Raw genomic sequence first — 113,888 nt, 5'->3', positions numbered from 1 at the left:
TCCGATGCGCGAACGGCTGGTTCACTACGCCCGTTCGCTGGTCGAAGACGTGCTGCCTTCGGATCCGACGATGCTGTTTCACCTGGAGTTGTTCGTTACCGAGAACGGTGAAATCGTCCTCTGCGAAATCGCTTCGCGGTTGGGCGGGGTGTTCTTCAATCAGGAACTGACCCATGCCTGGGGCATTGATCCGCGCATGAGCTTCCTGCGTGCGTTGCAGGATCCGACCTATCGCCCCGAGCCGATGGTCGAGCCGTTGCAGATGGTCGGGCATATCAGCATCCCGCCGCGTGTCGGCCTGCTGCGTGACGTGCCGCACACCTGCACGCTGCCAAGCGTCCTCGAATACCGCATTTCGGCGAAGAAAATGACGTCTTATTCGAGCATGGAATTCACCAACTCGGAGATCCTCAACGCCATTGTGGCGGGGCGCAACGAGGCTGAGCTGCGCGACAACCTGCGGCAGGTCGAACGCTGGTTCCACGAGAGTTGCGACTGGTCCACCAGCGCCGTTGCCGCCCTGGTCTAGACCGCGGCGCCGATTCCTCCGACATCAATTGAGCTGACCTTTCCGTGCTGGACGGTACGGTCACGCCCTCAGAAAAGTGGATATCCCATGAACAAAGTGATCGAAAGCCTTATCCCGATTCCTGTGGCGGCGCTCGGCGCATGGCTCGGCTACCTCACCGGATTTCCCCTCGGCGACTTGATCGGTGCGATTTGCGCGGTCACCGCGCTGAGCAAGTTCGGCGTGCCGATGCGCATGCCGTATCCGTTCGTGGCCACGGTGCAACTGCTGCTGGGTATCAGCGTCGGCTCCATCGTCACCGGCTCGATGATCAAGGAGTTGAGTGACTTCAGCATTCTGGTCGGCCTGGTCATCTGCATGACCACGCAGATTTTCGTCGGCTACAACTGGCTGCGACGCATGGAGAAATGGGGCCACATCGAAAGCCTGCTGGGCTCGATTCCCGGAGCGATGGCGGCGGTGATGACCGTGTCGGGCGAGCAGGGGCCGGCGTCCGGGCGCATCGCGTTCGTGCACATCGTGCGACTGCTCGCGCTGCTCGCCGTGGTGACGATTATCGCCGGCGGCCACGCCGACAGCGTCACGCCGGTGCTGGGCACTCTGGACAACTACCTGGGCGTGATCCCGCCAGCGATTGCCGCCGTGGCGCTGGGTTATCTGCTGGAGCGTTTCGACGTGCCGGCGCCATACATGCTGACCGGGTTGATTTGCACGGCCGGGGTCAATGTCGCGTTTCCGCAGGCCAATCTGCACGTGCCGGATCCTTTCGCCATCGTCGCGCTGATCCTGCTCGGTGGCTTGATCGGCATTCGTCTCAAGGACATCTCCTTCAAGGATGTCGTGCGTTACATCCGCGCTGGCCTGGTGGTCACCGCCCTGACGTTCTGCACGACGCTGCTGGTGGCGTTCGTCTTCAGCAAGCTGACCGGCAAACCGTTCCTCACGCTGTTCATGTCGTGGGTGCCCGGTGGCGTCGAAGTGATGACCGCCGCCGCGCTGCTGCTCAAGCTCGACCCGGCCTTCGTGATGCTCAACCACGTGGTGCGGATGTCGATCATCCACATTTCCCCGGTGTTTTTGCCCAAGCGCCTGTTGCAGGAACAACCTCAGCCCGAGCAATAACGGCTGCCTACCTTCGAATGACAAGGATTTGATCTCGATGACTGCTATTGCAATTCATGACCCTACGCTGCGCGACGGAAATCACGCGGTGTCCCATTCGCTGAGCCTTGAAGACATCGCCACGTATTGCCGCGCCGTCGATGGCTGCGGGCTGAATGTGGTGGAAGTCGGCCACGGTAACGGTTTGGGTGCGTCATCGCTGCAACTGGGGCTGGCACGCTACAAAGACACGGAAATGCTCGAAACCGCGCGGGCCAACCTGACACATTCGAAACTGGGCATTCACATGATCCCCGGCTTTGCGCGCTTGAGCGACATCGACACGGCCCTGAGCATCGGCGTTGAGGTGCTGCGCATCGCCTCGCATTGCACCGAGGCCAGCGTGACCGAAAGCTACATCGAACATGCGCGAGCCAAAGGCGCGTTCGTCCACGGTGTGCTGATGATGACCCACATGGCCAGTGCCGAGCGCCTGCTCGAAGAAGCCTTGAAGCAACAAGGCTACGGCGCCAACGCGTTGGTGCTGATGGATTCGGCCGGTCATTTCGACCCGGACAGCACCCGCGAAAAGATCGGCCTGCTGGCGCGCGAACTGTCGATTCCGGTGGGCTTTCATGGCCACAACAACCTCGGCCTGGCGGTGGCCAATTCGCTGGCGGCGGCCCAGGCCGGGGCGACCATCATTGACGGTTGCATGCGCGGCTTCGGTGCCGGTGCCGGCAACACTCAGCTGGAAGTGCTGTGCGCCGTCCTCGAGCGCTATCAGTTCGACACCGGCGTGGACGTCTTCGGGCTGTGCCGAGCCGTCGATAGCCTGGAAGAATTCACCCCGGTCAGGACGCCGACAGTGGTCAAGACCGCCAACCTGATCAGCGGCCTCTACGGTGTGTGCAGCGGCTTTGAAAAGCACGTCGCCCGGGCCGCCGCCGAGTTTCGCGTCGAACCGCGGAAAATCTATGAAGAGTTGGCCCGCTGCAACGCCGTGGCCGGTCAGGAAGACCTGATTATTTCGGTCGCCAGCCGCCTCTCTCAACCTGCCGTCGCCTGACTCTGGAGCCCCACATGACGTTGAAAACCGCGATTATCGGCAGCGGCAATATTGGCTGCGACATCCTCTGTAAAGTACTTGCCCACCCGGATCTCGATTGCACACTGGTGGCCGGGCGCTCGCCGCAATCGGCCGGTCTCGCGTTCGCCCGTGAGCGCGGCGTCGGCACGACCGCCGACGGTATCGAAGGGCTGTTTGCGCGCATCAACGATTTCGACGTGGTGTTCGATGCCACGTCGGCGACGGACCATGAAACCCATGCACCGCGCCTGATCGACGCCGGCAAGGCGATCATCAACCTGACCCCGGCCTCACTGGGTAGCCTGTGTGTGCCATCGCTCAACGGTCTGGCGCTGACCGAGGCGACCAACGTCAACATGATTACTTGCGGCGGCCAAGCGTCGATCCCGCTCGCCGCCGCCATCGCGCGGGCCAATCCGGGTTTGCACTACATCGAAGTGGTGTCGTCGATCAGTGCTGAAAGCGCAGGTCCTGCGACGCGCCGCAACCTCAGCAACTACATCACCACCACCGAGAATGCGCTGAAGCATTTCACTGGTTGTGGCGACGTCAAGGCGATCCTCAACATCAATCCGGCCAAGCCGAACGTGTACATGCAGACCGCAGTGTCGGCGCTGATCGAAGACATCGATCTGACCGCGACACGCCGCGAAGTCGAACGCGCCGTGAGCCAAGTGCAGTCTGCGGTGCCGGGTTATGAAGTGATCGTCGACCTGCATTACAGCGAAGGTCGGCTGTTCACCATGGTTCGGGTGGAAGGGGCGGGAGATTTCCTCGATCCGAGCGCCGGCAACCTCGACATCATCACCGCCACGGCCACGCACATGGCCGCCCTCATGGCGCGCAGTCGCGTCGCCGAACGCGCTGCCTGACCTCGGCTCACGGAGAGACTTGTATGCCTGCTCTTTCGCCCGATCTTGAATTTGCGCGGTTCTGTCCCATCCTCGGTGTTGTGCAGAAAGTCAGGGAAGCCGAGCACCCTGTGATCGATCTCGGTGTTGGCGTGCCGGGCTTTCTGCCGGCGCCGCACATCATCGAAGCGGCGGTCAATGCCGCCTGCGAGCACTCCGGCGGCTACGGCTCAAGCCAAGGTGATGAAGCGCTGCTTTCGGCGTATCTGGGTTACTTGCACGGGCAGGGTTTTACCCATTATGCCAAGCAGAATCTGGTGGCCGGTCTTGGCGCCAAGCACCTGTTGTTCAGCGTCTTGCGGGCGATCATTTGCCCGGGTGACGAGATCCTCGTTTCAACACCGTGCTGGCCGACCTATTTCGACATCGCTGACCTGGTCGGGGCGGGCGTGGTCAATGTCGTCTGCACCGCCGATACCGGCTACAAGATGACTGCGCAGGCGCTGGAACAGGCGCTGACGAACAGCGTGCGCGTGGTCATGCTCAACTCGCCGGGCAACCCTACCGGTGCGGTGTATTCGGCGCAGGAGCTGGCGGAACTGGCCGAGGTCTTGCGCAAGAAAGACGTGTGGATCATCTCCGATGATGTCTATCAGCGCTTTGTCTACGAAATGGACAGTTGTCCGAACCTGCTGTCTGTCGCGCCGGACCTCGGCGCGCGCATCATCAAGATCGACAGCGTTTCCAAGCTCTATGGCATGCCGGGCTGGCGGGTCGGCCTGCTGGCGGCGGACGAGCGCATTGCCACGGCGGTGACCACGCTCAATTCCAATTCGATCTCGAACATCCCGCCGATTCCCGCTGCCGCCGCCGCTGCGGCGTTCAACGGCGATCAGGGATTTTCCTTCGCGGCCCGAGACCGTTTGGCCGCGCAACGCCTGGCATTGATCAACGCGCTGGAAGACGCGCCCCATCTGCGTTTTTGCTCGCCTGCGGGGGCGTTCTATCTGTTCATGGACATCCGCCAGGCGCTCGGCAAATCGTTGCGCGGTCAATTGATCGCCGACGACGAGGCGTTCTGCTCGATGCTGCTTGAGGCGTACGGCGTGGCGCTGATTCCGGGGAGTTTTTTCGGCGCGCCGGGTCATGCGCGATTGTCCTATTCGGGCGACCCCGAGCAAGTCCAGGCCGGCGCCGTGCGCTTGAAAGCGTTCCTCAGCGCCCTGGAGTGACAACGTGCGGGCAGGGCGCTGAAGCCAACGTAGGAAGCGGTTCACTATAAGGAAATACCTTGATGAAAAGTGCCTTTGCAATCGTCGGCTGCGGCGCGACGGCTGTCGCATTCCTGCAACGTCATCTCGATCGCGTCGCTGCCGGCAGCGCACCGGCCGGGGTGATTTACCTGTTCGAAAAACGCCAGGACTTTGGTCCTGGCGCCGCTTATGAAGCCGATCTGCAGAGCAATATTCTCAACACCAAAACCGCTTTCATCACGCCTTTCCCCGACCAGCCGGGGCATTTTCAACGCTGGCTGGAAGAACACCCGAGCGCCTGGCGCAGCGCTTTCCCCACGTTTCAACCGGCGGCGGAAAGCTTTGCGCCGCGAGCGTTGTTTGGCGTTTACCTGCAACATCAGATCAGGAAAATCGTCCTGCGTGGCGCGTCACTCGGTTGCCAGATCGTGCTGATGCACGCGGAAGTCAGCGCCATTGACCCGATCGACGGCACCGAGACCGTGCGCACGCGTTGCGGGCTAAGTATTGCCACGCAAAAGGTCTTGCTGTTCTGTGGCCCGTTGGGCAAGAAGATCGACCCGGCCCGGCACGATGCACGCGTCCTGTCGACGCCTTATCCAGTGTCGCGCCTGCTTAGCGTCATCGACCCGGACGAGCGCGTAGCGGTGATTGGTGCGCGTTTGAGCGCCATCGACACGGTGATTGCCTTGATCGAGGGCGGGCACCGTGGGCCGATTCGCATGCACTCGCGCAGCGGCTATTTTCCAGTGGTGCGCGGGACCCAGGAGCGCGTCGAACTCAAGCACCTGACACGCGAGGGCGTGCGTGCGCTCGTTGCGCAAAACGGGCCGCTGCAGATCAGTGATCTGGTCGCGTTGTTTCGCAAGGAACTGGCCGCACATGACCCGGCGTCGACCACGGCGGTGATCCCGATGCCGGCGCCGCCGCCGGACGTTATCCGCTTTATCGAGGACGAACTCAACGTCTCCCGGGCGCCGCGCATCTGGCAGGCCATTCTCTACGCCACCAACGGCTTTATCGAGCACGTGTGGCAGGCGCTGGACGCCAGCGCGCAGGCGCGGTTCATGAGTGAGTATTTCAGCTTCTTCATGGCCTATCGCGTATCAATCCCCAGCGAAAATGCGCGCAAGATCCTCAGTTATCTGCGCAACGGCCAGCTCGAATTCGTCGCCGGCGCGTTTGCTTCACCGCAGGCAGATTCGCAGGGCCTGACGTTGCAGGGCGCAGGTTGGGCGCACGTTTACGATCGACTGATCCACGCCACAGGTTTCCCGCGCGATGCGCAACTGCTCGACTCGGCATTGCTCGCTGCGCTGATCAAGAACGGCACGGCCACGGCGCATGCAATGGGCGGCATTTGCGTCGACCCCGACAGCTATCGCCTTCAAGGCCGGGCTGCAGGCACACGGCAGATCTATGCGGTGGGCGAACTCACGGTCGGGCAGTTCTTCTTCACCTCGGCGCTGGAAATCAACGGCCGCCACGCCTTTCGCTGTGCCGACTCGATGCAGTGGCAAGGGCAGTCCCAGCGACTGGAGCGCATGGAAGAGCACGTATGAAAATACCCATGACGGCAAGGCACCGCGGCGCCATCCGTCGATTGCGCTGAACGCCGCGAACGTACCTCTCTCTACCGAATAAGCCTTCGCGAGAGAGTCCCTATGTTTGATCAGCAAAAAAACAATCACTGGCGGCATGGCGCAAACTGGCAACCCAACCGCAGATGCGCCTGGATCCGGAAGAGCAATATGACGAGTTGCTCAAAGCCGCTGACGAAATGGAAGAGCAGGGGCTAATCACCAGCGCTGAGTGGCGCCAGCTGGTGCGCGATGCGGGCAGTATCTTCACCGGTACGCAATAGCGCTGGTGGCTGATCAGGTTACGCGACCTTTGCGGCTGGTGGCGGAGCCTGCCGAACGCGGGTCTCTGGAACTATTCAGCAGATCGGTAAAGGCGGCCTTGTCGATCGGGCGGCTCATAAAGAAGCCTTGCACCTCGTGACATTGATCTGCGCCCAGAATGTTGAGTTGCTCTTCGGTTTCGACCCCTTCGGCGGTCACGGTCAGACCCATGGCCTTGCCCAGTCCGATGATCGCCTGAACCACCGCGCGGTCGTTGCCGCCGCTGCTCATCGAGGCGATGAAGCGTTTGTCGATCTTGATCCCGTCGAACGGGTAGGCACGCAGGTAGCCGAGTGAGGAATAACCGGTCCCGAAGTCGTCCATGTTCAGGCGCACGCCCAGTTCCTTGAGCGCGTTCATGGTGGTGAGGGCGCCGTCGATGTCGTTGAGCATCACGTTTTCGGTAATCTCCAGTTCCAGGCGACTGGCCGGGAAGCGCGTTTCGACCAGCACCTCGCGGACATCCTCGACCACGTCACTGCGGGCGAATTGTGCCGGGGAAAGGTTGACCGATAACAGTAAGTGGGCCGGCCAGGTCAGGGCGGTTTCGCAGGCTTCGCGTAAAACCCAGCGGCCCAGCGGCACGATCAGGTCGGTTTGCTCGGCCAAGGGAATGAACACGTCCGGCCCGAGCAGGCCTTGGGTCGGATGCTGCCAGCGAACCAGCGCTTCAACCGAGACAATTTCCTTGCCGTCGACTTTGTAGCGCGGCTGGTAATGCAGTACAAACTGCTGGTTCTGCACCGCCAGGCGCAGATCGTCTTCCAGTTGGCGACGCTGTTGAATCTGGTCGTTCATGTGCGCTTCGAAATAGCACCAGGTGTTTTTACCGTCGGACTTGGCCTTGTACAGCGCGATGTCGGCGCAGCGGATCAATTCGCCGGGCAGGTAACCCTGGCGGCGGCTGAGGGCTATGCCGATGCTGGCGCCGATATGCAGCGCATGGTTTTCATAAGGGATGGGCCGGTGCAGGCTGGCGATAAGTCGGGTACAGAATTTGTCGATTTCGCTGTGGCTGTCCATGCCGTGCAGCACCACGACAAATTCATCACCGCCCAGCCTGGCCACGATGTCATGGTCGCGGGTGCATTCACGCAAACGGGCGCCGACCTCCTGCAACACCGCATCGCCGGCAGGGTGGCCGAGGGAGTCATTGATGGGCTTGAAGTTGTCCAGATCCAGCATCAATAACGTCAGCGGCGCCGAGTACTCTTTGAGCAGCAACGCCTCGTCAAGGTAGCGCGCAAGCTTGTTGCGGTTGGGCAAACCGGTCAGCGCATCGTGCATCGACAGATGCTGGATTTGCGCGTGGGCGGCGACTTCATCGGTGATGTCGCTGGCGGTGCCCCGATAGCCAATGACGGCGTGGTGGTCGAAAATCGGCCGGGCAGATACGCGGCAGTAGCGTTGTTGTCCGGTGTGATCGCGGTAGGTACAACGCAGGTCGCTGACATCGGCTTGCTCGGTCAGTTTGTTCAACCAGAGTGCCAGGGGCGTGGTGTCGCAATACAGCAGTTGCTCGATGTTTTGGCCCACCCATTGCTGATTGGAGAACCCAGTCACTTCACTGAATCGCCCGGACAGGTAGGTGATGGACTGGCGTTGATCAATTTCCCAGATCCAGTCCGACGCCGCTTCCGCCACTGCACGAAAGCGCTCTTCGCTCGCCTCGATGTCACGGTTGGCGTGTTCCAATGCTTGATTGGCGGTTTGCATGACGGCAAAACTCTGGTCGACGTACTGCGATGAACGCAAAGCGTGGCGGAAGAAGTACGCGGTCAGCAGCATCAGTACCACTATCGTTGCGCCCAGTGGCGGCAGCAATGACCACAATAAATGTTGCCCGGGCCGCTCCAGATCAGCGATCAGGCTGTAACCGGTGTTGTCCAGCGGCACACGAGGTCGTTGCGGGTCGAGCGTCTCGTCCAGTGCCAGGCTCAGGTTGTTCAAGCCGTAACCGCTGCCGATCAGGCGCAGCTTGGTCGGCGTGAGTTTGTCGACAAATACCAGCACCGAGGTTTTTGCGGATCGCCGAGGGGCCGCTCATCGTTGGGAATGATCGCCGCCGCCGACACCCGCGCCGGCCAACCCTCGAACAGTGAATAACGGCTGACCGGTTTGGTCAGGTCAGCTTGCCCCAGCACTTGATCGAGCAACGCGCTGGCGCTCACCTGAACAAACGCGGACAGCTCGGCATCGACCATTTGCCCGCGCACCACACCATAGCGGGTGCCTTCGCGGTTCAGCACGAAGACGCCGTCATAACCGTCGGTGGTGAACAGGGTCTTGCCGACGTTCTGCTCGGTGTAGGCCCAGTCAGTATCGACCTGACCGCTCAAATGCTCGTAGGCGGTGGTCCAGTAGGCGTAGCTGGTGATGTAGTTTTTCGAGGCAGTGATGCGGTTTTCCAGCGCGCGAGCGGAGTAAAAGCGGGTTTTGTTGATTTCGTCGTTGTCGAGGCGTTCGGCAATACCGAGCAAGGCCACCGTTGCGGCAATCACACCGCTGACAAATAGCGCACCGACCGCGAAGGCGAGGCGGCGGGTGACGGCGTTCTGGCGCGGTGGAAGCGGGGCTGCATAGCTGGAAAGATCCATGTGCTCGTCCTTGATCCGCTGTCTTCTGAATCTAGAACCACGGCGCGGGCGCAATGTTCAGATTCTTCTGGGCAACTGCACTGAAAGCGTAGTGAAACCCGCGTGATTTGCCTCCCCGGGTGCCGCGCGCCGATCAGCGGCCAATCCCGAAAGGGCAAGACTTCCCGCGCAAAAGCCGGATAATGGCAGCCAATTCGTCTAGCCCGTTATTCTGGTAATCCCCCATGGAAATCAAGGTCAACTTTCTCGACAACCTTCGGCTTGAAGCAAAGTTCGATGACTTCACAGTCGTGGCCGATCAGCCTATCCGCTACAAGGGCGATGGCTCGGCACCTGGTCCGTTCGATTACTTTCTCGCTTCATCGGCTTTGTGTGCGGCTTATTTCGTGAAGTTGTACTGCGACACTCGCAGTATTCCTACCGAAAACATCCGCCTGTCGCAGAACAACATTGTTGATCCGGAAAACCGCTACAACCAGATTTTCAAGATTCAGGTCGAGCTGCCTGCGGACATCTCCGACAAGGACCGCCAGGGCATCCTGCGTTCCATCGACCGCTGCACCGTGAAAAAAGTGGTGCAAGCCGGGCCTGAGTTTGTGATCGAAGAAGTGGAAAACCTCGACGCCGACGCCCAGGCATTGTTGATGCCTGCTTCCAATTCAGCGGCGGGCACCTATATCGCGGGCAAAGACCTGCCGCTGGAGCAGACCATTGCCAATATGTCAGCCATTCTGGCTGACCTGGGCATGAAGATTGAAATCGCTTCGTGGCGCAATATCGTTCCCAATGTATGGTCGCTGCACATCCGCGACGCGCACTCGCCGATGTGTTTCACCAATGGCAAGGGCGCGACCAAAGAAGGCGCGTTGGCGTCGGCGCTGGGCGAGTTTATCGAGCGTCTGAACTGCAACTTCTTCTACAACGACCAGTTCTGGGGCGAAGACATCGCCAATGCGGCGTTTGTGCACTATCCGGACGAACGTTGGTTCAAGCCTGGCCGTAAAGATGCACTGCCCGCCGAAATTCTCGACGAGTACTGCCTGAAGATTTACAACCGCGACGGCGAGCTGCGTGGCTCCCACCTGATCGATACCAACTCAGGCAATGAGGAACGCGGCATCTGCTCGCTGCCGTACGTGCGCCAGTCGGACGGCGCGGTGGTGTATTTCCCGTCCAACCTGATCGAGAACCTGTTCCTGAGCAACGGCATGAGTGCCGGTAACACGCTGGCCGAAGCCCAAGTGCAGTGCCTGTCGGAGATCTTCGAGCGCGCGGTAAAACGCGAAATCATCGAAGGCGAATTTGCACTGCCGGATGTGCCGGCCGATGTGCTGGCGAAGTATCCCGGGATACTGGCCGGTATTCAGGCGCTGGAAGAGCAAGGGTTCCCGGTGTTGGTGAAAGATGCGTCCTTGGGCGGTGAATTCCCGGTGATGTGCGTCACGCTGATGAACCCGCGTACCGGCGGTGTGTTCGCCTCGTTCGGCGCGCACCCGAGCCTGGAAGTGGCGCTGGAACGCAGCCTGACCGAATTGTTGCAGGGCCGCAGTTTCGAAGGCCTCAACGACCTGCCTCAGCCGACTTTTGAAGGTCATGCGGTGACCGAGCCAAATAACTTCGTCGAGCACTTTATCGACTCCAGCGGCGTGGTGTCGTGGCGCTTCTTCAGTGCCAAATCGGATTACGAATTCGTGGAGTGGGACTTCTCCGGCCAGGGTGAAAACTCGAATGCCGAGGAAGCCGCAACCTTGTTCGGCATTCTCAAAGGTATGGGCAAGGAAGTGTACATGGCCGTCTACGAGCATATCGGCGCCAAGGCGTGCCGCATCCTCGTGCCGGACTATTCGGAAATCTATCCCGCTGATGACCTGATCTGGGATAACACCAACAAAGCGCTGTTCTTCCGCGCCGATATCCTGAACCTGCATCGCCTGGAGGAAAGCGAACTGCAAGCGCTGGTTGAACGTCTGGTGGAAAGTGAGCTGGACGACTACACCGACATCACCAGCTTGATCGGCATCGAATTTGACGACAATACGGCTTGGGGTCAGCTGACAATCCTGGAGTTGAAGCTGCTGATTTATCTCGCGTTGCAGCAAGTTGAAGAGGCGAAAGAGGCGGTAGAAATGTTCCTGCAGTACAACGACAACACGGTTGAGCGTGGTTTGTTCTACCAGGCGGTCAATGTGGTGCTGGAGATGAAGCTGGACGAAGACCTGGAACTGGAAGACTACGAGGCCAATTTCCGCCGGATGTTTGGCACCGAGCGCACGGATGCAGCGATCGGATCGGTGGACGGCAGCGTACGCTTCTATGGCTTGACGCCGACCAGCATGAAACTGGAGGGGCTCGACCGGCACCTGCGGTTGATCGATAGCTACAAGAAACTGCACTCGGCACGGGCCAATTTCAAGTAGCGCGCAGCAAAGCCCTCACCCCAGCTCTCTCCTGGAGGAAGAGGGGCCGACGCCAGTGTCTGCGTCATCCACCGACCGGAAAGATCGAGTCGATAATGGATTCACTAGAGCAGGTTCAGGTCGGTGTTTATCCTGAATATCCCGCAATCAGTCCCCTCTACCTCTGGGAGAGGGTTAGGGTGAGGGGGGATGATTAATCGAGAGTCGATATGGCAGGCGAAGGACTTGAGGACATTCTGGCTGATGATCTTTCGGTGATTTTCTGTGGCATCAATCCGGGGCTCAAGGCCGCTGCGCAAGGGCATCACTTTGCCGGCCGCAGCAATCGTTTCTGGCGCACGTTGCATCTGGCCGGGTTTACTCCGCAGGAGATCCGCGCGGAGGACGACCGCTCGATTCTGCACCATCGCTGTGGTTTGACGGCGGTGGTCGGGCGGCCGACGGCACGGACGGATCAATTGGCGCTACATGAATTCAATGCAGTCGCCGCCAGTTTCGAGGCGAAGATCGAACGCTGTGCGCCGCGTTTTGTGGCGTTTCTGGGCAAAGCCGCGTACGCCGCATTGTCGGGACAAAAACAAGTGCCGTGGGGGCGTCAGGTCGAATTATTCGGTGGTTGCCCGGTGTGGGTTTTGCCTAATCCAAGTGGACGCAACTTAGCGTTCACCCAAGGGGACCTGGTGGAGGCGTACCAGGCGCTCTTTTTAGCGATTGAAGCGTAAGGCGGCCAGATCAAAAACTCCGGCGTTATCGTTGCGCAATACCGCTTGTTTTTTGCTTGAGCGATTGGATATTCGCTCGCACGAATTCATCAATGAAACCGTGGCTGCACATTTAAAGGAATAAATATGAATTACACCGCTTTGATCCTCGCAATGACCGCCGCTTTCGGCGCGTCCAGTCTCGCCCATGCCGAAGAAATCGATGCTGCCACGCTGAAAAGCGTTTATGACTCGGGTCGTAACACCACCGGGCTGATCAAACATTGCGTCGACAAGGGTTTCCTCAAAGCCGACAGCACTGCGAATGCCGACAAGATGGCTGCCTTCGTTGAGGGTATGCCGGGTCCAGTGAACAAGAAGGACGGCGACAAGAACGAAGCGCAAGGCCGTAAGGGCGAAGTGTTGGTCGAGGGTGAATACCAGAAGCTCGAAACCGGCCTGCCGGCGTCGCTGAGTCTCAAGCAATGGTGCGAACAGGCGGACGAAGGCATGCGTCAGGGCTTGAAGCGCGTCGGTCTGTAAGAAAGGCTCACCTGATTATCCGTATTCAAAGACGCTCGCTGATCGCGAGCGTTTTTGTTTGGCTACCGAGTGCCAGATACCAGCGCGCCGGTTTCAGCGCCCGTGCGCAACCGCTGCCAGTTGCCCGGTGTCCACGCGCACAAAAATTGAATCGCCCACCGCCGTCAGCACATCCCCTGCATATACCTCGCAGATCACCCGAGTCTTGCGCCCGACGTCGCCATCAACTCTGGCCCGCAAGGTCAACGGTACGCCCATCGGTGTCGGTTTGATGAATTTGATGCCCAGGTTACCGGTCACGCAGTCGATGCGCGGCAGGCTGCCGGGGGCACGCTGTTCGGCGCGATAGTGGTAGGCCATCGCCGTCCAGTTGGAGTGGCAATCGACCAGCATCGCGATCAGTCCACCGTAAACCAGGTCGGGCCAGCCGCAGTATTTGGCGTCTGGCACGTGCTCGGCGAGGACGTGCACGCCATCTTCATGCCAGTGGCTTTTAATGTGCAATCCATGGGGGTTGCTGCTGCCGCAGCCATAGCAAACGCCTTCTGGCGCGGCGCTGTCTTGCAGAGAACTGTCGAGGCTGGACATGATTGTGGTCATCCTTGTGTGGGGAGCCCGGTCAGGCGCAGGCGGTTGCGACCGCCGCGTTTGGACTCGTAGAGAGCGACATCGCCTTGTTCGATCAACGCCGTGAGGCTGGCGGGCGGTTGCTCGAACAGACTGGCGCCGATGCTCAACGTGACGGCCTCGGGCGTGGGGAATGTCTGTGAGGTGGTGCTCAGAAACTGTTCGCGCAGGCTGTTGCCCAGCTCGACGATGCGCTCGCTTGAGGCGCCGCCCAGCAGTATGACGAACTCGTCGCCGCCCAAGCGTGCGGTCAATGCATTGCGCGGCAGCAGCGAGCGGATCATTTCGCTCAATGCAATCAACAGACGATCGCCCGCGGTGTGGCCGTATTGGTCGTTGACCAGTTTGAAGTTGTCGATGTCGATCAGCAGCAGGGCGCCGGGGCGTTCTGCGCAGACGTCGGCGAGCAGACGCGTAGCGCGTTTTTCCAGGGCGCGGCGATTGTAGAGGGCGGTCAGCGGGTCACGTTCGGCGAGGCGCGCGATCTCTTTTTCCCGGCGGTAACGCTCGGTGCCGGTCATCGACAGCGCGATCAACATGATTGCCATGGCGCCTTCGACCAGCGAAATCTGGATGATCTCGCCGCGAAATGCGGCCAGATCGATCAGCGTGCCGGGGATGACCACCGTCAGGGCCTTGGCGATATAGAAGCTTCCGTGAATCAGCAGAACGTAGCGCAGTTGCACCGCGCCCACACTCAGCGATTTGCCATGCGGGCGCAGCAGCGTGCTCGCCTTGAGCGTCACCAGCGCCACCAGCAGCGAGTTGGCCGCGAGCATGACTTTTGACCACAGTGGCCCGTCGGGCAATAACAACATCACCAGCCAGGTGAGGAAGATAAGGTACCAGCCGCGGGACAGGCGTATCTGCGTGAAGCGCGCAACGCCCAGCAGGAAGAGGAAGTGTGCGGTCACCAGCAGGCCGTTGGCGAACCAGATGCCGATCAGCAAAAAGCCGCTACTGCGCAGCAATGCGAGGGTGGAGCCCACGGTGATGGTGGCGAAACCGGCGCTCCAGAACAGCAGCGAAGGTTCACGGATGCTCCGCCACTCGATCGCCAGATACAGCGCGGCAGCGGCTGCGAGGGCGATGGAGAGGGTCAGCATCGTCGGAGGGTCGAGCGGCATTTCTGGGCGGGCCTGTCTGGTGGGCGGTTAGACGGGCGATTGTAAGCGTTCGCCAAGGATTTTCGCAGGGGCCTTGTTGCCGCGCAGACCATTGGCGTTGGGGGAGGGCGCGAGCGGCATCAACCGCCGCGCCGATTGCTCACTGACTGGCGTCCAGCACCACGCGATAACGCGCCTTGCCGCTGCGCAAATGCTCGACGGCCTCGTTGACCTTACTCATGGGAAACATCTCGACCTGCGGCAGAATCTGATGCCGCGCACAGAACTCGAGCATGGTCGCCATGGTGGCCGGCGAACCAACGGGTGAGGCGGACAGGGATTTTGCTGAGGGATCAGATCGAACACGTGAACCGGAATCGCACTGGGCACGATGCCGACGAAATGCAGCCGCCCATTGGCCCGCAGAGTGGCGAGCATGGCCTTCCAGTCGAGGTCGGCGTTGGCACTGATCAGCAGAAAATCCAGCGTACCGGCAATGGCTTTCAACGCATTGCTGTCGGTTGAGGCGACGACATTGTGCGCGCCGAGGCGTTTAGCTTCATCCTGCTTGTTCAGCGATGAGGTAAACGCGGTGACTTCACAGCCCCAGGCATTCAGAAAGCGCAGCGCCAAGTGGCCAAGGCCGCCGATGCCGACCACGCCGACGCGGTCGGTGGGTTTCACGCCGAATTGCAGCAACGGGTTGAATACCGTTGAACCTGCGCAGAACAATGGCCCAACCATCGCTGGATCAAGGTTGTCAGGTACCGGAATCGCCCAGGCCCAGTGCGAGCGCAAGCGATCGGCGAAGCCACCGTTACTGCCGATGATGGTCGGCTGCGCGGTGCCGCACAGTTGCTGCGAGCCCGAGATGCAGGATGAGCAGTGCATGCAACTGCCCTTGTACCAACCGATGCCGACACGCTGGCCCATTTTCAAGCCACGTACCTGCGAGCCCATACGAACGATCTTGCCGACCGCTTCGTGGCCCGGCACGAACGGATAGCGGCTGATGCCCCAGTCGTTGTCGATCAGCGATTGATCCGAGTGGCAGACACCGCAGTATTCCACGGCGACTTCGACGTCTTCTTCGCCCAATGCGCCGGGATCGTAGCTGTAACGCTCTAGCGGTGCGCCGGCAGCGGTGGCCGCCCAGCCGTTGAAAGTAGTGGGTTCGGTGTTGCTCATGGGGCACCTCCGGTTCGACAGTCGGAAACAGCCCGGCAAGTCTAGTCGGTCATTGCTGCGGCGCTAGCCAGGTGTTTACCACCCGCCGATCGAGCTCTTCCCAGTCCGCCATGCCCAGCACTCGCGTGGTGTTCAGGCCGCGCAGGTAACCGCGCAGCTGATGGGCTGTGTCCCGAATCAGCTGGGTGTCGCCGGGGGCGTCGGCTAGCAATACAGTCTCGTACTGGACCAGGTATTCCGCCACTCGCTCGCGAAAGTCGGGCAAAACGGCGTCACGGATCAGGTCGAATGTTCTCAAAGAGAGATCCTCTTTCATCTTTTTCTAGTTGTATTGAAGTGTGTATCAGTCTGCACGTCGCGCAACTATTGCTAGAAGTAATAGTGACCATCACGAAACGCAAGTTTTGCTTTGTCGCCAATGGGCGGAAAATCGCTTCCATCGAACACGCAGCTCAAGGAATTTGCGCGATGAACACTTTGACCCGACTGGCTCTGGTCGCCCTGTTGATGGGCGGAGCGGTTGCCGCTGCACCGACCTACGCAGACGACGCCCGGTCGTGTCATCTCCAGCCCATCGCCGGCAGCAGCGCGACGTTGCGACACTCGCAAAGCGTCGGCGTGCTGTACAGCGAGAACACACTGGAAAACCTGCAATACCTTGAGCGTTACCACGACATGGCCGCCAACGGTGCCAAAGATGCGCTGGACTCAAGGATTCGCGAGGCCTTCGTCGGCAGCTCCGATCCTGAACTGGCCATCGATTGGTTGATCAGTTCGCTGCAGCAACAGTTTTTGTCCGTCACCGTTTACGACAGCCTCGATGCGTTGGTCCAGGCACATCCAGACATCGTGGTGAAACTCGACACGTTCAACCGCTTGCTGACGCAACGCAACAGTCTGGTCGAAGCGCGCTTCACCGCACGTTTCTACGACGCCGACCTGCAATACATCGGCAAAGCTGAAGGGGCGGTGGAAAAACAGCTGCCTTCCGTGTGGGTCCACAACCAGGCGGCAGCGGCAATTGCTGCGCAGATCGACAAGCAACGCGACTTGCAGCTTAACGCTTTGAAGCAATTCGATGTGTCGCTCAAGGCGCTGGTGGCGTCGAGCTGAACACTTAAAACATAAATGGCGACGGCAGCTCCGTGAGGCTGAACCGTTGCCGGTTGAACAGAACCTTTATTTTCAGGATTACCCCTATGCGTCCTTTATTTGTGCCTGCCATGGCTGTCGCTGCCTTGCTGCTCGCCGGTTGTGCCTCGACACCGAACAATCCGACCCTGGTTTTGCAGACCAGCAAAACCCCTGCGCAGTACGCCGATTGTGTGGTGCCGAAGCTGCAGGGCAGCGCGCTGACCCCAACGGTCTCGCAGACCCAACGCAGTTACCGGATCGTGGTACCGAGCAAGATTTCCGCGGACAACATACTCGAAGCCTACAAGGCGGGTACCGGCGGCAAGGTGTTCCTCTACGAGCGCCACCTGCTGGCCTCGAACTACCTGCCATCGAGTTTTGAACGAGCTGCGCAAGACTGCATCTGATCCTGCCCGGTACACGTATGTAACAGAGCTCCTTTGGTTGGCCGCAACCAACCAATTTTTTTGCCCCGCGACTCATTGGGTCGCGGGGCTTTTTTGCTTCTCAATCTGCTGTGGGATCAAGCGATGTCGATCACCACTTTGCCGATGCCAGTGCCTTGTTCAACCGCATCATGGGCCTGGCGTGCTTCGCCGAGGCTGAAGCGCTGCGGATGCATCAACGGCTTGACCTTGCCTTCTTCGATCAGTCGCGTTGCGTAACCGAGGATCTCGGCGTGGTGCTTGCGACCAACGCCAGTGAGCATAGGCAATAACACGAAAATCCCCGACAGCGTCGCACTGCGCAGCGAGCCGGTGGCAAGGTTGTGGGTGCCGAACGCCGCGCAACTGGTGACGTGGCCATAGAGACGAATGGCGGCGAACGAATCGTCGAGGCTCTGGCCGCCGACGGTGTCGTAAATCACGTCGAAACCTTTGCCGCCGGTATGCTGGTTCACGTATTGCGCAACCGGCTCGTCGCGGTAGTCGATCGCCGTGGCGCCGTAGCCTTCGACAATCGAGCGTTTGCCCGGCGAAACCGTGGCGAACACTTCGGCGCCCAGCGCCCTGGCAATTTGCACGGCCATGTGGCCCACGCCGCCGGCGCCGCCATGCACCAGGACTTTTTGCCCGGCCTGGACGTGAGCACGATCGACCAGACCTTCCCAAGCGGTGAGGAACACCAGCGGAATTGCCGCCGCCTCGCGAAACCCGAGATTTTTCGGTTTACGCGCCACCAGATCGGCATCCACCGCGAGGTATTCCGCCAGCGATCCCGGCAAACCACGGACGCCGCCGACCATTCCGTACACTTCATCGCCGACAGCCAAGTGCTTGATGTCGGCACCGACAGCTTCGATCACCCCGGCCATGTCGGTGCCGAGAATCGCTGGCAGCTCCGGCATCGCGTAGGGCGCGTTGCCGGAGCGGATCTTGTAGTCGATCGGGTTGACGCCGCTGGCCACCACCCGCACCAGCACTTCGTGAGCTTGAGGCTGGGGGCGCTCGATGTGCGCTTCACGGAAGGCGTTGTGGGCGTAGTCATCCAGGATCAACGCACGGATAGTCGGGTGGCTCATTACAACGCCTCGCTGTCATGTTCAGAGAAAGCGCTATGTTGGGAGCGCAAGGCAGGTTTGTCGACCCCCGAAACGGGACACAGGTTGTAGGCAAAGTCCGATGGTTCGAAGCGGTCGCCGATGTCCATTCGCACGCCTCGCAGATGCGCCGTTTGCAGCTGTGAGTCGTACAGCGCCACAGCGCAATAGCTGATCAGCAGCGTGCGGCGGCGCGCACCGGTGTGATTCAAACTGCCCGCGTGCACCAGATCGACATCGAATAGCAGTACGTCGCCCGCGCGGCCTGCTAGCTGCACACAGCCGGGCAGCTCATTGATATCCAGGGGTGGCGCTCCCGGCTCAGGCCGATGGCTGCCGGGGACGATGCGTGTTGCGCCATTGTCGGGGCCATAGTCGTCGAGAAAGACCAGAGCATTGACCATGTCCCCTGGCCGTTGCGCCGACATGTCGCGATGCAACGGTTGATGACCACCACCGCCAAGGGGTTCGCGGCCTTCTACCTGCGCAAGAAAGAAACGCTCGCCAATCAGTTCGCCCACGATCGCCAACACTTGCGGTAGACGACAGGTCGCCTGAATCTGCGGATCCAGATCCAATTGCGCATGACGCCAGTCCATCCCGCGCGGTGTTGGCCATTGCGACGAAGGCTTCACACCCGCATCGAACGCGGCGCGGAGCTCGCCCAGCCATTGCGCGGGAATGGCCCCACGGAGCAGGGCGTAGCCTTGGCGGTGCAGGCGTTGGCAATCTGTCATGGCGTCCTTCCCGGTTTCAGTGCCAGCGAAGAAGGTATAGCTGAGCAGGCGACAGATCGCCTGGCTGCGGTAACATGCAGCACCACATTGACCACGAGCAGCGGAAATGGATTCTCACTCGATACTGACGTTCACCCTGGTTGGCGCGATTGCCATTGCCAGCCCGGGACCGGCGACGTTGATGGCGATCAACAACAGCCTGACGTACGGGCAACGCAGCACTGTATGGTCGTCGCTTGGCAATGCCAGTGGTTTGTTCTGTCTGTCGGCGGCGGCGATGCTTGGGTTGGGAGCGTTGTTGGCCAGCTCGGAAATCCTCTTCAACGCAGTGAAGATTCTCGGTGCCGGTTATCTGTTTTACCTGGGCGTGAAACAGCTGTTCAAAAAGGGCCCGATGCTGCCAGAGGGGCTTGAAGGTGAGGCGAGCAAGGTCCGCCCAACGCGCGGCAAACTGTACAAGTCGGCCTTCCTGACGGCGGTGACCAACCCCAAGGCAACGATGTTCTTCACTGCATTGTTTCCACAGTTCATCGATCAGGGCGCAGCGCTGCTGCCGCAATTCCTGATTCTGACCTCGATCTTCATGGCGTTGTCGGTGTCTTCGCTGACTATCTATGCCGCATTGGCGTCTCGCGCCAAGGGCGTGCTGACCCGTCCGGCGCTGTCGCGTTGGGTAAGCCGGATCGTCGGGTCGACATTCATCGGTTTTGGCGCAGCGATTCTGACGATGCGCCGGCAGACTGTGTAAGCGCGGAACCTCTGCTTAAAGCCATTTGAACTGAGCCGGGAAGCGCGCCACAAAGCAGGTTCCCGACTCGATGTTCGACGTGACGCTCAAGGTGCCATTGTGCGCAGTCGCGATCTGCGACGCGATGTAAAGACCCAGACCCAGTCCTTCGCAACGCTGACCGGCTTCGGATCGGGTAAAAGGCTCAAACAACAGCGGCAGCAACTGCGCTGAAATAGGTGTGCCCTGATTAGTCAGCGAGATGACAATCTCATCATTCTCCGAATAGGCTTTGAGGGTGATCGGCGCACTGGTCGAGCCATGAGTGGCTGCGTTGCCCAACAGGTTCGACAGCAACTGGCTGATGCGCAACGCGTCGCAATAGACGCCGCCCGGAACGTCCAGCGCGTGCACGAACGTTACATTCGGGTGGGACGCCTTGACCTCGTCAAGGGTCAGTTGCAGGGTTTGTTGCAGGTCATCCACGAGTTTTCGCTGAAGCGGAATCCCGCCCCCCAAACGACCGCGAGCAAAGTCGAGGATGTTTTCGATCAGTACGCCCATACGCACCGAGCTGTTGCGGATCGCCGAAATCAGTGAGAGCGAGCGTTTGTCCTCGGTTTTGCTTTCCAGCAGGTCGGTGCTCATGCGCACGGCGCTTAATGGCGTGCGCAGGTCATGGCCGAGTACAGCAATGAACTGTTCGCGCAGGCGGCCTAGCTCATTGGCGTTGCTCAGTTCGACTTCCGTTGCCTGCAGACGACTTTGCGTGTCTAGGCTCATGGCTATCAGTTGGGCGAAGAGAGTCAGCGTTTTCGCGATGGCCGGCTCGTCGAGATTCGCCGGGACCGAATCAATGGCGCACAGCGTGCCGAAAAAATCGCCGTTGGCTTTGACGATCGGAATGGAGATGTAGCTTTCCAGCCCATAGGTTTTCGGCGTGTGATGCGCAGAAAAGATCGCGTGCGTGCTGGCATGACCGAAGATGACCGGCTGTTTGTGTTGGCGGATCTCGTGGCAGATGGTCGATTCGAGTACAAGCTCGCCGCCGGGCTTGAGCCCGAATTCGATCGAGTCGTCGACGGCGCACGCCACCCAGTTGCTGTCCGTGACGCGCGCGACCGCCGCGAAGCGCATGCCGGTAAGGTGTTTGACCATGCTCAGGATGACCGGCACCGCGTCGATGCTGCGGATGGCTTCAATGTCGGATAAGAATGCTGGGTTGGTCATGGGCTGGCGCTTCGAGAGGGTATCGAGGCAAAGACTATCCCTTATTGCCAGCCATGACTAATGCGTCGGACTCAGAACCTGTATTTGGCCGTCAGCATGTAGCTGCGCGGATTGCCGTAGTTGTCGGTAGCACCCCAGGTGGTGTTGTAGCCGATGGAGGAGTAGTAGACGCGGTCAAAGATGTTGTTCGCGTTGACTTGCAGGTCCAGGTGTTTGTTCACTTCGTAACCGGCCATCAGGTCAGTGACGGCGTAACTGCCCTGTTCGACGCGATAGGTACTGTTGGCGACCGGAACATCGTTGTACAAGCGGCTCTGCCAGTAGACGTTGCCGCCGATGCGAAACTTCTCCAGCGGACCTTGCAGGCGATACATCGTCGAGAGTTTGAACAGGTGCTCGGGGATGTCGGTTTTGAAGCGCTGATTATCGTTGTCCGGGTTCTCGTCCTTGATGTAATGGGCGCGGGTGTAAGTGTAACCGCCGCCGACCTGCCAGTTTTCGGTCAGCGCACCTTGCAGCTCCATGTCGACGCCCTGGCTGCGAACCTTGCCGGAAGCCTGATAGCAGGTCATGACCGGGCACCCCAACTGCGTTGCTGCAAGGGCAGCGCGATTGGTCTGATCCATCTGGAACACGGCCAGACTGGCATTGAGAGCGCTGTTGAAGTATTCGCCTTTGATCCCGACTTCGTAATTTTCGCCGACGATCGGGTCCAGCACCTTGCCCGAAAGGTCTTTGGAGGTCTGTGGGGTGAAGATGTCGGTGTAACTGGCGTACAGCGAATGGTGATCGTCGAGCTTGTAGATCAGACCCGAGTAGCGCGTCAGGTTGCGGGTGACTTTGTAATCACCGTCGCCGGTGCGGTCGTCGTAGTCGTACCAGTCGAGGCGGCCGCCGAGGATCAGGGTCAGTGGGTCGGCGAGGCTCAGTCGGGAGGTCAGGTAGACGGCATCCTGCGTGGTCACCGTGCGGGTTTTGCTGTCACGCACAAAGTCAGGTTTTGGCGCACCGATCGGCCACGCGGTGGTGTACGGGTCGTATTCCTTGGAGGTCGCATCGTAGACACGGTTGCTCGCACCGACGACCAGTTCATGAGTGCGGCCGAAGGCTTCGAACGGGCCGCTGGCAAAGGCGTCCAGTGCGGTCTGCTTGTCGGTGTTATGCGATTGATAGGCGGTGGTTTCCAGCGGGCCGTTGTAGCGCGACAGGTAAGTGCCGGAAAACTCGCCATTCAGCGTCGAGGAAGTCCCGGCAACGTGCAGTTTCCAGTCGTTGTCGAAGCGATGCTCCACTTCACCGAACACGGTGTCGATCTGCAGCTTCTTGTTTTCCCAGTTGGTGCCGGGGTAGGTGGAGCGCGGCAGATCGAGGTGGTGGCCATCGGTGCCGAGTGGCAAACCGCCCCAGAAATAGTTGGTCTGTTCATTTTGGCGAGAGAAGCCAAGCGTGGCCGTGGTGCTGTCGCTGAGGTCGGCTTCACCGATGGCGTAGAACAGGCCGTGGTCGTTTTGTTCTTTGTCGCGAAAACTGTCGGCGCCTTGATAGGAACTGACCACCCGGCCACGCAACGTGCCGCTTTCATTGAGCGGGCTGGAGGCGTCGATCTCGCCACGGTAATCGTCCCAACTGCCGGCCGCGCCAGTGAGGGTCACTTGCTGGTCTGCCGTCGGGCGCTTGCGCACCATGTTGATCGCCGCCGAAGGGTTGCCGGCACCGGTGACGAGGCCGGTTGCCCCGCGGACGATTTCGACTCGGTCGAACATGGCCAGGTTCGGCTGCACCGCCATCGAGTAGGCCTGATACGAGCTGGGCAAGCCGTCGTACATGATGGTGTCGATGTCGAAACCGCGCGAACTGTAAGTCTGCCGCCCCGGGCCGCCTGACTGGTTGAGAAACAAGCCCGGCGTGGCCTTCACCACGTCGTTGATGCTGGTCATGGCCTGATCGTCCATGCGCTGGCGGGTGACAACGGTCACCGCTTGCGGTGTTTCGCGCATGGTCAGCGACAGTTTGGTAGCGGTCTGCATGGGACCGGTGGTGTAGGAGTCCGTACCTTCGGTGGTACTGCCCATCTGCGTGGCGCCGATTTCGGTGGCGCCCAACTCCAGCGTGGTCGGCGGAGCGACGTTGTCAGGCTGGTCTTGCGTAGATTCGTCTGCCGCAACCGGTGCGACAGCGGCGATGCAGATCGCCAGTGCCAACAGGTTGGGTGAAAGGTTCGAACGGCGGTGAATGGTGTGAAACGACATCAATCTGCTTCCCCAGGTAATACCAAAACGAATCTGATGCAAGCGCATACAAGAAGTATTCGCATTAGAATGTCAGATTGAATTGCCTGAAGAAAGCTTCACGAGTCAGTTAGTTAACGAAATTTTCACATTTGCGAAATCACCGCACGCTCCGCCTGCAGACAGAAAATAGCTTTCCACCCCCCAAGTCACCTGTAGGAGCTGCCGAAGGCTGCGATCTTTTGATCTTTTCAGAGCCGCCGAAGAACAGGATCAAAAGATCGCAGCCTTCGGCAGCTCCAACAGTGATTTACCGCAGGGGAGGTCAGGCCAGATCTTGCGCCTGGTGCCTTTCAGGCACTTGCGTTGCTTCGTCGCCCCAGGTGCGGTTGACGCGCATTCCGCGTATCACTGCGGGCCGATTGGCGATGTCTTCCGCCCAGCGTTGCACATGCGTGTATTCCTGCGCCGATAAAAACTCGGCGGCCGAGTACACGGTGTTGCGCACCAGTTGCCCGTACCACGACCACACGGCGATGTCGGCGATGGTGTAGCTGTCGCCTGCCAGGTAAGGGCTTTCAGCCAAACGGCGATCGAGCACATCGAGCTGACGCTTGGTTTCCATGGTGAAGCGGTTGATCGGGTACTCGAGCTTCTCCGGCGCATAAGCATAAAAATGCCCGAAGCCCCCGCCCAGATAAGGCGCCGCGCCCATTTGCCAGAACAGCCAGTTCAGCGTTTCGGTGCGTCCCGCCAGGTCCTTGGGCAGCAAGGCGCCGAATTTCTCTGCCAGATACAGCAGAATCGAACCCGACTCGAATACCCGAACAGGCGGCTCGACACTGCGATCCAGCAGCGCCGGAATCTTCGAATTCGGATTGATTTCGACAAACCCGCTGGAGAACTGATCGCCTTCACCAATGCGGATCAGCCACGCGTCGTACTCGGCGCCGGTGTGTCCCAGCGCCAGCAGTTCTTCGAGCAGAATCGTGACTTTCACGCCGTTGGGCGTGGCCAGTGAATACAGCTGCAGCGGGTGTTTGCCCACTGGCAGCGTTTTCTCATGCGTCGGCCCGGCAATCGGGCGATTGATGCTGGCGAACTGGCCGCCGGACGGCGCATCGTTTTTCCAGACCTTGGGCGGTACGTAGGGCGCTTTGCTCATGTAGTGGGCCTCGTCGAATGCTGACGGATAAGAGACCGACACCGTATGAAAAATTCTCCTCGCGTGCCAGCGCGATCGACGTTATTTCACGTTGGCCTGGCGAATGTCCCCACAGAAAATGTCTACGCTGCCATCGGTCGCGGCCGTCCGCACGACCACGGAATGCTCGGCGGCGAGCAATGTCGACAAGGCCACCGGCGCACTTCGCGAAAATGCCCAGCCGCGTACAGGCTGACGTTCGGTGGTGACTTTATCGTTCATCGCATAGGCCACCGGCCCGGGTTGCGCGCAACTCCCTCGATTGACGAAGGCATACAGGCGCAAGGGCAGGGAGGCGCCACTGGGCGCACCGCTGATGAAGAAGCTGAAGCTGGTGTCCTTGCCCCAGTCAGCGAGGCTGACGTTGCCAATCTGTCCGACATTCTGCCGGGTGGCGGTGAGCGTGACGTTCACGCCAGGGTTGGACGATGTGGCGCAGCCGAACAGGCCTGCTGCGATCAATAACGCCGTGAGTGGATATCTGGATTTCATTGCAGGCCTCCGGGTTGAAGAACAGCAATGAGTCAGTTAAGCAGATTGCCCGGAGGCTTCGCGCTGATTCACTGCCGTTGGCTCAGGTGCAATCGCCCTGGCCGCAGAGAGCACCACGCTGCGCAACCACTTCGAGGCCTGCGAGCGATGTTTGCGCGCATGCCACAACTGGTAATAGCGCAGCGGTTGCGCAGGCACGGGGAAGGGCTCGATGCGCAGCGGCAACAAATCGTTGTAGTGCTTGGCAAAAGAACGTGTGGTGGTGAAGAGCAGATTCGATTTCACCAGCACATACGGCGCGATGCAGAAGTACGGCAGCGTGGTGGTCACTCGCCGGACCAGGCCGTTCCTGGCCAGTTCGGCGCCGATGGTGCCTTGGCCGGATGAGTTGTGGGTCATGACGGCCAAGTGGTCGGCGTCCATGTAAGCCTCGCGCGTCAAGCCACCGGGCGGGATCGGGTGTTCCTCGCGCAACAGACACACCAGATCATCGTCGCAGAGCATTTGCAGGTGCAGGTGCTCTGCCGGTGCTCGCCAATTGCCGATCACCAGATCGAGAAATCCGTCCTCAAGTCCGCGCGAATAGCCGCCCTCGGCTTGTAAGTGCTTGAGCTCCAACGTGGCCAGCGGCGCCTGCGCGTTGAAACGTTCGATGATCGCCGGAACGAAAAACACACTCAGATAATCCGGCGTGCTGATGCGAAAAGTTTGCCGGGTAGTGGCTGGGTCGAACCGGTCGACCGGGTGCAGAATCTGTTCGATGCCATTCAGCGCCTGTGCAACGGGATCGATCAGGGTCAGCCCGTGGGTGGTCAGCACCATGCGGCTGCCACTGCGCACCAACAGTTGATCACCGGTCAGCTCTCGCAGCCGGCGCAGGGCAACGCTGATCGCCGGTTGCGATTGGCCGAGCAACTCTGCCGTACGCGAAACGCTGCATTCAGTCAGCAAGGTGTATAGCGTGCGAATCAGTTGTGCATCGCAGTTGGGGACGGCGTTAGACACGGCAGGCTCTCTTCTTGGGCGGCCAACTGCAGATCGGTCCATGTCCCTGAGTGGCTGAGGGTGAAAAGCGTATCGCTATATAAATAACTATATAGCGATACGCCTGGAAGCGTCTATGCAAAGGCTCGGCCGTGAATAGAATGAGTCAGCGCCAGTCGGGCAGCGATTTCAGCAATTCGGCTTTTTCTTGCGTCGCCGCGCCCATCAGCACGAAGCCGAGCATGCGGCTCTGCGGATCGTGGTAGAGCGATTTGACGTTGGCGATGCCTTTGTCGCAGCGCTCAGCCCACTCGGTCGACCACAGCCCGGCGCCGTCCAGCGGCGACGCTACGATTGTCGGCAGGACGCTGGTCTTGATCGTCACCGGCATTGCCGGATAGGCGACCGCTGTTGCCCGCCCCGCGAGGGTCTGGGCCAGAGCGCGGGCCTGCAACATGATCGGCATCACGTACGGCAAGACCAGATCGTGAACACGCGCGCAGTCGCCCAAGGCATACACATTCGGCGTGCTGGTGCGCAGGCAGGCATCGGTAATGACGCCGTTGGCCACGGCAATGCCGGCAGCTCGCGCCAGATCGACGCGCGGCTCCAGACCGATTGCGCTGAGCACATGATCCACCGCAAGCACACGACCATCGGCTAGCTGTAACTCGAACCCGCTGTCGGCGCGGCGCACAGCCATCGGCGCATTGCCCAGTTCCAGGTGGACACCGATCGATTGCAGCGCGCTGGCCATGGCATCACCAGCCTCCACCGGCAATAGCCGGCTCAGCGGCCAGGTCGCGCGGTCGATAACCGAAACCTCATGCCCCGCATGACGCAGATCATTGGCGAACTCGCAGCCGATCAAACCACCGCCCAAAATGGCGATGCGGCTTTCGACGCCGATCTGCTGACGGAAACGCCGGTAGTCTTCCAGATCGTTGACCGTAATGATCGCTGCCACGCCATCGCCTTGCAGCTCCGGGCGGCGAGCGTCAGCGCCCAGCGCCAGTACCAGCGAGCCATAGCGCAGCGGCTGGCCGTCGAGATAAATCAACTGCGCGTGGGTGTCGATACGCTCAATCGAGGTGCGCGTTTTGATCTGCGCCTGCAACTGCGCGGCCATCTGCTCAGCACTGGCGGTGACCAGTTGATCGGGCAAGCGCCCGGTCTGGTAGGCGTTGGAGAGCGCCGGTTTTGAATAGAACTCGCCGCCATCGCGGGTGACGATCAGGATCGGTGTCTCGGCGTTCAGCTTGCGCAGCTCGCGTGCCACGGTGTAGCCCGCCAGCCCTGAGCCGACAATGACGACCGGATCCGGTTGCGCGGCCGGGCGATTGGGCTCGGCCGAGGCCTGTATCCGGATCATGTCGAAGTCGGACTTGCCGACGCCGCATTCCGGACAGTACCAATCCTCAGGCACGTCCTCCCAACGTGTGCCCGCCACAATCCCGTCTTCCGGCAGGCCCGCCGCTTCATCGTAAATAAAACCGCACACCAGACATTCCCACTTGAACATTTTGCTCACTCCTATCGATGGGGGAAACAACGCGAGCCTCAGCTGGTGAACGCGCGTCCCAGGCCAAGGGCGCTCAAGGCGCGGCGATAGGCAGTGGAAGAGCGGTCGGCGGGAATATGGATTTCCAGCGACAGATCCAACGGCAGATCTTCCGGGCGACACAGTTCGACAATGTCGCGATCCTCTTCAAACACCTGCTGGTTGAACGCGTAGACATCCTCCAACGGCATCTCCTGGTCGAAATTGCGCGTGATCGCGCAGAACATCCGCGTCTTGCGTGCCGAGATCGGGCTGGCGGCGTTGAGGATCACCAAACGGTGCTGCGGATCGGGAAAGTTCACGGTCAAGCGCGCGGTAAACGGTGCAAACACATCGAACGTGCGCTTCCACAAAAATCTTCCGGGGCGCGGTGCTGCATGCTCTTGGGGAAGTTGCTGACATTGCTCACGTACTCGGCGTGGACGCCGTACGGCGTGACCTCGGCCTTGTACGTTGGCACCACCGGATTGTCGCGCTCGGCAAACGCTTCGTGGTGAATCCAGGCGAAGTGCGCCACATCGATAAAGCCCTCCACCTGACGCCCGGCCGAGGCAGCGATGTCGAGCGACGGCGGCAGAATACGTTGGGATTCTTCGTCATGCCACGACGGCATTTCAGCGAAGGGAGCACTGCTGCCCGCCATCAAGACCCAGATCAAGCCGTAGTCTTCGCGGGTCGAATACATCTGGATGCGATGGCGCTCGGTGAGGTTGGCGTTCGGCTCCGAGGGAATGCGCGTGCAGCGGCCATCGGTGCCGAAATGCAGGCCGTGGTAAGGGCAAATGATGTTTTCGCCCTGTACCCACCCCTTGCTCAGCGGCGCCCCGCGATGGCTGCAAATATCACGGGCAGCATTGAGTTTTTCGCCGGTGCGATAAAGCACGATGGGCTCGTCGAGCAGCGTGACGGCAAACGGTTTATCGGCAACGTCTGCCGAGAAAGCGACGGGATGCCAATGGTGTTTGAGGATTTCACGATCGTGTTCAGTGAAGGTGCTGGACTTGGTGATCGGGTTCCAGGTGATGTCCTTGCAGGCGATGGCGGCCAGGGTCATGTTCAGTTCTCCTTAGGGTGGGATCGGCACTGAAGTGCAGTGCGTCCGCGAGCGATCCGATGGCTGCTTGGTCAGCCGGACGGACAACGAGTGCGTGACCCATGCTAGGGACGCGAGCCCGTCGCGCCCATGTCGCGGAGAACATGTTGCTTATGTGCAATTTGATATGTCTGGGCCGAGTGCGTGGATTTTACGGATGAAGCGTGTGTCCTGACTGGCATCAATCGACGCTGAGCGAATGTGGATCGAAGGTGGGATTGGTGATCTGGCTGATGTCAGATTCCGGCAGCCATTCGTGTGCATTCTTTGCGATCTCGCGCACCACCCACTGTTGCGGCCCCGACCAGGACAGTTCGAGATGCGGGCCAGTCAGTGCTCCATTGTCGATCAGCACACCGACCTCGTCTGCCGGCCCCGGACACATGCCGCCGACCGCGAAGGGCACCCGCTCAGCGATCAAGCGCTGGAGCATGCCGACCCGTTCAGTGTGGCAAGCGAAGGCAATGCGCAGCACGGCGGCATTCGCCAAAGTGAACACCAGATCGCCGGCAACAGCGCCAGACGAGTCAATCGAGGCCAGATGCAGCGGGGGCGGCCTGAGCCCTTTACATAGCGTAATTCAGTCACGGCTTGTCTCTTCATGTGAGGTTCGCGGTTTCAGGCGTCTGTCATTGGCCAGCGCGTGGCCAGGTGCTGCGTCAGATAATCCAGAAAGGCTTTGACCTTCGGCGTCAGTGCCGCGCGTTCCTGCACGCAAGCGTAGATCTCCATCGGTTCGACGACCGCTTGCGCCGTGCCTGCGTGCTGTTCAAACAGCGGCAGCAATTGGCCGCTGGCGAGAAAAGGCGCGGCGACGAACTCTGCCAGACGGGTGATGCCAGCGCCGTTGATTGCCATTTGCGCCAGCGCGTCAATGTCATCGCTGATGGCCGTTGCATTGACCGGTGCGTCGTAGCGCTGCCCGTCGCGGATAAAACTCCAGCGCAGAAAGCGTCCATCCAGAGGGTATCGAAACGCCAGGCAGGCATGGTTTTGCAGGTCGTCAGGCGACTGCGGCCGGCCCGCGCGTTGCAGATAGGCGGGCGAGGCGCAAAGGACGAAGGGCAGCGAAACGATCCGGCGCGCAACGATGCCGTCTTCCAGTTGCGGTTTGATTCGCAGGCTCAGGTCGATGCCGTCCTGGATGTGACTGATCTTGCCGTCGGTGGTGGAGAGTTCAAGCAACAGGCGCGGGTGCTGCGCCGAAAATCCGGCGATCAGCGGCGCCAATACATGTCGGCCGAAAGCGGAGGTAGAGGCGATGCACAGGCGACCTTGCAATTCGCTGTCGTCGTCGCTGATCAAGCTTTGAGCCGACTCCAGATCTGCTGCAATGCGTTTGACCTTCTCGTAATACACCCTGCCATTTTCGGTGAGCGCCATGCTGCGCGTGGTGCGTTGCAACAGACGCACGCCAAGATGCGTTTCCAGGCGACTGAGGGTCTGGCTGACAGCGGCGGCGCTGACGCCCAGCGTCTTGGCCGCACCGACAATCGAGCCGGATTCGACCACTTTTATAAAACTGGCAATCGCCGCTAACAGATTCATCCGTGGCCTGCGAGAAGGACTGATTCGTAAGTTGTGCTTTATAAAGCACCTGCGTTTGGCCGTCTAGTTGGCCCTATTAGGCTTTGTTAAGGTGCCGGCTCCCTGTCAATGGATGGAAAAGCCATGAATCAAAGAACAAATCCCGCCGCCACTTATGTCAGCCGTCGCAAACTGTCGCCGCGCGCCACACCGTATGTATTTGCCCTGTACATGGCGACGATCATGGCATTTTTGATGTCGCTGGTGATCACGGCGGCCAACTCAGGGATTGATAACGAATACCTGCGCAATGTGCTGAACGCTTACAAACTGGCCATGCCGATTGCCTTTCTGTGCATTCTCGTCGTGCGGCCCATCGTGATCAAACTGGTCGCATGGACCGTACATCCGCATCGCTGAAAGCCTATTTGAGCCAATACTGTTTCACTGCACCGTGTGCGCCTTGCACCGGATCCCGCTCGGGAAACGGCAGCTTATCGATACTCTCCAATTGCTCCTTGCTCGGCGCTTCGCGGCAAATATCGCCGTGCTGCCCCGGCGGGTAGGCGCCAACCACCAGAAAGTCAGCGCTGGAGCCGAGATTGCAGTGGCCGGTGCCGGCGGGCAGCAGCAACACATCGCCGGCGCTGACGTCCAGCACATGCCCCTGCGGGCCACCGAGCATCAGCCGCGCATGGCCCACGGCGACCCCCAGTACTTCGTGGCCTTCGGTGTGATAGTGATGGAAATCGTAAATTCCATAGCGCCATTGGCTGGGCCAGCCGTTGGCGTCGAAGGTGTGCTCGAACAGAGCCGCCGGTTCGTCCCCTTCGATGGCAATCGACTTGGGATAAATCAATACCGGCAAACGCTGGTTATTGGGCACCCAGTCGTTGCACTCAAGCCGCAATGCTTGCACCAACACCGCACGTGCTTCTGTCATCGTCACCCCTCCAATCTGCATTGATCGGTGGACAGCGAAGGAGGGCGTGCGCCTCAGAAAACTCGTCGAGCAACTGATAAAAGGCGATCCGGCGCTTGTTTGCTCCTCGGTAGCGGTTGTTGGCGGCGAGTGTGGCGAGGGAGCTTGCTCCCGCTGGGGCGCAAAGCGGCCGCATCTTATGCCAGCACCGCGCAAATCAATCGAAACTTCGCCGTCAGCGCGGCTGTCCAGACCCTTACACCTCCCGGCCAATGTTCTGCCGGGAACGCTCCATGCATTGGTGAAGGATGAGGATCGAAATGACGATGACAGTGGGAGATTTTCTGGTTGAGCGGCTCAGCGAATGGGGCGTTACGCGGATTTTTGGCTATCCGGGCGATGGCATCAACGGCGTGTTCGGCGCGCTCAGTCGGGCCAAGGGCAAGATCGAATTCGTCCAGGCGCGCCATGAGGAAATGGCCGCATTCATGGCCTCGGCCCATGCCAAGTTCACGGGGGAGTTGGGCGTCTGCATCGCTACCTCAGGCCCTGGTGCGTCGCACTTGATCACCGGGCTCTACGACGCGCGAATGGATCACATGCCGGTGCTGGCCATTGTCGGTCAGCAGGCGCGCACTGCGTTGGGCAGTCATTACCAGCAAGAGCTTGATCTGGTCTCGATGTTCAAGGACGTCGCTGGCGCCTTTGTGCAGCAGGCCTCGGTGCCGTCGCAAGTGCGCCATCTTCTCGACCGTGCGGTTCGTACGGCCGTTGGCGAGCGCCGCGTGACGGCGATCATTCTGCCCAACGATTTGCAGGATCTGCCTTACGAAGCGCCGGCCCGCGCCCATGGCACGGCGCACTCCGGGGTCGGTTACACGAAACCGAAAGTGCTGCCCTACGAAGCGGATCTGCAACGTGCCGCCGACGTTTTGAACGCCGGTGAAAAGGTCGCCATTCTGGTCGGTGCCGGCGCCTTGCAGGCGACCGATCAAGTGATTGCGGTGGCGGAGAAGCTCGGTGCCGGGGTCGCCAAAGCACTGCTGGGGAAAGCTGCGTTACCCGACGATCTACCGTGGGTCACTGGCAGCATCGGCCTGCTCGGCACCGAGCCCAGCTACAAATTGATGAACGAATGCGACACCTTGCTGATGATCGGTTCGGGGTTCCCGTACGCCGAATTTCTACCCAAGGAAGGCCACGCCCGTGGTGTGCAGATCGATTTGCAGCCCGACATGCTCAGCTTGCGCTATCCGATGGAGGTCAATCTGGTCGGGGATTCGGCGGAAACCCTGGCGGCGTTGTTGCCGCTGCTGGAGCAGAAGACCTCAGGCAAATGGCGCAAGAAGGTCGAAGGCTGGCGCGGCACCTGGGAGAAAACCCTGGAAAAACGCGCCATGGCCAAAGCCGACCCGATCAATCCGCAAAGGGTGGTGTACGAGCTGTCGCCACGCCTGCCGGAGCAGGCGATCATCACCAGCGACTCGGGTTCCTGTGCCAACTGGTACGCCCGCGACCTGAAGATCCGCCGAGGCATGCAGTGCTCACTGTCCGGTGGACTGGCCTCGATGGGCGCGGCGGTGCCTTATGCGATTGCTGCAAAATTCGCCTATCCCGAGCGCTCGGTCATCGCTTTGGTGGGCGACGGCGCGATGCAGATGAACAACATGGCCGAGCTGATCACCGTGGCCAAATATTGGCGGCAGTGGGCGAGCCCGAAATGGATCTGTGCGGTGTTCAACAACGAAGACCTCAATCAGGTCACGTGGGAGCAACGTGTGATGGAGGGCGATCCGAAATTCGAGGCTTCGCAGAGCATTCCGGACGTGCCTTACCACCTGTTTGCGATTTCCATCGGCCTGAAAGGTATTTTCGTCGATCGCGAAGAAGACGTTGCCGGCGCCTGGGAGCAGGCTCTGGCGTCGGATGTGCCGGTGGTGATCGAGTTCAAAACCGACCCGAACGTGCCGCCGCTGCCGCCGCACATCAAGCTTGAGCAGGCGAAGAAATTCGCCACGACGCTGCTCAAGGGCGATCCGGACGAAGCGGGCATCATCGTGCAAGCCGCCAAGCAGGTGCTGAGCTCAGTCCTGCCAGGCAAAAAATAACCCGATTCCGCACTAAACGGACACCCCTCCAGGAGTTGCCGCAGGCTGCGATCTTTTGACTTGTTTTTTAAAACCGGAATCAAAAGATCCGCCGATCGCGGCCCTGGCCTTGGGCAACGCTTGCAGGTGGCTTTTGGAGGTGGATTTTGATTTTTATTGGCTGTGCCGGATGGAGTCTCGGGCGAGAATATTGGCCAGTGTTTCCGCTTGAAGGCACGCACTTGCAACGCTACGCAGCACGCTTAGACGGCGTGGAAATCAACAGTTCGTTCTATCGCCCGCACCGTCGACAGACCTACGAGCGTTGGGCCGATTCGGTTCCGGAGACGTTTCGGTTTTCGGTAAAGGTGCCCAGGCACATCACCCATGAACGGCGGTTGGTAGATTGTGAAGCCGCGCTGGAGGCGTTTTTCGCGCAATGCGGCGGATTGGGTCAGCGCCTGGGGTGCCTGCTGGTGCAACTGCCACCTTCACTGGCGTTCGACGCGTCAATTGCCCAAGGCTTTTTCAAGGCGTTGCGTCAACGTTTCAACGGCGCCGTTGTGCTGGAGCCCCGGCATGAATCGTGGGTGAATGCCGGGCCATTACTCGTCACTTTCCAGATCGCCCAGGCAGTCGTCGATCCGTCACGCATCAGCAATGATGCAACTGCGGGTGGCTGGGCTGGTTTGCGCTATTGGCGACTGCACGGCTCATCGCGCATTTACCACAGCGCCTACGATTTGCCCTTTCTGCAAACACTGGCGCAAGCCTTGCAAACCGCGGTGGCGGCGGGCGCAACCACCTGGTGCATTTTTGACAACACCGCCAGCGGCGCAGCGCTCGGAAACGCCTTGACGCTGGTTCACGAGAGCATCATTGCGGCGCCAGATCACCGTACCAATAGGCCGCGGTAACGCCGCCATCCATCAAGAAGTCGCTGCCGGTAATGAACGTACCATCAGGTCCCATGAGCAGCGCGCCAACGGCACCGACTTCATCAGGTGTACCACCGCGTCCGGCCGGGCTCAGTTCGATCATGCGGCGGTAACCCGCACCGCGGGGGCCATTCAATTCGTCGCGCGCCAGTGGCGTGAAGATGATCCCCGGACTGATCGTGTTGACCCGTGCACCGCGTTTGCCCCAGCGCACCGCTTCGGCCATCACGCGCAATGAATTGCCGCGTTTGGAGATTTGATAGGCGTGCAGGGGATCAGTGATCTGATCGGCCTGAAGCATCGGCAGAGCCAACAGATCGTCCGCAGGAGTCGTCGCCAGCGCCTTGTTTTGCTCGGCACTCAAGGCCGGCAAACGGTGCCCGGATTGCGAGGCGATGACGATCGCGCTGCCGCCCGGGGCAATCACGTTGCCAAACGCCTCAAGGACTACGGCGGTGCCATACAGATCAACGCGCAGAATGGTTGCCACGGGCGCTTGCGAAGGTGAAACACCGGCGGCGTGAATGACCCCGGTGACTGGGCCCAGTGCAGTGGCGGTGCGCACCAGCGCCTCGATCGATTCGCGCGAAGCCACGTCGACCACAGCGGTCGTGACGGCAAACCCGGCATCGAGCAGGACGCGGGCAGCGGCGTCGGCATTTTCTTGCTTCAAGTCCGCCACTACGACGTGTTTGCCAACGCTGACTCTGCGAGCGATGGCCTGACCGATCGAACCGGCGCCGATGACGACAATAACGTCGGACGGGGTAGGCATGGCGTCTCTCCTCTAGTGAATGCAGCACCTTATAGGGCGGCTATCCGCTCAACAATAGAGTTGGCGCTGCATAGACCCATGAGGAGAGCTCATCAATAGCGTCGGATCAAACCGACAGGTGCTCATACAAAATCGTCGCACCAACAATCATCAGCACCACGCCACCGACGATTTCGGCGCGTTTGCCGACCACCGCACCCAGCACCCGACCGAGCATCACGCCAATGGTCACCATGGTCATGGTTGCCAGACCGATCGCGGCCGCTGCCACCCAGATGTTCACGTCGACAAACGCCAGGCCAACACCGACCGCCAGCGCATCGATGCTCGTGGCGAACGCGGTCACCGCGAGGATCAGGAAGGAATGTTGCCCGGGTTTTTCCTCTGCTTCGTCTTCGTGTTTGAGGCCGTTGTAAATCATGTGCAAGCCGAGAATCAGCAGCAGGGTGAAGGCGATCCAGTGGTCCCATTCGGACACCCAGCGAGTAGCAGCCTGGCCGATCAACCAGCCGATGATCGGGGTGATGGCTTCGATCACACCGAAGATCAGACCGGTGCGCAGGGCTTCGGTCAGGCGCGGTTTGTGCAGGCTGGAACCTTTGCCGATGGCGGCTGCAAACGCATCCGTGGACATGGCCAGCGCGAGGAAGATGAGGGAAACGGGATTCACGGTGGTGTACTTCCAGTCGGGCTATGAGTCAACGACACAACCACACGCCCGACTTTAGGCATGGATGTGTCGTCGGTCTCACCAACCAAAAGGTGTTCGCACCACGGCATGTTGCCGAGAATGTTGATACGAACGCTTCCGAAAGGCTCGGAAACAGGCTACTCCCCAACGAGGGTGCGGATCTTATGCGGGCAAACATGAAAATTTTGTCAAAAGCGCAGAGAAATGTCGGCGTTCTGATGCTGCTTTTTCAGTGGGGAATTGCTTTTGTGGTGCTTTGAACACGCTCCCCTCAACCAAGAGATCCAGAGGCCTTTCCACAAGCCACGTCCTTTCGGCACAAAAAACATGTCCAGTGCTGGTCAGCGTTGCGCCTGATTGATCCGCAGCTCAGCGCACAAGCCGCCCTGCGGCCGGTTGTACAGCTGCAGGGTGCTGCCGATCTTGCTGACGATCATTTGCACAATCGCCAGGCCCAATCCGGCGCCATTGGCGTGGCCCTGGCTGTAGAAACGTTCGAACAGTCGCGCGTAATCAGTCTCGTTGATGCCCGGGCCGGCATCCTCGACGCTGATGTACACCGAGCCATCACTTTGCGGCTGCACCTGAACGCGCACTTCGCTGCCGGGCGGGGCGAAGTTCAGTGCGTTGGTCACCAGGTTCTGCAGGGCGATGGCCAGTGCCACCGGGTCGGTTTCGACCGGGCAGTGGTGATCGCTGTCGAGGATCAGTTCGATGTCTTTTGCCATGGCCAGCGGCGCCAGCTCAGCGAGTTCTTCACGCACCAGTGCGGTCAGTTCCACCGGGCTTCGCTGTGGGTTGGCCAGGCGCGGTTCAATACGCGCCATGGTCAGCAACTGGCTGGCAATGCGTGTGGCGCGATCTACCGCGCTGAGCAGAAACTCCAGGGCTTCGTCGCGCTGTTGCGCGGTACTGGCCAGCTGCGCGTTTTGCGCATGGATGCGCAGAATCGCCAGCGGCGTGCGCAATTCATGGGCCGCGTCGGCGATGAAGCGCCGTTCCCGCGCGAGCAAATTGTCGATCTGCTGCAAAAGTCGATTGAGCGCCGTCTGCATCGGTTCGAGGTCGTGGGGCAGGGGGCTGAGGTTGAGTGGCTTGAGCGTTTCGGTAGTGCGTCCACGGATCGATTGCGCCATCGCGCGCAGCGGTTGCAGGCCCCATCCGATGGTCAGCCAGATCAGTACAGCGAGCGCCGGCACCCCGATCAGACTCGGCCACAACGTATGGCCAACGATGCGTTGAATCAGATCCTGACGAATGTCGTCACGCTCACCGACCCAGATCAGTAGTCCCTGTTGCGGATCCTTGAGCAGAAAGGCACACCAGTCGCGACCGTTCTCGAGAATATCGTGAGAGCCCACGGTGGTCGGCGGCGCCGCAAGCTCCGGCGCTTCGGCGGAGCGCATCAGCAGTTGGCCGTCGCTGCGCCAGACCTGAAACGTCAGACGGGTCTCATAGGGATGCGCTGCCTCGCCATCGCCCACCCGGCTCATCGCCTGGTCGAAGGCCTGATGAAGCCGCTGCCAGTCGTCGTCGCCGGGCGCACGTTGCGCCAGCACGCCCTGCAGCAGGCGCGCGCTTTGCGCCAATTGCGCGTCGTAAACCTCTTCGATTTCATGGTGGCTGTCGCGCAGCACCAGCCAACTGATCAGCACATCGCCCAGCAACACCAGCATCAGCACCGGCAGCAGAATCCGTGTCCGTATCGAGTTCATGGCTTGAGCTCCAGCACGTAGCCGACGCCGCGCACGGTGCGGATCAACTCGCCCGAGAGTTTTTTGCGCAAGTTGTGAATCAGCACTTCAAGGGTGTTGCTTTCGACCCGCTCCTGCCAGCCATACAACGCCCGGGACAAGCGTTCGCGGGTCACCACTTTGCCGGGGCGCGCCATCAACTGATGGAGCAACTGATACTCCATCGGCGTCACCACCACATCACTGCCTTGCCAGGTCACTTGCTGGCTGACCGGATCGAGGCTCACCCCCGCATGCTCCAGCACCGGTTGCGCGCGACCCTGACTGCGTCGCAGCAAGGCGCGGATGCGTGCCTTCAGCTCATCGACATCGAAGGGCTTGATCAGGTAATCGTCGGCGCCGGCATCAAGCCCCGCGATGCGCTCGGCAGTGCCGTCGCGGGCGGTGAGAATCAGCACCGGCAAGTCATGTTGCTCGCCGCGCAATTGCTGCAACAGCGCCAGACCGTCGAGGCGTGGCAGGCCAAGATCGAGCAGCAGCAGATCAAAGCTTTCCGTGCGCAACGCATGCAAGGCACTGACCCCGTCCTGCAACCAGTCGAGGGCATAACCTTCGCTGCTCAGCGCAACGCGGATGCCTTGTCCGAGGGCACGATCATCTTCGACCAGAAGCAGGCGCATGGAAGTTCTCTAGAGGAAATAAGGGGTTTGATCGGCGGCATGATGCCGCTGCGCAGGCCGCCGTGGCAGCCCGCCCGACGGGAAAGATGTAACCACTCGTTGCCAACTAAGCTTTCGCTAAGGTTGCTTTTGCACAGTGGGGCCTTCCTCAACTAGCGAGAGTGTTTCCATGCGCAAACTGCTGCTGTTGTCCCTCATCGTTGCCAGCCCGCTGGCCGTCGCCGGTCCGCAATGCACCACCGCCGAGCGCTCACAATGGCAAGACCAGAAAGCCTTTCAGGAACAACTGAAAGCCCAGGGTTACGAGATCAGCAAGTTCAAGGTCACTGACGGCAACTGCTATGAGATCTACGGTTTCGACAAGGACAAGCGCAAGGTCGAGATCTACCACGATCCGGTCAGCGGTAAAGCGGTGAAAACCGAGATCAAGGGCTGATGCCGAGCGCGTCCGTGCGCCTGTGGGACCCCGTGGTGCGACTGTTTCATCTGTCCATCGCGGGGGTTTTCGTTGCCAATTATTTTTTCAACGAAGCCGGTGACGACTGGCATGTCTGGCTCGGTTACTACGCCATGGGCTGGCTACTGGTGCGCACGATGTGGGGTTTCACAGGGCCGCGCAGCGCGCGTTGGTCGGACTTCTGGCCGACGCCGAGCCGATTGCTGGCACATGCACGGTCACTGCTCGCCGGACGGCCAGAGCACCGCCTCGGCCACTCACCGATTGGCGCGCTGGTGATGATTGTGATGTTGCTGGCGTTGCTGACTGTGGGGCTGAGCGGTTGGGCCATGGAGGAGGTCGATGCCCTGTGGGGAGCCGATTGGCCGTTACAGGTGCATGAAACCGCTGCCGATGGCCTGTTGGTGCTGGTTTGCATCCATATCGCCGCTGCGCTGTTTGAAAGTTTTCAGGTTCGCGACAACTTGCCGTTGTCGATGCTCACAGGACGCCGTCGCCGATTACCGGACGATCCGACGCGCTGACAAGGATGTCTTGCCGTACGTCTTCCATCCTGTTTCTGTCACGAGCCCACTATGCGTGCGTTGTCCTTTCGCTTGAAAATGATTCTCGGCAGCCTGGCAGTGATCCTTGTTTTTCTGGCTGCGTGGCGCAGTCATCCCACCCACGTACTGTCACCGTTTGCGCTGTCGACACCAGCGGTCGACGCTGCGCTGCAAGCCCCCGAGCCGATGTACAGCAGCCGTTTCGTGTCCTCGGAACTGAACGATTTCGTCCACTCTTCATCGGTCACCTCGCTGCCCGGCGGTGACTTGATGGCGGTGTGGTTTGCCGGCTCGCGTGAGGGCGCCGCCGACGTACAGATTCGCACCGCGCGCTACGATGCGAAAACTGCGGAGTGGGGCGCCGAGCAAGTTCTCGCGACCCGTGAATCGACGCGTGACGGCACCCGGCGGTACATCCGCAAACTCGGCAACCCGGTGATCGCCCTCGCGCCGGATCAGCGCTTGTGGATGTTCTACGTCTCGGTGTCCGTGGGTGGCTGGGCCACCAGTGCGATCAACGTGATGGTCTCCGATGACCTCGGCCGCAACTGGACGGCGCCTCGGCAACTGATCACCTCGCCGTTCTTCAACATCAGCACGCTGGTACGCGCCGCGCCGGTGTTCCATGCCGACGGCTCGATCGGTTTGCCGGTCTACCACGAGTTCATGGGCAAGTTCGCCGAATACCTGTACCTGAGCGCCGACGGCGCGGTGGTCGACAAATTCCGTATCAGCCGGGGCAAGCACTCGTTGCAACCGACCATCGTGCCCCTCGACGGGCGTCGCGCGGTAGCGATGTTGCGTTATGCCGGTGACACTCACCATCGCGTGCTGGCCAGCCGCACCGACGATGCCGGGCAAACCTGGAGCGAACCGTACCCGCTGGAGCCGGCCAACCCGAACTCATCGCTGGCGGCTGTCGGCACTCACGATAACGGTCTGCTGGTGGCGTTGAATGACCTGCAGGACGGTCGTTTCAAGCTCAGCCTGTACGGCACCGATGCCAACCTCAACGACTGGCGCAGCGTGATCGAACTCGATCAGTCGCCAGACCCGCTCGGCCAGCCGTTCGCGCCTGAGGCCTACAAGGCAATCATCGGTGAAGGCTTTCGCGCCTCCAGCGGTGCCCGGCGGTTACCGTTGGAACAGCGTTTTCTGAGCAACCTGGATTACCGCGTGTGCAAGCCGCAGGGCTGTGATTTCGAGTACGAATACCCGTACTTCAGCCGGGGCACGGACGGCCTCTATCACTTGGTGTATTCGTGGAATAACACCTTTATCAAACATGTCAGCTTCAATGAAGCCTGGCTGGAGGAGCGCCTGTGATGCTGATTCTCTGGCAAGCCCACTTGAGTTTCATCCTGCTCGGTTTCGTTTTACTGAGCGCATTTCGCTTCACCCAGCGCTGGCGCCCATGGTTGTTGCCAGTGTTGGCGCTGGTCAGTTTCATCCCGATCAGTGACCTGCCGCTGGCGGCGTATGTGCGCAGCTTTACCGATGATCTGGCGATCACCACGCTGGTCTTGCTCGGCTGGGTGAGCCTGCTGCGTTTGGGCGTGGTTCAGCCGTTGGCAACGCTGACGCGGGTTCAGGTGCTGGTGTTGTTTGTCGTCCTGGCGGCCATTCTGTACCCGGCGACGATGGGCCTGACCTATGCCGATCCTTACCGTTGGGGGTTCAATCCGCGGCCGATGATTGTCGGCGTCGGTGTGCTGGCTTTGGCACTGTTGTGGCTGGGCAATACGTTGGCCGTCACCCTCCTGGTACTTGGCACACTGGCCTTCGCGCTACGCCTCAAGGCGTCGGAAAACTACTGGGACTATCTGATCGATCCGCTGCTGGTGGGCTACTGCCTGGTGGCCGGCTGCTCGCTGTTGATCCAGGCCATCGGGCGCCGCCTACGGCGTACCCCGGTTGCCGCGACAGCTTCTATTTGAACGAATGACACAGAGGTCAACGATGGCTTGGTTGCAATCGCGACGTCTGCGCTATGGCGTGGGCGCAGCAGGTTTGGCGTTTTTGTTGTTTGCCACGCTCCGGCTGGTGTTCGTCCTCGGTTTTTCCGGCGTTGATCTCAATGAATTTGCCGACAACCCGCAATGGCTGCAGACCCTCGGCATCGGTTTGCGTTTCGACCTGCGTCTGGCGGTGTTGCTGATGTTGCCGTTGGCGGTGCTCGCATGGCTGCCGCGCTGGAACCTGACGCGGTTGCCATGGCTGCGCGGTGTCGCACGGTTGTATTGGCTGCTGACGTTGGGCGTGGTCGGTTTGATTTACATCATCGACTTTGGCCATTACGCCTACCTTGGGGTGCGGATCAACGCCACGGTGCTGCGTTATCTGCAGGACGCGCAGATCTCGCAGCAGATGGTCTGGGAAACCTATCCGGTGCTGTCGATTGCCCTCGGTTGGCTGGCAGTACTCGGCTTGTGGTTTTACGCATTTGTGCGCCTGGAGCGCTTGACCCTGGCGCGTGAAGCCAAGGTGATCGGGCGCACTTCGCTTGCGCTCGGAAGCGGTTTCGGGATGGTGGCGGTGTTGCTCGCACTGCTCGGTCGAGTGGACAACCTCAACCTGGAAAACCCGGTGCCGCTGCGCTGGAGCGACGCGTTTTTTCCGGTAACAACCAGATCGCCGCCCTGGGCCTCAACCCCGTGCTGTTCCTTTATGACACGCTGAAGACCGGGCAAGCGCAGTTCGATGAAGCCAAGGTGCGCGAACATTACCCGGCGGTGGCGCGCTATCTGGGCGTCGATCTGCCAGATGCGCAGACCCTGACCTTCGGCCGTCAACAGGCCGTGCAGCCGTACCGGGTTGCCGGCACGCCGAACGTGATGTTCGTCATGCTCGAATCGCTCGGCACCAGTGCGGTGGGTGCTTACGGCAATCCGTTGAATCCGACGCCGAACCTTGATCGACTGGCCAGCGAGAGCTGGTTCTTCAAACACTTTTACGTTCCGGTGACCGGCACGGCAAAAACCGTCTGGGCGAGCATCACTGGCGTCCCCGACGTCACGCGTCAGGAAACCGCAACCCGCCATCCGCTGATCACCCGTCAGCACACGCTGATCAACGCGTTCAGCGATTATCAGAAGCTCTACATGATCGGCGGCAACGCCGGGTGGGCAAACATCAATGCGCTGATCCAGCAAAGCATCGATGGCGTGCGCCTGTATCAGGAAAGCGATTGGCGTTCGCCGCTGGTGGACGTGTGGGGGATTTCCGATCTGGACCTGCTCAAGGAAAGCGACCATATCTTGCGGGACTTGCCCAAGGACCGGCCATTCTTTGCCTACGTGCAAACCTCGGGCAACCACCGGCCGTTCACCATCCCCAAAGACAATGATGGTTTCCAGATCAGCAGTCTCACGCTGGAACAGGTGCAGGCTGCCGGATCGCGCAGTGTCGAGCAGTACAACGCCGTGCGCCTGCTGGACTTCAACATTGGCAAGCTGATGGAGATGGCCAAGGCCGGCGGTTATTACGACAACACGATTTTCGTGTTCTTCGGCGATCACAACACGCGCATCAGCCAGATCCCGCACATGCCGCCGGCCTTCGAACTGCTGGGCCTTGAAAGCAACCATGTGCCGATGTTGATTCACGCGCCGGGGTTGCTCAAACCTCGGGTGATTGATGAAGCCGTGGGCCTGGCGGATCTGCTGCCGACTGTCGCGGGGATGGCCGGCATAGCGTTTACCAACGGGGCAATGGGCCGTGACGTTCAGCAGCCGGCGCCGGAAGGTGAGCGTGTGGTGCCGCTGGTGTTGCGCGAAGGAACGTTCCCGCTGATCGGCGGCGTGACCGAGGATTATCTGCTGCAAATGCAACACGACGGCAGCGCGCCGACCTTGCACGATTTGCGCTCCTCAACGCCGCTGGACAACGTCGCCGAACAAAATCCGCAGGAATTTCAACGTCTGGTGGAGCTGACCCGAGGCCTGCACGAAAGTGCGCGATTGATGTTGTACCGCAACGCGCGCTGAGGTCGGAAACTGGCGTGAGGAAAGTGTCGAGTCTAGAGTTCTTCCACGCGTATCCGCAGAGGACTCGTTATGAACAAGGACAAGCAGGAAGAAGGCACGGAGTCAGCGTCGGCGCTGATCGATCAGCGCATCGAGGCGCTGGCTGACTGGCGCGGCGACACGCTCGCGAAGATCCGTTTGATCATGCGCAAGGCTGATCCGGACGTGGTGGAAGAGTGGAAATGGCGTGTGCCGACGTGGTCGCACAGCGCGATTATCTGCACGGGTGAGACTTACAAGTCAGTGGTGAAAATGACCTTTGCCAAGGGCGCATCGCTGGCGGATCCGACGGGATTGTTCAATGCAAGCCTTGAGGGCAATACGCGGCGGGCGATTGATGTGCATAAAGACGAAGTGATTGATGAAAATGCCCTGGTGGCATTGATTCGTGAAGCGGTGAAGCTGAATACGTCGAAGCCCTCACCCTAACCCTCTCCCAGAGGGAGAGGGGACTGACCGTGGTGTTCTTTCGGGGTACGCCGACCTGAGATTTCGAGGGAAACCAAGGTTTAGAACTAGACCCGCTCAGCTCATGGCCCCAGAGGGAGAGGGACTGACCGTGGTGTTCTCTCGCGGTGTGCGGACACGAGATTTCGAAGCGAACTCAGGTTTTGAACTGTACTCGGTCGGCCCCCTTTCCCCTCTCCCTGAGGGAGAGGGCTGGGGTGAGGGGGTGAATCCAACAAACACCACAAATCTCAGTTGCCGTCTGCCACTTTGCGTTCGATCTCGTCGACCTTGCTCTGCAACGTTTCAGCTCACTGCCCCAGAGGGAGAGGGACTGACCGTGGTGTTCTTTCGCGGTGTGCGGATACTAGATTTCGAAGCGAACTCAGGTTTTGAACTGTACTCGATCGGCTCCCTTTCCCCCTCTCCCTGAGGGAGAGGGCTGGGGTGAGGGGGTGAATCCAACAAACACCACAAATCTCAGTTACCGTCTGCCACTTTGCGTTCGATCTCGTCGACCTTGCGCTGCAACGTTTCGGCATCCTGCTCTTTGACGCGGGTTGAAGTGGGGGTGATCACCTCGTCCACGGCCCGGGTGTCATTGTCCCTGTCCTCAAGATCGCGCTCGACGACGTTCACCGGTTTCCCGGAAGTGTCGGTGGCTGGGGCGTTCGGGGTTTTGTCATCATTGCTGTTCATATCGTTGACCTCCAGTGGTGTAAACATTGGAGGTGCCGCTGCGGCGAGCGTTCGATTTTTCTACAGAACGATGCATCACACCATGCGGCTCTCGCTTCTGTAGGAGCAAAGCTTGCTCGCGAAGACGTTGTTTCAGTCACCAAACAAGCTGACTGAACCTGCGCCATCGCGAGCAAGTTTTGCTCCTGCAAGCCTATGCCTGTAGGAGCTGTCGTTTGCGTGGCTTCAGTCTTTGAGGATGTCGCGATCCTTGGTTTCCGGCAGGAAGAATATGCCGAGTACCGCGGTCATCACTGCGATCACGATCGGATACCACAGCCCGTAGTAAATATCGCCGGTCGCCGCGACCATGGCGAACGCCACCGTCGGCAGGAATCCGCCAAACCAGCCATTGCCGATGTGATACGGCAGCGACATCGAGGTGTAGCGGATGCGGGTCGGGAACAGTTCAACCAGCCAGGCGGCAATCGGGCCATAGACCATGGTCACGTAGATCACCAGGATGGTCAGCATGAGCAGCACCATCGGGTAATTGATTTTCGCCGGATCGGCTTTTTCCGGATAACCGGCGTCCTTGAGTGCCGTGCCGAGGGTGGCGGTGAAGGCGTCGTTGCGGGTCTTGAAGTCGGCGGCGGGCAATGCGCTGCCGTCGAAACTTTCAATCACTTTGTCGCCAATCCGCACTTGCGCCACGGTGCCCGGTTCGGCGACGACATTTTCATAAGGGATCGCCCGCTTCGCCAGCAAGGTCTTGGCCAGGTCACAGGAACTGGTGAATTTGGCCTTGCCCACCGGGTCGAACTGGAACGAGCACTGATCGGGGTTGGCGATCACCTTCACCGGGTTTTTCTCCTGAGCGATGAACACGTCAGGATTGCCGTACTGGGTCAGCGCATGAAAGATCGGAAAGTAAGTCAGCGCCGCCAGAATGCAGCCCGCCATGATGATCGGCTTGCGGCCGATACGATCCGAAAGACTGCCGAAAATCACGAAGAACGGCGTACCGATCAGCAGCGATCCGGCGATCAGCAAATTGGCGGTTTGCGGGTCGATCTTCAGCGTCTGCAACAGAAAGAACAGCGCATAGAACTGCCCGGTGTACCAGACCACAGCTTGCCCGGCAGTGCCGCCGAGCAACGACATGATCACCACTTTAAGGTTGTCCCAGCGAGCGAAGGATTCGGTCAGCGGCGCCTTGGATGTCTTGCCTTCGGCCTTCATCTTCTGGAATGCCGGCGACTCGCTCAGTTGCAGGCGGATGTACACCGAGACGATCAGCAGCAGAATCGACAACAGAAACGGAATCCGCCAGCCCCAGGCTTCGAACGCTTCGGTGCCCAGCGCGGTGCGGCAGGCGAGGATCACCAGTAGCGAGAGAAACAGGCCGAGGGTCGCGGTGGTCTGAATCCATGAGGTGAAAAAGCCACGTTTGCCGGGTGGTGCGTGTTCGGCGACGTAAGTGGCCGCGCCACCGTACTCGCCGCCCAGCGCCAGGCCTTGCAGCAAGCGCAGGGTGATCAGGATGACCGGTGCTGCGACGCCGATGGTCGCGTAACCGGGCAGCAAACCCACCACGGCGGTCGATATCCCCATGATCACGATGGTGATCAGGAACGTGTGTTTGCGCCCGATCATATCGCCGAGGCGGCCGAACACGATCGCGCCGAACGGCCGCACCGCGAATCCCGCGGCGAAGGCGAGCAGGGCGAAGATAAACGCTGTGGTTTCGTTGACGCCGGCAAAGAAATGCTTGGCGATGATCGCCGCCAGTGAGCCGTAGAGGTAAAAGTCGTACCACTCGAACACCGTGCCCAGGGACGAGGCGAAGATGACCTTGCGCTCCTCCTTGGTGATGCCGCCGCTGCGGGGTGGACTGCCTGAGGATGCTGTGGAAATTGTGGCCATGGGTGTTCTCCGTCGTGCTTATTGTTGTGGGCCGGAGTCCCCCGTTACTGCTTATCGCACTCTGGCCTTGGGCAAATGCCGCCATTGCTCTCGCGTGAAACTTTCACCGTCTGACGGCCTCGCATTGCTGCAAGGTTCTCTAAAGCATAATCAGCTTCTGCGGGATATCCACTCGGCGTCCTGCGGGCACGGTCGATTAAAGATCGCTCGCCGACGGCCGATAGCTGCCGACCAGCCCAATTCAGAATCCACTTTTCAGGGAAGATGCCCATGAATGCTTCATTGCAGAGCGCTGCCGCGCAAATCCGTCAGGCCGTCCGGGTCGCCACTGAAGGTCTGGTGGGGCGTGAACAGTTGGCCGAACTGATCGTGCTGGCCGCTGTGGCGCAGGAGCATATTCTGGTCATCGGCCCGCCAGGCACGGCTAAAAGTGCTGTGGTGCGGCGCGTGGCGCAGTCGATGGGTGGGCGTTATTTCGAGTACTTGCTGGGGCGCTTCACCGAGCCTTCGGAGCTGTTTGGCGCGGTCGACCTGAAAAAGCTTCGCGAAGGCACGGTTGAAACCGACGTCAGCGGCATGCTGCCGGAAGCCGACATCGTCTTTCTCGACGAGGTTTTCCTCGGTTCGACGGCCATCCTCAATACCTTGCTCGGCGTGCTCAACGAACGCCGCTTCCGCCGTGGCCACACGCAGATCCAGTGCCCGCTGCGGGTTTGCGTCGGCGCCTCCAATGGTCTGCCGGATGATGAAGCCCTGGCGGCATTCGGCGACCGTTTCCTGCTGCACCTGTTTGTCGAATCGGTGCCGGACAATCAGCTCGAAGCGATGCTGGCCGGCGGCTGGCAATCCGAGCAGCGACCGGTTCAGCAGTTGCTCGGTTTGAGTCAGTTGGACACCCTCGGCCAAGCCTTGAAAAATGTCGACCTGACGGCCGTTCGCCCGGCACTGGCTCAGGCCATTCGCCGCCTGCGCGAGGCCGGCATTCAGTTGTCGGATCGACGCATCGTCAAATCGCAACGGCTGATCGCCGCAGCGGCATTGCTCGGCGGACGTTTGGAGGCCAGCGACGCGGACCTGTGGCCGCTGCTGTATGTGCTGCCGACCAAGGAAACCCAACAGCATGGCCGCGAAGTGCTGCGCGAGATCTTCTCGCAGTCGAGCAACCGCCATTTGTTCAGTGCAGTGGAGGAGGCGACCCTGCAACCGATGTCGCGTGTCAGCCGCCTGGTGGAAACCGCCGAGGAGTATCTGGCGCGCAGTGAGCCACCGGCCAGTGCTCTGCTGGAAGGCTTGCTGCGGGAGATTGACGCCAACTTCAATGACATGACGATTCCGGCGTCGTTGCAGGATGTGCGTGGTCAGGTCGCCCGTCTGTTGACGTCGGCCGCATGAGTGGTAACGCGATGGGCTGGGCCTGGCGACCTCGGCAGGCGCCTGCCTCGCCGCAGGCGGCTGTGGCGTGGGGCGACGTCGCGCGACGTCTGCATGCACGACTGCTGCTGATTCCCGAAGAACAGGCATCGCGCCTGCACGCCACGGCCAATCGTGATGTGTTGCTGGTGGCCGGTGCGGCGGCGGATCTGCCGTGGGTCGACGGCGTGGAGTATGCAGCGATGGACGATCGTGCGCCGGGCTTGTGGTTGCCCACCAGTTGGGAACCCGATGTGCCGAGCGACCTGTTGGGTCAGGCGTTAGCCAAAAATTCTCTCGCACGCCGCTGCTGCTGTGGCGTGATCCACCGGCCGTGGTGCCCCTCGACCGGCAATTGCCGGTGACCGCGCAGCATTTGCAGCGGATCAATGCTTACTGGACGGGGCGCTGATGCAATTACCGGACTCCCTGCAACCCTGGCGTGAATGGCTGGAATGGTTTGCCCCGGAACAACTGCCGCTGTTTGCCGATCTGCTCGGTCGGCTGAACCCGATGCTGGGCCCTTTGCGCGGTCTGCAACAGGGCGGTGTGCCTGAGCCGGATGGCCTGGGTGACTTGCAGCGGCGCGGGCCTTATGAGCGCTTGCTCTCCAGTGAATGGCTGCTGGCCGATGAAGTGCCCGACGAGTTTCTGCGTCGGGCGGTAGTGGGCGAACATATGTTCCTCGCGCCGCAGTATCGCGCCCAACAGGCCAGCCGCCTGATTGTCGTACTGTTCGATGCCGGGCCCCTGCAATTGGGCAGCGCACGCCTGGTACACATGGCGCTGCTGATCCTTTTGGCCCGTCGTGCCAAAGAGGCTGGCGCCGAACTGCGTTGGGGGATTTTGCAGCACGAACCGCTGCTGCACGAGCTCGACTCGGTGGCGCAACTCAAGCGCCTGCTCAGTGCGCGAACCTTTACCACCGTCAACGACGCGCATTGGCAGACGTGGCGGCAATCGCTGCAAAACGAGCCTATGCCCGTCGGCGAGTGTTGGCTGGTGGGGCAACGTTTGCCCGTGACTGACCGGCACACCTGTACACATCGGGTGCAGGTGTCGCGCAGCCTTGAAGGGCAAAGTTTGTCGGTGCAGATGCAGGCCGGTGAAACCCGGCGTGTGAGCCTGCCGATTCCGGACGAGCGCTTGGCGGTGCAACTGCTCAAAGGCCATTTTGAAGGCGAAGTCGTGCAGGCCGCGCCGTCCGCCAAAGGGCTCGTGCCGCGTGTCTCGCTGACGTTGCAGCCGGTGATTTCGAGTGCCGGTACGCACGTCGCCCTGAAGATGCTCGATGAGCCCGGCATGGTGGTCATCAAGTTGCCGGCGCAGAACCAGAAAAAGTCCCTGGAAGTGCGCCGCAACCTCTGGAGCGCCTGCCGCACACCGCTGACGGTGCTGTTCGTCGGGCGTGCAATCGGCGCGGTCCTGAGTGACCAGTTACAACTGTCGTTCTGGAATATCACTGGTCTGAATCCGGTCGATAAACCGAGTTTGGAAGAATTGAAGCTGCCGCCGGGTACGGCTAATTTCCTTCCCGCCGTAGGTTTGCACGGTCACTTCGCCAACCGCTTGTACCTGCTCGATACTCAAGGGCACCTGGCCTTTTGGGTGGTGGAAAAAGAGAAACACACCGCGACGCCCGCACCCCGGGGCACCCAGCGCTTGGCGGCAGGGGTGATGGCGATGGCCAAAGTGTCTGGCGACGCCATGGCCTATGTGCGCCGCGAAGGTGATCGGCTGTATGCCTACTCGATCAACTCGAACTCCGGTGACAGCAACGCTGCGCATGTGGTGGGGATTGCCGAGGGCGTCACCCAGGTGCTGTTTGCCGCCAGTTACCGGTGGCGCAACGGCTTTGGCGGCTGCGCGTTGCTCACCGTAAAAAATGAATGTGAAAGTTGGCGGGTAGTGTCGGTCAAGGGGGCGCCGTTCGAAAATCAGCGGATCGATCTGGCTCGAGGCTGGAAGGGCATCGGTTTGCTGCAAGAGGATGACGAGGACTACTCGTTGCTGTTGATCAGCCCTGGTCAGCAAGCTATCGCTCTGCACTACGGTGACGACCATGAAACCCTGTTCACCACCAGCGCGGTGATTGCCAAGGTCAGCTTCTGCCCGTTGAGCGGTCTGGTTGCGGTACTGACCAGTGCGCGTGAATTGTTGGTGTACTCGGTGCCCAAACGGCTGATGCGCTTGCAGGTGTTATGTAATGAACAACCGGAAAACAAGGACAGCAGCGATGCTTGAACTGGACGCTGCACTGATCCGCCGCCCGCTGTTGACCGGCCACCAGCACATTGAAGGGCTGTGGTTTGCCGCCGAGCGCTTCACGCCTGACGAGCGCGCAAAGCTGATTCTTGAACAATGGCAAACCGGCGCCAGCGCCTACCGTTTTGCCGACGGCGATCTGTTGCGCTTACGCCAGCCGGTGGCGGTGCAGTGCGAGGACATGCTCGGCTGGCCGTTGATTCGCCAAGGCAATGTGCTGTGTTCCGCTGTGCTCGACCCACAGGAGGTGCGCAACTTGCCCACCGCCGACCTCTGGCTGGTGCGCGGCAGCCACGTCAGTGCCCGGCATTTGCGCGATGCCGTAGCCCTGGCACCGGGTGACTGGCTTGACATCAATGGCCTGACCTTGCTCGACACCTATGACTGTCGCAACGTGCTGCCGGAGCCAGTGCTTGAGTCCGTGGCCGTGTTCACCGACGTCCGGGAAATTCTCGGCGACGCGTTGCGTCCGGTCAGCCCAGAGCAGGCACAGGTCATGAAAGCGTTGCTGGAACGTCAGCAAAATGCGTCGAAGGTGCCGCCCCCTCAGGTCAACACGACGCAGAACAGCACCTGGACGCAGACGCCAGGCACTTCCTTGCCGTGGCTGAAACTCAGCGTAACGCTGGTGATTCTGGTGGCGCTGTTCTGGATGGGGTCGCAAGGCGAGAAAACCGGCATGCAGCGCATGACCATGCCCGACACTCCATCAATGTCGGTGCAAATCGGCGGCGTGGTGGTGAGCATATTGATCGGCGGGATCGCTCTGACCCTGTTGCTGGCAGGGTTGCGCCATGTGTTGCGCCGGCCGGTGCCGGTGCAGCCTTCGGCTCCCCGTGCCGCCGAGCCCGGCATCGAGGCCCGCGCCACACCGGCCAAAACCAAGCCGTCGCGCTGGCGACGCTGGGTGACGCGCCTGACTGAAAACTCGCGTCTGTCGGCACTGTATGGCAAGCGTCAGGCCGCCTACATGCGGCGCATGCTCGAAATGTTCGAGGACGGCAACTTCGAAGAGGCGCTGCGTCACGCGATTCCATTGGGCAGCGAGCAGAGCAGCGGCGAGCAATCATTCGGTACGCCGCAGCGACGTCAGGATCTGATGATCGACCACAGCCGTGGGCCCACGCGTTCGATCAGGTTCGAACACGACATGGAAGCGCATCTGCGACTGATCTACCGGCAGACCTTTGAGCGCCTGGATCGCGAGGGGCGCATCGAGGAAGCGGTCTTCGTGCTCGCCGAGCTGCTAAAGGTGCGTCAGGAGTCGCTCGACTATCTGGAAAAGCACGGACGCCTGCAACAAGCCGCCGACCTCGCGCTGGCCTGGGATATGCCGTCCGCGATGATCGTGCGTCTGTTGTGTCTGGCCGATAACTGGCAGCGTGCCTTGCTGGTCGCCCGACGTGACGACGCGTTTGCGGCCGCCGTGACATTGCTGCAAGGCAAGTGGCCGGAGAGCGCCGACCGTTTGCGTCTGGAATGGGCCGAATCGCTGACCCGCAAAGGCCTCTGGTTGCAAGCCGTCGAAGTGATCTGGCCGCTGCGTGCGGAGCGCGAGCGCGCCGCCCAGTGGCTGCTGGATGCCGAAGCGGCGGGCGGCACGCTGGCGTTGGGCGCATTGGTCAAACGGGCGGCGTTGTTGCCCGATACCTTGCAGGCGTATGCCGAGTGGGTCGAGCAACTGCGCGATGATCCGGCGCGTCACGCCGAGCGCGCGGCATTGGCGGAGATTTTGTTGCAGCACAAGACGCACGTGAATGCCCTGGCATGGCTGGCCGCAGCCATGGTGCACGCGGTGCTGGCGGACCAAAACGACGGCCATGGTCGCTTGTCGCATCTGCAATTGCAGGCATTGGTCAGCATGAGCAAGGACAAACTGTTGCAGGCCGATCTGCCGGGAGCTTTGCCGACACTCGCCGCGAAGGTGCCGCTGTCGAAGGTGGCTGAGCCATTGGAATGGACAGCCCCGTTCATGGGCAACCGCAAGATTCTCGACGCGGTGCCGCTGGAGGATGGGCGTTATTTACTCGCGTTGGGCGAGGCGGGGGCGGTGGTCATCGATGCGCACGGCCAGACCCAGTGCCATTTCCCGGTGCCGGCACACAACATCGTCTTGGCCCATGACCGACAAGTCGTGCTGGTGTTGGCCCGGCGCGATGATGTCTGGCGCATCAGCAAGCTCGATCTGGTCACGCGCAGCGCGACGGATCTGGGTGTGCAGATGTTCGATGTATTCGCCCGGTCATTCGATGGCCTGACCTGGACCATCGGCCGCGGTCGGCAGGTGCGGGTAGTCGATGTCGATCATGGATTCGAAACGCTGTGGCATGTCAGCGATTTGCCGGGTCAGGTCTGCGGCATGAGAGATGATGCGCAAAACGAACTGGTGTGGCTGACTCACCCGGACCAAGGCTTGTATCTGTGGCATTACCGCTTGCCCGAGCGTCGATTGATCACTCGGGATTTGATGCCGGCCGTGCCAGTGGGCAGCTTCCAGGTGCTCGACACTGATGGTCGTCTACTCGGCGCACAACTGAAACTGGCCGACAATGAAGACCCTGTGTTGGTGGTGGAGTGGATCGGCGGACGCAAGGGCTATCGATTGCCGGGGCTGGATGGCGAAGAATTCGATTCGCTTGATGTGTATTTGCATGGCCAATGGATGCTGATCCGTTACTTGATCAACGATCAGGAGATGCGCTGGCATTTCATTCATCGCGGCAGCGACCAACTCTGCGCCACGTTGCAATGGCCTTTGCACGGTGCGCAGGTGCGCTGTGTAGGTGCCGATTACTTGCTCTTCGATCACCATGGGCGCTTCAGTCATATCAACGTCGACACGGCCACCCAGCACAACCTCTCGCTGAACTGAACTGAACTGAACTGAACTGAACTGAACTGACCGGGCCGCCTACGCTTTAACCCAGCGCTGGCGGCTCCACGCACTCAACCAGTCAACCACGAACACCAGCACCAGCATCGCCAGGATCACTGTGCTGGCCTGGGCTTCCTGAAACAGGCTCAGGCTCACATACAACATTTGCCCCAAGCCGCCAGCGCCGACAAAACCGAGCACGCTGGCCATGCGGATGTTGTTTTCCCAGCGATACAGAATGTAAGCGAGCAATTGCGGCGCAAGGTTCGGCAGGGTGCCGTAGCAGAAGGCGAGAACCGGATTGCCACCCTGCAAGCGAATGGCTTCGGCCGGTTGTGGCGGGGTGTTTTCCAGTGCTTCGGCGAACAAACGCCCAAGTACGCCTGTGGTGTGCAGGGCGAGGGCGAGGGTGCCGGCATTCGGGCCGAGCCCGGCGGCGAGCACCATCAGCGCCGCCCAGACCAGTTCCGGAATCGCCCGCAGACCATTGAGCAGCAGCCGCGCGAGGCTTTGCAGTGGCCAGCCGAAACGCCCGGCGGCAGGCAGGGCAATGACGATGCCGAATCCCGCCGCGAGCAGTGTGCCGAGGGCCGACATGGCCAGCGTTTCCATCGAACCATGGAAGATCGCTTTCAGGTAATCGGCGCTCAAGTCCGGGCTGAGAAAACGCTGCACATACGCGCTCATCTGTTTCAGGCTGGTGGCGCTGCCCAGCTCACCGAGGTCCAGCCCCAGATAGCTGAAGGACGCGATGACGGCCACGCCAATGGCGGCGATCAGCAGCAGGTTGATCAGGCGATTCATGTCAGCCTCCAGCGCAGCAAACGGCTGAGTTGATCGGCGCCCAAGACCAGAATCAGAAAGGCCAACAGAATACTGGCGACTTCACCGCCAGCGAACATACGGATCGACAGGTCAATCTGCTGGCCGAGCCCACCGGCACCGACAAAACCCATCACCACCGAAGCACGAATCGCGCATTCCCAGCGATAGACCGTGTACGACAGCAGTTCTGCCGCGACATTGGGCAGCGTGCCGTAAGCAAACGCCGCCAGCCGACCACTGCCGGCCTGCAGCAATGCGTGCGCCGGGCGCTGATTAGTCGACTCGAAAGTCTCCGCGTAGACCTTACCGAGCATGCCGCTGTAGGTGATCGCGATGGCCAGCACACCCGCAGCCGGGCCAAGGCCAACGGCACGCACAAACAACAGCGCCCAGACGATTTCCGGCACGCTGCGCAGAAAGATCAGCAAACCGCGCACCGGCCAGCGCAGCAGACGGCCCAATCGACTGGGCACGCCGCCCCTGGACGCCGCGGACAGCGAAAGCGCTCGACTGGCAATCAGGCTGGCCGGTATCGCCAACAACAGCGCCAACGCCATGCCGGCCGTGGCGATGGCCAGGGTCTGCAGGGTGGCTTTGAGCAGTAACTGGAGAAAGGCTTCGTCGTGCGCCGGTGGCCAGAATTGCGCGACAAAACGGCCCATTTCGTTCTGGCTGTCGGGCAGCAGCACGCCCAGGTTCAGTTCGCTGAGCTGGATGCCCGGCACCAGCAAAGCAATCGCCAACAACGTCAGCAGTAATCTTGGCCATGCGGCCGGATCCCGTGAATCAGCCTTCAGCATCGTGGAATCTGCACAGTCAAAGGGGCCACCGCAGCGGTCGGCGATTGCAGTTTTTCGTTGGCGTACAGCGCATCGAGCATCTCGGGGCTGACGTGATCGGACGGGCTGTCGAACAGAATCTGCCCATCACGCAAACCGATGATGCGCGGGAAGTGCGACAGCGCCAGATCCACCGCGTGCAGGCTCGCCACCAGCGTGACGTTGTGCTCGCGCGCATGGCGCGACAGGATCGACAGTGTGTGCGCGGCCATGACCGGGTCCATCGCCGACACCGGTTCGTCGGCCAACAGAATTTCCGGTGCCTGATACAACACGCGGGCGATGCCCACACGCTGCAACTGGCCGCCGGACAATTGCTGGCAATGGGCGAACAGTTTGTCGCCCAGATCCAGCCGCGCCAATGCCGCGCGTGCGCCCGATACGTCGAGCGGATGCAACAGATTCAGCAGGCTTTTGCCCAGACTCCACTGGCCCAGTTTCCCGGCCAGCACAGCGGTGACCACGCGCTGGCGCGGCGGCAGCGGTGGTGCCTGATGCACCAGACCGATTCGGGCACGCAGACGTTGCCGTTGACGCGCGGACAAGTGCCAGGCGCGCTCACCCAGCACTTCGATCTCACCGCTGCTGGGCCGCAGGGCCGTGGCCAGCAGGTTGAGCAGACTCGATTTGCCGGCCCCGGACGGGCCGATGATGGCGACCTGTTCGCCAGCGCCAATCTGTAAGTCGACGCCGCGCAGGGCGTCGACTCCATTGGCGTGGCGCAGGCTGCCCTGGTTGAGGCGTAGGGTCATTTCAGCAGGTCGGCGGCGCGGGCGGCTTCCTCGATGCCCTTGTAGTTCTCAGGCTTGGTGTCGATGAAGCGGCTGGCCGCTTGCAGGTCGAGGATCTTCTTCTGCTCAGGGTTGGCCGGGTCGAGATCGAGGAAGGCTTTCTTGATCTTCGCCGCCAGCGCCGGATCGAGCGTGCCGCGCACTGTCCAGTTGTAATCGAAGTAGGTCGGGGTGGTGGCGAAGACTTTGACCTTGGTAGTGTCGACTTTGCCGGCATCGACCAGTTTCTGCCAGACACTGGCGTTGAGTACACCGGCATCGACCTTGCCGGCCTGCACCCAGGCCACGGTGGCGTCATGGGCGCCGGAGTAGGCGACGCGGCTGAAATAGGCTTCAGGCTTGATGCCGTCGTTTTTCAGCATGAAATAGCGCGGCATCAGGCTGCCCGAAGTCGACGACACGGAGCCGAAGGCGAAGGTCTTGCCTTTCAGATCGGCGAGGCTATGCACATTCGGGTCGGCGGTGATGAATTTGCTGGTGAACTGCGCATCCTGTTCACGCTGCACCAGCGGGATCACCGGCGTCGTGGCATCGGTCTTCAAGCGTGCCTGCACAAACGTGAAGCCGCCGAGCCAGGCCATGTCCAGGCGATCGGTCGCCAGCGCTTCAACCACTGCCGGGTAATCGGCCACCGGCACAAACTGCACCTTCATGCCCAATTGCTGTTCCAGATAGGCACCCAGCGGTTCGAACTTGCGCAGCAGTTCGGTCGGCGCTTCATCGGGAATCGCGCTGACCCGCAATACATCGGCGGCCTGTGCCGCCAGCGCAGAAAAGGACAGGGCCAGGCCGGCGGTCAGTGCCAGGGTTCGCTTGAGCATAGAAATCTCCATTTCATCGGCGTGAAAATAGGTGAAGAGCTGAAAAAGGGCGCTACGTGAGGGTAGACGAATCGGCGAGTTTATACGTACTCATGCGTGCAAAGGCCAGCGCCATCAGGTGTGCGCGGTTAAAAGCGCTCGTCGAGTATGGCTGGGAGGGAAATCGTTCGGGCGTGTGCGAGAAACGCCCGTCAATGTGTCTCCAGCGTTGCCCAAGCCTTTGATAAAAGCTCTGCCCAAGCCTTTGCTGGCACCCACCACCAAAATCTTCATTGATCGTCTCCCTGATCAGATTGCTGATGGGCGAGCATGCAAACAAACGACCGCAGAAATGGCAAACGAGTGGGTGTATCCGAATATTTACGAACGGTCAGTCATGCTCAAGTCGATTCTTTCCTGGGTATCAAGGTCGATAAGCGCTCGCAGCGCTGCGAAGATCGGTTCGGCACTGGTGTGTTTTTTACCGTAAGTCAGATTGAAGTGGTAGTCGAAATCCACCGGGTTCAAGCCCTGAGTGTGTTGCAGCAGGGTCTCCAGCTTGTCCAGTGCCTTGACCGCTTTGGCCTCGGCAGAACGGGCGTTTTCGTAGTCGTCCCACAATGCGAGAATTTCGCTTCTCAGGGCATCATCGAGCGAGCCGGTCAGCAGCAGAAGGTCGATGCGCTCTTGTTCGCTTTTGTCGGGAAATGCGTCCTGAACGACTGCCGGGATGTCGCCATTGATAGCTTCGCCCAAGTCGTGAATCACGCACATCTTGAGAACTTTCAGCAGGTCGAGCCCGGCCAGCTCATCGGCAAAGACAATTGCCATCAGGCATAGGCGCCAGCTGTGTTCGGCAGTGCTTTCGGTGCGGCCGCCAGAGGTGTGCGCACTCCTCAGGACGTCCTTGAGCTTTTCTGCTTCACGGAGGAATTCAAGGCGTCGGCTGATTTTTTCGAGGTCCATACACTTACCCGGTGGTGGAACAGAGTCACAAGCCTAGAGCCGATTCCCTTGAGCGTCCACGCATAAAGTATGCGTTCAGAGCGTCTCGACCAGCCGCGCAAATGTACCGTCGGACAGTGGAATACGTGTCCAGCGGCACAGGCTCTGGCGGATCGGTACGAGGTCGGAGTCGTTGCTGCCGGTGACAAATTCCAGCGCCGGCGCTACCTGGAGTTCACGCCAGCCCAGTGTGTCGAGCGCCCGTTCATTGCGGGCAATTTCCGCGGTCGCGAAGCGCCACAGTGATCGCCCGAGCAATTGGCTCAACGGACTGGCGAATTGCGCGGCACGGGCCGCAGAGCAGGCCAGCAAACGGTGGGTCAGGTCGCAGACCAAATGCACCGGTCGTGTGCTTTCGCTCACCAGCCGGGCGAGGGCTTGATCGGCGGCTGTATCGAGACGGGCGGCGAGCAGTTGCTCCAGCTGTCGATACGCTACCGGGTCAATCGCCTGAACACCGGCTTCCCAACGGGAAATGGTCGATTGGGTGACGTTGAACATCTCGCCAGCGTGGCTTTGCTTCACTCGATGCAACAAGCGCCAACGACGCAGGGCTATGCCGGGTAGAGCGGGTTTGAGCAATGGATCAGCCATGAGGGATGTCGAGAGAGATTGAAGGGCCAACACTTTGAAGACTGCCGGCCCGCGCTGCAAATCGACCTGACGATCAGGCAGCTTCAGGAAGCTTGGCGATCACCTTGATCTCGACATCAAAGCCATACAGCCAGGTCACGCCCACAGCGGTCGCGGTCGGATGCGGCGCATCGCCCCAGAACTCCGTCAGCACGATATTCCAGATGGTTTCGAACTTCGATTGCGGATCGACAATGAACACGGTCACATCGACCACGTCGTCGAAGCTGCAGCCAGCTTCGTCGAGGATCGCATTCAGGTTGCTGAAGGCTCGCCGGACCTGGGTTGGCAGATCGGGCTCGGGTGAGCCGTCCTCGGTGCTGCCGACTTGCCCCGAAACGAAAAGAAAGCCATTCGAACGTACCGCGGGCGAGTAGCGATGACGCTCGTAAAGCGCTCGCCGGGCCGGTGGGAAAACAACATCGCGCTGAGTCATGGGGGTGCCTCCATCATTTGAGTTGATGAGGCCACTTTAGGTATTTGCAATCGGGCGATAAACGCGCAAGCTTGGCGTTCACTGTTTGTAAAAACCAAACAATCAAGGGGCGAGTGTGGATCGTTTCGATGCAATGCAGGCTTTTGCGCGGGTGGTCGAGGCGGGGAGTTTCACCAAAGCCGCCGAAACCTTGCACATGAGCAAGACCACCGTGACCCAGTTGGTTCAGCAGTTGGAAGCGCGGCTGCGAGTCAAATTGCTCAACCGCACCACGCGCAAGGTCAATGTCACCGCCGATGGCGCGGCCTATTACCAACGGGTGATCCGATTACTGGCCGACCTCGACGATGCCGAAACCAGCCTGCCCGGCGCGGCGGCGTTGCCCAGCGGTCGACTGCGCGTTGACGTACCGAGCCCGCTGGCGCGGTTGATCCTGATCCCCGCATTGCCCGAATTTCACGTGCGTTATCCGCACATTCAGATCGACATGGGCGTCAGCGATCGCATCGTCGATATCATCGATGAGAACGTCGATTGCGTGGTGCGTGGCGGCGAGTTGCTGGATCAGTCGTTGATGGCACGCAAGGTCGCCGACCTTCAGTTGGGTGTGTTTGCTGCACCGGCTTACCTGGCTCGCGAGGGCACGCCGGCGCATCCCCGAGAACTGGAAGACTCCCATCACCGCGTCGTCGGTTTCCTCTGGGCTCGCACCGGCAAACCCGTGCCGTACGCCTTGCACCGCGCCGGCGAAAACCTGCACATCAAAGGTCGCCATGTGTTGGCGGTCGACGATGGTAATGCTTACCTCGCGGCAGGGCTGGCCGGTATGGGCGTGCTGTGGCTGCCCAAGTACATGTCAGCCGTTCACCAGGCTCAGGGCGAACTGGTCCCGCTGTTCGAAGACTGGCAACTCGATCCGATGCCACTTTACGTGGCGTACCCGCCGAACCGCCATGTCAGCCTCAAACTGCGCGTGTTCATTGACTGGATTGTCGAGGTCATGGCGCAGCACGCTCCGGTTATTGATCGCTCAGGTTACTGAGCAACCACTCGCTGAAACGGCGTGCCATTGGATCATGCTCACTGTCGCGATGGGTCAGCAGCGCCCAGTTCGGCCCGCGGATAGTGTCCTCGACCAGCGGCTGCAACAGGCCCTCAGCCCGCGCCTGACGGCTGAGCAGTCGACTGACCAGGGCGATGCCAAGCCCGGCGCTGGCGGCGTCTAGCAGCAACCCGGGATCGGAGAAATTCAAGCCCTGATCCTGTTGGCCGACATCGATTCCGGCTTCCACCGCCCAATGACTCCAATCCATCTCCCGCTCGCCGTGCAGGGTTGCGCGCTGTTCCCGTGGCAGCGCCAACACGCTCGGGTGACACACCGGGTAGAGGCGGTCGGCGTGCAGCACCTTGAAGCTGCACTCTGCTTGGGAGCTGATGTCATCGCGCACTGCGAGGTCGATGGTCTGGGTGGTCATGTCCGGGACTTCATCGGTGCTGTAAATCCACAGATCAACCTCCGGGTGCTGACGGGGAAAATCCCCCAGGCGCGGTAGCAGCCAATGACGGGCGAACGCTGGCGTGGTGTTGAGCACCAGTTGATTGGGTTTCTGGTACTGCCCGAGACGGCGAATACCAACGGCCAGTTGCTGCAACAACGCCTGGGTGGTGCTGAGCAAATCGTGACCGGCATCGGTCAGGCTGACGCTGCGTCCGCTGCGGAAAAACAACGGTTGCTCAAGGTACGCCTCAAGGCTGCGGATCTGCTGGCTGATCGCCGATTGGGTCAGGTTCAGCTCGGTGGCCGCCTTGTGAAAACTGCCCAGTCGGGCGGCGGCTTCAAAGCCGCGAAGGGTGCTGAGCGGGGGCCAGTGCTTGAGCATGCTGATAAGTTCCTCTAATCACTTTTCTGCTAAATCCATCGTTTGTTCGCCTGTTTTACCCACCGTAGCATGCATGGCAAGCCGATCAAGGTCGTTTTCATTGAACACAATGGCTTAACTCAAAGGGCTTTTTATCATGGGGAGTGTCATGCAGCAGAATCAAATTCAAAACAGTGTTTGGGTGATGCCGGCCGAGTGGGTCAAGCACGCCGCGACCTGGATGGTGTGGCCTCATAACAAAACCCTTTGGGAATCGAGTTGGGGCGTTACCTTGCCGCTGGTGCAAGAGGATTTCGCCCGGGTGGCCAACGCCATTGCGCGTTTCGAACCGGTGAAAATGGTCGTCGACCCGTCGGCGGTTGCCAGTGCCAAAACACTGTGCGGCGCCAACATTGAGTTCATCGTTTTAGCGGTGAACGACAGTTGGTGCCGCGATTCCGGCCCAAGCTTCGTCTGCCATCCGCAGCAAGGTCTGGCCGGGGTGAGCTGGCGCTTCAATGCGTGGGGCGGCAAGTCGGCGCACGACCTCGACGAAGGTTTGGCCCGCCGTGCACTCAATCACTTGGGCGTGTCGTGCTTTGGCACACCGTTGAGTAACGAAGGCGGGGCCATTCATGTCGATGGCGAGGGCACGCTGATCACCACTGAATCGGTCTTGCTCAACGCCAATCGCAACCCGGACACCAGCAAAGCGGAAATGGAAGAGATCTTCACCCGTCTGTTGGGCGTGAAGAAAACCATCTGGCTGCCGGGCGATCCGGATTACGTGACCGGTGATATGACCGACGGCCACGTCGATGGCGTCTGTGCCTTCGCCCGCCCTGGCGTGTTGCTGGTGGACGCCACCCACGACAAGCATTCGGTGTATGCCGAAGTCGCCCGTGAGAACCGTCGTGCACTGGAGCTGGCCACCGATGCCCTAGGCCGAAAATTCGAGCTGATCGAGCTGTATGAAGCCACCGACGCCGTGGACACCGAGGCTGAAGTGTTCTGCGCTTCGTACACCAATTTCTACATCGCCAACGACGCGATCATCATGCCGGCCTATGGCATTGATGCCGACAACGCGGCGGCCGAAGTGCTGGCTCAGGCCTTCCCGGGCCGCGAGGTGGTGCCGGTACGGATCAATCACCTGGCCCATGGCGGCGGCGGGGTGCACTGCATCACCCAACAGCAGCCGGCCTGGCCGGTGGAGGGTTAAGCCATGACCTTGTTGACGATTGCCACCACCCAGATGCCCTGCACCTGGGATTTACAACACAACCTTGATCAGGCCGAGCAGTTGGTGCGTGAGGCGGCGGCGAAAGGCGCGCAAGTCATCCTGTTGCAGGAATTGTTCGCCACGCCGTACTTCTGCATCGAACAAAGCCATAAGCACCTGGGGCTGGCCGAGGAGTATCGCGACAGCCGCGTACTCGCTCGCTTCGCCGCGCTGGCCCGGGAGTTGGGTGTGGCGCTGCCGCTGAGCTGGTTCGAAAAGGCCGGCAACGCCTACTTCAATTCGCTGGCCGTGGCCGATGCCGATGGGCGCCTGTCGGGTGTGTATCGCAAGACCCACATCCCCAACGCCATCGGTTATCAGGAGAAGGAATACTTCAGCCCCGGCGACAGCGGTTTCAAAGTCTGGGACACCACGTTCGGGCGTCTCGGCGTCGGCATCTGCTGGGATCAGTGGTTCCCCGAAACGGCGCGCTGCCTGGCTTTGATGGGCGCTGAAGTGTTGCTCTATCCCACCGCGATCGGCTCGGAACCTGGCTGCGCGGCGCTGGATTCACGCGACCATTGGCAGATGACCATGCGCGGCCACGCCGCCGCCAATCTGCTGCCGGTGGTGGCGTCGAATCGAGTGGGCCGAGAAGTCGCGACCACCGATCCAGATCTGCACATGAGCTTCTACGGCTCGTCGTTCATCTGCGATCACAAAGGCAAATTGCTCGCCGAAGCTGACCGCGACAGCACCGGCGTGCTGCTGCACAGCCTCGATCTGGCAGCCATGCGCGAAGAGCGTTTGAGCTGGGGCATCTACCGCGATCGACGTCCGGAAATGTATGGGCCGCTGCTGAGTCAGGACGGTCGCCACCTTCATGCACGCTGGAACACTCAAGGGGTTTGATTATGGTTACCCACCACAAACGCTTGCTCGGCGCGATAGGCCTGGCACTGACCTGCTTCATGCCGTCGTCGCATGCCGAAGACAGAACCCTGCGGCTGTACAACTGGGCCGATTATTTCGCTGAAGACACCCTGAGCCGTTTCACCGCCGAAACCGGGATCAAAGTGATCTACGACGTTCTGGATGGCAGCGAAACGTTAGAGGCGAAAATGCTCTCCGGCGGCAGCGGCTATGACCTGATTTTTCCCGGCGACACGGTGGCCGAGCGCTTGATGCGCGCCGGCAGCCTGATGCCGCTGGATCAATCGAAGTTGACGGCAATGGACGACATCGAACCCGGTTTGCAGAAACTGCGCAGCCACTACGAGCATTCTCAAAAAGCCACAGTGCCCTATACCTGGGGCACCATCGGCCTGACCTACAACGAAGAGCAGATCAAACAGCGCATGGCCGATGCGCCGGTCAACAGCCTCGACATGCTGTTCAAACCGGAACTGGCTGCGAAGTTCGCCAACTGCGGTATCTCCGTGATCGACTCGCCGGATGAAGTGCTGGCCGTCGTGCTCAATTACCTCGGCCGCGATCCGCGCAGCGCCAAACCGGCGGATCTTGCGGCGGCAAATGATTTGCTGATGAAACTGCGGCCGCATATTCGCAAGTTCCAGTCGCAACCGGTGACCGATCTGGTCAACGGTAACCTGTGCCTGTCCCTCGGTTACAGCGGCGACATGACCCAGGCGCAGCGCACCTCCGACAGCGCCGGCAAGCACACGAAATTTCAGTATCGAGTGCCCCGCGAAGGCACGACGATATGGATGGACACCATGGCCATTCCGGTAGACGCCAAACACCCGGAATACGCCTACGCGTTCATCAATTTCGTCATGCGCCCGGAGAACATGGCCGCGATCAGTAATGCCACCGGTTACCCGACGTCCAGCGCCAAGGCGCGGGCGGGCGTCGATGCGGTGATGCGCGACAACCCGGACATCTATCTTGATGAAGCGACCTATTCTCGATTGATTGCGGGCAAGGACATTTCCCAGGCCGACATGCGTGCCCGCATGCGCACCTGGACCAAATTCAAAACCGCCACTGGCCAATGATCCACGGCCGGCGAGCCATCGCCGGCCTTCACCGATATTCAGGAAAAGCACCCATGACGACTCGTCGCGATTTCATTAAACAGGCCTCGGTGGTTGCCGGTGTCAGTGCCGCGGTCATGAGCCTTGGCCTGTCGCCGCGCACAGTGCTCGCGGCTGCACAGGAACGCTGGTTCATGCCCGACGAGGGTGACAAACACGAGCGAGCCTATATCGCCTTCGGCGCGCAGGATGCGATCTGGGAAGACTTCACCGAAGACGTCCAGGAAGCCCTCGGCCGCATCGCCCGCGCCATCGCCCGTTATGAACCGGTCACGGTGTTCTGCCGCAAGAACGAGCGCAGCCTCGCCGAAGAATTTTGCGGCACCCGCAACATCACCTACGTGACTGCCGCACTCGACGACATCTGGATGCGTGACATCAGCGCCAATTTCGTCATCGACGACAAGGGCGGGCTGGGTGCCGTGGATTTCAACTTCAGCGGTTGGGGCAACAAACAGCAGCACAGCAAAGACGCGAAAATCGCCGCACTGGTGTCTGCCGATGCGCAAGCGACCTATCAGCGCAGCGAACTGGTGGGCGAGGGCGGCGGTATCGAAGTCGATGGCCATGGCACCGGAATCATGACCGAAAGCAGCTGGATCAATAGCAACCGCAACCCCGACTGGAGCAAGGCTGATGTCGAGGCAGAATTGAAGGAGCGCTTGGGCCTGCGCAAAATCATCTGGCTGCCGGGGATCAAGAACAAAGACATCACTGACGCTCACGTCGATTTCTACGCGCGCTTCATCAAACCGGGCGTGGTGATTGCCAACCTCGACACCGACCCGGAGTCCTACGATCACAAGGTCACGCTGGCGCACCTGGAGATTCTCAAAAACGCCACTGACGCTGATGGCCGCAGGCTGCAGATTCATACGATTTCGCCGCCGCTCAAGCCGCGCACCACCAAATTCAACAAGAACAACCCGGACTTCGCCGCCGGTTACATCAATTATTTCGTGATCAACGGCGCGATCATCGCCCCGGAGTTCGGCGACAAAGCGGCGGACCAAAAGGCCTTTGATCTGCTGGCCAAGCTGTATCCGGATCGCGAAATCGTCCAGCTCAACATCGACGCGATTGCCGCGGGTGGCGGCGGAATTCACTGCGTGACCAGTCATCAACCACAGGCGTGATTGACTCTGCGGCGGATCGGGCCAACTATCGGCGGATAACAACATGACCGAGTGGCCCAGACCTTGATCGAACGACGCCAATTCAGCGGTGGCATGAAGGGAAAAAACCTCCGCTATTTGAATGAGCAGCCAGATGAGCCGGTGCAAATGGCCCGCACAGGCTTTCTGCTGCTGGAGCATTTCTCGCTGCCCGCGTTTACTCAAGCGCTGGACACGATTATCACCGCGAATCTGCTACGTCCCGGCTTGTTCTCTTCCCGAACGTTCAGCTTGAACGATGGGGAGGTGGTCAGCGATCTGGGCCTGGTCATACGGCCAGATGCGCGGATCGATTGTTCCGGGATTCGTGATCTGGATCTGCTGGTCATTTGTGGTGGCTACCGGACAGAACTGAAGGCCAGCGACGAGTTGATCAGCCTGCTGAGAAACGCGTCAGAGCATGGCGTCAGCCTGGCCGGATTGTGGAATGGCGCGTGGTTTCTAGGCCGGGCAGGGTTGCTTGACGGATACCGTTGCGCCATTCACCCCGAACACCGCCCCGCCCTCGCAGAGTTCTGCAAGGTCACGCAGGTCAGCAGCGAGCCCTACATCATTGATCGAGACCGGCTCACGGCGTCCAGCCCTTCCGGGGCCTTCCACATGGCGCTGGACTGGATCAAAGGCTTGCACGACAAAGCCCTCGTCGAGGGCATTGAAGACATCCTGGCGTTCGAGGAGTCGCGCTACCGGCGCATCAAACCGACTGAAAATATCAGTGTGAGCGCACCGTTACGTGAAGTGGTCAATCTGATGGGCGCCAACCTCGAAGAGCCTCTGGAACTGGATCAACTGGCTGTTTACGCAGGCCGTTCCCGGCGGCAACTCGAACGATTGTTCAAGGAGCAATTGGGCACAACGCCGCAACGCTATTACCTGGAACTGCGGATAACCGAGGCGCGTCGGCTGCTTCAACACACCGAGTTATCCCAGGTCGATGTGCTGGTTGCCTGCGGCTTTGTGTCGCCGAGTCATTTCAGCAAATGCTATAGCTCGTACTTTGGCTACCGGCCTTCCAAGGAAAAGCGGCTGGTCAAATAACAAGCCGTCTATTAACCCGAGTTCAACACGGTTTCACACGTCGGCGTACCTCCCCCAAACACCCCGGTCAGTCCCCTCTCCCTCCGGAAGAGGGTTAGGGTGAGGGTTCTTAAACATCATTCCCAACATATGTTTAACTTTCACGAACTGTTACGCCCTAAAGGCTACAAAACCTTGCGCCTTTACCTACGCGTACGCCAGAATCCGCCGGCTTGTGCGCTTGGCCCTCGGGCTCTATCGTTTGCCTGCCACTGCCCATCAGTGGTCGGGTTTAGTAGCTCGGTTGTTATTAGTAAGGGCATAAGCGCCATTCAGTCAGGTCATTCTTTTCCTGCACTTGATGGTGGTTGTGCGCAGGGCGCTCTTGGGCGCGCCGGGTTTGCTAATTCCACCGGTCTACTAACCTGCGTACAGCCGCCACCCTCTTTTAGTAGAGAGCGGTAGTGGCCCCAACTCTGGAATCAGATCTATGTTCAAAGTCACATCCAATCCCCCCGACACCGATCCAGTACCCCACGATGCCTCCCTCGACCCCAAAAAGCTCAAAGAGGCAACCGACCGCGCACTCAACTTCTACCTCAACCCCGGGGCGCTGAAAGAGCCGATACCGCCCCGCAAGCCCGGCATCATCTTCCTCATCGACCCAGCGGTAGATGACGAAACGCTGCTCGTCCAAACTTGCGAATCGTTGGCTTCAGCCAGCGACATGGCGAGTGAGATCGCCGATTCGATAGACATTTCGCAGCGTCGGAAGATGCTGATCCTGCAACAGGTGATCATGCTCAGCGAGCTGGTGGTGGGTCGAGTCCTGGACAACCAGCGCTTACCGCACTAGTCGCGGTGTAGATGGGTGAGGGGGCGTGCCCCCTCATTGCACGGAAGCATCCGCGAACGCGGTGCTTCACGTTTTCTATCCAGGAACCTGAACCGGTTCTTGTTGGAGCTTCAGCTGATGTCCAAGCCACCCGAGCCACCGATCACCGATCCGGCGTCGCCGTATGCGTCGCCCAATTCACGAAAGCTCCACGAAGCGGCCGAGCGTGCGCTTGATCATTACCTGTTGCCTGCCGCGATCGTGGCCACACCCTACACGCCCAACGCTCTTTTCATGGCCAACCCGCACGCAGACACTGAGTCGTTGCTGACCAACGCTTGCGGGTCCTTGGCGTCCGCTTCGGTCATGCTCGGCAATTTTGCCGGGATGCTGGAGGGATCAAACCGCCATACCCTGCTGGGTATTGCGCAGGTGGTCATGTTGGGGGAGTTGGCGGTGAACAAGGCGCTGGATATCGTTGTGCCAACCGAGTAATCACGCACGTTAGTCGGGCTTGTGGGTGTCTGGTGAGGCGGCATCGCGAGCAGGCTCACTCCTACATTTGGAATGCGTTCTCCTGTAGGAGTGAGCCTGCTCGCGATGACGCCAGTTCAGGCAAAGAATCTGCAGAACCACCGAGCTTCGTTTGCTTGATCTTCAGCGCGTCCATGAAATCAACGACGTCGCTGGCCAGCGCTCCCAATGTATCCCTCAAACCGTGGGCGCATTTAAGCGCCGGGACTTGTCTGGCCTGTGTCGAAGTGGGGCGTTGTTGAGTGTCGCTGTATCGCGGCGGGGTTGGTACACAGTGTGATGCACGGCGCGAAACGGCCTGATCCTTGACCTGAATCGGCCAAAAATAATAAGTGGCTGTTTTAAAACAAAAAATATTTCAATTCGTGCTTCACAAACCAAACTAATGTTGGTAAATTACGCCCCGTTCTCGCAGCGATCCTCACGGAGCCGCTGACAAGAGCTGTAGGGGCGTCGCCAAGCGGTAAGGCAGCAGGTTTTGATCCTGCCATGCGTTGGTTCAAATCCAGCCGCCCCTGCCATATTCGAAAAAACGCCAACTTCGCAAGAAGTTGGCGTTTTTTTATGCCTGCGATTTGGCCTGGCAGAGCAGGGATGGCCTGCGCGGCGCCGAGGCACCGCGCAGGCTCTGCACTCAGTGCGGTGCGCGCGGGATGGTTTTCATCAGGTCTTCGGGGCTGATGTGGCCGACCACGCTGCCCGGTTGCGGCAGGTTGAGGATGTGGCCTTTCATCTTGCCGATGATGTGCATCTCGCACGGCTTGCAATCGAACTTCAGCGTCAGCACTTCATCGCCGTGGATCAACTGCATCGGCGCGACTTTGGTGCGCACACCGGTCACGCCTTTGGCCTGTTTCGGGCACAGGTTGAAGGAGAAACGCAGGCAGTGCTTGGTGATCATCACCGGCACTTCGCCTGGCTCTTCGTGCGCTTCATACGCGGCGTCGATCAGCTTCACGCCATGACGGTGATAGAAGTCGCGAGCCTTCTGGTTGTACACGTTGGCGAGGAACGTCAGGTGCGAATCCGGGTACACCGGCGGCGGGCTGGTTTCGGCTTTGCGGCCGCCACGCGGGTGCGCGGCGACGCGGGCGGCGGTCAGGGCTTCGATCACTTCGCGACGCAGGGATTTGAGCTGCGAGTTCGGGATGAAGAATGCCTGTGGCGCATCGAGTTTGATGTCGGTGGCGTGGTACTGCGTGGTGCCGAGCTGACCGAGCAGATCGCGCAACTGTTCCAGCGCTTGCTCAGGCTTGTTGGCCACGCCGAACGGGCCGTCCAGGGTGACACTGGCGCTGATGCCTTCTTCGCTGGTGGCGGTGATTTCCAACTGCTCTTCGCGCAGACGGGCGAACCAGCTCAACGCCACACGACGCTCGGAGGAGGTCTTTTGCAGTGCCTGTTGCCAGTTATGGTCGAGGTTGCGATTGAGCGGGTGGTTCGGGCGCAGCTTGAACAAGCCTTCCGGCATTTCGTTCGGCTCGACGCGGTAGCGGTAGCGCTTCTCGCCGTCTTCTTCGAACTCGCCCTTGGCTTCGGCGATGTTAGCGCGGAAACCGACCACGTCACGTTTGACCAGCACGTTAAGGCCATCGCCGTTGGACAGTGGCTCGTGGGTCACGACCTGCATGTCACGCTTGCCGACTTTTTCGACGGTGCCGACCGGCAGACCGGTGAAGGTCGGCGAGTCGAACGCGCCGATGTCGATCTTGCGATCAGTCACGAAGTAGTCGGTGCTGCCCCGGTGGAAAGTCTTTTCCGGGTCCGGCAGGAAGAAGTGCGCGGTGCGGCCGCTGGAAGCGCGGGCGAGGTCCGGACGATCTTCGAGGACGTCGTCGAGGCGCTGACGGTAATAGGCCGTGATGTTTTTCACGTAGCCCATGTCCTTATAGCGACCTTCGATCTTGAACGAGCGCACGCCGGCTTCGACCAGGGCGCGGATGTTGGCGCTCTGGTTATTGTCTTTCATTGATAGCAGGTGTTTTTCGTAGGCGATCACGCCACCCTTTTCATCTTTAAGGGTGTACGGCAAACGGCAGGCCTGCGAGCAGTCGCCACGGTTGGCGCTGCGCCCGGTCTGCGCGTGGGAAATGTTGCACTGGCCGGAGAACGCCACGCACAACGCGCCATGGATGAAGAATTCGATGGCGGCGTCGGTTTCGTCGGCGATGGCGCGGATCTCTTGCAGGTTCAGCTCACGGGCCAAAACAAGCTGCGAGAAACCGGCCTGGTCGAGGAATTTTGCTCGCTCCAGGGTGCGAATGTCGGTCTGGGTCGAGGCGTGCAGCTCGATCGGCGGGATGTCCAGTTCCATCACGCCCAGATCCTGAACGATCAGCGCGTCGACACCAGCGTCGTACAACTGATGGATCAGCTTGCGCGCCGGCTCCAGTTCGTTGTCGTGGAGGATGGTGTTGATGGTGGTGAAGATCCGCGCGTGATACTTGCGGGCGAACTCCACCAGATCGGCGATTTCGCTCACTTCGTTGCAGGCGTTATGGCGGGCGCCGAAGCTCGGGCCACCAATGTAGACGGCGTCGGCGCCGTGCAGGATCGCCTCACGGGCGATGGCCACATCGCGGGCAGGGCTGAGCAATTCCAGATGATGCTTGGGCAAGGACATAGTTTTTTTAGTCAGGCTGTCACGGTTAGGCGCGCATTCTACCCCCGAAACGCGCGCCCGGCACGCCCGTGCTGCCCGATGGCGTCACTCTCCACTGCGCACCTGCAGGAGCCGAGCCTGCTCGCGAAAGCGGTATGTCAGGCAGCAGCCTGGCAAGCTGTGCCGGCGCCATCGCGAGCAAGCTTGGCTCCTACAGGATTTTGCGTTGTCGCGGGTTCCGGGGACACCGCCAAACATTGTAGGAGCTGCGGCACGCTGCGATCTGTTGATTCTGGCTTTGATTTTCAAGATCAAAGGATCGCAGCCTCGTTTACTCGACAGCTCCTACGGGGGATTTCGCGGGTGTCAGCCCTTGGCCGCCATCGCGGTGACTTCAACACGCATACCTTCAACGGCCAGTGATGCCACGCCAACAGCGGCGCGGACCGGCCACGGCTTGGCAAAAAAACGTTTGTAAACCTCGTTGAACGCGGCGCGGTCAGCCATGTCGGTGAGGTAGATCGTCAGGTGCATGACGCGGTCCATGGAACTGCCGGCACGTTCCAACGCGACCTTCAGCGCCTGCAAGGTGCATTCGCTCTGCTCGATGATGCCGCCCAGCTCCAGACTGCCGTCGGCGCGGGTCGGGATCTGGGTGGAGACCAACAGGCCGCCGAAACCGGCGACGTCCGAGGAAATGGAATCCGCGTCAGGGTCGGGGGTGAAGGTGATGTCGTGGTTTGCCATGAGGATCTCTTGTTTGAGCGGATAAGGATCGCGCCAGTTTACAGATTCCCCGCCGGCATGGCCCGTTCAGAGCAAATCCGCTGTAAATCCCGATCAGACCGGCGCAGTCGCCGCTTCAGCCGCCATGGCCGAAACGACACTGCGGCGCGCGGCGATACGGCGCAGGTAGGCCGCCAGCACCGGCCAATCGCGGATATCGATATCGAACGTCGGCAGCCACCCGAGCACGGTGAACAGATAGGCGTCGGCCACACCGAACGTCACCATCAGGTATTGCTGATCTGCGAGCTGGTGACAGAGGAAATCGAGGCGTTTGCAGAGCTTCTGCTTGAACATCGTTTTGACCGTGTCCGGCAAGTCCGCATTGAACAACGGTGCGCTGCCACCATGAATTTCCGAACTGATGAAACTCAGATGTTCCTGTAACCGTACGCGCTCCCAAGTGCCCTGTGCCGGTGCCAGCGTGTTGCCGGGAACTTGATCAACGAGAAACTGCAGGATCGCCGGCCCTTCCGTCAGCACCTCGCCATTGTCCAGTTCCAGCGCTGCGACGTAGCCCTTGGGATTGATGGTGCGAAAGTCACGGCCATCGGCGGTGCACTTGCTCTGGTTATTCACGCGAATCAGTTCGAAGGGTAACTCCAGCTCGCGCAGAACGATGTGAGGCGACAGCGAGCAGGTCATGGGTGCGAAATACAGTTTCATGGCAATGCCTGGTAAGGAGGAGGCGCCAGAATCCATTGCGGCGTGGGGATTCGCAAAGGTCATTTGTGCTGTTAGCGTATGACAAAATCTCATGAGCGCAGGATTGCCAATGATCGCCAGACTTCCTTCCCTGAACGGCTTGAGAGCCTTTGAGTCCGCCGCTCGGCATATGAGCTTTACCAAAGCGGCCGAAGAACTGAATGTCACGCAAACGGCGATCAGTCATCAGATTCGTCGACTTGAAAACGAGCTCGGCGTGCAGCTGTTTCTGCGGCTCAAGGATGGCTTGGCGCTCAGCGACGACGGGCAGGCGTACTTTCCTGGCCTTCGGGCGGCGTTTCATGAGTTGCGCTATTCAACGGAGCAACTGCTGGCGTCGCGCAACAACAGCGTGTTGACCCTCAGTACGCTGGTGTCGGTAGCGTCAAAGTGGTTGCTGCCGCGGCTGCCGTCATTTCAGCAGGCATTTCCCGAGATCGATGTGCGAGTCAGTGCATCCACCGATCTGGTGGATTTTCGCAAGGGCGCAATCGATGCGGCGATTCGCTACGGCCGTGGCGACTGGAAAGGCCTGCGCGCTGATTTTCTGATGTCCGATGAAATCTTCCCGGTGTGCAGCCCGGCATTGCTCAGCGGCCCGAAAGCCTTGAACGTACCTGCGGATCTCGCTCACCACACTCTGTTGCAGGTCAGTGGCGTGACGGCCGATGACTGGAGCACCTGGCTGGGCGCGGCTGGCCAACCATCGCATTTGGCTGCCGGGCCACGGCTGACTTTTGACCTGGCACTGATGGCGGTGCAGGCGGCCGTGGACGGGCAGGGCGTGTGCATCGGCCGTTCGACCTATGTCGATGATGACTTGCGTGCGGGGCGTCTGGTCGCGCCCTTCAGTCTGCGCCTGCAAGATCCCTTGGGTTTTTATCTGGTGACGCCACATGAAACGGCCGATTCGAGAAAAATTCAGGCCTTGAGGCAGTGGTTGCTCGATTGCAGCCAACCCGACTAGTCATCGCAGGCGGGCGACCCTCCGAACTTGGTATCACGCAGACAGAAATAGCTTTTTTCTTGAAGGTTATGGGCGCTGCCGTGCAGGGCAGAACGTTCTGATCGACTTCGATCGAAAGTGATTCGCCCTCCATCTCGCTCGCGGGGATCTGGATGATGCATATGCCTTTGCTGCTTCGAGACGACCACTCGAGGTTCTTGATCACCTGGTTATCCATTTTTACCACCAGCGGATTGCGTACAGCGCAGTTGTCCAGCGTCGGGTGGCTGGTGACGATCGCGAAAGGTCGGTATTTGTCATCGGGTGTTGAGTAAAACAACGGAATCATAAACAGCGCGACTACGGACGTTTCACCCACCTGATGCAACGTCACTCGCAGTGGTTCGGCGGCGCAAACGGTTTTCACAATGGTGTTGCCGCGAGGGGAGGTTTCATCGACCCAGCCTGCGTGGGCGTCGGGTTTCCAGTTATGCCCCCATTTGTAGTCAGTGCAACCGGCAAGACTTGAAAGTACCGCGAGACACACAGCAATCCTATGCATGATGAAGCGTCCTGAATGTAGGGATGAACCGTTTTGATCGGGTGACTATCTGGTGTGGCCGGCGTCTATGCAGCGTTCTACCCGTTCGAGTATCAGTACAGCTGCAATCTCTGAGCTGAGCGGCAGACTCAATGAAGGGTAACCACTCTGCGACTTTCGCCAATGCGGATCCTGTCGAGTGCCCGGTTCAATGCATCAAGTGCATCGAGCAGGGCCTTGGCTTCTGCCTCGCGTCCCTCGCCCCACAGGCGTTCGGCCATTTTGTTCAGGGCCAGAATAGAACGCTCGATTTCAGTGGCCGTCGCCGAGTCGTTACTGACTGTTTGTTTGTTCGCCATTGATCAATCCTTTACTCACTCGAGTTAACCCGTGAATCGAGATTTATCCGCGCCAGTGGTGTTAAATCGCGCACATAAACAAGCCGTCGCCGAGGAGGCATCATTGCACGACTCTAAATATCTTGAAGAGCTTCGCGCTCGCTTCAATTCGGGAGAGAAACTCGAGTTTACTTTTTCTGGGGCCATCAACGCAGCAAAAGTGGCGTGACCGCTTCGTGCTTCAGCCAATGGTACAACGCCGAATTCACGGTCGATGGGCAACGTTACCTGACCGCCGAACATTTCATGATGGCTGAGAAAGCCGCGCTGTTTGGTGATGACGACATTCGTGCGCAAGTGCTCCAGGCCTCCACGCCCAACGAAGCCAAGGCAGTGGGCCGCAAGGTGCGCGGATTCAACGATCAGGATTGGCTGCAACAGCGCTATGCGATTGTCGTGCGGGCCAACCAGGCCAAGTTTGCGCAAAACCCCGAGATGAACGCGTTTCTCAAGGAGACGGGATCGAGGGTTATCGTCGAGGCAAGTCCGGTGGATAACATTTGGGGCATTGGTCTGACTCAGGATGACGCGAAGGCGAAAGATCCCAACCTGTGGGAAGGCCTGAATCTGTTGGGATTTGCACTGATGCAGGTTCGTGACGGCGTTTGAGGCGACCGTTTTCGTCAGCGGGTCATCTGTGCACAATCCTGCATCAGGCGCTTGTAGCGAGCGCAAGCGGCTCAGGGCTCGGCAAGTGCTCGCGATAAAAACGCAGGAACTCACTGGCGCGCATGGCTTTGGCGAAATACCAGCCTTGGGCGAAACGGACATGGTGCGCCTTGAGACTGTCGATCTGGTGCGCTTGCTCGACGCCTTCGGCCACCATCTCCAAACCCAGTCTGTTAGCCATTTGCATGATCTGCTCGGTGACCGGGCAGGGCTGGCCGTCGCTATTGATGCGGTCGATGAAAGCCTTATCGAGCTTCAAGACATCCAGCGGCAATTCCTGCAAATGTTTAAGGCTCGAATAACCCGTGCCGAAGTCATCGATGGCCACACAGTGACCGCTGGCTCTTGCGTTTTCGAGAACGTGGCGAGCACGTTCGATGTCGACCAGGCCACCTTCAGTTACCTCCAGCCAGACCTGCGCGGGGCGCACCCGGGATTTGCCCATGGCGGCGTGCAATACCGGCATAAAGCGTCCGCTGTCGACATCGGCGGCTGACAGGTTGATCGACACGTGCAGGCGCGGGTCAGCCGCCAGTGCCGGGCCCAGGTCGCGCATGACTTCGTCGATGACCTGATCGGTAATCGGCAGGATCAAACCACTGTGTTCAGCCAAAGGGATGAACTGTAAAGGCGAGACCAGATTGCCGTCCGGTTGCTGCCAGCGCACCAGCACCTCTGCGCCGACGCAATGTTCGTTGTACAGGTCCATGATCGGCTGGTAATGCGCCACGAATTCGTGTTGCTGCACGGCGCGTTTCAGCTCCGCCAGCGGCGACAATTGGCGCTTGGCCCCCGCCAGATCATGATCAACAACAGCATTGCCGTGATCGCGCCGAACGGCAGGAGTAACCATTCGGCACGGCGCAGGTCGCTCCAGATCTCGTCCCGCGAGACGGCGGCGACGGCAATCCAGTCGCCGCGCCCGACCAGGGCGTACAGATAGCCGTCCGCCAACCCGGCATGCGAGCCGCCGTGGAACAGGGCAAGGATTTTATCCAGACCTGCGCTAGACGCGCCGACCAAGTGCCCGCTGCTGGCGGCGATCGCCAGTTTCACGTTGTCATCGAGTGCGACTTCGAGAAACTGCTTCGGGTCGACCAGCACGTTGAAGGCTGCATATTGCAGCGCCATCATCGGTTTTGACGGGGCGATTCTGGGCTCGACATTGACCGAGACACGCACGCCATCCGCAGTGGTGAAGTCTTCCGGCCATGGCGCCACGTGTTTACCTACGGTGCCCCAGGAACTGCAAACGAAGACTTCTTCTTCGACATAGCCCACCGACTTCACCGAATGAACGTTGAGTGCGATCAGACGCATCTGATCGATGCCCTCGGCGGTACACGGTGCAAGGGGCAACGCCGCTAAGGTTTTGAGCGCCGTGGAGGCTTCGCGCAGTGTGACGTCTGCCTGATGCGAAGCGATTTGGGCGAGGGCTTCGAGACGTTGATGAGTGCTATTGATCGCCAGCATCCACGCCAGGTAACACGCCAACCCCAGTGAAACCACCACACTGAGAATTGCCAGAAAGACGCTTACCCCGATAATCCGCGCGCGATGCATGTTGCCGCCTTGGCCTTGTTGGCCATTCAGTTCGCTGCGTAGCGACTGATTCAGTTTCTGCGACTATTTTGAGCGTTTGCCGCGCGGCGCCATTGACCCAGATCAAGCCCTCGATTGGCGATCCATGTCGACTCTTGCCGCGGTGGTATTCGGTTTGGCGCGAAGGGTTTTGCGATATTCCGCCGGAGAGATGCCATGCGCCTGGCGAAATGCATGGCTGAAAGAACTGGCTTGAGAAAAGCCCAGCAGCAGGGCGATGTCCATGATGCTGGAGTCGGTGCGTCGCAAGTAATGATCGGCCAGTTCCATGCGCAGGTTTTCCAGAACCTGATTGAAGTTTTCACCCTCGACCGCCAGTTTGCGCTGCAGGGTGCGCGGTGAAATGGCCAACTGGCTCGCCAGACTTTTCAAACTGAAATCGCCGCTCGGCAGTTGTTCGGTGAGCAGGGCGCGCAACCGATCGGTGGCGGTGAGCGCTGGATAGGCCAGGCACATTTGCCAGTCAGCCTCCAGCAGCATGTTGCGATGGGCGCGCGGATCGGCGCCGTGGATCCTGCTCGACAGCAGTGACTCGGCAAACACCAGCGCATTGCTGCCAGCATCGAACTGCACCGGGCAGCCAAAAAAGTGTTCATACAGGGCCGTATCACCGATAGGCGAATGCATCATGCGCACTTCGAGCATGGGCGCGTTGCTGGCGATCAACCAGCGTCCGAACGCCGCCCAGCCGACCAGCAACGCTTCCTGATGCAGCGCGCAATAAGGTTCCAGTTCACTGATGCGTTGATGTTCAAGTGTCACGCGTCCGTCGCTGATGACGATCCGCGTTTGGCTGGAGGGGCAGTCGTAAACGATTTTGCCGAAACGCAGAATCATGTTCATCGATTCACCCAGCGTCGGGCTGGTCATCAACACATAACCGAGCGCGCCGTAGGTGCCGGGGCGCACCGCCGCGCCGACCAGCAGGCCGAAATGCGCAAGGTTACTGACGCGCGCCGTCAGGTCCAGAAGCGCGCGCACATGGCGCATGGGCACGCGCAGCATGGAGTCGGCCAGTTGTTCGCGGGCGAGGCCGATCTGGTTCAACAGCCAATCGCCATCGCAACCGTGTCGCTCGGCGACATCAAGGACGTGGTTGACGAATGCAGCGCTGGAGGTGGCGGGTCGCATGGGAGGCGGGGAAGTCCGGTAATCCGGTGATCTTGCTTTTCCGAAATTTGAAGGAGGCGACGTCGCGAGAGCGCGCGGCGTCAATCGACGCTACATGCGACCCATCACCGGAATACCCGTGCCGGTGACCGCTGAGGCTTGTTCCGAGATCAGGAACAGGATGACGGCGGCCAGTTGCGCCGGCGTCACCCAGCGCTGATGGTCGGCGTCCGGCATGGCCCCGCGATTTTGCGGCGTGTCGAGAATGCTCGGCAGCACCGCGTTGACCGTGATGTCCATGTCTTTGAGTTCCTCGGCAAGGCTTTCCGTCAGGCGCAGTACGCTGGATTTCGAGGCAGCATAGGCGCCCATCCCCAACCCGGCCTTGGCCGCCATGCTCGCGCCGATATTGACGATGCGCCCGGCGGAAGATTTCAGCAGCAGCGGCAACATGGCTTTGCTGGCGTTCAGCGCGGTGCGCAAGTTCAACGTATAGAGGCGGTCCCAGGCTTCTATCGCGCCACCGAGCAAGGGTTCCCATGCATAGCCGCCCGCGACGTTGACCAACGCATCGAGTCGGCCGTAATGGTCGTTGATCTGCTGAGCGACTTCCTGGCAATCGGCAAAGGAGGTGAGATCGACTCCCGACAATATCAATCGTTTGGCCGAGCAAGGAATCGCGATAGGCGCCTGATCGATCAGCACCAGGTCTGCACCTTGGGCGGCTGCCATTTCAGCGAGGGTCTCGCCGAGATTCCCCAGGGCGCCAGTAATCGCCACAACGCGCCGTGAGAGTGATCGAGTCATCGAGAATCCTTTCCTTTCGAAGGGCGCATACTCTAATGATATCGATGGGCCGTGGCATGCTTTTGCAGGTCAACTTGTTGTGCAAAGGTGCCAATATTTTATTGGTTTGCGTAACGCTGTGTTGAAGCAGATTTCAGTCGCCAAAAAATTGGCCCGCCAGAAACGAAAAAGCCCCGAATAATCGGGGCTTTGTGTTATCTGCCAGCGGTGCGATCACGCATCGGGTGGTACGTCGTTCACCGTGATTGCTGCACCCTCGTGGAGTTTTGCGCAGTGATCAGAATTATAGATACCGACGAGCAATGCGTCCTGATCCGCTCTGGGCAGAGACCTCAGATTCCACTTGGCTTTGATCTCATCGTGCATCTGTTTTGCGTCGGCAATCGATGGCTGGTAACCGCTTTTTGCCGATGCCCAATTGGCGTGATTGGAGATGATGTCGATCTTGTCCGTCTGACCGACGAGCTTGGCTGCCATCGAGCATTCAAGGATGCTTTTTATCTCCTGTTTGCCGGCGTCATCGGAGCACGCGGTGAGGATGGCGGCGGAGGCCAGGACAAGTAGCAGTCTTTTCATGACGAGTCTTCCTTGATAGACGCGCGGGACGGGAATCGAGTCCCGCTGAGGTGCGTTGTCTATCGGCCTGTCAGGCGCATACTTGAATCTTTCAAGCTAGAGATCGCCGAACCCTGTTTGAGGCGGACGCGAGCATTTTCGCGTCCGCCGCGGCCATGAAAATCAATTCGGCATCAGTACCGTATCGATCACGTGTATGACGCCGTTGGACTGTGTGACGTCAGCGATGGTGATGGCGGCTTTGCCTCCTTTAGCGTCCTGCACCCATAACTTGCCGTCGTGCAGCATGACGGTCAGAGATTCGCCCTGTACGGTTTTCAGCATCACTTTGCCGCCGTGCATTTTGGCGTCATCCATCAGCTGTTTGGAGGTGTGAGTGCCGGCCACCACGTGGTAAGTGAGGATTTTCGTCAGGTCAGCCTTGTGTTCGGGTTTGACCAAGGTGTCGACCGTACCGGCAGGTAGTTTTGCGAAGGCCTCGTTGGTGGGGGCGAAGACGGTGAACGGCCCTTTGCTGTTGAGCGTGTCGACCAATCCAGCGGCCTTGACCGCGGCGACGAGTGTCGTGTGATCTTTGGAGTTGACCGCGTTTTCGACAATGGTTTTGGTCGGATACATGGCAGCGCCGCCGACCATCACGGTATCGGCAGCAAAACTGGATCCAGCACCGAGGCATAGCAGTGTCAGGCAAGTGATAGCGAGGCGTTTGATGAGCGAGTGCATGTTGAGTCTCCTGGATTCTTCGACCCTTCGTATGAGGGTATTGAATGTACGGAGCAGGAGCGCAAGCGGATGCACCGCCAGGCAAAATTTTTCTCGGCTCTCGCGCATGCCGCCCAAACAGTCGCAACAAACAAGATCAGAACACCGCAACGAGAGGCGTCGCGGCATCACTCTTACTGGGTTGTGGAGGCGTCGGGACACTCATCGGCCGAGCTACGGCGATGCCGGCCGGTGAGCGTGTCACTTGTCGCCTGCGAGCTAGCCGCAAATGCTGCATTTGTGCCCATGCAAGAAAGTGCGGCGAGTGCGAGGATCGAAGCCTTCATTCAACCGTCATTCCAATGGGGCTGTAGCCGAAAAATACTCGGCATGCGGTAGCGGCGAATGATGACGTCTGGATGTTGAAATTTCCAAGTGCTGTCAGAACCCGCCCCCATCAGTTACGAAACAGGGTGCCCCTCCAGAATTGCAAATGCATCATCACGGGGTGCGTACCCAACAACATCCTTCGTTTTATCAATAGAAAGGCGCTTGTATCTATTGTTCGAAACACCATGGACGACGTGGAAACCGCTCAGCTCGGCCTCAACGCAATTTTTGAGTAGCGCGACGACATCCCTGTAACTGATAAACGCAGCGACATCCCTGGGACTGTGAGTCTCTCCGGGATGAAATTCGGCTACGTTGGCGATGCGCACCGCGACGGTCGTCATCAGACCATCATTTGCATACATCGACGCCAGTGCCTCCCCGAACGCTTTGCCGACGCCGTAAAGATTGCCAGGTCTGGGCGCCATGCATTCATGTACTTGCACATCTTTTGGATAACCTTCGATGGCTTGGGCGCTGCTGGCAAATATGAAACGCTTGCAACCCTGCGCCTTCGCGGCGACCAGCATATTGTAGGTACCCACAATATTCACCGGCAGGACAGAGGTCATGAAGTCAGCATCTGCATTAGGATCAGCCGCTAGATGAATCACGGTTTCTATTCCTTCGCAGGCCGCAAGACAGTTGTGCAGATCTCGGATGTCGAGGGCGAGGTGTTCGACTGAATCCGGAAAACTATTGACGTCGACATCGGCTAAACGCAAATCCAGTTCATCGCCATACGCTGCCCAAAAAGCACTGCCGATTCTGCCCGCAGCACCGGTGACCAAAATTTTTCCCGCACTCATTTCCGTGTGTCCTCAGGGGAGAGAGTCCATTCAGGCCTCTCAGTAACCCCGATGAATACCATTCTTGGTCGCTCTACATCAAGGGAACACCAACACGGTGAGCTATCAAATCGAAGATGGGGTCCATTGGGTTCTCGTGTCTTTTTGTCGGTTTTCCTGGGTCTCTCCACAATGACAATTTTGGCCCAAAGTCGTCAGCCGGACGTTTTCTGCGACGTCGGCCAATCCGCGCGACCTAGTTCGTGAGCTCCATGATGGCGGCTTCTAGTGCGAATTTGTTTTCGTTATTTTGAAGGGCAGGGAAGGGAGCAGATCTGAAATTGGCACTCAACGCTCCTCCGTGAAAGACCCAGCGTAGGACCGGGTTACATGAAGAGTGTTTTACGTTTGGCAGGGCGGCAGAGAAGGCAGAAAGCAGGTCGAGTTATGGAACACATTCTGAAAGACGGAAATTTTCGTAAACCCCAGAAACGAAAAAGCCCTGACTAATCAGGGCTCTAACGTATTCAAGATGGCGGAGGCGATGGGATTCGAACTCATGGACCTGTTACAGTCGACGGTTTTCAAGACCGTTGCCTTAAACCACTCGGCCACACCTCCGTTTGTGTTGCGGGCGCCATAATACCTGAATGAAACACACTGTCAAACTCTCTGCATGGCTTGTTACAGAGCGTCTGTTATGATCTTTGCGACTGAACGTTTCAAACCAACAGGAGTGTCGCTATGCGCGAACAGGATTACGCAGTTAATAACAGCGTGCAGGCTGAGCAGCTAGAGGTTAGCCGCGTCCTGCGCAACACATACGGCTTGCTCGCTCTCACCCTCGCATTCAGCGGTGTGATGGCGTTCGTTGCTCAGCAGATGCGTGTCGGTTACCCGAACGTTTTCGTGGTGCTGATCGGCTTCTATGGCCTTTTCTTCCTTACCAACAAACTCCGTGACTCGGCCTGGGGCCTGGTGTCGGCTTTTGCCTTGACCGGTTTCATGGGTTTCTTGCTCGGCCCGATTCTCAACCGTTACCTGGGTATGCAGGGCGGGGCTGAAGTCGTGAGTTCCGCGTTCGCGATGACTGCACTGGTGTTCGGTGGTCTGTCGGCCTACGTGCTGATCACCCGCAAGGACATGAGCTTCCTGGGTGGTTTCATCACCGCCGGGTTCTTCGTGTTGCTGGGTGCGACGCTGGCGGGCATGTTCTTCAAGATCAGCGGTCTGCAACTGGCGATCAGCGCAGGTTTCGTGCTGTTCTCCTCGGTCTGCATTCTGTTCCAGACCAGCGCCATCATTCAGGGCGGCGAGCGTAACTACATCATGGCGACCATCAGCCTGTATGTATCGATCTACAACCTGTTCATCAGTTTGTTGCAGATCTTCGGCATCATGAGCCGCGATGATTAATCGCAAGTCTTGAGTAAAAAACCCGCTTAGGCGGGTTTTTTATTGTCTGTAAAACGAGTGATGGCCTTTTACTTACAAAATAGAGGGAAAAGTCTGGCGCTTTGATTGAAATGACCTACACCTGTAAGCAAGGAAGGACGGTAATTGATCGACAGGAGTCGGTATGCAGCATCTCCCCTCGGCCCTCGCGTCTCTCTCGTTCACTTCCAGCACTAACGTAAACCGGCTACTGGCCGGGTTGAGTGTGCTCGTTCGCCCAGCAAAACCCAGGAGGTGCAAGAGGTAAGAATCGGCTTAAACCCTGACCGTATCCCGGCTATCGAACCGGGACCCTGATGCCATAAAAATAATGGAGGCTCTGCAAGGCAGGAGTGAATCTCGAGCCATGGCAGGCGTTGTCCCAGTCAAGGAGACGATCGATGAACCAGCCCCAATCAAAGCTTGCAGTAGTCGCAGTATCAGCAGCGCTGTTCAGTGCAGCGTCCAGTGCCGGTGTCTATCCCGATTATGGGTATGCACCGCCCGCCAGCTACACCGGCGAAAAATTCGTACTCAGCCAGAGTTACCCGGCGACGGCGCCAAAAGGCCCACTACCGGAGTTCTTCAAGAAACTGCCGGCCAAGCCGGATAACAATTTCGAGACCTGGCGCGGCTACATGGAGGAAGTGAAAAATTACTGCCTGGAAGGCAACGTCGATAACAACTGGGATGTACAGAAAAACAAGGTGCGTCAGTGGTATCACATGCCCTGGCAACACTATGGCCCACTGGGCCGCGAAGGTATTCATGGGTTGACCAAGGAAGCGCAGATCAAGGCCAAGCAATTGGCGCCGACCCAGGTCGCCACCGGCCAGACCTATGCGGTGGGCATTTACAACGATATCGGTGCCTACACCATCGGCGAGGTCTGGAAAGACCCGCAAAACCCCGATCCCAAGTACACCTCGAAACCGAACAGCTTTGCCAACGGCACTGTCGTGTGTAAAGCCCTGTTCGCCGACATCGACCGCAACACCGTGCCTTTTCTGGTTAACCCCGTTCTGTGGCAGGGCTACATCACCGACACGTTTACTTCCGTCAATCGCAAGATCAAAGATGTCGCGCTGATCCAGATGGACATCGCCGTGCGTGACACGCGCATGAGCGATACAGGCTGGATTTTCGGTACCTTCCAGTACAACGGTGAGAAAACCGGCAAGGCCGGCTGGGACAATCTGGTACCGGTGGGGATCATGTGGGGCAATGATCCGCAAGAAATCGGCAATGACTTCACCAACCCGGAGCCAACCGTTACCAAGATTAATAGTGCGCTGCAACAGACCGCCATCAACGCCGACAAGGAACTGCCACCCACTCATCTGGGCTGGAACGGTCGCCTCAACGGCCCGGTGGACAATCCCAACAGCTCCTGTCTGAGCTGCCACGCCACCGCCGAGTCGCCGCAACTGGCGATCATGAACCCGACTTTTCAGAGCAACGCGCCGAAGCCGGGATCACCTGAATGGATGCGCTGGTTCCAGAACATTCCAGCAGGCCATGCCTTCACACCGAGTGCACAAAGCACCGACTACAGCCTGCAGTTGTCGGGTGGTCTGGTGAATTTCTATGAATGGAAGTGCGACATGGGCGGTATCTACGAGGACGGCAAGAACGCCTGCACCAAAGCGGCCAGCATGAAGCTGAAGATGTCGCAGGAAAGCAACGCCGCGCCAGAGGCTCATCAAAAAGTCATACGTGACCCGAGCCTGCAGCAACTGCTGGAGTAAACCGCTGCCGCCTCCGTACGCATGGGCGTGCGGAGGCGCTCAGCTCAATTGATCTCGATGCTGCCGTCGGCCTGTTGTTTGTAGATCGTGTAGGGCAACAGCAAGGTATCGAGCACTCCAGACGCGCCAACATCGATCAGCATGCCGAAATTCGCATTGTTATAGTCAAAGGCATCGACACCGTCCCGCAGTTCGGCGTGCATCATGCAGAAGTCATACGTCACGCCGCTGTAGATCCGCGGTACGGCTCCGCAATAGGTCTTCTTCTCCTTGAGGTTTTGCGCAGAGTCTTTATCACTCAGCGCAACGGTCTGCACCGTGCCGCAGCCGGCCAGCATCAACGATGCGAGCAGCATTGCCTGTATTTTCATTACCGCCAATCCTTCGCCGGAAAAACCTCAATCTACGCCGAACGTGCGGAAAAAGCACTCACGCCATCGGCGGCAAGCGACGCTTGACCGGGGTCTTCTTGACGATCGCTGTATTGGTTTCAGCCATTGTATTAAGGCGGTCGAGCAGGGTGTCCAGTTGCTCCATCGAACGTACATGCAAACGGGCGATGAAGCAGTCCTCGCCGGTGACTTTGTCGCACTCGGTGAACTCGGGAATGGACTGAATCTGCCGTTCCACTTCTTGCAGTTGTCCCGGCAGTGGCCGCACTCGCACGATGGCCTGCAACTGATAACCAAAGCATTTTGGATCAATTTCGACCGTGTAGCCCTTGAGCACGCCACGCTCCTCCAGTCGCCGTAGACGTTCGGCCACGCTCGGCGAAGACAATCCACTGAGCTGCGCCAGTGCTTTCAGCGAGCGCCGCGAATCCTCCATCAATGCGTTGATGAGGATCTGATCAATATCGTCGGTCATGAACAAACTCCAGTATTAGGCAATCAAGCAAAATTACCCGCGATAAAAAAGGCAAATATCGAGTTTAGCCTGCTTTTAGTGCTGGAGAGTTGAACGGCGGGATCGGCATACTTTTGCCACGACCACAGGAGATCAATAATGGACAAAACACTCCGTAGCGGCACAGTTGAAATGACCGCCGCCATGCTCATATCCGGGACGATCGGCTGGTTCGTGCTGGTGTCCGGGCAACCGGTACTGGATGTGGTGTTCTGGCGCTGTGTGTTCGGTGCCGGCACCTTATTGCTGATCTGCGCGGCGTTTGGCTTCCTGCGGTCGGGCATTCTGACCCGCAGCACATTCCTGCTGACGGTGCTCAGCGGTGTGGCGATTGTCGGTAACTGGCTGTTGCTGTTTGCGTCTTACTCCCGCGCATCGATTGCCATTGGCACGGCGGTTTATAACGTTCAACCGTTCATGCTGGTGGGTTTGGCTGCGCTGTTTCTTGGGGAGAAAATCACCCTGCAGAAGCTGTTCTGGCTGGGCATATCGTTCCTGGGGATGCTGGCGATTGTCAGCGCCCACGGTGAGCAGGGCGCGGGTGGCAGTGATTACTTGGTGGGGATCGGCTTGGCGCTAGGCGCGGCGTTCCTATACGCGATTGCTGCATTGATTATCAAGCGCCTGACGGGCACACCGCCGCACCTGATCGCGTTGATCCAGGTCTGCACCGGCGTACTGTTGCTCGCACCCTTTGCGCACTTTTCGGCGTTGCCTCAAGCGCCAAGTGCATGGGCCAGCCTGGTGACCCTGGGCATCGTGCACACCGGCGTGATGTACGTGCTGCTTTACGGCGCGATTCAAAAACTGCCGACGGCGTTGACCGGTGCGTTGTCGTTTATCTACCCGATTGCGGCGATTTTCGTCGACTGGTTTGCCTTCGGCCATCGTCTGGAACCGCTGCAATGGCTCGGCGTCGCCGCTATCCTGCTGGCCGCCGCCGGTATGCAGCAGGGCTGGGGTTTGAAGCTGCGTCGAGTGGCCATGCAGTAACAGTCAGATGTTCCAGCGCGGGGCAGTCTTGGACAGGCGCTGGCGCATTTCGCCGATGTTGGCGGCCAGTTGCCGGGTCAACAAGCGGTAGCCATCCAGCGGACTGTAAACCGGCGCATCGAGGCTGGCGTCCGGTAGCTCCACCGGCCGATTGAGCCGCTGGGACGCCCCGGACTTCAAGGCCCGGGCCATTCCGATCAGTTGCACCCGGATCTGCCGGTGCTCGGCCTTCAACGCCGTTTGCAGGTGAGCCATGGCGACCGGGTCACTGGCATCCGGTCGGGTGTTACCGAGGATCTCCAGCGTGCTGATGCACATACGCAGATTGCGTTGGATGGCGTCCAACTCCGTCATGGATATCCGCACCTCCTTGGACACCGATGGCATCAGCGAGCGCAGTTGCACCATCACCGCGCTGAGGCGACCCATGATTTTGAGGTGTTCGTCAGCGCTAACCGGTTGGCCGTTGATGATGCGCCCGTAAATGGTTGCGCAGTCGCGCAAGGCATCGGCCAGGTTGTAGCGCCAGGAGAACACCGCGTACAGCGGCAGGGCAAAGGAAAACGCCAGGGCCAGGGCGATGCCGATGAGGATATCGACCCCGCGCCACAACCCGTCAGTGACCGGGTTGTCGCCATGCCCGGCGACGATAAACACGGTGATCGCCGACAGCAGCGCCGTGTAACCACCCTTGCCGATGGCGTGATACGAGAAGAACCCGCACACCACCGACATCGCGAAATAAGTCAGCCATGGCATCCCGAGCCAGGCCTGTTGTGCCACCAGCAGCAAGCCGACCCCTGCACCGATCAAGGTGCCTATTGCCCGCTCGGCGGCTTTTTTGCCAATGTTGCCGTGGTGCTGCAAGCCGCCGATCACCACCAGCATAGTCACCGACGCCCACTCGCCGTGGGGCAGGTGGATGCCGGTGGTCAGCAGGATCGTCGCCAGCAACCCCAGAGAAACCCGTACCGCGTGGATGACTCGGGCGTTTCGATAGCGCCGATAAGGGTCGAGTAACGGACGCAGCAATCGGCGCATCAGGGGTGGCAGGCGATAGGCTTTCAGGTCAGGTTTCCTCAGAAAATGTAATCAGTCGTCAGGAAGCTCGAATCGCGCCCGCGAATGATCTCGCTAATGAGCGCTTTGTTGCTGTCCTGGAACTTGGTCGCCACCAGTGTCCGGATCGAAAACACCCGCAACGCATCATGTACCGACAGTGTGCCTTCGGCGGAGTTCTTGCGGCCGTTGAACGGGAAGGTGTCCGGGCCGCGCTGGCACTGGGCGTTAATGTTGATGCGCCCGACCTGATTGGCGAAGGTGTCGACCAATCGGCCAACCGCCACCGGGTTGGTGCCGAAGATACTCAGCTGCTGGCCGAAATCCGATTCAAGGACGTAATCGATCACCGTATCCAGATGCCGGTACGGCACGATCGGCACCACAGGGCCGAACTGCTCTTCCTGATAGACGCGCATCTGCGGGTTCACCGGGTACAGCACCGCCGGGTAGAAGAACGACGCGCGGGCCTCTCCACCGTTGGGATTGACCACAGTGGCGCCTTTACTGACCGCGTCTGCCACCAGCGAATGCAGGTATTCGACCTTGCTCGCTTCCGGCAGCGGCGTCAGCGCCACGCCGGTGTCCCACGGCATGCCGGGTTTGAGGGTGGCGAGTTTGGCGTTGAATTTCTCGATGAACGACTCGACCACATCTTCATGGACGAAGAGGATTTTCAACGCGGTGCAGCGCTGGCCATTGAACGACAGCGAACCGGTGAGCGCTTCGCTGACGGCGTTGTCCAGGTCCACCTCGGGCAGCACGATGCCGGGGTTTTTCGCGTCCAGGCCCAGCGCGGCGCGCAAGCGGTGTGGTTTCGGGTGAAGCTTTTTCAGGTCGCTGGCAGCTTTGTTGGTGCCGATAAACGCGAAGATATCGATCTTGCCGCTGGCCATCAGCGCGCTGACGGTTTCGCGGCCGCTGCCGTAGATCACATTGATCACGCCGGTCGGGAAGCTGTCGCGGAAGGCTTCCAGCAGCGGGCGAATCAACAACACGCCGAGCTTGGCCGGTTTGAACACCACGGTGTTGCCCATGATCAGCGCCGGAATCAGCGTGGTGAAGGTTTCGTTCAGCGGGTAGTTGTAAGGTCCCATGCACAGCGCCACGCCCAGTGGTACGCGGCGGATCTGGCCAAGTGTGTCCTGTTCCAGCTCGAAACGGCTGGAGCGGCGGTCGAGTTCCTTGAGGGCGTTGATGGTGTCGACGATGTAATCGCAGGTGCGGTCGAATTCTTTTTCCGAGTCCTTGAGGTTCTTGCCGATTTCCCACATCAGCAACTTCACCACCGCGTCACGCTGCTGGCGCATACGCCCCAGGAAGGATTCGACGTGTTGAATGCGCTCGGCCACGCGCATGGTCGGCCACAGGCCCTGGCCACGGTCGTAGGCGCGGACGGCGGCGTCGAGAGCGGTCAATGCGGTTTCAGCATCCAGCAGCGGCGTGCTGCCAAGGATCACTTGCTCGTCGCCATTCTCGCCGGTCAGATACACCGGGCTGCGGACTTGGGCGAGGGGGCCGCTCCAGGTTCGTAACTCGCCATCGACCAGGTATTCACGTTGCTCGGTCTGGCCGTCGAGGCGGTATTTTTCCGGGATGTCGCTGCTGTCGGGAAACAGATTGCCAAGGATGTGTGCTGTGGTCATGTCGCTACCCCGTATTTGAAGTCGGCGTGCAATTGAAAAGTCTGTACAGGTTATACGCCTGAATGCGCCGAAATTTAAACCCGCAAATGTCACTCGAATGTCACGCAAAGGCGCAGAGCAGAGGGCGGCTGGCCGAACCGAAATCCCTACAGGGGGCTCGCCCGAAACATTGGCTGGCCCCGTTTGCCCCCCTCGTTGTCCCGCAATGCCCTCAACCGTTGTCTGCCGCTGTCTTAAGGTGTGATTACAACAATAAGCGGCATCCCACGCGAGGAACGTCATGCGTTCAATCCGATGCATCGCATTGCTGACTCTGGCCATCGCACTGGCCGGCTGTGGCGATGACGCCAAACCGACGACCAGTTCCAGCATCGCCAACAACGCCGTGCCCAAAGACCCGGCCCTGGCGCAGGTCTACGCCAACAGTTGCAAGCTCTGCCACGCCAATCCCGCCGCCGGGGCGCCGATGACCGGCGACAAAAAAGCCTGGGAGCCGCGGGTGCTGCAAGGCGCCGACACGCTGCTCGATCACGCGATCAACGGCTACAACGGCATGCCGCCGATGGGCCAGTGCGTTGAATGCAGCGAAGAACAATTCCTGCAACTGATCGGCTTCATGGCCGACCAGCCCCTCCCACAATAAGGTGCCCGGCATGACAATGGACCTGACACGACGTCAGTTATTGCAACGGGCGAGCATCATCGGTGCCTTCACTGCGCTCGGTTCCAGCCCGGCGCTGGCCGAACTGCTGCGCGCGCCACGATTGATTCCCTGGCGCAACTGGTCCGGCGGCCAGAGTTGCCTGCCGGCGGCGCGGTTGGCGCCGAAAAACCTCGATGAACTGACCCAAGTGATTCGCCAGGCCCCCGGCAAGATCCGCCCGGTCGGCTCGGCGCATTCCTTCAGCGCGCTGGTGCCGACCGACGGCACGCTGTTGTCCATGAGCTACTTTACCGGCCTGCTCGACCACGATCCCAGCACGTTGCAGGCCGAGTTCGCCGGCGGTACGCCGATGTCACGCATGGGCACGCCGCTCAAGGACATCGGTCAGGCGCTGCAGAACATGGCCGACATCGACTACCAGACCCTCGCCGGTGCGATTTCTACGTCGACCCACGGTACCGGCAAGACGTTTCAATCCTACTCGGCCCACGTCTCTGGCCTGCAACTGGTCACCGCCAGCGGCGAAGTGCTCGACTGTGACAGCACCCATCACCCCGAAGTGTTCAGCGCTGCCCGGGTTTCCCTCGGGGCTTTGGGCGTGGCGAGCAAAATACGCCTGCAAAATCGCCCGGCCTATCGTCTGAGAGAACGCCAGTGGATCGCCAAAACCGAAGAACTGCTGGAAGACATCGACAAAAACACTCAGGAAAACCAACACTGGGAAATGCTCGTGGTGACCCATTCCGACTACGCCTTGTCGATCGCCCTGAATGAAACCACCGACCCGGCCACGCCGCCGATCCCGGCAGATGAGGAGGGCGGCAACGAGTTCGTGACCCTGATCGAGAAGATCGACAAGTACGGCAGCGACTTCCCCGACCTGCGCCGCACCATGCTCAATAACCTGCGCCACCTCGCCAGTTTCGATGACCGTGTGGGCGACTCGTTCGACATCTACGCCAACGTGCGCACCGTGCGTTTCAACGAGATGGAATATTCGGTGTCGGCCGAATACGGCCCGGCCTGCCTGCGGGAAATCCTCAAGCTGATTCAGGACAAAGACCTGCGTACCTGGTTTCCCATCGAATACCGCTACGTCAAAGCCGACGACATTCCCCTGAGCATGTTCGAAGGCCGCGACAGCTGCTCGATCTCGGTTCACCAGCATTACCAGATGGACCATCACAACTTCTTCGCCGCCGTCGAACCGATCTTCTGGAAGTACAACGGCAGGCCGCATTGGGGGAAATTGCACACGCTCAACGCGAAGAACCTGCAGCCGCTCTACCCACGCTGGCGAGAATTCATCGAGGTCCGCCAGGCGCTGGACCCCAGCGGCAAGTTTCTCAACGCGCATCTGATGTCGATTCTGGGGGTGAGCTGATGGCCGTGAATCGACGCAATTTTCTGCTCGGCAGTGTAGGCGTGGGCGCCTTGCTGATTGGCGTTGGCGCATGGCTGCGACCGGGGGACAGGGGCGGACCGTACAGCGAATATTTCCGTGCGTTGAATCGAGAACTCAAGGACCACGGCCCGATGCGTCCGGTGATGTTGATCGATCTGGACCGCCTCGATCACAACATCGACGTGGTGATGCAATCGGTCCAGCGCGCCGGCAAACACTTGCGGCTGGTGGAGAAATCCCTGCCGGCGCCAGGGTTGCTGACGTACATCGCCCAGCGTGCCGGCACGAAGCGTTTGATGTCATTTCACCAGCCATTTCTCAACCACGACGCCGTGCAATTTCCCGACGCCGACATCCTGCTCGGCAAACCGCTGCCGGTGCGTTCGGCGCAGTTGTTTTACGAAACCCACAAAGGGCCATTCGACCCGGCGAAGCAGTTGCAGTGGTTGCTCGATACCCCCGAGCGACTCCGGCAATACCTGGCGCTTGCGCAAGGTCTGGGCACGCGACTGCGCGTAAACATCGAGCTGGACGTCGGCTTGCATCGCGGCGGTGTCAGCGACCTGGGCGTGCTCGGGCAGATGCTGGCGCTGATCAGCGCTCACCCGCAACACCTGGAGTTCGGCGGGTTCATGGGCTACGACCCGTTCGTGGGCATGGGCGTGCCGGGGATTCTTGGTTCGCCCGAGGAACTGTTCGCCAAAGTTATGGTGATCTACAACCGCTGTGTCGATTTCACTCGTCAGCAGTATCCGGGCTTGTGGCGTGAAGGTCTGACGCTCAATACCGCCGGCAGTCCGAGTTATCGCATGCACGAACAGGAAAGCCTGAGCAGCGAAGTCTCGGTGGGCACGGCGATGCTCAAACCGACGCACTATGATTTGCCATCGTTGGTGGACCATGTGCCGGCGGCGTACATCGCCACGCCGGTGTTGAAAAGCACCGGCGCGGTGAACATTCCGGCGCTGGACGACAAGTCGAAACTGTTCTCGTGGTGGGACGCCAATCAGCGCGAGACATTCTTCATTTATGGCGGCAACTGGATGGCCGAGTTCGAATCACCCCAGGGATTGCAGAGCAACGGCGTGTATGGCCGCAGCTCCAACCAGGAAATGGTCAACGGCTCCAGCGCAGTGGGATTGGTGGTGGAAGATCAAGTGTTCCTGCGTCCGACCCAGACTGAGTCGGTGTTGTTGCAGTTTGGTGATTTGCTCGCTGTACGCGGCGGCAAAATCGTCGATACCTGGCCGGTCTACGCCTGATCCAAAGTCCCCACGAATCCCCCTGTGGGAGCGGGCTTGCTCGCGAAAGCGTCCTGTCAGTTAACATCTCTATCAACTGATCCACCGCTTTCGAGCAAGCCCGCTCCCACAGGGTTTTGTGTTGTCTGTTAAATCCCGATCAATTCTGTAATGAAGCTTTTATGACAAAAGTTCGGTAGCACATCGCCAGTCCGGTCATGCCTATGTAACGCGCTTGAGGGGCCCAACGGGGCGCTTTTCACAAGCCGAGGCGGGACGCCGGGAGTGAGGCAATGGGGACTATGGAACGCTACTCGAAAGTGGGCATGCAGGAACTCGATCAACGCTTGTCGAAGATCGTCGAAGCCGCGCGCAAGAAGCCGGTTTCGGTGTATCGCTACGGCGCGCCGTGGGTCTGGATTGTCTCGCAGGATGACTGGCAGGGCGCCTTGAAAGAGGTCTCCAGCTACATTCCGCCCGGTCATTCGCTGGTGCTGCTGCGCCCGCAGATCGACGATTTGCTCGACGCCCATCGCGACCTGTTGCACGACCTCAATGCCGAGCCCGGCATGCTCATCCCCGCGCAAACGGTCATGCACATCCTGCTCCTGCAACTGCTCTATTCGGTGCCCAGCGAACAGCAGCTTTATGAACAGCTCAATTACAACCTGCTGTTCCGCTGGTTCGTCGGCCTCGGTCTGAATCAGAAAGTCTGGAGCTTCAACATCCTCAGTCGCGACATCGCCACGCTGCTCAATAACCCGCGTGCGGTGCTGCTCATCCAGAAAATCATCGGCGAAGTGTTCTGCGGTGCCTTGCTGCAAATGCCCGAGTTCTCCTTGAACTTCGCGCTGTTGCACACCTGGCTGGGCAAGCACGCCTGCGCCCCGCACGTCAGCAATTAACAGCGGCAACACGCCGGGCGTTGAAACGCCAACAGGTCATCGCGAATTCAGGGGGTAGTGTGGAACCGATTTTCAAGTCACGGCTGGCGCTGTGCGGCTGGCTGCTGGTGACGGCAGGCGCGCAGCCGGCATTGGCCGAAGAGGCTGCGCAAACAGCGGCGTCGCAACGTTTGGTCGACGTCAACGAATACTTCGTGCGCGGCAATACCGTGCTTGATGCACGGGCGATTGAAGAGGCGGTGTACCCGTTTCTCGGCCCGCAAAAAGGCATGAACGACATCGAAGGCGCACGTGATGCGTTGCAGAAGGCCTATCAGGAACGCGGCTATCAGTCGGTGTTTGTCGAGCTGCCGGAGCAAGCGGTGGCCGACGGCATCGTCTACATGCAAGTCAGCGAAACCAAGGTTGGCCGGGTGCGTGTGGTCGGCGCCAAGCATTACTCACCGCTGGACATCCGCGACAACGTCCCGGCGCTGAAGGAAGGCGAGGTACCAGACTTCGCCAAGGTTCAGGGCGAACTGGCGCAGCTCAACAAAACCCCGGGCCGTCAGGTCATGCCGTTGGTGCGTGAAGGTCAGCGCCCAGGCACCATGGACGTCGATTTGCAGGTTGAAGATCAGAACCCATGGACGGCCAGCGTCGGCCTCAACAACGACTACAGCGCCGACACCGAAAAGCTGCGCGCAGTCACCAGCCTCGGTTACAACAACCTCTGGCAACTCGGCCACAGCGTCAACCTGACGTTCTTCACCGCGCCGCAGGACACCGACAACGCCAAGGTCTGGTCGGGTTCCTACACCGCGCCGCTGAGCGAGCGCTGGAGCGTGCAGGTCTCCGGTTACCAGTCCGACAGCAACGTCGCCACCATCGGTGGCAGCAACGTGCTCGGCAAAGGTCATTCTTACGGCGTATCAGCGATCTACACGTTGCCCTCCAGCGGCAACTGGTCGAACTCGCTGTCGGCCGGCGTCGACTTCAAAGACTTCGACGAACGCCTGACCCTGTCCGGCGAAAGCGATCAGGTGCCGCTCAAGTACGCGCCCTTCACCTTCGCCTACAACGGCTATCGCTATACCGAAAAGAGCCAGCTCGGCCTCGGCCTGAGCCTGGTCGCGGCTACCCGCAGCCTCTTTGGTTACGGCAGTTCCGACGAAGACTTCGACTACAAACGCTACCGCGCCAAACCGAGCTTCGCCGTGCTCAAGGGCGACGGCAATTACACCTGGACATTCGACAGCGACTGGCAGAGCGCGAGCAAAGCTGCGTTCCAGTTAGCGTCCGGGCCACTGGTTTCCAACGAACAGTTCTCTGCCGGCGGCGCCACTTCGGTGCGCGGCTATCTGGCTGCCGAGCGCACCGCTGACGACGGTGTGCTGCTCAGTCAGGAAATTCGCACGCCATCGCTGGCCAAGTACGCCGGCACCTGGATGCAGGACTGGCGTTTCTATGCCTTTGCCGAAGGCGCACAGCTTTATCTACGCGATGAGCTGCCGGATCAGGACGCCGATTACGCCTTGGCCAGTGTCGGCCTCGGCACCCGCGCCAGCCTGAGCAAATGGCTGTCCGGCAGCCTCGACTGGGGCTACCCGCTACTCGAAGGGCCGAACACCTCGAAACAGGAATCGCGCCTGCACTTCAACCTTCAAGCCACTTTCTGACAAGGAGCACGTTCATGCAGCGCCTCTTCCTTTCGTTGTTGATCTGCCTGGGCTTCGTGCTCCCGGCCACGGCTCAGGCCTGGTGGCAGGACGACTGGCATTACCGCAAACAGATCGCCGTCGACACCACGCCGCAGGGCGCGGCGATCAATCAGCCATTGGGCCGCACCGCGCTGCTGGTGCGCCTGCACACCGGCAATTTCACCTTCGATGGCGTGAAAGAGGACGGCTCGGATCTGCGCTTCGTCGCCGCCGATGACAAGACCGTGCTCAACCACCAGATCGAAAGCTTCGACGCGCTGATGGGCATGGCGCTGATCTGGGTCGATGTGCCGAATGTCGAGGGCGGTCAGCGCCAGGACATCTGGATGTACTACGGCAACCAAAAGGCCCCGGCGACCGGCAACGGTCAGTTGACCTTCGACCCGAATTACACCGCGCTCTATCATTTCGACGGCGCCACCGGCACTCCCGCCAAAGACACCACTGCCTACGGCAACACCGCGCAAAGTGCGACCGGTGCGGCGATTGACGGCGTTGTCGGGCGAGCCTTGCAGTTCAGCAACCAGCCGTTGCTGCTGCCGGCCAGTCCATCGCTTCAGCACAACGCTGGCAGTGCGTTCACCTTCAGCGCCTGGCTGCGGCTGGATCAGGCCAATGGCGAGCAACTGATTCTGGCGCGCCGTGAAGGTGCCAACAGCTTGCTGATCGGTGTCAATCAGGGCGTGCCATTCGTGGAAATTGACGGCCAGCGCGCCATCGCCACGCAACCGCTGAATCCCGGCCAATGGCAGCACGTCGCGCTGACCGCCGAAGGCTCAAAAGTCACCCTGTACATCAACGGTCGCGAAGGCGCGACACTGGCGCAAGCCATGCCGGCGTTCAATTCGGTCATGGCCATCGGTGCTGACCTGCACGAAAGCCCTTATCAACCGTTCGTAGGTGCCATCGACGAGCTGCGCCTGTCGAAAGTCGCCCGTCCGGCGCCGCTGTTGCTGGCCGATGCCACTTCGCAAGGCGCCGAATCGAAACTGGTTGCTTACGGCGTCGATGAAGAACAATCCGGTTTCGGTTTCGGCAGCCTCGGCTTCCTGCTCAACGCCGTACCCATCGACGCTTGGGTGATCATTGCCGTGCTGGTGCTGATGATGTTCCAGTCGTGGATCATCATGCTGCGCAAGAACCGCACCCTAGGCCGCGTCAGCAAGGCCAACGAAGACTTCCGCGTGCAGTTCGCCAAGGTCGGCACGCGTCTGGAGATGTTCGCCGACGACGCGCAACTCGCCCAGCGTTTGCAGCATTCGCCGCTGTGGCGCCTCTATCTGGTGGCGGTGAAAGAGATCCGCACTCGCCGTGAACAGGGCGCCGATACCTCGTCGGTTTCAGCGGCCACCATCGAAGCGATCCGCTGCTCGATGGACGGCGTGCGCACTCGCGAAAATCAGGCACTCAGCTCAAAACTCTCGACCCTGTCCAACGCCATCGCCGGTGGCCCGTACATCGGCCTGCTGGGCACGGTGATGGGGATCATGGTGGTGTTCCTCGGCACGGCGATGGCCGGCGACGTCAACATCAATGCGATTGCCCCGGGCATGGCCGCCGCCTTGCTCGCCACCGCCATGGGCTTGTTCGTCGCGATCCCGGCGCTGTTTGGCTACAACCGCCTGATCACCCGCAACAAGGAAGTCAGCGCTGACATGCGCGTGTTCGTCGATGAGTTCATCACGCGTCTGGCGGAGATGCACGGCGAGAGCCAGTTCAGTGAGGCGTCGCACCCGCGCGGCCATCACGCCAACCATTCCGTACCGGCCTGAGGAGCACTGACATGGCGTCCGTAAATGCCTCCCACGACGATGACGAAGATGCCGCGGTAGACAGCATCAACATCACTCCGTTGGTCGACGTGCTGATGGTGGTGCTGGTGATGTTCATCCTCACTGCCACCGCCCAGGTCTCGGGGATTCAGATCAATTTGCCCAAGGCGAGCGCTTCGGTGTCGCTGTCCGAGGCCAAGACCAAGGCGATCTCGGTCAACGACGGCGGTCAGGTGTTCCTCGATGCCTACCCGGTGACGCTGGCCGAGCTGGAAGAACGCCTGCGCATCGAGAAGGCGCAGAGCCCGGATTTCCCGGTGATCGTGCGCGGCGACGCGACGGTGCAATACCAGAAAGTCATTGAAGTGCTGGATCTGTTGCGCCGGCTCGAACTGTCTCAGGTCGGTCTGGTGACCGGCAAACCGACGCAGGGCTGAGTCATGACCGCACAACTCCCGATTGAGCCGCTGCCCGTGCAGAAGCCTGTGCTGCGGTACGCGAAGTGGGGCGCCGGGCTGATCATCGGCGCGCTCGCCGCGTGGTTCCTGTGGCAGTGGGCCAACGACATGAGTGGCATCCGCCGCGAAGCGCCGAAGGTGCCGACAATCATTCCGTTGCCGCCACCGCCACCTCCGCCGCCGGAGAAACCGCCGGAGCCGGAAACCCCGGTGGAAGAAAAAATCGTCGAGCCCGAGCCAACGCCGGAGCCGCAAGAGGTCAAGCCCGAGGAAGAAGCGCCGCCATCACCGGCGGACGATCTGGCCAACCCGATGCAAATGGACGGTGATGCGCAATCCGGCAACGACGCTTTCAACATCGGCGCGGGCAAGGGCGGCGGCATGGCCGGCGCCGGGGGCGGGCGACTGGGTACCGGCACTTACAGCCAGTTCCTCGCGTTCACCTTTCAGCGTCTGCTGCGTGAAAACCCCGACCTGCGCAACCTGGCGTTTTCGCTGCAGGCCGATGTCTGGCTGAGCGGCGTCGGCGAGATCACTCGGGTCGAGCTGATCAAGTCCAGCGGCAATCCCGAAATTGATACGCAAGTGCTGGCCGCGCTGCGCGGTGCGCCGGCCCTGAGCGAACGGCCTCCGGCCTCCATCACTTTGCCTGTGCGCCTGTCCCTGCAAGGGCGGCGTCCGGGTTAACCGAATTCATAGAGCTGTATGAAAAGGAGTTGTGTGCAGATGATTTCCAACGTGAATCGATTGTCCCTGGCGGTCGGCATGGTCATTGCGACCCTGGTCGGTCAGGCCGTGGCAGCGCCTGCGCCCTCGGAGAACGCCACGATCAATCTGATCCGCTTGCTGGTCGAGCAGGGCATTTTGAAACAGGACAAGGCCGACGCCCTGATCGCTCAGGCGCAGAACGAAGCGGCGCAGGCCAAGCAGGCTGCCGCGTCCAGCGCCGTAGTGGCCGCCGGACCTGTTGCGGCACCGGGCGATGTGCGTGTGCAATACGTGCCGGCCGCTGTGCGTGACCAGATCCGCGATCAGGTCAAAGCTGAAGTCATGGCCACTGCCAAACAGGAAAACTGGGCAGCGCCGAACACTTTCCCGGACTGGGCCTCGCGCATCAGCTTCGACGGCGACATTCGCCTGCGTGACGAATCGCGCTACTACTCGGATAACAACAGCAACGAAATCGTCGACTTCGCCAAGCTCAACAACAATGGCCCCTACGACGTCAATCCGAACAGCAGCACCAGCCTGCCGCCGCTGCTCAATACCCGCGAAGACCGCACCAACCAGTTCCGCATTCGCGCACGGCTGGGCATGAAAGCAGTGATCTCGCCGGAATGGACCGCTGGCATCCGCATCGGCACCGGTTCCGACAACAACCCGGTGTCGACCACGCAAAGCCTAGGCGGTGGTTTCGCCAAGAAGGACATCTGGCTCGATCAGGGTTACCTGAACTGGAAGCCGACGGATGAACTGACGCTGACCGGTGGCCGTTTCGCCAACCCGTTCATGTCCACCGACATGCTGTATTCCAACGACTTGAATTTCGACGGCGTGGCGGCGATTTTCGACCACAAACTCAACCGCGATTGGGGTGTGTTCGGCACCGTCGGCGCGTTCCCGGTGGACTACACCAACGACACCACCAGCAGCAACGGTTTCGACAAGGAAGAGAGCGACAACAAATGGCTGTACGGCGCGCAGGTCGGCGCCAAGTGGGCGATCAACAGCAACAACCGCTTGAAAGGCGCGTTGGCTTACTACCGTTTCGACGACATCCAGGGCGAACGCTCCAGCCCTTGCGAACCGTGGGCCGGCGCGCCGGGCTGCGACAGCGATGGCACGCGTGCGGCGTTCATGCAGAAGGGCAACAGCGTGTTCCTGTTGCGTGACATCACGCCGAACCCGCTTAACCCGAGCACAACGCCACAACCGCAGTTTGTCGGCCTCGCGTCCGAGTTCAACTTGCTCGACCTCAACGTGGTTTGGGATGCCGACCTGCCGCAAGACTTCAAGCTGCGCAGCCAGGGTAACTACATCCACAACCTCAGCTACGACGAAGGCGACATGCGCAAGCGTTCCGCCGGGCAGATCGTCAACAACCTCGACAGCAATGGCCAGATCGAAAGCGGCGCCAATGCGTGGATGGTGCAGTTCACCCTCGGCAGCGCGCTGGAGCTGAAGAAACAGGGCGACTGGAACATGTTCGCCGGCTACAAATACATCCAGCCGGATGCCTTGCCGGACGGCTTCAACGATTCCTCATTCCACCTCGGCGGCACCAACGCCAAAGGCTATTTCATCGGCGGCAACTACGGTCTGGCAAAGAACGTTTATGCGACGGGTCGCTGGTTGAGCACCGAAGCGGTGTACGGCGCGCCGTTCGACATCGACGTCTTGCAGCTTGAGATCAACACGCGCTTCTAAAGCGCCGGGAGAGGGTTATGAAAACGCGTGTGTTATGGCTGGGACTTGGCTTGCTGATCGCCACCGGGGCAAGTGCCGAAGGCATGGAAGAGCGCTTGCGCACCCAGTTGCGCAGCACTACTCAACAGTTGCAGGCCTTGCAAAGTCAGCAGGCGCAGGCCAGCGCGGCGCAGTTGGCGGCGCAGAACGAGGCCAAGGCTGCGCAGGCGCAAATCAAGCAATTGACCGCCGAACTGGCCAAAGCAAAGGGCGTTGCCGAGCAACTGGCCGGGCAGCAGCAAAGCCTGCACAGCCAGGCCCAGGCGCAAGTCGCGGCCAGCACCGAGCAGACCGGCAAGTTCAAAAAGGCCTACGACGAGCTATTGGTCATGGCCCGTGCCAAAGAGGCAGAACGGTCTAAGCTTCAAGCGCAATTGACTGAACGTGACACACAAGTGCAGCAATGTTCAGTCAAGAATCAGCAGATGTACGGCGTCGCCAAGCAGATCCTCACCGCCTACGAAAACATCGATGTGGCCGAGGTGATGAAGATCCGCCAGCCCTTCGCGGGCAGCGCTCGGGTCAAGTTCGATGAACTGGCCCAGGGTTTTGGCGACGACCTCTACAAGACCCAATTCGACGCGCCACAGGCGGCGCTCGCTCACTCAATCCAAGGATGAACCACATGACCCAATTGATCAGCCACGTATCGCCGCAATCCCTGACCGACGTGCTGCAAGCCGCCGGTTACCGGGTCAACCAGACCGAACAGAACGGCATCGTGCAACTGCTCAGTGCCAGCCAGGGCATCGGCTACGCCGTGCGTTTCGGCAACCCGGCAACAGAGCAGGGCAGCTACGTCGACTTCACCTTCAGCTGTGCGTTGCGCGTGCAGGGCGAGTTGCCAGCCGGGCTGGCGGAACTGTGGAACGCCTCGCGACGGTTTGCCCGGTTATCGGTGCAAGGGGAATTCCTGGTGATGGAAATGGACGTGGTGGTGGCTGCGGGGGTGAGTGCCGAACACCTGAAGGGCAATCTGGAATTGTGGGATCGCTTGCTGCAGGAGTTCATCGTTTACCTGCGTGAATACAGCCAGAACGCCGCGCAATTACAGGCGCAGGCGGATACCGTCGAGGCGGCGGCAGACGAGGTTCCGGCACTGTAACCAGGCAGGGTGAAGGACTCCGACACAATGTGTGCGAGCTTGTTCGCGAAGATGTCATCACATTCCGCGATGATGTTGGCTGAACCACCGCTTTTGCGGGCAAGCCTCCCTCCTATAGGGGGGAGCACATGCTTTAAACCAAACAAAGATCGACAGGGAGTCATCGATGTCATTCATAGAGTCCACGGGACGCCAGGGCACTACCGATTACCGTTCACCGCCGCATACGCCTGGTCCCTGGCTGGCGCTCGCTGCCGGGATCGAGGACGAGGTCGCACAGTACTTCATGGTCAGTGCCCGGTGCGGCTGTTTCATGCAGGCTGCGCGTAGTCTCAATGTCCGGGCGACGCTGCTGCGCAAGCAGCTGGCGCAACTGGAGGAGCGTTTGCAACGTTCACTGTTCAGCTTCCAGGGCAGCGCCCTGACCCTCAGCCGCGACGGTCAGCAGTTGCACGAGCAATTGACTACTCTGGCGCATGAACGCAAGTTGCCGGTGGTCGAACAGCGTTCGATTCGCCTGGCCGTGGCGGAGTCGTTGCTGCATGACATCCTCGGCCGGGACCTGGTGGCGCTGCTGCGCCGCAACGCCAGCATTCGCCTGGAGATCATCTCGCTGGACAGTGAACTCGCCCTGCAAACCATCAGCGCCGACGTGGTGCTGTGGCTGGCGGCCGGGGATTCGCCGCTGCCCGGCCCGACATTCGCCACCAGTGAACCGCAGCACCTCGCTCAACTGAACTACTTGCCGCACATCGCCAAGCGATATTCCCGGGTCACGTCCCGGCCGGATAGCGTCGATGACCTGGCGGATTTCATGTTGGTGCAATGGCAGCATGAACGTCAGATCGAGAGTTTTCGGCCCTGGAACAATTTGGTGGAACAACGCCTGGCGGGGGTGGTGACGTTGCAGTCCTATGAATTGATGCTCGACATGATCCGTTGCAGCGCCTGCATCGGCCTGCTGCCCATGTACATGAGCCGCTATGACCGTGGGTTGGTGGCATTGCCGGGATTGTTCGAGGAGTCGATGCAGTTGCAGGCGTGGCTGGCGGTGAATGCCGAGTCGCAAACGCTGGCCGAAGTGCAGGCGCTGGTGGAACTGATCCACCACACCTTCAACGAACGCCAGGAATGGTTTCAGCATTGATGCAATCCTCCTGAAACCCCAAATCCCCTGTGGGAGCGAGCCTGCTCGCGAAAACGGTCTGACATTCAACATCTCTTTTGCCTGATGCACCGCTTTCGCGAGCAGGCTCGCTCCCACATGTTGATACTCGCCAGGCAGAGGCTCAGCGGTTTAGAGTGGTCGGCCACACATCGATCACGGACAGATCCGCCATGCCCGAGCACAACCCCGCCATTCATATCGAGCGTTTCAACGAATCTCACGTCGAGGGCATCACTGCGCTCTACAACGATCCGGCTGTAACCCGGCAAGTGCTACAAATGCCGTTTCAATCCACCGAGATCTGGCGCAAGCGACTGATGCCAGACAACGAGCGCGTGTTGCAGCTGGTGGCGCTGCATCAGGGTGGGGTGATCGGCAATCTGGGCCTGGAAAACTTTTCGCGGATTCGCCGCAGCCACGCCGGCAGCATCGGCATGGCCGTTGCGGTGGCGTGGCAGGGCAAGGGTGTGGGTTCGGCATTGCTGGCAGCGGCGCTGGACGTCGCCGACAACTGGATGAATCTGCACCGTGTCGAGCTGTCGGTGTACGCCGATAACGAGGCGGCCATCGGTCTCTACCGCAAGTTCGGTTTCGAGACCGAGGGCCTGTTCCGCGATTACGCCGTGCGCGACGGGCAATGGGTCGACGCCCTGAGTATGGCCCGTCTGCGCAACCGCCCAAACACCTGACTCAGTCGTTCAGCGCGAACGCCACCGCCGCCTGCGCATGCAGTTCGGTGGTGTCGAACAGGGGCAGGGCGCTGTGCTCGGGTTTGATCAGCAAGGTGATTTCCGTGCAGCCAAGGATGATTGCCTGGGCGCCGCGCGCCGTCAGCGACTCAATGACTTGCTGGTAAACCTTGCGCGACGCCTCGCTGATCACCCCGACGCACAACTCGTCGTAAATGATCCGGTGCACGGCTTGGCGCTCTTCCACCTCAGGTACCAGCACCGTCAGCCCCATGGCTGCCAGACGATCCTTGAGGAAATCCTGCTCCATGGTGAACGCGGTGCCCAGCAAGCCAACCTTGAGCGCTCCGGCCTCGACTGCCGCTTGGCCGGTCGGGTCGGCGATGTGCAGGAACGGAATGCCGATCGCGTCCTGAATCTGCCCGGCCACCTTGTGCATGGTGTTGGTACACAGCACCACGCATTCGGCACCGCCAGCCTCCAATCTGCGCGCGGCATCCACCAGAATCGCCGCCGCATCGTCCCAGCGCCCGGCATGCTGGGCTTGTTCAACAGGCCCGAAGTCGACGCTGTACATTAGCAATTGTGCCGAACGCAACGGTCCGAGTTGGTCACGGACCTGCTGGTTGATAAGGCGATAGTATTCGGCGCTGGACTCCCAGCTCATGCCGCCGATCAGGCCGATGGTGCGCATTGGATTTCCCTTGGTTATTAAGGTTGGTCTTCGGCAGAGTGTCCATTTGTTCACGAGCGCATGCCAGTGCCAGGCAAACTGTACCGTTGATCCTTTTGCAAAGTGTCCCGGTGTCGGTTTCTGAGGTTTAACGTACGTCGGCGCTTCGATCTGTCACTATCGGGGAACGCAGGCTCACCGAGGAACGTACCGATGGACGACGTACAGCAACTGGGCGAGATGCTTCGCCACTACGCAGAAAGCGAAGCGCACAAGAAGCAATTGTTTGAGTCGCAATCGGCCGTGTGGGCGACGCGCATTGGTGAGCTGTTCGATCAGATCCAGCACTGGCTGGAACCGGTCCAGGCACCGAATCTGCTGGAAGTGACCCGTGAGGTGTACGTCGCCTCGGGGCCGAGCGTGCCGGTCGAGACTTCGACCTTCAAGACCGAGAAGCTGACGGTTGTGATTGCCGGCAAACCGGTGGAGTTTGTGCCAGATGTGATGGGCGTGGGTGGTCAGATTTCACTGGCGGTGATGGGCCTGACGGCCGCGCGTTACGGCAGCATTTCGCTGGTGTGCCTGCCGCCATCCGCGAGCTGGCAGTGGCGCAAGACCAATGGCCTGAAAGACCCGGATACGTTCAGCTTTGATGCGAACTTCCTGGCGTTGCAGTTGCAGAGCCTGATACCCCGCGAACGCGGCTGAATCCTGGCTGGCACATAACCCTGTGGGAGCGGGCTTGCTCGCGAAGAGGTCATCAGCTTCAACATCTTCGTTGACTGCTAGACCGCTATCGCGAGCAAGCCCGCTCCCACATTGATCGGCGTTGCATCAAATTTCGAGGTTGCCCCAACCAGGTTTAGCTTCCTCCGGCGCCACCGCCTTCACAGTCTTGCCCGTCGCCAACTCCACCCTTCGCGCCACCTCCGGGTCATCGGCAAACGGCATCAGACTCGCATCCTCCAGGCTCTCGGGCGTCTGGTGTTTCAGGCAATACTCAATCGCCAGCCAGAACCCGACAACCCCAAACAGATTCAACATCGTCTCGATCATCTCAAGCTCCTTGCCTCAAGCAATCTGCGCTTCACGCTCGGCCATCACCACGTCCGCCACCCGCACCGTGCGCCAGCAGTTGTAAGCCATCAGCAGCATGCCGCTGAGGAAGAACACCCCGCCGGCAAACCGCACCACAAACCCCGGATGGCTGGCCTGCAAGGCCTCGACGAAGGAATAAGTCAGCGTGCCGTCGTCGTTGATCGCGCGCCACATCAGGCCTTGGGTGATGCCGTTGACCCACATCGACGCGATGTACAACACGGTGCCGATGGTCGCCAGCCAGAAGTGCAGGTTGATCAGCGGCGTGCTGAACATCTGCTCGCGGCCGAAGACTTTCGGCACCATGTGGTAAATCGCGCCGAAGGTGATCATCGCGACCCAACCCAAAGCACCCGCGTGAACGTGGCCGATGGTCCAGTCGGTGTAGTGGGAGAGGGCGTTCACGGTCTTGATCGCCATCATCGGGCCCTCGAACGTCGACATGCCGTAGAAGGCCAGTGACAGCACCAGGAAACGCAGGATCGGGTCGGTGCGCAACTTATGCCAGGCGCCCGACAGGGTCATCATCCCGTTGATCATCCCGCCCCAGCTCGGCGCCAGCAGGATCAGCGACATGGCCATACCGAGAGACTGCGCCCAGTCCGGCAGCGCGGTGTAGTGCAAGTGGTGCGGGCCAGCCCAGATATACAGGGTGATCAGCGCCCAGAAATGCACGATCGACAACCGATACGAGTACACCGGCCGTCCGACCTGTTTCGGCACGAAGTAGTACATCATTCCCAGGAACCCGGTGGTCAGGAAGAAACCCACTGCGTTGTGCCCGTACCACCACTGGACCATGGCGTCGGTGGCCCCGGAATACACCGGATACGACTTGAACCAGCCCACCGGAATCGATAGGTGATTGACCACGTGCAGCATGGCAATCACCACGATGAACGCGCCGAAAAACCAGTTGCCGACGTAGATGTGCTTGGTCTTGCGCTGCACCACGGTGGTGAAGAACACGACAGCGTAGGCGACCCAGACCACGGTCATCCACACCGCGCCGGAGAACTCGATCTCGGCATATTCCTTGGTGGTGGTGTAGCCCAGCGGCAAGGTGATCAGCATCACCACAATCACTGATTGCCAGCCCCAGAAGGTGAAGGCAGCGAGCTTGTCCGAGTACAGCCGCACCTGGCAGGTACGCTGTACCGCGTAGTAACTGGCGGCGAATTGTGCGCTGCCGGCAAAGCCGAAAATCACCAGGCTGGTGTGCAGCGGACGCAAGCGGCCGAAGGTGGTCCACGGCAGGTCGAGGTTCATTTCGGGCCACACCAGTTGCGAGGCGATAAACACCCCCATCGCCATCCCCACGACGCCCCAAACAATGGTTGCCACGATGAATTGGCGGACGACCTTGTAGTTATAGGCCTGTCCGATTGTCGCTGTGCTCATGGTCAGTTCATCCATGCAAAGTCTTGCCAGGCCACCCGGTCTGGCATGGGATGCACTGTAGAAACCCTGTCGGAAACAAAACAGACTCAGGAAAACTCGATTTATGCGGATCAGATGCAAGGCATGCCTGCGGCCATCTGCCGTGCTCTGATACGGTTTTTTAGGTTTCAGGTGGGTCTGTAACGCGCTGCGCCGTAGGTCCATAGTCGCCACCTAGAAAACGAGCCGCAGAGCCTGATGCCATTCAGTGTTGACGCAAACCTTGTGGGAGCGAGCTTGCTCGCGATGGCGGCTGTTCATTCAGCACATGTGTTGTCTGTCAGTCAGCTATCGCGAGCAAGCTCGCTCCCACAGAGATTGTGGTGACTGGCATTAGCCACCGAGCCCGATCAACCCTGATGAGGTAGCCACATGTATCAGTACGACGACTATGACCGGGCGCTGGTGTTTGAACGGGTCGCGCAGTTTCGCGATCAGGTCGAGCGCTTCATGGTGGGTGAACTGAGCGAAGAGGAGTTCCTGCCGCTGCGCTTGCAAAACGGCCTCTACATGCAAAAGCACGCCTACATGCTGCGGGTGGCAATACCCTACGGCACCCTCGGCGCCGGACAAATGCGCACGCTGGCGAGCATCGCCCGGGACTACGATCGTGGCTACGGCCATTTCACCACCCGGCAGAACATGCAGTTCAACTGGATCGAACTGGCCCAGGTGCCGGATATCCTCGAACGCCTGGCCCAAGTGGAAATGCACGCGATCCAGACTTCCGGCAACTGCGTGCGCAACATCACCACCGAAGCGTTCGCCGGGGTCGCGGCGGACGAACTGATCGACCCGCGCCCCCTGGCGGAAATCCTGCGGCAGTGGTCGACCATCAACCCGGAGTTCCTCTTCCTGCCACGCAAATTCAAGATCGCCATCTGCTCGGCCAAGCAGGATCGCGCGGCGATCATGATGCATGACATCGGCCTCTACCTTTACCCCGGCAGCGATGGGCAAATGCTGCTGCGAGTGATCGTTGGCGGCGGTCTGGGGCGCACGCCGATCCTTGGTTTGCAGATTCGCGAAGGCCTGCCGTGGCAGCACTTGCTGTCCTACGTTGAAGCGGTGCTGCGGGTCTACAACCGCTACGGCCGGCGGGACAACAAGTACAAGGCGCGGATCAAGATTCTGGTGAAAGCACTGGGCATCGAAGCCTTCGCCAAGGAAGTGGAAGAAGAGTGGCAACACCTCAAGGACGGCCCCGCGCAGTTGACCGACGTCGAGTATGAACGCGTTGCCAGTGCCTTCGTCCCGCCGGTTTATCAAGCGCTGGCGGGCACCAACCTGGATTTCGGTACGCGCCTGACGCAGAACCCGGCCTTCGCCCGTTGGGTCGCGCGCAACGTGCAGCCGCACAAAGTGCCGGGTTACGTCAGCGTCGTGCTCTCGACCAAACCGGGCATCGCTTCACCGCCAGGAGACGTGACTGCCGAGCAGATGGACGCTGTGGCCGACTGGTCCGAGCAGTTTGGTTTCGGCGAGATTCGCATCGCCCACGAGCAGAACATCGTGCTGCCGGACGTGACCAAGGCTGACCTGTATGCGTTGTGGTGCCTGGCCTGCGATCAGGGGCTGGGCTGCGCAAATATCGGTTTGCTGACCGACATCATCGCCTGCCCCGGTGGCGATTTTTGCGCGCTGGCCAACGCCAAATCGATCCCGATTGCCCAAGCGATTCAGGGTCGATTCGAAGACCTCGATTATCTTCACGACCTGGGCGACATCAGCCTCAACATCTCCGGCTGCATGAACGCCTGCGGCCACCACCACATCGGCAACATCGGCATTCTGGGCGTCGATAAGAACGGCAGCGAGTGGTACCAGATCACCCTCGGCGGTGCCCAAGGCAGGAACAGCGCGCTGGGCAAAGTCATCGGCCCATCGTTCAGTGCGGCCGAAGTACCCGACGTAATTGAGCGGATCATCGCTACCTTCGTCCGTTACCGCGAAAGCGAGGAACTGTTCGTCGATACGGTACAGCGCATTGGTCTGGAGCCGTTCAAGGAGCGGATCTACCCGAAAGTCCTGGAGGTGTCGGCATGAACAATCTGTTGCGGCTGGAGGAGGGCGTGGCGCGGATCGTGACGGACGATCCGTGGACGCTGGTGCGTGAGCCTGCTTTGACCAGGCCTTCGGGATTGCTGATTCTTCCGTTGGCTCATTGGCTGGAATCACCTTCGACCCATGCCGTATGGCTGGGACCGGACGATGAGGTTGAAAGCCTTGTCCCGTGGCTGGCGTCACTGCCAATGATCGCCGTGGATTTCCCGAGTTTTCGTGATGGTCGCGGCTACAGCCAGGCGTACCTGTTGCGTACTCGACTGGGCTGGACCGGTGAATTGCGCGCAATTGGCGACGTGCTGCGCGATCAACTGAGCCACATGCGCCAGTGCGGGTTCGACAGCTTTGCAGTGCGCGAGGACAAGTCCGCTGAAGATGCGCTGAAAGGGTTGGCGGGGATGAGCGTGCTGTACGGCCGCTCAGTCATCGAACCACGGCCCCTGTTCCGAAGACGCTGATTGCGGGATTGACTGCCTGTGGTGTGTATACGTTGTGGCGAGGGGATTTAGCGAAACGTCGCACCGCCCCGATGGGCTGCGCAGCGGCCCTGAAAACTGGCAACCGGCTCTCACAGGTCAACCGCGTTTGCTGGGGTTGCGACTGCTGCGCAGTCGATCGGGGCGGTGCGACGTTTCGCTAAATCCCCTCGCCACAGGTTTGGTGTTTTGCATGCAGGGGAAACCCCTACAACCCACATGAATCAGGCATTTTCCCTTGGGTCGATGGTGGCCTTTTGGTAGAGTCGCCGTCGCCAGCGGGTTTTCGGCTGGACGATGGAACCGAAGAAGGGAGTCTGATCAGTGAGTCCGGGCAAAAAAATCCTCGGTCTCACAGCGTTGCTTTTGATGTTGACCCTCTGGGGCGGTTACTTCTACGTGTTCCAGGAAAACCGTGGCGGGCAGTTGGGCGGCGCCTACGACAGCACCGCCTGGTGCGGCACACCACCGTCTGCCGATGCGTTGTCGCTGGGCAAGGATCAACTGACCCTGCGCATCACCAACAACCTGCGCGGTGAGTTTATGCTCGGCGGCTCGATCATCGTGTCCGAGCGCACTTTCAACCGCTACGACCTGGGCCGCAACGAACTGCGTTTGCGCCTGGAACCGTTGCAATGGTCCTACGGCGCCACGCCGATCTTCCTCGAACAGGTCCGGATTAAACCCCTGAGCCGCAACCTCGCCTCGGACAACAAAAGTGCCTACGTCGAACTCGAATCACGACCGATTGGCGTGCAGGGGCGGGCTACCGAGTTTCCTTTCGACACCTACCGCTACGGTTACAAACCGGTGCTCTATTACCTCAAGGGCAACGAGCGCATCGACCTGCGCTTCCGTCACATCACCACGCTGATGGAGATGTCGAACACCTTCACGCCAATCCAGAAGTACAACCGCGTCGAGTACATCAACGAGAAAAACTCGATGGTGCGTGATGAGGATTACAAGGCTTACGCGCCCAACGAATGCGCGTTCAGCGTTGAGCGTAAGGGTTCGTTCAAGGTGATTGTTTTGCTGATGTTGCTGGTGCTTTGCTTGCCGCTGATGCACGTGTTTTATCGCGACGAGCCGGGTATCGACTTTCTGGCCACGCTGGTGGGGGTTGGTGCGGTAAGGATGCTGCTGGTGGGGCCGTTGCAGGATTTCCAGCTGTACAACATCGACTTTCTGTTTGGCGCGGCGATTCTGCTGGTGGGGACGGTGTCGCTGATCAAGGCGATGCGGGCCAATAGTCGGCGGGTATTGGCGGCTAAGAGTGGTTCAACGTGGTGATGCTCTATCAGGTCAACACATAACCTGTGGCGAGGGGGCTTGCCCCCGTTGGGCTGCGCAGCAGCCCTAAAACCTGTCGACGCGATTCTACAGACTTACCGCATTCGCCGGTTTTACGACGGCTTCGCCGCCGAACGGGGGCAAGCCCCCTCGCCACAGAGGCCTCAAGATCAGCCCCCAATCATTTCAACGCCGGATTGCCCATGTTCATCTTCTTCCAGCCCTGCAGCAGCACTTGGGCCTTCGGTTCCTTGCCGTTCTCCAAGTAATACTGGATCAACGACAACCGCGCATTACGGTTGGCCGGCTGAACTTTCAACAACCGCTCCAGCTCTTCGCACGCTTCATCAACCTTGCCGCTGTCATGCAGCGCCACCGCCAATACATAACCGTACTGCGCGCTCTGGGGCTCCAGCGCGGCGGCTTTGCGTAACAGCGGCATCGCTTGCGCGGTTTTACCGGCACGAATCAGCGACAAGCCCTGGGTGTGCAGCAACAGCGCGGCGTCCGGGTGCTCCTTGACGCTCTGCTCCAGCAGCGCTTGCGCCTCCGGGCCGCGCCCGTTGGCTTCCAGCCACTGCACCAGGGTTACCAGCGCCGGGTAGAAGTCCGGGTCACGTTTCAGGGCCATACGCAGCAGCGGCTCGACGTCCGCCGTACGTCCACTGCCCTGATAGAGCATGGCCAGGTTGAGGTTGGCCTCGGCGCGTTCCGCCAGGCTTTTTTGCACGTCTTCGTATTCGGCGATCGCCGCTTCCCAGTTGGCCTGGGCGCTGCCCAAACCGTTGCGGGCCACGCTGAGCAGGTCCCGGGCCGCGACAATCCGCACAGCCTTCACCGGGTCAACAAGCAATGGCGTCAGTAGCGGCGCACGCTCCGGTGGCTGGAGGAACGCACTGATCGCCCGCACCGCGCTTTCACGCACCTGTGGCGCCAGGTTGCTCAAGTCCTGGGTCGCCAGTTTCAGCGCTTGCTCGCTCGGGTACAGCGGCAACTCGGCCAGCAACGTCGCCCGTTGAATCGCCGGCAGGTTGCTGCGCTGCAATTGCTCGTACAAGGCTTGCGCGGCGCCGGGTTGGCCGTTGCGGATCAGCCACAAACTTTCGTCATAACGCGGTGCCTGAACAGCAGACGCCGAAGCGGTGTTCCACAGCTTGAATTGCTCGGTGACCTTGTCCCCGGCCTTGCCCTGGTGACAGGTCAGGCAGGCGTCCGGCGTGCCAAGTTTTTTAGCGCGCTCGGGGTTGGGAATGCTGAAGCTGTGGTCATGCCGGAAGTCGTTGCCCATGTAGAACTTGCCCGGCATATGGCAATCCACACACTGCGAACCCGGCTGGCCCATGGTGTGGCGGGTGTGTTCGATGGAGTCGTAGTTCTTCGCTTGCAGGCCCTTGCCGTCGACGCCTTCCACCGCAGTTTTGCCGGCGGTGTTGTGGCATTGCAGGCATACGCCGTTGCCCGGCGCCTTGAGTTCGGTGCTGTGGGGGTTGTGGCAGTTGCTGCAACGCACACCTTTGTCGAACATTTTGCTTTGGGCGAAGGAGCCGTGCTCGAACACTTCGTCCTTGATCTTTCCGTCCAACGCATACAGCTCGCGGGTCAGGGTGCTCGGCAAGTAGTCGTCCATCAGCCGTTTGCCGACGGTGTAGCCATCGCCCAGCGGTGCGCGACGCGAGTGGCAGCGGGCGCAGGTTTCGATCTCGACAGTGGCGTTTTTGTCCTTGAGGTCGACGGCAAAACCGGCGTGGATCAAGTCGGTTTTTTTCGCCGTCCATTCCAGGTGATTGGACGCTGGGCCGTGGCACGCCTGGCAGCCAACGCCAAGGCTGTTCCAGTGACTCTCAAAGGTGTTTTTTACGGCATCGAAATTTCGGTTGTAGCCAGTGGTGTGGCACTCGACACACATGAAGTTGGCGTTCTGGCTCGGCTTGCTCCAGTGCAGCGGGTTCTTGAAGTTCACCCCTTGCCCCGGATAGAGATGAAACCAGCGCTGCTTCTCGGTATCCCAGGCCACGCCGAGGGCTTGCAACCGGCCTTCGCCGACTTCGATCAGGTATTGCTGAAGCGGCGCGATGCCGAAGGTGTAGGCGACTTTGAAATCGGCATTCTTGCCGTCGATCCCAGGTGTGTTGACCCAGAACTCGTCACCTTTGTGCGAGAACACAGTGGTCTCTTTTTCCGCCTTGAAGGTGACGTTTTTAAAGTCCCCCAGCATCGTGTCGGCGGTGGCGGGTTGCATCGCCAATTGGTGATGGGAGCCTTGCCAATCCTTGACCTGCTCGGTGTGGCAGCCCTGGCATTGTTGCTCATCAACCATCGTCGCCGGTTTGCTCGCGATGACGGGTTGCGGTGTCGCAGGCGGGGCAACGGGCGTAATGATCGGCGCGGGTTTGACTGGCGCCGGAGCAGGGCTGAAGAGAAACCAGCCGATCCCGGCCACGGCGGCCAACAGCACACCGATGGTGACGGGGAACAGATAGCGGGAAATTGCAGAAGGAGACGATTCAGGGTCAGGTTGTACTGCTTTATTTTTATGCTTGGGCATTGCGACTTCCGTAGTCCAGGTGCATTTGCCGTCTGGCGTGCGTTCAAGCTTGGTGCAGCTTTGCCGGATGCCCGGCGTCTGTCAAATGACGGTTGTGAGGTGCCGCGCAGTCTTGTGTGAATTTTGCGATTTTCAATCGCAATTACCAATGTTTTAGCTATACCTGTAGCACCCCCAAGTCACACATTCAGGCTTTCTGACAGGAGTTACAGCATGAAGCTAGCAGTCATCATGGGCACACTGTGCATCGCCACCCTCGGCATGACCGGTTGTTCAAGCAAAACCGTGGCTCCCGATGAATATTCCGGGTTTCTCAAGGACTACAGTCAACTCAAGGAGACCCAATCCCCTCCGGTGCCGAAGTGATGCGCTGGATCGATCCGAAGATCAACGTCAACACGTTCACCAGCGTGTACATCGAACCGACCCAACTCTATCCAAAACCACAACCGACCGCGAAGATTCCGCAACAGACCCTCAATGGCCTCACCGCCTATTACGATCAGGCGCTTAAGCGTGAGATCGGCAAGGATCTGCCATTGGCCACCGGTCCTGGCCCGGGCGTCATCGTCGTGCGTGCCGCGATCACGGCCGTCAGCAGCAAAACCGAAGGCCTGAAACCCTATGAAGTGATCCCGATTGCACTGGTGGCGGCGGCTGTCAGCACCGCCAGCGGCATTCGTGATCAGGAAACTACACTGGCCACCGAGGCCGTGTTCATCGACGGCGGTAACAATAAAGTGGTGGCACAAGTGGTGCGCAAAGGCACCGGCAAACCGCTGGAAAACGACACTCAGGTGCTGAAGACCGATGACGTCAAAGGCGTTATCGATGGCTGGGCTTCGGACCTGCATCAGTCGTATCTCAAACTCAAGGCAGAGGCCAGGTAAGACACTGAGGCTGATAGCCTCATCGCCAGCATGGCTGGCTCCCTCAGGGGATTCGTGGCATTCACGGATCCAGTGTGGGAGCTAGCCCTGCTAGCGACAGCGGTGTGCCAGACGCAACATCATTGTCCGGTAAACCAGCGGAAATACGGATTCCCTCCATCCCAACGCATCACCTCCTGCATATCCCGCCCCCACGCATCCCGATCGCCGTCGTACGCATGCAGGCTCGCCCGGTAGAACTGCATCAGCCGTTGCCGATGGGCGTTCATGCGTTCAGTGAATCCAGCATCGGCATTCACCAGCGTCGGCGCCTGGTACAGATCCAGCAACGCCGGCAGCACCCGAGTGATTTCCTTGCTGCGCACCCACGGTGCGTATTCGATACGCGGCTGGTCGTCAGTCACCGCCGGTGCATCAGCGGCGAAACGTTCCAGGCCGGCGCGGTCGGTAACCCAGGTCGCCAGCAACGCCGCCGCCGAACCAATCCCGACGTCCTGCAACGTGCTGCGAACGCTGTCCTGCTGGAAGCGTTCGGTGATTTTTGCCGCGTCCAGCTCCATGGGCGCCAATGAACCCACCAGCAACATCTCGTGGAACTCGCTGGTCCACAGCGAGGCATACGGGAACACGTCGAGGAAGCTGCGCACCAGCGAGCGCGAGTCATCGATGTTCTGCGTCGGCAGCGGTAGCCATTGCGCGACGATGCCCTTTTTCTCCAGGCGACTGGCGGCCAATTGGTAGAAGTCTCGTGAGTACAGATTGACCACGCCAGCGGCGGACGGCGGCGGTGGTTCCAGCGTGATCAAGTCATAGGTCTGCGGACTGCGCAGCAGTTCCTGGCGACCATCGCGCAAACGCACGTCGACGCCGGGATCACTGCCGGCATTGAAGTTGCCCTTGAACAACGGCGCAGCCTTGACCACCGAGGGCAGCAACTCGGCAACCACCCGGTGTTCCAGCCCCGGATAGCGCAGCATCGCCCCGGCCGTGATGCCGGTGCCGAAACCGATCACCAGCGTCGAACGCGGTTCGCCGTTATGGATCAGCAGCGGCAGCAGAGCCTGAATGCGCATGTAGCGCAGCGAGGGCATGGCATCGCCGGTGTTCGACACACCTTGAATATACAAACGGTGGAACGTGTTTTCGCCTCGGCCCTGAGCGACCACCGCAACGGTGCCGCCGCGACCTTCTTCGTAGAACGCCAGCGTGCCATTGCGCGCACCGGGCAGCAGGCTGGCAAGCTTGTCGGCCGGCGTCAGCACGGCTAATAAAACAGCGGCCAGGCCCAGTGCGACTACCGCCTGACGTCGGCCTTTCTTGACGTGGTGGCCCTTGCGCACAGCGAAATAACCGATGCCGGCAGCGATGATCGCCAACAGCCCCAAGGTACGCACCAGCCCCAGCCACGGGATCAGCAGGAAACCACACAGCATGACGCCAATGATTCCGCCGAGCGTATTGAACGCGACCACCGCGCCGACATCACGCCCGACGCGTTCCTGACCAACGCTCAAACGCAGGGCCAGCGGAAACGCCGCGCCCAGCAACAACGTTGGCACAAACACAATGCTTAACGCCGCCACGGCAAACCGTGCGCTCATACCGGCTAATTCACTGGCGCCCATCGCCAGCAGCCAACTCTCGGCCTGACTTTGTGCAAACACCAACCAACGCCCGAGCAGCGCAATTTCCAGCAGCGCGATCAATCCGGCGCCGGCAATCAGCAATCCGAATACTCCCCACGGGTCACGGATGCGATCGACGCGACGGGCGAGCAGGGCGCTGCCGATAAACAGACCCGTCAGATAAGTCGCCAGCACCACGGCGAACGCGTAGGTGCGGGTGCTCATGAACTGCACGATTGATTGTGACCAGACCACTTCATAACCCAGCGCTACACCACCGGCGATGGAGTACAGCCACAACGCGGTGCGATCCGCAGGTTTCGCGCTGTGATGTTTGACTGGCGCTGTCACCGAGGTTGGCTGCTGACGTGCGAACCACAGCGCACCGACGGCAGCGAGCAGATTGAGCATCGCGGCGAACAGTGCACTGCCGCGCACGCCGAGGGCGGCGATCAGCACAAACGCTGCGAGCAGAGTGCCGATAATCGCACCCAGGGTGTTCGCCGCATACAACTGGCCGCCGGCCTTGCCCGGATCTGTCGCCAGCGCGCGCACCAGCACCGGGAGGGTGCCGCCCATCAGTATCGCGGGAAGGCCCACCAGTGCGAACGGCAAAACCCACGCGAACAGACTGACGTGACCTTGCAGCCAGGCAAACGGACTCGCCGCCAGACTCATCGCAACCGTCGCGCCGACGCCCAATATCGCCACCAGCACTTCCAGCCCTGCATACAGCAGAACCGGTTGCTGCAAACGATCGGCCCAGCGCCCGAACAGCCAGCCGCCGATGGCCAGGCCGGCAAAAAAGCGCTGATGCCGGTGGTGATCGCATACACCTCGACGCCGACCACCAATGACAGTTGCTTGATCCACAACACCTGATACACCAGCGCTGCGGCGCCGGAAATGCACAGCAGCAGGGCGGGGATCAACAGCGCTGGTGAAGCGGCTTGCGAGAGGGGTATGGCCGACGGCTTGCTGGCGATACGTGAGGAC

Annotated in this window: 102 protein-coding genes, 2 tRNA genes, 9 pseudogenes and 1 riboswitch (2 of these 114 cut by a window edge); of the genes and pseudogenes, 58 read left to right on the top strand and 55 right to left on the bottom strand. The window is 60.0% G+C overall.

The window, feature by feature from the left end:
• From JFT87_RS20915 to JFT87_RS20885, 7 genes are all read left to right on the top strand, one after another.
• Positions 1–529: the end of an ATP-grasp domain-containing protein gene (locus tag JFT87_RS20915; protein WP_201204259.1), read on the top strand. 713 nt of this gene lie to the left of the window's left edge; the window shows 529 of its 1,242 coding nt (coding positions 714–1,242); the start codon falls outside the window, past its left edge; its stop codon occupies positions 527–529.
• Between the two features lie 87 nt (positions 530–616).
• Positions 617–1,651: an AbrB family transcriptional regulator gene (locus tag JFT87_RS20910; RefSeq protein WP_201204258.1), complete on the top strand. Its 1,035-nt coding sequence runs from the start codon at positions 617–619 to the stop codon at positions 1,649–1,651.
• 37 nt (positions 1,652–1,688) lie between these two features.
• Positions 1,689–2,699 carry a 4-hydroxy-2-oxovalerate aldolase gene (gene dmpG / locus JFT87_RS20905; protein ID WP_201204257.1) on the top strand — a complete coding sequence of 337 codons (1,011 nt, stop codon included), beginning with the start codon at positions 1,689–1,691 and terminating at the stop codon, positions 2,697–2,699.
• A gap of 14 nt (positions 2,700–2,713) precedes the next feature.
• Positions 2,714–3,592 (top strand): acetaldehyde dehydrogenase (acetylating), encoded by an 879-nt coding sequence (locus JFT87_RS20900; RefSeq protein WP_201204256.1) that lies wholly within the window; start codon positions 2,714–2,716, stop codon positions 3,590–3,592.
• A 23-nt stretch (positions 3,593–3,615) separates the two neighbouring features.
• A complete protein-coding gene (locus tag JFT87_RS20895) occupies positions 3,616–4,803 on the top strand; it encodes a pyridoxal phosphate-dependent aminotransferase (RefSeq protein ID WP_201204255.1) in 1,188 nt (395 codons plus the stop codon).
• 62 nt (positions 4,804–4,865) lie between these two features.
• Entirely contained in the window at positions 4,866–6,386 is a 1,521-nt protein-coding gene (locus tag JFT87_RS20890) for an FAD/NAD(P)-binding protein (RefSeq protein ID WP_201204254.1), read from the top strand.
• A 164-nt stretch (positions 6,387–6,550) separates the two neighbouring features.
• Positions 6,551–6,688 carry a hypothetical protein gene (locus JFT87_RS20885; RefSeq protein ID WP_201204252.1) on the top strand — a complete coding sequence of 46 codons (138 nt, stop codon included), beginning with the start codon at positions 6,551–6,553 and terminating at the stop codon, positions 6,686–6,688.
• A gap of 13 nt (positions 6,689–6,701) precedes the next feature.
• Here the strand turns inward: JFT87_RS20885 and JFT87_RS20880 are convergent.
• Positions 6,702–9,325 (bottom strand): annotated as a pseudogene (locus JFT87_RS20880) (bifunctional diguanylate cyclase/phosphodiesterase).
• A 224-nt stretch (positions 9,326–9,549) separates the two neighbouring features.
• Between JFT87_RS20880 and JFT87_RS20875 the strand changes: the two are divergent.
• From JFT87_RS20875 to JFT87_RS20865, 3 genes are all read left to right on the top strand, one after another.
• Complete coding sequence (locus JFT87_RS20875; RefSeq protein WP_201204251.1) at positions 9,550–11,742, top strand: OsmC domain/YcaO domain-containing protein; 2,193 nt, start codon at positions 9,550–9,552, stop codon at positions 11,740–11,742.
• 209 nt (positions 11,743–11,951) lie between these two features.
• Positions 11,952–12,464, top strand: coding sequence for a G/U mismatch-specific DNA glycosylase (gene mug / locus JFT87_RS20870; RefSeq protein WP_201204250.1), 513 nt, complete (start codon positions 11,952–11,954; stop codon positions 12,462–12,464).
• A 126-nt stretch (positions 12,465–12,590) separates the two neighbouring features.
• A complete protein-coding gene (locus JFT87_RS20865; RefSeq protein ID WP_201204249.1) occupies positions 12,591–12,986 on the top strand; it encodes a hypothetical protein in 396 nt (131 codons plus the stop codon).
• Positions 12,987–13,079: 93 nt separating this feature from the next.
• On the opposite strand, the gene JFT87_RS20860 is transcribed toward JFT87_RS20865, so the two are convergent.
• From JFT87_RS20860 to JFT87_RS20845, 4 genes and pseudogenes are all read right to left on the bottom strand, one after another.
• Complete coding sequence (locus tag JFT87_RS20860) at positions 13,080–13,574, bottom strand: PaaI family thioesterase (protein ID WP_201204248.1); 495 nt, start codon at positions 13,572–13,574, stop codon at positions 13,080–13,082.
• Between the two features lie 8 nt (positions 13,575–13,582).
• Positions 13,583–14,740: a GGDEF domain-containing protein gene (locus JFT87_RS20855; protein WP_201204247.1), complete on the bottom strand. Its 1,158-nt coding sequence runs from the start codon at positions 14,738–14,740 to the stop codon at positions 13,583–13,585.
• A 139-nt stretch (positions 14,741–14,879) separates the two neighbouring features.
• Positions 14,880–15,907, bottom strand: a pseudogene (ahr, locus tag JFT87_RS20850) (NADPH-dependent aldehyde reductase Ahr).
• 49 nt (positions 15,908–15,956) lie between these two features.
• Positions 15,957–16,205 (bottom strand): hypothetical protein, encoded by a 249-nt coding sequence (locus tag JFT87_RS20845; protein WP_201204246.1) that lies wholly within the window; start codon positions 16,203–16,205, stop codon positions 15,957–15,959.
• A gap of 170 nt (positions 16,206–16,375) precedes the next feature.
• On the opposite strand from JFT87_RS20845, the gene JFT87_RS20840 reads away from it, so the two are divergent.
• Together JFT87_RS20840 and JFT87_RS20835 are read left to right on the top strand one after the other, a co-directional pair.
• Positions 16,376–17,020 carry an ATPase gene (locus JFT87_RS20840; protein ID WP_201204245.1) on the top strand — a complete coding sequence of 215 codons (645 nt, stop codon included), beginning with the start codon at positions 16,376–16,378 and terminating at the stop codon, positions 17,018–17,020.
• 86 nt (positions 17,021–17,106) lie between these two features.
• Positions 17,107–17,448: a hypothetical protein gene (locus JFT87_RS20835; protein ID WP_201204244.1), complete on the top strand. Its 342-nt coding sequence runs from the start codon at positions 17,107–17,109 to the stop codon at positions 17,446–17,448.
• A 116-nt stretch (positions 17,449–17,564) separates the two neighbouring features.
• On the opposite strand, the gene JFT87_RS20830 is transcribed toward JFT87_RS20835, so the two are convergent.
• Both JFT87_RS20830 and JFT87_RS20825 read right to left on the bottom strand, forming a co-directional pair.
• Entirely contained in the window at positions 17,565–18,563 is a 999-nt protein-coding gene (locus JFT87_RS20830; protein WP_201204243.1) for a zinc-dependent alcohol dehydrogenase family protein, read from the bottom strand.
• A complete protein-coding gene (locus JFT87_RS20825; RefSeq protein WP_201204242.1) occupies positions 18,563–19,318 on the bottom strand; it encodes a phytanoyl-CoA dioxygenase family protein in 756 nt (251 codons plus the stop codon). The genes JFT87_RS20830 and JFT87_RS20825 overlap by 1 nt, the downstream gene beginning before the upstream one ends.
• 106 nt (positions 19,319–19,424) lie before the next feature.
• On the opposite strand from JFT87_RS20825, the gene JFT87_RS20820 reads away from it, so the two are divergent.
• Positions 19,425–20,066, top strand: a complete 642-nt coding sequence (locus tag JFT87_RS20820) for a LysE family translocator (protein ID WP_201204241.1) — start codon at positions 19,425–19,427, stop codon at positions 20,064–20,066.
• Between the two features lie 15 nt (positions 20,067–20,081).
• On the opposite strand, the gene JFT87_RS20815 is transcribed toward JFT87_RS20820, so the two are convergent.
• The 11 genes and pseudogenes from JFT87_RS20815 to JFT87_RS20775 form a co-directional block, all read right to left on the bottom strand.
• Positions 20,082–21,275 (bottom strand): GAF domain-containing sensor histidine kinase, encoded by a 1,194-nt coding sequence (locus JFT87_RS20815; RefSeq protein ID WP_201204240.1) that lies wholly within the window; start codon positions 21,273–21,275, stop codon positions 20,082–20,084.
• A gap of 71 nt (positions 21,276–21,346) precedes the next feature.
• On the bottom strand, positions 21,347–23,524 hold the full coding sequence (locus JFT87_RS20810; protein ID WP_201204239.1) for a TonB-dependent siderophore receptor: 2,178 nt from the start codon (positions 23,522–23,524) through the stop codon (positions 21,347–21,349).
• A 304-nt stretch (positions 23,525–23,828) separates the two neighbouring features.
• Positions 23,829–24,668: a glutathione-dependent disulfide-bond oxidoreductase gene (gene yghU / locus JFT87_RS20805; protein WP_201204237.1), complete on the bottom strand. Its 840-nt coding sequence runs from the start codon at positions 24,666–24,668 to the stop codon at positions 23,829–23,831.
• A gap of 81 nt (positions 24,669–24,749) precedes the next feature.
• Positions 24,750–25,199, bottom strand: coding sequence for a hypothetical protein (locus JFT87_RS20800; RefSeq protein WP_201204236.1), 450 nt, complete (start codon positions 25,197–25,199; stop codon positions 24,750–24,752).
• Between the two features lie 36 nt (positions 25,200–25,235).
• On the bottom strand, positions 25,236–26,204 hold the full coding sequence (locus JFT87_RS20795; RefSeq protein WP_201204235.1) for a LysR substrate-binding domain-containing protein: 969 nt from the start codon (positions 26,202–26,204) through the stop codon (positions 25,236–25,238).
• Between the two features lie 145 nt (positions 26,205–26,349).
• On the bottom strand, positions 26,350–27,555 hold the full coding sequence (locus JFT87_RS20790) for an NAD(P)/FAD-dependent oxidoreductase (RefSeq protein ID WP_242487334.1): 1,206 nt from the start codon (positions 27,553–27,555) through the stop codon (positions 26,350–26,352).
• Positions 27,544–27,705: pseudogene (locus JFT87_RS28510) on the bottom strand (rubredoxin); the annotation flags it as partial. The pseudogene JFT87_RS28510 and the gene JFT87_RS20790, both read right to left, overlap by 12 nt.
• 38 nt (positions 27,706–27,743) lie before the next feature.
• Entirely contained in the window at positions 27,744–28,046 is a 303-nt protein-coding gene (locus JFT87_RS28505) for a hypothetical protein (protein ID WP_342367187.1), read from the bottom strand.
• Between the two features lie 2 nt (positions 28,047–28,048).
• Complete coding sequence (locus JFT87_RS20785; protein ID WP_242487282.1) at positions 28,049–28,798, bottom strand: Rieske (2Fe-2S) protein; 750 nt, start codon at positions 28,796–28,798, stop codon at positions 28,049–28,051.
• Positions 28,799–29,018: 220 nt separating this feature from the next.
• On the bottom strand, positions 29,019–29,336 hold the full coding sequence (locus JFT87_RS20780; protein ID WP_201204233.1) for a hypothetical protein: 318 nt from the start codon (positions 29,334–29,336) through the stop codon (positions 29,019–29,021).
• Positions 29,337–29,455: 119 nt separating this feature from the next.
• Entirely contained in the window at positions 29,456–30,385 is a 930-nt protein-coding gene (locus tag JFT87_RS20775) for a LysR family transcriptional regulator (protein WP_201204232.1), read from the bottom strand.
• 123 nt (positions 30,386–30,508) lie between these two features.
• Here JFT87_RS20775 and JFT87_RS20770 point away from each other — a divergent pair, with 123 nt between their 5' ends.
• Positions 30,509–30,784 carry a DUF2798 domain-containing protein gene (locus JFT87_RS20770; RefSeq protein ID WP_158829718.1) on the top strand — a complete coding sequence of 92 codons (276 nt, stop codon included), beginning with the start codon at positions 30,509–30,511 and terminating at the stop codon, positions 30,782–30,784.
• 4 nt (positions 30,785–30,788) lie between these two features.
• Here the strand turns inward: JFT87_RS20770 and JFT87_RS20765 are convergent, their stop codons facing one another.
• Positions 30,789–31,307 (bottom strand): cupin, encoded by a 519-nt coding sequence (locus JFT87_RS20765; protein ID WP_201204231.1) that lies wholly within the window; start codon positions 31,305–31,307, stop codon positions 30,789–30,791.
• 299 nt (positions 31,308–31,606) lie between these two features.
• On the opposite strand from JFT87_RS20765, the gene JFT87_RS20760 reads away from it, so the two are divergent.
• Positions 31,607–33,394, top strand: coding sequence for a thiamine pyrophosphate-requiring protein (locus tag JFT87_RS20760; protein ID WP_201204229.1), 1,788 nt, complete (start codon positions 31,607–31,609; stop codon positions 33,392–33,394).
• Positions 33,395–33,540: 146 nt separating this feature from the next.
• Positions 33,541–34,290, top strand: a complete 750-nt coding sequence (locus tag JFT87_RS20755; protein ID WP_201204227.1) for a DUF72 domain-containing protein — start codon at positions 33,541–33,543, stop codon at positions 34,288–34,290.
• Here JFT87_RS20755 and JFT87_RS20750 read toward each other — a convergent pair.
• The 4 genes from JFT87_RS20750 to JFT87_RS20735 form a co-directional block, all read right to left on the bottom strand.
• Positions 34,250–35,086 carry an SDR family oxidoreductase gene (locus tag JFT87_RS20750; protein ID WP_201204225.1) on the bottom strand — a complete coding sequence of 279 codons (837 nt, stop codon included), beginning with the start codon at positions 35,084–35,086 and terminating at the stop codon, positions 34,250–34,252. The genes JFT87_RS20755 and JFT87_RS20750 overlap by 41 nt on opposite strands.
• A 106-nt stretch (positions 35,087–35,192) precedes the next feature.
• Positions 35,193–35,756, bottom strand: coding sequence for a manganese efflux pump MntP (mntP, locus tag JFT87_RS20745; protein ID WP_201204223.1), 564 nt, complete (start codon positions 35,754–35,756; stop codon positions 35,193–35,195).
• 8 nt (positions 35,757–35,764) lie between these two features.
• A riboswitch (yybP-ykoY riboswitch) is annotated at positions 35,765–35,935 on the bottom strand.
• 183 nt (positions 35,936–36,118) lie between these two features.
• Complete coding sequence (locus JFT87_RS20740) at positions 36,119–37,492, bottom strand: ATP-binding protein (RefSeq protein ID WP_201204220.1); 1,374 nt, start codon at positions 37,490–37,492, stop codon at positions 36,119–36,121.
• Positions 37,489–38,151: a response regulator gene (locus tag JFT87_RS20735; protein WP_158829731.1), complete on the bottom strand. Its 663-nt coding sequence runs from the start codon at positions 38,149–38,151 to the stop codon at positions 37,489–37,491. Before JFT87_RS20735 ends, JFT87_RS20740 begins: the two co-directional genes overlap by 4 nt.
• Before the next feature lie 169 nt (positions 38,152–38,320).
• Between JFT87_RS20735 and JFT87_RS20730 the strand changes: the two genes are divergently transcribed.
• From JFT87_RS20730 to JFT87_RS20705, 6 genes and pseudogenes are all read left to right on the top strand, one after another.
• The gene (locus JFT87_RS20730; RefSeq protein ID WP_007960465.1) at positions 38,321–38,587 is read left to right on the top strand and encodes a PepSY domain-containing protein; all 267 of its coding nucleotides are present in this window, start codon (positions 38,321–38,323) and stop codon (positions 38,585–38,587) included.
• The gene (locus JFT87_RS20725) at positions 38,587–39,132 is read left to right on the top strand and encodes a cytochrome b/b6 domain-containing protein (RefSeq protein ID WP_201204219.1); all 546 of its coding nucleotides are present in this window, start codon (positions 38,587–38,589) and stop codon (positions 39,130–39,132) included. Before JFT87_RS20730 ends, JFT87_RS20725 begins: the two co-directional genes overlap by 1 nt.
• Before the next feature lie 51 nt (positions 39,133–39,183).
• A complete protein-coding gene (locus tag JFT87_RS20720; protein ID WP_201204217.1) occupies positions 39,184–40,479 on the top strand; it encodes a sialidase family protein in 1,296 nt (431 codons plus the stop codon).
• The gene (locus JFT87_RS20715) at positions 40,479–41,090 is read left to right on the top strand and encodes a hypothetical protein (protein WP_201204215.1); all 612 of its coding nucleotides are present in this window, start codon (positions 40,479–40,481) and stop codon (positions 41,088–41,090) included. Before JFT87_RS20720 ends, JFT87_RS20715 begins: the two co-directional genes overlap by 1 nt.
• A gap of 22 nt (positions 41,091–41,112) precedes the next feature.
• A pseudogene (locus JFT87_RS20710) lies at positions 41,113–43,139 on the top strand (LTA synthase family protein).
• A gap of 69 nt (positions 43,140–43,208) precedes the next feature.
• Positions 43,209–43,607, top strand: coding sequence for a DUF1801 domain-containing protein (locus tag JFT87_RS20705; protein WP_201204213.1), 399 nt, complete (start codon positions 43,209–43,211; stop codon positions 43,605–43,607).
• A 498-nt stretch (positions 43,608–44,105) separates the two neighbouring features.
• Here JFT87_RS20705 and JFT87_RS20700 read toward each other — a convergent pair whose 3' ends face one another.
• Positions 44,106–44,324, bottom strand: coding sequence for a hypothetical protein (locus JFT87_RS20700; RefSeq protein ID WP_201204212.1), 219 nt, complete (start codon positions 44,322–44,324; stop codon positions 44,106–44,108).
• A gap of 225 nt (positions 44,325–44,549) precedes the next feature.
• The gene (locus JFT87_RS20695) at positions 44,550–46,229 is read right to left on the bottom strand and encodes an MFS transporter (protein WP_201204211.1); all 1,680 of its coding nucleotides are present in this window, start codon (positions 46,227–46,229) and stop codon (positions 44,550–44,552) included.
• A 270-nt stretch (positions 46,230–46,499) separates the two neighbouring features.
• Between JFT87_RS20695 and JFT87_RS20690 the strand changes: the two genes are divergently transcribed.
• From JFT87_RS20690 to JFT87_RS20675, 4 genes and pseudogenes are all read left to right on the top strand, one after another.
• The gene (locus JFT87_RS20690) at positions 46,500–47,621 is read left to right on the top strand and encodes an AAA family ATPase (protein WP_201204210.1); all 1,122 of its coding nucleotides are present in this window, start codon (positions 46,500–46,502) and stop codon (positions 47,619–47,621) included.
• A pseudogene (locus JFT87_RS20685) lies at positions 47,618–48,051 on the top strand (bpX5 domain-containing protein). The gene JFT87_RS20690 and the pseudogene JFT87_RS20685 overlap by 4 nt, the downstream one beginning before the upstream one ends.
• Complete coding sequence (locus tag JFT87_RS20680) at positions 48,051–49,883, top strand: hypothetical protein (protein WP_201204209.1); 1,833 nt, start codon at positions 48,051–48,053, stop codon at positions 49,881–49,883. Before JFT87_RS20685 ends, JFT87_RS20680 begins: the two are co-directional and overlap by 1 nt.
• Complete coding sequence (locus tag JFT87_RS20675) at positions 49,876–52,776, top strand: bpX6 domain-containing protein (RefSeq protein WP_201204208.1); 2,901 nt, start codon at positions 49,876–49,878, stop codon at positions 52,774–52,776. Before JFT87_RS20680 ends, JFT87_RS20675 begins: the two co-directional genes overlap by 8 nt.
• A 39-nt stretch (positions 52,777–52,815) precedes the next feature.
• Here JFT87_RS20675 and phnE read toward each other — a convergent pair whose 3' ends face one another.
• The 8 genes and pseudogenes from phnE to JFT87_RS20640 form a co-directional block, all read right to left on the bottom strand.
• Positions 52,816–53,583: a phosphonate ABC transporter, permease protein PhnE gene (phnE, locus tag JFT87_RS20670; protein ID WP_201204207.1), complete on the bottom strand. Its 768-nt coding sequence runs from the start codon at positions 53,581–53,583 to the stop codon at positions 52,816–52,818.
• A complete protein-coding gene (locus JFT87_RS20665) occupies positions 53,580–54,404 on the bottom strand; it encodes a PhnE/PtxC family ABC transporter permease (RefSeq protein ID WP_201204205.1) in 825 nt (274 codons plus the stop codon). The genes phnE and JFT87_RS20665 overlap by 4 nt, the downstream gene beginning before the upstream one ends.
• Positions 54,398–55,195: a phosphonate ABC transporter ATP-binding protein gene (locus JFT87_RS20660; RefSeq protein ID WP_201204203.1), complete on the bottom strand. Its 798-nt coding sequence runs from the start codon at positions 55,193–55,195 to the stop codon at positions 54,398–54,400. The genes JFT87_RS20665 and JFT87_RS20660 overlap by 7 nt, the downstream gene beginning before the upstream one ends.
• Entirely contained in the window at positions 55,192–56,055 is an 864-nt protein-coding gene (locus JFT87_RS20655) for a putative selenate ABC transporter substrate-binding protein (protein WP_201204201.1), read from the bottom strand. Before JFT87_RS20655 ends, JFT87_RS20660 begins: the two co-directional genes overlap by 4 nt.
• 165 nt (positions 56,056–56,220) lie before the next feature.
• Positions 56,221–56,328, bottom strand: a pseudogene (locus JFT87_RS28500) (SDR family NAD(P)-dependent oxidoreductase); the annotation flags it as partial.
• Positions 56,329–56,415: 87 nt separating this feature from the next.
• Positions 56,416–57,000 carry an HD domain-containing protein gene (locus JFT87_RS20650; protein ID WP_201204198.1) on the bottom strand — a complete coding sequence of 195 codons (585 nt, stop codon included), beginning with the start codon at positions 56,998–57,000 and terminating at the stop codon, positions 56,416–56,418.
• Positions 57,001–57,075: 75 nt separating this feature from the next.
• Positions 57,076–57,633 carry a helix-turn-helix domain-containing protein gene (locus JFT87_RS20645; protein ID WP_201204196.1) on the bottom strand — a complete coding sequence of 186 codons (558 nt, stop codon included), beginning with the start codon at positions 57,631–57,633 and terminating at the stop codon, positions 57,076–57,078.
• Between the two features lie 73 nt (positions 57,634–57,706).
• Positions 57,707–58,108 carry a RidA family protein gene (locus JFT87_RS20640; RefSeq protein WP_201204194.1) on the bottom strand — a complete coding sequence of 134 codons (402 nt, stop codon included), beginning with the start codon at positions 58,106–58,108 and terminating at the stop codon, positions 57,707–57,709.
• Between the two features lie 115 nt (positions 58,109–58,223).
• On the opposite strand from JFT87_RS20640, the gene JFT87_RS20635 reads away from it, so the two are divergent.
• Positions 58,224–59,150, top strand: coding sequence for a LysR substrate-binding domain-containing protein (locus JFT87_RS20635; RefSeq protein WP_201204192.1), 927 nt, complete (start codon positions 58,224–58,226; stop codon positions 59,148–59,150).
• Here JFT87_RS20635 and JFT87_RS20630 read toward each other — a convergent pair.
• Positions 59,128–59,988, bottom strand: coding sequence for a LysR substrate-binding domain-containing protein (locus JFT87_RS20630; RefSeq protein ID WP_201204190.1), 861 nt, complete (start codon positions 59,986–59,988; stop codon positions 59,128–59,130). The genes JFT87_RS20635 and JFT87_RS20630 overlap by 23 nt on opposite strands.
• 148 nt (positions 59,989–60,136) lie before the next feature.
• On the opposite strand from JFT87_RS20630, the gene JFT87_RS20625 reads away from it, so the two are divergent.
• From JFT87_RS20625 to JFT87_RS20590, 8 genes are all read left to right on the top strand, one after another.
• On the top strand, positions 60,137–61,189 hold the full coding sequence (locus JFT87_RS20625) for an agmatine deiminase family protein (protein ID WP_201204188.1): 1,053 nt from the start codon (positions 60,137–60,139) through the stop codon (positions 61,187–61,189).
• 3 nt (positions 61,190–61,192) lie between these two features.
• On the top strand, positions 61,193–62,101 hold the full coding sequence (gene aguB / locus JFT87_RS20620; protein ID WP_201204186.1) for an N-carbamoylputrescine amidase: 909 nt from the start codon (positions 61,193–61,195) through the stop codon (positions 62,099–62,101).
• 2 nt (positions 62,102–62,103) lie between these two features.
• A complete protein-coding gene (locus JFT87_RS20615; RefSeq protein WP_201204184.1) occupies positions 62,104–63,207 on the top strand; it encodes an extracellular solute-binding protein in 1,104 nt (367 codons plus the stop codon).
• Between the two features lie 53 nt (positions 63,208–63,260).
• Complete coding sequence (locus JFT87_RS20610) at positions 63,261–64,382, top strand: agmatine deiminase family protein (RefSeq protein ID WP_201204181.1); 1,122 nt, start codon at positions 63,261–63,263, stop codon at positions 64,380–64,382.
• 63 nt (positions 64,383–64,445) lie between these two features.
• Complete coding sequence (locus tag JFT87_RS20605) at positions 64,446–65,459, top strand: GlxA family transcriptional regulator (protein WP_201204179.1); 1,014 nt, start codon at positions 64,446–64,448, stop codon at positions 65,457–65,459.
• Between the two features lie 469 nt (positions 65,460–65,928).
• A complete protein-coding gene (locus tag JFT87_RS20600) occupies positions 65,929–66,294 on the top strand; it encodes a DUF6124 family protein (protein ID WP_201204177.1) in 366 nt (121 codons plus the stop codon).
• Between the two features lie 117 nt (positions 66,295–66,411).
• Complete coding sequence (locus tag JFT87_RS20595) at positions 66,412–66,768, top strand: DUF6124 family protein (RefSeq protein WP_201204175.1); 357 nt, start codon at positions 66,412–66,414, stop codon at positions 66,766–66,768.
• Between the two features lie 485 nt (positions 66,769–67,253).
• A tRNA-Gln gene (locus JFT87_RS20590) sits at positions 67,254–67,328 on the top strand.
• A 113-nt stretch (positions 67,329–67,441) separates the two neighbouring features.
• Here JFT87_RS20590 and JFT87_RS20585 read toward each other — a convergent pair.
• The 3 genes from JFT87_RS20585 to gstA form a co-directional block, all read right to left on the bottom strand.
• Complete coding sequence (locus JFT87_RS20585; RefSeq protein WP_201204173.1) at positions 67,442–69,430, bottom strand: peptidase U32 family protein; 1,989 nt, start codon at positions 69,428–69,430, stop codon at positions 67,442–67,444.
• Positions 69,431–69,775: 345 nt separating this feature from the next.
• On the bottom strand, positions 69,776–70,156 hold the full coding sequence (locus JFT87_RS20580) for a RidA family protein (RefSeq protein ID WP_201204171.1): 381 nt from the start codon (positions 70,154–70,156) through the stop codon (positions 69,776–69,778).
• Between the two features lie 93 nt (positions 70,157–70,249).
• Positions 70,250–70,861 (bottom strand): glutathione transferase GstA, encoded by a 612-nt coding sequence (gstA, locus tag JFT87_RS20575; RefSeq protein WP_201204170.1) that lies wholly within the window; start codon positions 70,859–70,861, stop codon positions 70,250–70,252.
• A gap of 109 nt (positions 70,862–70,970) precedes the next feature.
• On the opposite strand from gstA, the gene JFT87_RS20570 reads away from it, so the two are divergent.
• The gene (locus JFT87_RS20570; RefSeq protein WP_201204169.1) at positions 70,971–71,867 is read left to right on the top strand and encodes a transcriptional regulator GcvA; all 897 of its coding nucleotides are present in this window, start codon (positions 70,971–70,973) and stop codon (positions 71,865–71,867) included.
• Between the two features lie 669 nt (positions 71,868–72,536).
• Here the strand turns inward: JFT87_RS20570 and JFT87_RS20565 are convergent.
• Positions 72,537–72,746: a hypothetical protein gene (locus JFT87_RS20565; RefSeq protein ID WP_201204168.1), complete on the bottom strand. Its 210-nt coding sequence runs from the start codon at positions 72,744–72,746 to the stop codon at positions 72,537–72,539.
• Positions 72,747–72,849: 103 nt separating this feature from the next.
• On the opposite strand from JFT87_RS20565, the pseudogene JFT87_RS20560 reads away from it, so the two are divergent.
• Positions 72,850–73,394: pseudogene (locus JFT87_RS20560) on the top strand (NADAR family protein).
• 43 nt (positions 73,395–73,437) lie between these two features.
• Here JFT87_RS20560 and JFT87_RS28495 read toward each other — a convergent pair.
• The 8 genes from JFT87_RS28495 to JFT87_RS20525 all read right to left on the bottom strand — a co-directional run bounded on the left by JFT87_RS28495 (position 73,438) and on the right by JFT87_RS20525 (position 80,050).
• Complete coding sequence (locus JFT87_RS28495) at positions 73,438–74,307, bottom strand: EAL domain-containing protein (RefSeq protein ID WP_242487280.1); 870 nt, start codon at positions 74,305–74,307, stop codon at positions 73,438–73,440.
• Positions 74,211–75,017, bottom strand: a complete 807-nt coding sequence (locus JFT87_RS28490; protein ID WP_242487279.1) for a CSS-motif domain-containing protein — start codon at positions 75,015–75,017, stop codon at positions 74,211–74,213. Before JFT87_RS28490 ends, JFT87_RS28495 begins: the two co-directional genes overlap by 97 nt.
• Before the next feature lie 102 nt (positions 75,018–75,119).
• A complete protein-coding gene (locus JFT87_RS20550; protein ID WP_201204167.1) occupies positions 75,120–76,187 on the bottom strand; it encodes an AraC family transcriptional regulator in 1,068 nt (355 codons plus the stop codon).
• A gap of 90 nt (positions 76,188–76,277) precedes the next feature.
• Entirely contained in the window at positions 76,278–76,973 is a 696-nt protein-coding gene (locus JFT87_RS20545) for an SDR family NAD(P)-dependent oxidoreductase (RefSeq protein WP_201204166.1), read from the bottom strand.
• Positions 76,974–77,186: 213 nt separating this feature from the next.
• Positions 77,187–77,549 carry a hypothetical protein gene (locus JFT87_RS20540; protein ID WP_201204165.1) on the bottom strand — a complete coding sequence of 121 codons (363 nt, stop codon included), beginning with the start codon at positions 77,547–77,549 and terminating at the stop codon, positions 77,187–77,189.
• A 162-nt stretch (positions 77,550–77,711) separates the two neighbouring features.
• Positions 77,712–78,272, bottom strand: a complete 561-nt coding sequence (locus JFT87_RS20535; protein ID WP_201204163.1) for a fasciclin domain-containing protein — start codon at positions 78,270–78,272, stop codon at positions 77,712–77,714.
• Positions 78,273–78,712: 440 nt separating this feature from the next.
• Positions 78,713–79,450: an NAD-dependent epimerase/dehydratase family protein gene (locus tag JFT87_RS20530; protein WP_201204161.1), complete on the bottom strand. Its 738-nt coding sequence runs from the start codon at positions 79,448–79,450 to the stop codon at positions 78,713–78,715.
• Between the two features lie 512 nt (positions 79,451–79,962).
• A tRNA-Ser gene (locus tag JFT87_RS20525) sits at positions 79,963–80,050 on the bottom strand.
• A gap of 123 nt (positions 80,051–80,173) precedes the next feature.
• On the opposite strand from JFT87_RS20525, the gene JFT87_RS20520 reads away from it, so the two are divergent.
• Positions 80,174–80,845, top strand: coding sequence for a Bax inhibitor-1/YccA family protein (locus JFT87_RS20520; RefSeq protein WP_201204159.1), 672 nt, complete (start codon positions 80,174–80,176; stop codon positions 80,843–80,845).
• Positions 80,846–81,264: 419 nt separating this feature from the next.
• On the top strand, positions 81,265–82,611 hold the full coding sequence (locus JFT87_RS20515; protein ID WP_201204157.1) for a hypothetical protein: 1,347 nt from the start codon (positions 81,265–81,267) through the stop codon (positions 82,609–82,611).
• Between the two features lie 44 nt (positions 82,612–82,655).
• On the opposite strand, the gene JFT87_RS20510 is transcribed toward JFT87_RS20515, so the two are convergent.
• Both JFT87_RS20510 and JFT87_RS20505 read right to left on the bottom strand, forming a co-directional pair.
• Positions 82,656–82,982, bottom strand: coding sequence for a YceK/YidQ family lipoprotein (locus JFT87_RS20510; RefSeq protein WP_201204155.1), 327 nt, complete (start codon positions 82,980–82,982; stop codon positions 82,656–82,658).
• Between the two features lie 58 nt (positions 82,983–83,040).
• The gene (locus JFT87_RS20505) at positions 83,041–83,478 is read right to left on the bottom strand and encodes an Lrp/AsnC family transcriptional regulator (RefSeq protein WP_201204153.1); all 438 of its coding nucleotides are present in this window, start codon (positions 83,476–83,478) and stop codon (positions 83,041–83,043) included.
• A gap of 138 nt (positions 83,479–83,616) precedes the next feature.
• Between JFT87_RS20505 and JFT87_RS20500 the strand changes: the two genes are divergently transcribed.
• Positions 83,617–84,510: a DMT family transporter gene (locus tag JFT87_RS20500; protein WP_201204150.1), complete on the top strand. Its 894-nt coding sequence runs from the start codon at positions 83,617–83,619 to the stop codon at positions 84,508–84,510.
• A 3-nt stretch (positions 84,511–84,513) separates the two neighbouring features.
• Here the strand turns inward: JFT87_RS20500 and JFT87_RS20495 are convergent, their stop codons facing one another.
• Positions 84,514–85,551, bottom strand: a complete 1,038-nt coding sequence (locus JFT87_RS20495) for an FUSC family protein (RefSeq protein WP_201204148.1) — start codon at positions 85,549–85,551, stop codon at positions 84,514–84,516.
• A gap of 38 nt (positions 85,552–85,589) precedes the next feature.
• A complete protein-coding gene (locus tag JFT87_RS20490; protein ID WP_201204146.1) occupies positions 85,590–87,215 on the bottom strand; it encodes an NADP-dependent glyceraldehyde-3-phosphate dehydrogenase in 1,626 nt (541 codons plus the stop codon).
• A gap of 280 nt (positions 87,216–87,495) precedes the next feature.
• Here JFT87_RS20490 and JFT87_RS20485 point away from each other — a divergent pair, with 280 nt between their 5' ends.
• The 13 genes from JFT87_RS20485 (at position 87,496) to JFT87_RS20425 (ending at position 100,788) form a co-directional block, all read left to right on the top strand.
• Positions 87,496–87,858: a c-type cytochrome gene (locus tag JFT87_RS20485; protein WP_201204144.1), complete on the top strand. Its 363-nt coding sequence runs from the start codon at positions 87,496–87,498 to the stop codon at positions 87,856–87,858.
• 10 nt (positions 87,859–87,868) lie between these two features.
• On the top strand, positions 87,869–89,263 hold the full coding sequence (locus JFT87_RS20480; protein WP_416195268.1) for a D-arabinono-1,4-lactone oxidase: 1,395 nt from the start codon (positions 87,869–87,871) through the stop codon (positions 89,261–89,263).
• A 74-nt stretch (positions 89,264–89,337) separates the two neighbouring features.
• Entirely contained in the window at positions 89,338–90,546 is a 1,209-nt protein-coding gene (locus tag JFT87_RS20475; protein WP_201205298.1) for a DSD1 family PLP-dependent enzyme, read from the top strand.
• Positions 90,547–90,818: 272 nt separating this feature from the next.
• Positions 90,819–91,430 carry a transposase gene (locus tag JFT87_RS20470; protein WP_201204143.1) on the top strand — a complete coding sequence of 204 codons (612 nt, stop codon included), beginning with the start codon at positions 90,819–90,821 and terminating at the stop codon, positions 91,428–91,430.
• A gap of 59 nt (positions 91,431–91,489) precedes the next feature.
• Entirely contained in the window at positions 91,490–93,088 is a 1,599-nt protein-coding gene (locus JFT87_RS20465) for a ShlB/FhaC/HecB family hemolysin secretion/activation protein (protein ID WP_201204142.1), read from the top strand.
• A 14-nt stretch (positions 93,089–93,102) separates the two neighbouring features.
• Complete coding sequence (locus JFT87_RS20460) at positions 93,103–94,902, top strand: DUF2341 domain-containing protein (RefSeq protein ID WP_201204141.1); 1,800 nt, start codon at positions 93,103–93,105, stop codon at positions 94,900–94,902.
• Between the two features lie 11 nt (positions 94,903–94,913).
• A complete protein-coding gene (locus tag JFT87_RS20455; protein WP_003224462.1) occupies positions 94,914–95,339 on the top strand; it encodes an ExbD/TolR family protein in 426 nt (141 codons plus the stop codon).
• Positions 95,340–95,342: 3 nt separating this feature from the next.
• The gene (locus JFT87_RS20450; protein ID WP_201204140.1) at positions 95,343–96,047 is read left to right on the top strand and encodes an energy transducer TonB family protein; all 705 of its coding nucleotides are present in this window, start codon (positions 95,343–95,345) and stop codon (positions 96,045–96,047) included.
• A 39-nt stretch (positions 96,048–96,086) separates the two neighbouring features.
• Positions 96,087–97,787 (top strand): putative porin, encoded by a 1,701-nt coding sequence (locus tag JFT87_RS20445; RefSeq protein WP_201204139.1) that lies wholly within the window; start codon positions 96,087–96,089, stop codon positions 97,785–97,787.
• A gap of 17 nt (positions 97,788–97,804) precedes the next feature.
• Positions 97,805–98,446 carry a DNA repair protein gene (locus tag JFT87_RS20440; RefSeq protein ID WP_201204138.1) on the top strand — a complete coding sequence of 214 codons (642 nt, stop codon included), beginning with the start codon at positions 97,805–97,807 and terminating at the stop codon, positions 98,444–98,446.
• A 5-nt stretch (positions 98,447–98,451) separates the two neighbouring features.
• Positions 98,452–98,931: a YbjN domain-containing protein gene (locus JFT87_RS20435; protein WP_201204136.1), complete on the top strand. Its 480-nt coding sequence runs from the start codon at positions 98,452–98,454 to the stop codon at positions 98,929–98,931.
• A 166-nt stretch (positions 98,932–99,097) separates the two neighbouring features.
• Positions 99,098–100,078 (top strand): LysR family transcriptional regulator, encoded by a 981-nt coding sequence (locus JFT87_RS20430; RefSeq protein ID WP_201204134.1) that lies wholly within the window; start codon positions 99,098–99,100, stop codon positions 100,076–100,078.
• 191 nt (positions 100,079–100,269) lie between these two features.
• Positions 100,270–100,788 (top strand): GNAT family N-acetyltransferase, encoded by a 519-nt coding sequence (locus tag JFT87_RS20425; protein ID WP_201204132.1) that lies wholly within the window; start codon positions 100,270–100,272, stop codon positions 100,786–100,788.
• A gap of 1 nt (position 100,789) precedes the next feature.
• Here JFT87_RS20425 and JFT87_RS20420 read toward each other — a convergent pair whose 3' ends face one another.
• Positions 100,790–101,482 (bottom strand): aspartate/glutamate racemase family protein, encoded by a 693-nt coding sequence (locus JFT87_RS20420; protein WP_201204130.1) that lies wholly within the window; start codon positions 101,480–101,482, stop codon positions 100,790–100,792.
• Positions 101,483–101,674: 192 nt separating this feature from the next.
• On the opposite strand from JFT87_RS20420, the gene JFT87_RS20415 reads away from it, so the two are divergent.
• Positions 101,675–102,169 carry a hypothetical protein gene (locus tag JFT87_RS20415; protein ID WP_201204129.1) on the top strand — a complete coding sequence of 165 codons (495 nt, stop codon included), beginning with the start codon at positions 101,675–101,677 and terminating at the stop codon, positions 102,167–102,169.
• A 126-nt stretch (positions 102,170–102,295) separates the two neighbouring features.
• Here JFT87_RS20415 and JFT87_RS20410 read toward each other — a convergent pair whose 3' ends face one another.
• On the bottom strand, positions 102,296–102,517 hold the full coding sequence (locus tag JFT87_RS20410; protein WP_201204127.1) for a cbb3-type cytochrome c oxidase subunit 3: 222 nt from the start codon (positions 102,515–102,517) through the stop codon (positions 102,296–102,298).
• Positions 102,518–102,532: 15 nt separating this feature from the next.
• A complete protein-coding gene (gene ccoN / locus JFT87_RS20405; protein ID WP_201204125.1) occupies positions 102,533–103,960 on the bottom strand; it encodes a cytochrome-c oxidase, cbb3-type subunit I in 1,428 nt (475 codons plus the stop codon).
• Between the two features lie 411 nt (positions 103,961–104,371).
• On the opposite strand from ccoN, the gene JFT87_RS20400 reads away from it, so the two are divergent.
• From JFT87_RS20400 to JFT87_RS20390, 3 genes are all read left to right on the top strand, one after another.
• A complete protein-coding gene (locus tag JFT87_RS20400; RefSeq protein ID WP_201204124.1) occupies positions 104,372–106,045 on the top strand; it encodes a nitrite/sulfite reductase in 1,674 nt (557 codons plus the stop codon).
• Positions 106,042–106,521, top strand: coding sequence for a DUF934 domain-containing protein (locus JFT87_RS20395; protein ID WP_201204123.1), 480 nt, complete (start codon positions 106,042–106,044; stop codon positions 106,519–106,521). Before JFT87_RS20400 ends, JFT87_RS20395 begins: the two co-directional genes overlap by 4 nt.
• A 342-nt stretch (positions 106,522–106,863) precedes the next feature.
• Positions 106,864–107,832, top strand: coding sequence for a hypothetical protein (locus JFT87_RS20390; RefSeq protein WP_201204122.1), 969 nt, complete (start codon positions 106,864–106,866; stop codon positions 107,830–107,832).
• A gap of 181 nt (positions 107,833–108,013) precedes the next feature.
• On the opposite strand, the gene JFT87_RS20385 is transcribed toward JFT87_RS20390, so the two are convergent.
• Positions 108,014–110,377: a tetratricopeptide repeat protein gene (locus tag JFT87_RS20385; RefSeq protein ID WP_201204121.1), complete on the bottom strand. Its 2,364-nt coding sequence runs from the start codon at positions 110,375–110,377 to the stop codon at positions 108,014–108,016.
• Positions 110,378–110,590: 213 nt separating this feature from the next.
• Between JFT87_RS20385 and JFT87_RS20380 the strand changes: the two are divergent.
• A pseudogene (locus tag JFT87_RS20380) lies at positions 110,591–111,267 on the top strand (DUF3313 domain-containing protein).
• Positions 111,268–111,386: 119 nt separating this feature from the next.
• Here the strand turns inward: JFT87_RS20380 and JFT87_RS20375 are convergent.
• A pseudogene (locus JFT87_RS20375) lies at positions 111,387–113,888 on the bottom strand (fused MFS/spermidine synthase); it runs 2 nt beyond the window's last position.

This window comes from Pseudomonas sp. TH15 (assembly GCF_016651105.1).
Classification (GTDB): Bacteria; Pseudomonadota; Gammaproteobacteria; order Pseudomonadales; family Pseudomonadaceae; genus Aquipseudomonas.
The sequence above is the reverse complement of the archived record's forward strand: the minus strand, read 5'-3'. Positions and strand labels throughout refer to the sequence as shown.

Coding starts and splice junctions, on each gene's coding strand:
- JFT87_RS20645 (WP_201204196.1), bottom strand. CDS start 57,633: ATGGCTGATCCATTGCTCAAACCCGCTCTACCCGGCATAGCCCTGCGT.
- JFT87_RS20440 (WP_201204138.1), top strand. CDS start 97,805: ATGAAAACGCGTGTGTTATGGCTGGGACTTGGCTTGCTGATCGCCACC.
- JFT87_RS20650 (WP_201204198.1), bottom strand. CDS start 57,000: ATGGACCTCGAAAAAATCAGCCGACGCCTTGAATTCCTCCGTGAAGCA.
- JFT87_RS20445 (WP_201204139.1), top strand. CDS start 96,087: ATGATTTCCAACGTGAATCGATTGTCCCTGGCGGTCGGCATGGTCATT.
- JFT87_RS20640 (WP_201204194.1), bottom strand. CDS start 58,108: ATGACTCAGCGCGATGTTGTTTTCCCACCGGCCCGGCGAGCGCTTTAC.
- JFT87_RS20875 (WP_201204251.1), top strand. CDS start 9,550: ATGGAAATCAAGGTCAACTTTCTCGACAACCTTCGGCTTGAAGCAAAG.
- dmpG (WP_201204257.1), top strand. CDS start 1,689: ATGACTGCTATTGCAATTCATGACCCTACGCTGCGCGACGGAAATCAC.
- JFT87_RS20815 (WP_201204240.1), bottom strand. CDS start 21,275: ATGACCAACCCAGCATTCTTATCCGACATTGAAGCCATCCGCAGCATC.
- JFT87_RS20720 (WP_201204217.1), top strand. CDS start 39,184: ATGCGTGCGTTGTCCTTTCGCTTGAAAATGATTCTCGGCAGCCTGGCA.
- JFT87_RS20680 (WP_201204209.1), top strand. CDS start 48,051: ATGCAATTACCGGACTCCCTGCAACCCTGGCGTGAATGGCTGGAATGG.
- JFT87_RS20595 (WP_201204175.1), top strand. CDS start 66,412: ATGTCCAAGCCACCCGAGCCACCGATCACCGATCCGGCGTCGCCGTAT.
- JFT87_RS20535 (WP_201204163.1), bottom strand. CDS start 78,272: ATGCACTCGCTCATCAAACGCCTCGCTATCACTTGCCTGACACTGCTA.
- gstA (WP_201204170.1), bottom strand. CDS start 70,861: ATGAAACTGTATTTCGCACCCATGACCTGCTCGCTGTCGCCTCACATC.
- JFT87_RS20825 (WP_201204242.1), bottom strand. CDS start 19,318: ATGACAGATTGCCAACGCCTGCACCGCCAAGGCTACGCCCTGCTCCGT.
- JFT87_RS20470 (WP_201204143.1), top strand. CDS start 90,819: ATGGGGACTATGGAACGCTACTCGAAAGTGGGCATGCAGGAACTCGAT.
- aguB (WP_201204186.1), top strand. CDS start 61,193: ATGACCTTGTTGACGATTGCCACCACCCAGATGCCCTGCACCTGGGAT.
- JFT87_RS20775 (WP_201204232.1), bottom strand. CDS start 30,385: ATGAATCTGTTAGCGGCGATTGCCAGTTTTATAAAAGTGGTCGAATCC.
- JFT87_RS20565 (WP_201204168.1), bottom strand. CDS start 72,746: ATGGCGAACAAACAAACAGTCAGTAACGACTCGGCGACGGCCACTGAA.
- JFT87_RS20630 (WP_201204190.1), bottom strand. CDS start 59,988: ATGCTCAAGCACTGGCCCCCGCTCAGCACCCTTCGCGGCTTTGAAGCC.
- JFT87_RS20715 (WP_201204215.1), top strand. CDS start 40,479: ATGCTGATTCTCTGGCAAGCCCACTTGAGTTTCATCCTGCTCGGTTTC.
- JFT87_RS20415 (WP_201204129.1), top strand. CDS start 101,675: ATGGACGACGTACAGCAACTGGGCGAGATGCTTCGCCACTACGCAGAA.
- JFT87_RS20505 (WP_201204153.1), bottom strand. CDS start 83,478: ATGACCGACGATATTGATCAGATCCTCATCAACGCATTGATGGAGGAT.
- JFT87_RS20495 (WP_201204148.1), bottom strand. CDS start 85,551: ATGCGCCGATTGCTGCGTCCGTTACTCGACCCTTATCGGCGCTATCGA.
- JFT87_RS20655 (WP_201204201.1), bottom strand. CDS start 56,055: ATGCTCAAGCGAACCCTGGCACTGACCGCCGGCCTGGCCCTGTCCTTT.
- JFT87_RS20695 (WP_201204211.1), bottom strand. CDS start 46,229: ATGGCCACAATTTCCACAGCATCCTCAGGCAGTCCACCCCGCAGCGGC.
- JFT87_RS20530 (WP_201204161.1), bottom strand. CDS start 79,450: ATGAGTGCGGGAAAAATTTTGGTCACCGGTGCTGCGGGCAGAATCGGC.
- JFT87_RS20385 (WP_201204121.1), bottom strand. CDS start 110,377: ATGCCCAAGCATAAAAATAAAGCAGTACAACCTGACCCTGAATCGTCT.
- JFT87_RS20550 (WP_201204167.1), bottom strand. CDS start 76,187: ATGCGACCCGCCACCTCCAGCGCTGCATTCGTCAACCACGTCCTTGAT.
- JFT87_RS20660 (WP_201204203.1), bottom strand. CDS start 55,195: ATGACCCTACGCCTCAACCAGGGCAGCCTGCGCCACGCCAATGGAGTC.
- JFT87_RS20400 (WP_201204124.1), top strand. CDS start 104,372: ATGTATCAGTACGACGACTATGACCGGGCGCTGGTGTTTGAACGGGTC.
- JFT87_RS20750 (WP_201204225.1), bottom strand. CDS start 35,086: ATGCCTACCCCGTCCGACGTTATTGTCGTCATCGGCGCCGGTTCGATC.
- JFT87_RS20520 (WP_201204159.1), top strand. CDS start 80,174: ATGCGCGAACAGGATTACGCAGTTAATAACAGCGTGCAGGCTGAGCAG.
- JFT87_RS20450 (WP_201204140.1), top strand. CDS start 95,343: ATGACCGCACAACTCCCGATTGAGCCGCTGCCCGTGCAGAAGCCTGTG.
- JFT87_RS20735 (WP_158829731.1), bottom strand. CDS start 38,151: ATGCGCCTGCTTCTGGTCGAAGATGATCGTGCCCTCGGACAAGGCATC.
- JFT87_RS20420 (WP_201204130.1), bottom strand. CDS start 101,482: ATGCGCACCATCGGCCTGATCGGCGGCATGAGCTGGGAGTCCAGCGCC.
- JFT87_RS20790 (WP_242487334.1), bottom strand. CDS start 27,555: ATGATCCGGATACAGGCCTCGGCCGAGCCCAATCGCCCGGCCGCGCAA.
- JFT87_RS20855 (WP_201204247.1), bottom strand. CDS start 14,740: ATGCCGCTCGACCCTCCGACGATGCTGACCCTCTCCATCGCCCTCGCA.
- ccoN (WP_201204125.1), bottom strand. CDS start 103,960: ATGAGCACAGCGACAATCGGACAGGCCTATAACTACAAGGTCGTCCGC.
- JFT87_RS20665 (WP_201204205.1), bottom strand. CDS start 54,404: ATGCTGAAGGCTGATTCACGGGATCCGGCCGCATGGCCAAGATTACTG.
- JFT87_RS20690 (WP_201204210.1), top strand. CDS start 46,500: ATGAATGCTTCATTGCAGAGCGCTGCCGCGCAAATCCGTCAGGCCGTC.
- JFT87_RS20515 (WP_201204157.1), top strand. CDS start 81,265: ATGAACCAGCCCCAATCAAAGCTTGCAGTAGTCGCAGTATCAGCAGCG.
- JFT87_RS20585 (WP_201204173.1), bottom strand. CDS start 69,430: ATGTCCTTGCCCAAGCATCATCTGGAATTGCTCAGCCCTGCCCGCGAT.
- JFT87_RS20820 (WP_201204241.1), top strand. CDS start 19,425: ATGGATTCTCACTCGATACTGACGTTCACCCTGGTTGGCGCGATTGCC.
- yghU (WP_201204237.1), bottom strand. CDS start 24,668: ATGAGCAAAGCGCCCTACGTACCGCCCAAGGTCTGGAAAAACGATGCG.
- JFT87_RS20785 (WP_242487282.1), bottom strand. CDS start 28,798: ATGACCCTGGCCGCCATCGCCTGCAAGGACATCACCTGGAACCCGATC.
- JFT87_RS20760 (WP_201204229.1), top strand. CDS start 31,607: ATGACGATGACAGTGGGAGATTTTCTGGTTGAGCGGCTCAGCGAATGG.
- JFT87_RS20675 (WP_201204208.1), top strand. CDS start 49,876: ATGCTTGAACTGGACGCTGCACTGATCCGCCGCCCGCTGTTGACCGGC.
- JFT87_RS20600 (WP_201204177.1), top strand. CDS start 65,929: ATGTTCAAAGTCACATCCAATCCCCCCGACACCGATCCAGTACCCCAC.
- mug (WP_201204250.1), top strand. CDS start 11,952: ATGGCAGGCGAAGGACTTGAGGACATTCTGGCTGATGATCTTTCGGTG.
- JFT87_RS20490 (WP_201204146.1), bottom strand. CDS start 87,215: ATGACCACAGCACACATCCTTGGCAATCTGTTTCCCGACAGCAGCGAC.
- JFT87_RS20895 (WP_201204255.1), top strand. CDS start 3,616: ATGCCTGCTCTTTCGCCCGATCTTGAATTTGCGCGGTTCTGTCCCATC.
- JFT87_RS20740 (WP_201204220.1), bottom strand. CDS start 37,492: ATGAACTCGATACGGACACGGATTCTGCTGCCGGTGCTGATGCTGGTG.
- JFT87_RS20770 (WP_158829718.1), top strand. CDS start 30,509: ATGAATCAAAGAACAAATCCCGCCGCCACTTATGTCAGCCGTCGCAAA.
- JFT87_RS20545 (WP_201204166.1), bottom strand. CDS start 76,973: ATGACTCGATCACTCTCACGGCGCGTTGTGGCGATTACTGGCGCCCTG.
- JFT87_RS20835 (WP_201204244.1), top strand. CDS start 17,107: ATGCGTCCTTTATTTGTGCCTGCCATGGCTGTCGCTGCCTTGCTGCTC.
- JFT87_RS20510 (WP_201204155.1), bottom strand. CDS start 82,982: ATGAAAATACAGGCAATGCTGCTCGCATCGTTGATGCTGGCCGGCTGC.
- JFT87_RS20890 (WP_201204254.1), top strand. CDS start 4,866: ATGAAAAGTGCCTTTGCAATCGTCGGCTGCGGCGCGACGGCTGTCGCA.
- JFT87_RS20860 (WP_201204248.1), bottom strand. CDS start 13,574: ATGTCCAGCCTCGACAGTTCTCTGCAAGACAGCGCCGCGCCAGAAGGC.
- JFT87_RS20910 (WP_201204258.1), top strand. CDS start 617: ATGAACAAAGTGATCGAAAGCCTTATCCCGATTCCTGTGGCGGCGCTC.
- JFT87_RS20430 (WP_201204134.1), top strand. CDS start 99,098: ATGTCATTCATAGAGTCCACGGGACGCCAGGGCACTACCGATTACCGT.
- JFT87_RS28495 (WP_242487280.1), bottom strand. CDS start 74,307: ATGGTTACTCCTGCCGTTCGGCGCGATCACGGCAATGCTGTTGTTGAT.
- JFT87_RS20885 (WP_201204252.1), top strand. CDS start 6,551: ATGCGCCTGGATCCGGAAGAGCAATATGACGAGTTGCTCAAAGCCGCT.
- JFT87_RS20460 (WP_201204141.1), top strand. CDS start 93,103: ATGCAGCGCCTCTTCCTTTCGTTGTTGATCTGCCTGGGCTTCGTGCTC.
- JFT87_RS20500 (WP_201204150.1), top strand. CDS start 83,617: ATGGACAAAACACTCCGTAGCGGCACAGTTGAAATGACCGCCGCCATG.
- JFT87_RS20725 (WP_201204219.1), top strand. CDS start 38,587: ATGCCGAGCGCGTCCGTGCGCCTGTGGGACCCCGTGGTGCGACTGTTT.
- JFT87_RS20485 (WP_201204144.1), top strand. CDS start 87,496: ATGCGTTCAATCCGATGCATCGCATTGCTGACTCTGGCCATCGCACTG.
- JFT87_RS20425 (WP_201204132.1), top strand. CDS start 100,270: ATGCCCGAGCACAACCCCGCCATTCATATCGAGCGTTTCAACGAATCT.
- JFT87_RS28490 (WP_242487279.1), bottom strand. CDS start 75,017: ATGCATCGCGCGCGGATTATCGGGGTAAGCGTCTTTCTGGCAATTCTC.
- JFT87_RS20435 (WP_201204136.1), top strand. CDS start 98,452: ATGACCCAATTGATCAGCCACGTATCGCCGCAATCCCTGACCGACGTG.
- JFT87_RS20840 (WP_201204245.1), top strand. CDS start 16,376: ATGAACACTTTGACCCGACTGGCTCTGGTCGCCCTGTTGATGGGCGGA.
- JFT87_RS20800 (WP_201204236.1), bottom strand. CDS start 25,199: ATGAAATCCAGATATCCACTCACGGCGTTATTGATCGCAGCAGGCCTG.
- JFT87_RS20705 (WP_201204213.1), top strand. CDS start 43,209: ATGAACAAGGACAAGCAGGAAGAAGGCACGGAGTCAGCGTCGGCGCTG.
- JFT87_RS20730 (WP_007960465.1), top strand. CDS start 38,321: ATGCGCAAACTGCTGCTGTTGTCCCTCATCGTTGCCAGCCCGCTGGCC.
- JFT87_RS20765 (WP_201204231.1), bottom strand. CDS start 31,307: ATGACAGAAGCACGTGCGGTGTTGGTGCAAGCATTGCGGCTTGAGTGC.
- JFT87_RS20455 (WP_003224462.1), top strand. CDS start 94,914: ATGGCGTCCGTAAATGCCTCCCACGACGATGACGAAGATGCCGCGGTA.
- phnE (WP_201204207.1), bottom strand. CDS start 53,583: ATGAATCGCCTGATCAACCTGCTGCTGATCGCCGCCATTGGCGTGGCC.
- JFT87_RS20410 (WP_201204127.1), bottom strand. CDS start 102,517: ATGATCGAGACGATGTTGAATCTGTTTGGGGTTGTCGGGTTCTGGCTG.
- JFT87_RS20700 (WP_201204212.1), bottom strand. CDS start 44,324: ATGAACAGCAATGATGACAAAACCCCGAACGCCCCAGCCACCGACACT.
- JFT87_RS20395 (WP_201204123.1), top strand. CDS start 106,042: ATGAACAATCTGTTGCGGCTGGAGGAGGGCGTGGCGCGGATCGTGACG.
- JFT87_RS20810 (WP_201204239.1), bottom strand. CDS start 23,524: ATGTCGTTTCACACCATTCACCGCCGTTCGAACCTTTCACCCAACCTG.
- JFT87_RS20610 (WP_201204181.1), top strand. CDS start 63,261: ATGACGACTCGTCGCGATTTCATTAAACAGGCCTCGGTGGTTGCCGGT.
- JFT87_RS20570 (WP_201204169.1), top strand. CDS start 70,971: ATGATCGCCAGACTTCCTTCCCTGAACGGCTTGAGAGCCTTTGAGTCC.
- JFT87_RS20580 (WP_201204171.1), bottom strand. CDS start 70,156: ATGGCAAACCACGACATCACCTTCACCCCCGACCCTGACGCGGATTCC.
- JFT87_RS20865 (WP_201204249.1), top strand. CDS start 12,591: ATGAATTACACCGCTTTGATCCTCGCAATGACCGCCGCTTTCGGCGCG.
- JFT87_RS20900 (WP_201204256.1), top strand. CDS start 2,714: ATGACGTTGAAAACCGCGATTATCGGCAGCGGCAATATTGGCTGCGAC.
- JFT87_RS20830 (WP_201204243.1), bottom strand. CDS start 18,563: ATGAGCCACCCGACTATCCGTGCGTTGATCCTGGATGACTACGCCCAC.
- JFT87_RS20540 (WP_201204165.1), bottom strand. CDS start 77,549: ATGAAAAGACTGCTACTTGTCCTGGCCTCCGCCGCCATCCTCACCGCG.
- JFT87_RS20625 (WP_201204188.1), top strand. CDS start 60,137: ATGCAGCAGAATCAAATTCAAAACAGTGTTTGGGTGATGCCGGCCGAG.
- JFT87_RS20480 (WP_416195268.1), top strand. CDS start 87,869: ATGACAATGGACCTGACACGACGTCAGTTATTGCAACGGGCGAGCATC.
- JFT87_RS20615 (WP_201204184.1), top strand. CDS start 62,104: ATGGTTACCCACCACAAACGCTTGCTCGGCGCGATAGGCCTGGCACTG.